The organism is Rhizobium favelukesii, from assembly GCF_000577275.2.
Classification (GTDB): domain Bacteria; phylum Pseudomonadota; class Alphaproteobacteria; order Rhizobiales; family Rhizobiaceae; genus Rhizobium; species Rhizobium favelukesii.
The window spans coordinates 1128504-1240929 of the sequence record NZ_HG916852.1; the positions used below are offsets into that span (position 1 = coordinate 1128504).

The window sequence follows — 112426 nt, forward strand, 5'->3', positions numbered from 1 at the left end:
AGGGCGAAGGGCATCGTCGAATAGCCGCGCAAGTGCGCGCGCTGCCCGCTGCACATGCAGGCAAAGGCATGTGTCGCGTACCAGAAGCGTCGTCGAAAAAGGAATCTCTACCACGTTTGACATCCTCAATTTATATTGATATCAATGTAAATAGTCAAGGAAAAGGAGCATGGACCGCCACGTTTCGGTCGCGCCGGAGGAGGGCGCACGTGATGCAGAACCAAGTCGTTTCCCGTGAAGAATGGCTGGAGGCCCGCCGCGCGCTGCTTCTCAAGGAGAAGGAAGCAACGCATTTGAGGGAGAAGGTCAACGCCGAGCGCATGGCCTTGCCCTGGGTCAGGGTCGATAAGAACTACGTCTTTGATACGCCGCAGGGAAAGAAAAGCCTTGCTGAACTCTTCGATGGCCGCAGCCAGCTTTTGATCTATCACTTCATGCTTGGCCCCGATTGGGAGGCCGGTTGCCCCGGCTGCTCGTTCCTGTCCGATCATGTCGATGGAACGCTGCCGCATCTCAACAACCACGATGTCACCTGGGTCGCCGTTTCGCGCGCGCCGCTCGAAAAGATCGAGGCCTACAAGAAACGCATGGGCTGGAAATTCCCGTGGGTTTCGTCCTTCGATAACAGCTTCAACTTCGATTACCACGTGTCCTTCAGCCCGGAAGATCTGGCCAAGGACAAGGTCTTCTACAATTTCGAGGCAATCGAGCCCGCCAACGCCAATGACGAGCTTCCGGGCCTCAGTGCGTTCTACAGGAATGAGAATGGTGAGGTCTTCCATACTTATTCGACGTATGCCCGCGGCCTTGAAGAGGCGGTCGGCACCTTGATGATCCTCGATCGCGCCCCGAAGGGCCGCAACGAGGACAGCACGATGGACTTCGTCAAGCGCCACGACGAATACGAACCGGCCAAGAACGCGCCATCCAGCTGTCACTGATATCCGCGACCATCATCCCAAGGGAGAAGGACGATGCAGCAAGCCAAAGTGTTGAAGGAGCATGAATTCCTCGAAGACCTCGTTGGCGTCTGGGACGTCAGCGCGCCTGAAATGACGGGGCAGGAACCCTGGACGGAGATCGTCCGTTCGCTGCATGGCATCTGGTTCGTTGCCGAAGGTTCCGGCCAGATGCCGGGTGGCGGGGCCGCCACCACGGTCCTGACGCTGGGCTACAGCGCCGACAAGGGCAAATACGTCGGCACTTGGATCGGCACGATGATGGACCATATGTGGGTCTATGAGGGCGAGGTCTCCGACGACGGCAAGGTTTTGAACCTCTATACGACAGGCCTCGATTTCAGCGACGCGAACAAGCTCGCCGACTACCGCGAGCAGATCATCTTTCACGATCGCGACCACCGCACGTTCAACTCGGCTGCCAAGCAACCGGACGGCAGCTGGAAGCAGTTCATGGAAGCGCATTACACGCGCAAGCCGTGATCGCGAGCGAAACTCGACCGGTACTCATGAAAAGGAAAGAGATCATGGCTTCCGATACGCATGGAAAATTCATCTGGTGCGAATTGATGACCCCCGACCCCAAGGCCGCAGCCGAATTCTACGGCAAGGTCGTCGGCTGGACGACGAACGAAATGAAGATCCAGGACCTGCCGCCCTATACGATCTTTGAAGCGAATGGCGCAGGCGTCGCCGGCCTCATGGATTTTCCAGCCGAACTGGAAGGGAAGGGCATTCCGCCGAACTGGACGGGCTATGTCGCCGTTGATGATGTCGACCAGACGGCGAAGGATTTTACTGCCAATGGTGGCTCGGTCCGCCGCCAGCCGGAGGATATTCCGACGGTCGGACGCTTTGCCGTCCTCGCCGATCCGCATGGCGCCGTGATCTGCGTCATGACCCCGCTGCCGAGAGACAATCCGACCCCGCCCGCGCCGGCGGGCACGCCCGGCCATATCGGTTGGCACGAACTGATGGCCGGCAACATGGAGGAAGCCTTCGCCTTTTATTCGAAGATCTTCGGCTGGACCAAGGACCACGATTTCGACATGGGCGAGATGGGCGCCTATCGCATCTTCGCCGAGCATGGAAAGCAGATCGGCGGCATGATGACCAAACCCGCCAACGTGCCGATGTGCTATTGGGGTTACTACTTCAACGTGCCGGGGATCGACAGCGCCATCGAACGCGTCAATGCGGGCGGCGGCAAGGTGATCGTCGGTCCGATGGAAGTGCCCGGCGGCAGCTGGATCATCAATGCGACCGATCCGCAGGGCGCATTCTTCTGCCTCGTGGCGCCCACCCGATAGGGCAGTCACGACCTTTTTGAAAGTCAGCGCGAGACGGCGGACGCCGTCTCGCGCTGAGCTGCATTTGAGGGTTCGAAGCGCGCTGCCGGAATGCCCTGGAGGCGGCGTGAGTATCGAATCGACGCCCGGAACGCACAGCCATCAATGTCTGACCGCGTTCGTATTTCATTAATTTTATTAGAATTTTAGCGTTTCCAGCCACATTCAGGGCCTCGCCGTTAACTCTTCCTAAAACATTTTTGGGTGGATGCATAACCGGCTATGTCCGAAACGGCTGCAAGTATTGCTTTTGGCTCCTCTGCGTAATTGATTGGCCCCAGTTTCTCATTGGGGTTATTTTGTTATGTCTATCGAAGATCCGCGCATTTCCGCTACATCAAGCGAAAACGTCTCGCACGACTTCCGCCAGGACATTCATGAAGATGCAAGTATTGAGGCTTCCGCCCAGCCAGGCGTCGAGGTCGCGCAAGCTGATAATAGCCAGCAGCCTGAGAAGACCGACCGCGTGCCGGCGGCGCCGCAGGCGGTAGCTGCCAACGCCCATCCAGGTGAAATCGTCCCGGATCAGAACAACATCGCCCACCTGCCGGCTGATGTATCGATCGACGACATTCGCGTCGAAGGCAACAATCTCGTGCTCGTTCAGGCCGACGGCACGGAGATCGTCATCGTCAACGGCGCCCTGCACGTGCCGACCTTCCTGCTCGGCGAAGTCGAGCTGCCGCAACAGGCCGTGATCGCCGCCCTCGAGCAGAACAACATCAACGTCGCGGCCGGTCCCGACGGCTCCTATTCGGCAAGTGCATCCGCCCCGAGCTCCGGCGCCGATTTCCAGGATACGATCCAGCAGGACGCCGGCGACCCGACGCAGCTTGCCCAGCTTCTGGCTGACACGCAGCAGCCCGACCCGGGTCTCGGGGACGGTCAGGAGCTATTCGACGATCTGCCGACGATCTCCGACACCACAACGCTGAGCCTGACGGAAATCGAAGGCCAGGAAGGCGGCTTCGAGACGCAATCGGTGAACGGCGCGTTCGGTTTCAACGGCGGCGCAGATGTCGGCCAGATCACCGCGGTCCAGTTCGTCGATTCGCTGAACATCGATGAAGGCACCCAGAACGGTTCGCACCTTGATCTGACGTCCGATGGCAAGCCTGTCGTCATCACGGTCGATGGCCTGACCATCACCGGTAGCGTCGACGGCCAGTCTGTCTTCGTGCTGACCGTTACGAACGCGGCAACCGGCGCCTTCACCTTTACGCAATTCGGCCCGCTCGACCATCCGGACAAGGGACAGGCAGGTATCGATGATATCCTGCGCCTGCAGTTCAGCTACACCGTTACCGACAAGGACGGCGACCAGGCTACCGGCGTGGCCTCGATCGACATCAACGACGATGGTCCAAGCACCAGCAGTGTCGTCGACTCAAGCTCGATTGACGAGTCCGACCTGCTTTCGGGCGAAGGCGGCAATGCGAAGGTAGAAGATGTCTCGCTCGGCATTCACTGGGGCGCAGACGCCGGCACAAACCGGAATCTGACATTCGCGAGCGTTCAGGATCAGCTCAGCGGCCTGAAGTCCGACGGCCAGACCGTTCACTTCGAAATCTCCGCCGACGGTCATACGCTGACCGGCTTCACCGGCGAAGGCGAGGGCCGTACCGAAGTCTTCGTCGTCACCCTTGATCCGACGGCGCCGAACGGCGCCTATAGCTTCACCCTGCTGCAGCCCCTCGATCATCTGCATGAACAAGGCTCCGAGGGCGGCGAAGGCGAAATCAAGCCGCTCGCCGTCGATATGCAGGACACGCAAATCGACCTGAGCTTCAAAGTGACCGCCAAGGACGCCGACGGCGACACCGTTCAGACCGGCTTCACGGTTACGGTCAATGACGACGTGCCGGTCGCCGGAGAAAATTCGGACGTCAAGCTCGACGACGACGCGTTGCTTGGCGGCAATGCGGGTGGCCAGGGCGACGATGCCGACGCGCAGAACGTGACGGGTACGCTGAACCACTCCTACGGCGCCGACGGCGCAGGTTCGGTTCTGCTGACGGGTGCCGGCCTCGGTACGACGCCGGGTGCGGAGGGTTCGTTCTCGCAGTCGGTCTCCGCCGACGGCAAGACCCTGGTGATCTCGCAGGTCCAGCATGGCGTGTCGGCCGCGGTTCTGACGGTGACGCTGTCGGATACGGCGTCGGGCCAGTACATGGTGACGCAGAACCATGCGATCCAGCATGCTGCGGGCAACAACGAGAACAACCAGAGCTTCACGATCGGCTATCAGGCGACGGACGGCGACGGCGACACCGCCAACGGCTCGATCACCATCAATGTCGATGACGATACGATTTCCTGGACGGCCTCCGGCAGCGGCTCGGTGAACGAGGATGACCTGTGGTTCGGCAACGACCTGTCGCGTGAATCGACGACGGCGACCGGCAGCCTGAACATCTCCTGGGGTGCGGACAATTACGACGTTGCCGGCCGCAACGACGGCGCCGGCCGTTCGCTGGTCTTTGCCGCGACGGGCACGGTCTCTGCGGTCGACGGCCTCAACCAGGCGGTTGCGCTGACGTCGAACGGCGAAGCGCTGAGCTACACGCTATCTGACAACGGCACGAAGCTGGTTGCGACGGCGCATGGCGAGACGATCTTCACGGTGACGGTGAACGATGACGGCAGCGGCAGCTACCGTTTCGATCTGCAGGGCAACCTCGACCAGAAGCTATCCGGCGAAGATGCGCTGAAGCTGACGTTCCAGGCGGTTGCGACGGATTCGGACGGTGATGCGAAGACCGTCAACTTCGCGGTCTCGGTGACGGACGACGTTCCGGTCGCGATCGGCCAGCTTCTGCCGCATTATGTCGAGGAAGAAGAGCTTTCCGGCGGCAACGAGGACCATTCTCCGAACAGCGACCTGGATACCAGCATCTTCGGCTTCCCGGTCGACGTGACGACGAAGAGCACGTCTGGTTCGCTTTTGATCTCCTGGGGTTCGGACCATGCCAACAGTGCGGTGAACGGCGGCTTCGGCGGCGTTCAGGTTCTGGGCGACCGTTCGGTCTCGTTTGCCGGCGCCTCTGGTGATCTGACGTCCGCGCAGGTCGATGCGATCCTGTCGATCAAGAGCGGCAACCAGACGATTGCGGCGAGCGACCTGACCTCGGGCGGCCAGCACCTGACCTATACGCTGTCTGCGAACGGCACGGTGCTGACGGCGCATGCCGGCGACGAGACGGTGTTCACGGCAACGCTGACGGATACGGGTGCGGGCGGCTACAGCTTCGACCTGTCGGGTGTCCTCGATCATCCGGTCAAGGCCTCGGGCGCTCAGAACGAAGACGTGATCTCGCTGAACTTCACGGCGACGGTGCGCGACGGCGACGGCGACCAGACGACCGCCGGCTTCACGGTGGGCGTCATCGACGACAGCCCGATCGTTGGCAACAACGCGACGGTCAAGCTCGACGACGACGCGTTGCTTGGCGGCAATGCGGGTGGCCAGGGCGACGATGCCGACGCGCAGAACGTGACGGGTACGCTGAACCACTCCTACGGCGCCGACGGCGCAGGTTCGGTTCTGCTGACGGGTGCCGGCCTCGGTACGACGCCGGGTGCGGAGGGTTCGTTCTCGCAGTCGGTCTCCGCCGACGGCAAGACCCTGGTGATCTCGCAGGTCCAGCATGGCGTGTCGGCCGCGGTTCTGACGGTGACGCTGTCGGATACGGCGTCGGGCCAGTACATGGTGACGCAGAACCATGCGATCCAGCATGCTGCGCGCAACAACGAGAACAACCAGAGCTTCACGATCGGCTATCAGGCGACGGACGGCGACGGCGACACCGCCAACGGCTCGATCACCATCAATGTCGATGACGATACGCCGACCGCAGGCTTCTCCGGTACGAGCGTTGTTACCGAGAACGGCACAAACGGCGTGTTCGCGACGCAGTCTGCGACCGGCACGCTGGTGTTCAACGGCGGTGCCGACGGCGCGACGGTCACCGACCTGTCGTTCCGCACGTCGATCGACATGGATCATTCGAACAGCTATCCGCCGCTCAGCTCGCACGGTGTTGCGCTGACCTATGCGACGACGGCTGCCAACGGCGTGATCACGCTGACGGCCTCGGCCGGCGGCACGGTCGTCTTCACGCTGTCGGCCAACCAGTCGACGGGTGCCTACGAGTTCAAGCAGTTTGGCTCGATCGATCATCCGGCCAACAGCGACGATCTGCGTCTGGTGTTCGACTTCGCCGCCACCGACGGCGACGGTGACAAGACCGCCTGGAACACCGGCACGGTGCAGGTCGATATTCGCGACGACGTACCGACGGCAAGCTATTCCGGGCGCATTACAGTTCAGGAAGCCGCCAATGCCGACGGTTCTTTCCAGGAAGCCTCTGTAACCGACACCATGAAGTTCGACGGCGGCGCTGACGGCGCCAAGGTCACCTCGATCGCTTACGGCCTCGGCAGCACCGCTCACCCGTTGATTGCTGATGCCGATGCGGCCCAATATACCGCTCATGCCCTGCAGTCCGGCGGCAAGGACATCCACATCGAGCAGCCGGATGGACTGACGCTGCTGGGCAAGCTTGCGGACGGCACGGTGATCTTCAAGATCGAGGTGACGGACGCGGCGACGGGTGCCTACAAGTTCACGCAGCTTGGTCCGATCGACCAGCCCGACGCCAACGAGACGGGTGCCGCCGACGGCGGCCGCATGAAGATCGTCTTCACGGTCACCGACGGCGATGGCGACACTGCGACGAACAGCCTGCAGATCGACATCAATGACGATGGCCCGAAGGCATCCTTCTCCAACACCGTTACGGTTACGGAAGCGGGAACTGATGCCGGCATTTTCGCGCAGCAGTCCGTTAATGGCACGCTGCTCTTTGATGGCGGTGCCGACACGGCAGCGGTCACCAATGTCAACTACCGCTTCGGCTCTTCCATCATGGAAATGCCGGAAAACCAAAGTGAATCCATCCGCTTCCCAGCGCTGACCTCCAACGGTCAGCCGATCACGGTCACGACCTCTGTTGACGGTCTCACGGTTACCGGTAAGGTCGGCAACGTGGAAGTCTTCACCCTGCACGTTACTGATGCGAAGACCGGCGCCTACACTTTCACGCAGAGCGGCCCGATCGATCATCCAGACAAGGGGCAGGCCGGCGCGGACGACTCCCTGCGCATGGTCTTCGACTTCACCGTCACGGACAAAGATGGCGATACGGCTACCAACGCGGTTCAGCTTGATATCCGCGATGACGCTCCGACAGCAGGCTATGCCGGCCGTGTGACGGTCCAGGAAACCGCAAACGCCAACGGTAGCTTCCATGAGGTCTCCGGCACTGGCACGATGTCGTTCCATGCCGGCGCGGACGGCGCGAAGATCACGTCGATTGCCTATGGCTTCGGCCAGTCGGGTAGCCATGAGGTCATTTCCGATGCTGACGCACCGACCTTCACGACCCATGCCCTTCAGTCGGCGGGCCAGGATATTCGCATCGAGTCCGCTAACGGCGGCTTGACCCTGCTCGGTAAGGTCGGCGATACGGTCATCTTCAAGGTCGAGGTCACCAATCCGGCGACAGGCGCCTACACGTTCACCCAATACCGCCCGATCGACAATCCCGATGTCAATGAGAGCGGCGCGAACGACGGCGCTCGGATGAAGATCGTTTTCACCGTCACCGACAATGACGGCGACACGGCGACTGGCAGCGTTCAGATCGACATCAACGACGACAAGCCGGTTATTGCGGCCGCTGCAGATTTCGGCCATCTCTCCGAAACCGGCCTGCCGAGCGTATCCAGCGACTTCGGCTCGCTGCACGTCAATGTCGGCGCGGACAACAAAAGTGCCCACGTTGAGATTGGTCGCGGTGTTGACGGACAGCCGATTATCAACAATGGCTTGACGTCCGACGGCGTCGCTCTGGAATACCTCGTCCGCACGACAAACGGCGTGGATCAGGAAATCGTCGCCTTCAAGCATGGCGATAGCGCCGACAATCCGGTGTTCATCGTCAGCGTTCTCCATCCAGGCAGCTTCGCCACGACGCTGTTCCAGAACCTCGACCATGCGGCCGGCAACGATCCGTTGGTCCTCAACCTCGTTGCCCGTGTCTTCGACGGCGATGGCGACTATGTCGATCAGCCGTTCTCGGTGAACGTAGCCGATAGCGTGCCGACGATTACCGGTTCGCTGCAGCCTGCAAACCTGCTCGCCAACGGAAGCTTCGAGGACGGCGTTTGGGCTCATCCGGAATCATGGGGCGCCTGGGCGACGGAATCGACTGGCTGGAAGATCGAAGGAACAGCTCCGAACCAGCAGGGTGTCCAGCTTGAGCGCGTAATTGACGACTACCTCGGCATGCAAGCCACGCGCGGCTCCCCGATGGTCGATCTCGGCGCTTCGCCGGGCAACATCGCAATCTCGCAGAACATCACCGGCCTGATCGCTGGCGACAGTTACAAGCTGACCTTCGAGGCCGGTTCGCCGGATGCGGCGTCCTCCAAACTCGAAGTCTATTGGAACAGCCAGCTTGTCGGCACGATCCAGCCGACCGGCTCGATGGCGCAGCAGACGCTGAACCTGACGGCAGGTAACGGCATCAACACGCTGACCTTCAAGGAAGTCGGCAACGCCAACGACAACACCGGCACCTACCTCGCCAATGTCAGCCTGACCCACGGTTCAGACGTTCCGGTGTTCCACGCCACGACCGGCGAAGACAGTGGCGTGATCTCCTTCCACCTGGCCCAGGGCACCGACTTCTCGTTCGGCGCCGATGAAAAGGGCACCGTCAGCTTTGACACCGCCCATGTCACGATTGCCACGCCGAACGGCACTACTATTACCTTGCCGCCCGAATCGTACCACTATGATGCCGCGACCGGCATCTTCACGATCAACCCGGGCTGGGGCTTCAACGGCCTCAGTGAAGGCGAAGTCGCGACGCTCACCGTTCCCTTCAAGGTCACCGATGGCGATGGTGACAGCCAGTTGGCTGTCTACCAGGTCGCCATCACGGGCACCAACGATGCGCCGGTCGTCAGCAGCGCCGTCACCGGCACGGCGACGGAGGATGGCGCAGGCGTCACGCTTGATGCGCTTGCCCATGCAAGCGACGTCGATGCCAGCACGACCCTTGCGGTCACCGGTGTGCCGGGCACTCTGCCGGCCGGCGTGATCTACGATGCGGCGACGCATTCCTTCACGCTCGATCCGAGCCACTCGGCCTACCAATCGCTGGCATCAGGCCAGACCACAACGGTCACGGTGAACTACAGTGTCTCGGACGGTATGGCATCGACGCCCACCTCCGTCTCCTGGACGGTGACCGGTACCAATGATGCGGCAGTCGTCGATCTCAATGGCTCTGGTGCCGGGAATGATGCCACGACCACGGCGGTCGAGCAGTTGGGTCAGCAATTTGCTTGGCAGGCAACGCTCGGCGATGTCGATTCCTCGACATTGCAGTCGATGACCCTGACGCTTGCTCACAATCTGGATGGAGCAACCGAAAGCCTGACGCTCAATGCTGCCGCAACGGCAGCGGCAAACGGTTTGACGGTCAGCTATGTCAACGGCGTCCTGTCGATCAGCGGTACGGCATCGATCGCCACCTATCAAACGATCCTGAAAAACGTGGTCTACACCAACAGCAGCGATAACCCGGATGCCTCGATCGATCGAACCGTTACCGTTGTCGTCAACGATGGCCATGATAACAGTGCCGCGCAGGTCGCAACCATTCACATTCAGCCGCTCAACGACGCGCCGGTTCTCGCCGGTACGCTGGCAGCTTCGGTTGTCGAGGGGCAGACGCATACGCTGACCGCCGCCGAACTCGGTTATGCCGATCCGGATGACATTGCCTCTGGCGTCGTATTCCAGGTGTCGAATCTGTCTCATGGGGTGATAACCAACGGAGGGGCGTCTGCAGCGTCGTTTACCGCCGCAGAGCTGAATGCTGGGCTGATCAAATTCACCCACGATGGCTCAGAAGGACCTTCGGCGTCGTTCCAGGTCAAGGTCGAAGACGGAAACGAAGATAATTCGGCCCCGGTGACAGGCACCTTCAATTTCACCGTGACCCCGGTTAACGATGGTGCTGCGACAATCTCCATTAGCGATACGACGCAGACGGCAAGCGCGCCGAAAGTCGGCGACGTTCTCCAGGCGACGCTTGGTGCCGATCCGGATGGTGCGCAGTCCAATATCGTCTATCACTGGCTGCGCGATGGCGTTGACACTGGCGCGAGCGGCGCGACTTACACACTGGTCGCAGCCGATGCCGGACATGCGATTTCGGTGAAGACTACCTATATCGATGGGCAGAACGTCAATGAAACGGTGACCAGTGCTGTTACGGCGGCCGTCGTCACGGCAAATAGCGCTCCATCAGGGGCAAACGCAACAATAGGGCTCATCGAAGACAATACCTATACGTTCAAGGCAGCAGACTTCGGCTATAGCGATGCTGATGGCGATGCCTTTGGAGGCGTCACCGTAAATGCCCCTGCTTCGGCAGGCCCCGGCAAGTTGATGCTTGGCGATGTGGCTGTCACATCCGCCACTTTTGTCACGGCGGCGCAGATCGCATCCGGCATGCTGACATGGGCTCCGGCTGACAACGTTGTCGGCGCGAATGGCACCACCAGCTTCACCTTCCAGGTGCGCGACAGCGCGGGCAACAATGATTTGACTGCCAACACGCTAACGCTCTCGATGAGCGGATCCAACTACGCTGATGTCACCTATGACGATGATGATGCCGACCTCGGAGTAGGTCCGGGTTACGGCAGCATCTCCATTCAACAGACAGACTCTGGCAATCAGAGCATAAAATTTGAAACCGCAAGCAGCACCGTCTTTGCCGATCTGGAATTTGTTCGCTCGGACAACAATCTGGAAATAACGTTGGCGGCAAATGGCGCGACCAGAACCGTCACGGCTATCAATCAGTTCTCCGGAGGAATTTCGACTTGGGAACAGGTTGACTTCGACGGCGGCAGTTTCGCCGGCTATGGACTGGGCGATAGCGCTTACAGCCTCGCCACGGGACTCGTCGGTGGCAACGGCAACTCCAGGTATATCATTGCCGGGTCGGCTGCAAGCGAGAGCATGAGCGGTGGCAACGGCAATGACCTGCTGTTCGGCAATGGTGGCGATGACACGCTTCACGGAGATTCCGGCGACGATCTGTTGGTCGGCGGGCTCGGCCGCGACACCCTCTACGGCGATCAGGGCAATGATACTCTTGTCGGCGATCAGAGCGACCTTCTCCTCGACGGGGGGGCAAATACCGACACGGTTGCCGTTGGTGCAAACTTCACTAGCACCAGCGACGCGCAAATCGCCAATATCGAGAATGTCATCCTGACTTCGGCGGCAACGCTCGATCTATCGAACCAGACCGAGGACTTCAAAATCACCGGCTCGTCGAGTGCGGATATCATCACCGGCGGCGCCGGAGACGATACACTGACAGGCAATGGCGGCAATGACACTTTCCACGTGGCCGCCGGCACCGACACGATCACCGATCTTGGGGGTAATGATGTCCTCACCGTCGGCGCGGGCGCAACCGCCAGCACAACGGCCACGGGGAATTGGACAGCGACGAGTGCAAGCAGCAATGTCGGCACGGCATCCATCAATGCAAATGGTCACGATGTCAGCGTGGCGAATGCATCCGGAAGCAATGGCTGGGCATTGACGAACAGCGACGACGATGCTGTCATTCTCACCGGATCGTCAAATGCCGACAAGATCACCTCCGGCACGGCAGGGGACACGATCAACGCGGGCGCCGGCGCCGATACAGTAACCATCAACGCTTCCAGCGCCAGCAGGACGTGGACGGTCGATTTGGGATCCGATTCGGCGAAAGACAAGATTGTCTTCAACCACAGCAGTCTGAGTTCCTCACACAACACCGTGGCCATCGTGTCGCACTTCGACGTGCTGAACGACAAGATTGCGGTCAATTTGAACAACAGCAGCCTGACGGACGGTGGTTTCCAGTCACTGACGTCGGATGGCACTGCCATCGCGTCCGCCCGGATCATCGAAGTCGCGATCAACAGCGGCGATCGTGTCACATTGTCGCTGGCGGATGACGGCAATGGTGACGCCATCGAAGACATCATCGCAGCCGCGACAAACAACATCGCGGTTGGGACCTATACGTTCATCATCTATTCATCGACGAACACCTCCACGGCAAATGCCGGCATCTATACCGTAAGCATTACCGACGGCACGAACCCGGACTCCGGGGGAATGACAGTCAAGCATATCATGACGCTCAACGGCGTCGGGTTCGGGAAGCTGACAAGTGAAAACTTTGCCAACGCCATCGACCCCATCATCCTCGACCTCGACCACAACGGCGTCGCCCTCACGTCCCTCGACAACGGCGTGCAGTTCGACATCAATGCCGACGGTCACAAGGATCAGATCGCCTGGACGGCCGGCAGCGACGGCATCTTGGCGCTCGATGTGGACGGCAACGGCAAGATCGACAACGGCAGCGAGATCTTCTCGCCGCACTTTGCCGGTGGCAGCTATGTGGATGGCCTGGCGGCGCTGGCGACGCTTGACAGCAACCACGACGGCAAGATCGATGCGGCCGACGAGGCCTTCTCGAAGCTCACCGTCTGGCAGGACCTGAACCATAACGGCATCACCGACAGCGGCGAGCTTTCGAGCCTGGCGGATCATTCGATCACCAGCATCTCGCTCGATGCCAACGCTTCCAACTCGGAGATCAGCGGCCAGTCGATCCTAGCCGATGGCGACTACACCCTGACGGGCGGCTCGACCGGCCACTTTGTCGAGGTTGCCTTCGACACGACGCTCGGCGGCAGCGAAAATGGCAGCAATGCCTACTCACTGATCGGCAGCGACGGCGACGACATCCTGTCGGGCAGCGGCGGCATGTTCACGCTATCGGGCGGGGCAGGGGCGGACACTTTCGTCCTCGACGCCGATGCCCTGAACGACGTCAAGCTCGCCGATGTCATCACCGACTTCAAGGCAAGCGAAGGCGATACGCTCGACGTCTCGAAGCTCCTCGACAGCCTCCTCGGCCACGAGGCGAGCGAGGCGGAGGCACTCGCCAGCGTCAAGACGACCGTCAGCGGCACGGATACCGTCGTCAGCGTCAACGCCAATGGCGGCTGGCACGATGTGGCGGTTCTTCAAAACACCACGGAAGCGGTCAAGATCCTGTTCGACGACAAGCACGACACGACAACGGCACCGCACGTCGGCTGATGCTCGCAGAAACCAGTAGAGGAAAAGGCGCCGTTCGGCGCCTTTTTCGTTTGCTATCAGCTCAGGACGCTTCGTCTCTTGCCGCCGCTGCACGCCATTTCGTCGGCTGCGGACGGATGTGATTGAAGTCCGGTGGCCCTCGAAGGCCGTGCCCGACGGCGTCAATGATATTCGCGTACCCTCACCAAGAATGAGGCCAGCGGCCAGCGGCTGGCGCATGCGGGTGCCGACATCCTGAGCGTTCTCGACGATCGAACGACGCCGAGCTCGTTGAAGACGCGAACAACAACGAAAAGGGCGCCTCTCGGCCCCCTTCCTTGGTTCTTGTGGCTCCTGTCAGCTCAGGCTGCCGGCAGCCGCGACATCGGGATGGCGTCTTCGCTCTCGCCGCCGCGTTGCATCGCCATTTCGTCGGCCAGTTGGCGGATGTGGTTGAAGTCGGTTGGTCCCTCGAAGACCGCGCCGCCGAGACGAACGCCGATCGTCATCGGCGTGCCTTCGGCCGAGAAGGAGGCCTCAGCCACGCGCCGGCGAATACGGGTGCCGACATCCTGGGCATTCTCAACTGTCGCGCCGGGGAGGAAGACCCCGAGTTCGTTGGTGGCGAGGCGGGCAACCAGATCGCCCTTTCTGACCGACGACTGGATGATCGCGGCAAGCGACTGCATGACCGTGTCGGCCCATTGCGGACCGTAGCGCCGGCTGATCTCGTCGAGCGTATCGATGACGACCGCGATCATCACGCCGCCTGCATCGGTGGCGATTCGCTTGCGCCGGTCGATGTAGTGTTCGACAGCCGCGGCAAAGGCCGTGCCGTTCAGCGTCTTGGTCACGCTGTCGTGGCGCGCAGTATAGTTAACCGTTTCCTGCAGTTTTCGGAGCTCGCTGACCTTGAACTGCAAGATCAGAAGCAGCGGAAATGCAACAAAAAGAGAAATTACGCCGGCGCCGGCGAATCCTACCAAAAATGGTCGATCCGGCATGAGAAGGTTTAAGATAAGTAAAACGCCGACGGATCCAGCCGCGTAGCAGATAGCGCCGAGGGTGGCGATCCGAAGAGCTGAAACGATTGTGGCGGAAGAGTAACGCTGGCTGAAATTCATCGCGGTTCATGTCCGTTTGAAAGTAATGCCAGATAAACAGGTTCGGGCAAAGCCCCCGTTAAAAAATCCTGTAAAATTCTCGCTTTAGGCAGTTGTCCACCGCGATTAACTGTCTTGGCAGGAATGCTCGCCGTCGCGATTGGAATGTGGAAAGATTGGTGTTACTTACTTGCTAAAGAAAATCTTTGGTATACGGGTACGCCGGGTGAATCTTTGATGTTGAGTGGCATCGATCTTGTTTAAAGGCAAAAGAATTTTTGCAGCATTGGCTGCGACCGTTGCTTTCAGTTTTTCGTTTTATGCTGATGCCAATGCAATATCTCTGCAGCAGGCCATCGAAAAGACGATGAAAACGAACCCGCAGATCTTGCAGGCTGCGAAGGATCGTGAAGCTGTCGAGTTTGAACTTCGCCAGGCGCGCGGTTTATACTTGCCATCTGTGGATCTGGAGAGCGGGATCGGGCGTCGTCGGCTCTCGAATGCCAGCTCGGGTTCGCTGAGAGATGATCATGACTATCTGTCGCCAGGCGATGTTGGTCTGACGATCTCGCAGACGCTTTATGATGGCGGCAGCCGCCGCTCCCAAGTCGAGCAGCAGGCCTCGCGCGTCGATGGCGCCTCCTTTCGGGTGCTCGAACGCTCCGAGTCGCTCGCCCTCGAAGTGACGCAGGATTATCTGGAGTACGTGCTCCAGAACCAGATCGTTGCTGCTGCCAAGCAGAACGTCGCCTTCCACTCGCAGATGGTCGACGACATCGACGAGAGCATCAAGGGCGGCGCCCTGACGGATGCCGACCGGCTGCAGGGCAGTGAGCGCTTGCAGGCCGCCAAGGCGCGGCTGCGCGAAGCACTCGAAGAACTTGAGCAGACGAAGATCCGCTTCCTGCAGGTCGTCGGCGAGCCGATCACCAATGCGCAGACGCCGCCGTCGGTCGGCAAGTTCGTGCCGAAGACGTTGAACGATGCGGTCTTCGTTGCTGGCAAGAACAGCCCGCGCATCTATTCGGCCAATGCGGATATCAACGCAGCCGATGCCGGCGTTCGCGGCGCGCGCGCCAACTATATGCCGAAGGTCAATCTCGAAGGCACGGCCCGCGTCGGCAACGACATCGATGGCGACGAAGGCAACACCAACGACTATCAGGTTCGCGTCGTTGCCCGCTGGAACCTCTATCGCGGCGGCATCGATGTCGCCCGCGAGCAGGAGCAGATCCGCCGCGCCGATGAGCAGCGCTACAATCTCGCCCAGGTTCAGCGCGAGGTCGAGCAGTCGGTTCGCTCGGCCTGGAACGAGCGCGTCAGCCGCGGCGAGCTTTCCGGTATCCTCAACAAGCAGGCCTCGATCAACAACCAGCTCGTCGGTTCCTACCGCGAGCAGTTCAAGGTTGGCCAGCGCTCGCTGCTCGACGTCCTCGATGCGCAGAACACCAGATTCAACACGCAGGTTCTCGCCGATACCGCGCGCGTCGCATCGCAGTTTGCCGAGTACAAGATCCTGGCGGCCTCGGGCAATCTGCTTCAGACGATGAAGCTGAGGCCGGTCGATCAGTCCAAGCCTTATGCGCGGGAAGAGTTTGCTGTCCCCGCCAGTGTCGCGAATCCCGGATATGTCGAGCTTGATTCCCATCAGAAAGCCGGCTTGCCCCTGGATCTCCTAGCGCCAATTCGACAGCAGTAGTCGAGATGGCCATGGAACAATGCTGAACGTAGCGCTCGAGACTTCCAGCAGCACATCGCTGCAGACATTCAAAGCCGCATTCAAATCCGTGGCTGCGTTCTATGGCCGACCAAGCTCCGACACGGTCCTCTTCTCCGGTCTTCCGGATGAGGTGACCGAGTCGCTTGAGGTTGACGATGTCGAACGCATGGCCGAGCGCATCGGCCTGCAGGTGATCAAGCATCAGGAGCGCGAATGCCGTCAGGGCAATTTCGATTGTCCGGCGATCGCTGCGTTCGCCGATGGCAGCGTGCTGCCTCTGCTCGAGGTCGCCGAGGACGGCTCCTATGTCACGGATATCGTTCCCATCGCCGGCAGTCAGATCCGGCTGACGCGCGAAGAATTCCTGGCGCTGAAGCCGCAGCTGGCATTTGCCTTCACGCTTTACTATCAGAACGCCTCGGAAGAGGCACTGGTTGGTAATGCCGTGGAGATCGAGAAGCGGCATTGGCTGGCAACGACCCTCGCACCTTACTGGCGCACCTATGTGCGCGTCATGGTCGCGGCGCTCTTTATCAATCTGATTGCGCTCGGCTCGCCGCTCTTTACGATGAACGTCTATGACCGGGTGCTGCCGAACAAGGCAATCTCGACGCTTTGGGTGTTGGCCGCGGGTATCTCGCTTGCCTATATCTTCGACTTCCTCTTGAAGACGGCGCGCTCGTCGCTCATCGATTATGCCGGGCGAAAGGCCGACCTGCGTCTGTCGCAGCTTCTCTTCGACAAAGTGCTCAACTCGACGCTCGCCTCGCGGCCGATGTCGACGGGTGAATATGCCAACCGCGTCACGCAGTACGAATTCGTTCGCGAGTTCTTCACCTCGAACACCATCGGCGTGCTGATCGACAGTCTGTTCGTTTTCATCTTCCTCGCGGTCATTTATCTGATTTCCGGCTGGCTGGTGGTCATTCCGGCCGTAGCATTCGTGTTGTCTGTCATCATTGGCCTCTACGCGCAGGCCGCGATCGGCAAGCGCATGGCGACCGCCGCCAACGAGGCATCGCGGCGCCAATCCTTGCTGGTGGAGACGATTTCGACGATCGAAACGCTGAAGAGCCTGCGCGCCGAAGCGACGATGCTGCGTCGCTGGCGGGAGCTTACCAAGTATTCGAGCCGCACCAGCGAGGACATCAAGCATATCTCGACGAACGCCATCAACATGACGATGTTCATCCAGCAGATGGTGAGCGTCCTGATCGTGATTGCCGGTACCTACGAGTTCTCCGAAGGCCGCATTGCCATGGGCGCGATTGTCGCGACGGTCATGCTGGCGAGCCGCGCGGGCGCACCGCTCGGCCAGATCGCCATGACGCTGGCGCGCTTCCGCCAGGCAACCATGTCCCTTCGCATTCTCGATAAGATCATGGAGCAGCCCGACGATCGTCCGTCCACCGTCGGCTTCGTCAACCGCGAGATCACCCGCGGTGCCTTCAGCTTCCAGGATGTGTCCTTCCAGTATCCGGGATCGGACTATCCCGTCATCAACAAGCTGTCCTTTACGGTGCAGCCGGGTGAACGCATCGGCATCATTGGCCGCATCGGCTCCGGCAAGACCACTCTCGGCCGCTTGCTTGACGGGCTCTTTTGTCCCTCGGGCGGCCGCGTGCTGATCGATGGCGTCGATATCCGGCAATATCACATGGCCGAAGTTCGCTCGGCGGTCGCCGTGGCCGGCCAGTCGTCCGATCTCTTCTCGGGCACGGTCAAGGAAAACCTGCTGATCGGGCGCGCCGATGCGACCGACGAGGAGCTCCTCGAGGTCGCCCGCATGACCGGTGTCGACGAGTTCGTGGGCAATCATCCTCGCGGTTTCGACATGCCGGTTGGCGAACGCGGCACCAACCTGTCGAGCGGCCAGAAGCAGGCGCTGACGATCGCCCGTCTGCTGCTCACCAAGCCGAAGATCGTATTTCTCGACGAGCCATCGGGCGCCATGGACCTGGCGACCGAGCGCAACCTGATTGCGCGCCTGTCGACGGCCATCAGGCGCGACACCACGCTGCTGATCGCCACCCACCGCTACAGCATGCTCGAGCTCGTCGACCGTCTGATCGTTATCGACAAGGGTCGGATCATCGCCGACGGACCGAAGAATGCGGTCATCGAAGCGATGCAGCGCAAACCGGCGGGTGCGCAGCCATGAGCCTCAACAATCGCCACGACAATCCTCCGCTTCTCGCCCGCGGCATTCTGGCGTTGGTGGCTCTGGTCATTGCGAGCTTCCTCGCCTGGGCAGCGATAGCCGATGTCAACGAGATCGCCCGCGGCGAGGGCAAAGTCATTCCGGTGTCGAAGACGCAGATCATCCAGTCTTCGGAGCCCGGCGTTGTCCAGCAAATTGCCGTCGTCCTCGGTCAGGTCGTTCGCAAGGGCCAGCTGCTGGTCCAGCTCGACAACACGACGACGTCGTCGTCGCTTGGTGAATCCGTCGCCAAGGCCCGGGCGCTTGGTGCCAAGGTGGCCCGATTGAAGCTCGAGGAAGCCGGCCAGTACGATACGCCCTTTATCTGCCCGCAAGAGATTTTGGCCGTTGCCAAGGAAGTGTGCGCAAACGAGGAGCAGCTTTTTGCCGCCGATCGTGCCAGCTACCAGAACAAGCTCGGGGTTCTGAAGGAACGTGTTCGCCAGCGCGAGAACGAGCTCAGCGAAGCCCACGCCAATATCGATCGCCTGCAGCAGAACATCGAAGGCGCACAACGCCAATATGACCTCATCCACCCATTGGCCCAGAAAAAGCTTGTGGCCCAGACCGAAGTCCTGAAAACCGAGCGTGATCTCACCGACCAGCAGGGCCAGCTCAAGGTCTATCAGGAAAGCATCGACCGTCTGGAAGCAGCCGTGCAGGAAGCCAAGCTGCAGCTCGGCGATCTTGCCCTGGAATTGCGCCAGCAGGCGCTGACCGATAAGGCGCAGGCCCTGGCCGAGCTCTCGGTCGTCGACGAGACCATTCGCGGCGCCTCTGACCGCGTGAAGCGCACCGACATCCGCTCGCCGGTTGACGGCATCGTCAACACACTCGAGGTCAACACCATTGGAGCCTATGTCGATCCCGGCCGCGTCATCGCCGGCATCGTGCCGACCGCCGATACGCTGCTGATCGAAGCGAAGATCTCGCCGCGCGATGTCGCCTTCGTGCGCCGCGGCCAGCCGGCCGTCGTCAAGGTCACGGCCTACGACTTCTCGATCTTCGGCGGCCTCGAAGGCGTCGTCGAGAACATCTCGGCCGACAGCCTCGTCGAAAAGGAAAAGGGCGAGACCTACTACTTGGTTCAGGTCAAGACCGACACGTCGGCGCTCGAGCGCAACGGCAAGTCCTATCCGATCATCCCCGGCATGGTTGCCTCGGTCGAAATCATGACCGGCAACAAGACGGTGCTCAGCTATCTGATGAAGCCGATCAACAAGGCGCGCAGCGAAGCGCTGACGGAGCGATAGGATGCTGATCGTCAAGCCAGGCAGCAATGCACTCACCGAGCTTGAACCGATCGATGAGCCTTTGCCGGCCATCGGCGCCGATGAAATCGAGCCGCGCTTCCGCGCTGTCGTCGGCCGCGGCGGCGAACGACGTGGCATCCGGCTCGAACGGATCTACTGGGATGGCCTCGGTCGCATGTCGTCGGCCGGCAAGATGAGCACTGCCGACCTCGTGCACCACACAGCCTCGCAGATGCCCGAGTCTGGCAATCTCGCCTCGCTGCTGCGCGTCCTCAGCTTCAAGTGGGCGCTGCGCCGGCTGGACACGGTCGAGGACGCGTCATCGCTGGCAAACGTCAATGCCATCATCCAGGCGTCGCCGTCGCCGACGATCCTGCTTACGCAGGAGAAGAAGATCCAACTCTTCAACGATCCCTTCCTGACCATGCTGCGCCAGCGTCTCCCGCTTGGAGATACGGCGCAGTTGACGAAAAGCTTGAGGTTTTCGATCGACACGCAGATCGACGAAGCGATCGCAACGCTCTATCGCAACCGCGGCAAGACGCTGAACACCGGCTTCACCATTGCCGTCGGCTCACAGTCGATGAAGGGGCAGATCAATCTGGCTCTGGCGCCGACGCATGAGAAGTCGATGCTGATCGGCTACATCTCACGTTATTGATCGACTAATCGGACATGAAAAAAGGCAGCTGAACTCAACCGCCTTTTTCTGTGTCTTGCTTGTGATCCTCAAAACGCCACGCCTTCGCCGGGAGCCACCTTTTCCAGCGGCATTGCCGAAGCCACCTGCTTGGCGCCGGTGCGCGTTCCGTGCAGATAGCCTTTGCCGTCCGCAATCGAATAGAGCGGCACGTAGTCGGGCAGCTTTGTATCGGGCAGAACCTCGTCACGCATGTTGTCGACGATGAAGCGATTGCCGTTGACCGCGACGGAAAGCACCGCGTGGTAGAAGTGCCGCTTCTGGTCGAACAGGACGACAACTGACATGTCCTTGAGATCGACGCCTTCGGCGTGCAGGGCCGCCATCTTCAGGATCGCGAAGTCCTCGCAATCGCCCTGCTGGCGCAAAAGCGTTTCGGCGGGCGTTGCCCAGTAGTCAGCCACCTTGTAGGTGTCGATGTCGCGGCTGTAGCGGATCGTGTGGTTGATCGTGACGTTGACCGCGTTCAGCTTGTCGCGGATCGAGGACTGCGAAGTCTTGGTGAAGGCAACCTTGATCGCGGTCGCGGCGTCGGAGCATCTGCCTGCGCTGCAGTTGATCGCGGTTCCATCCGCCATTTCCGACAGCGACGGTGCTAACTTCTTCAGAGCGGCAAGACGCTTGAAAGGAATGGCGACGGTTCCGAATGCGCCGCTGCCCATCGGCGCCGCAATCGCCGGGCGCTCGGCTGGCTGCACCGGTGCGACGCCCTCCTTCACCCAGCCGGCAGGCTCGGGCTGCAGCGATCGGGTCAGCGCAGTAACGTCCATGGTACCGATGGCGTTCGCCGCCAGGCTGAGGAGGTTGGCGACGCCGCCAAGGGTCAGCACGCGGGCTGTGTCAGCAGCGAAGTCAACGGAGTACATCGCGCCGGAAATCCGTGGAGACGGAAGCGCGGAGGCCGACGAGATATTCGGCGACAACGCAAGGGAAAATGCGGAGAAAGTAAAAGCGGCGATATTGCTTTTCTTTATACTGCGCTTCATGGATCGTCGTCTCTCGTTGGCTGAGAGAAACGTACAAAACAGCTATAAAAATCAGGTATTTAAGCGTGGATAAGGCCAGTATAAATTATCCATTCAAAAGAACATAAAAGTTTAGCGTGTCCATCAACCAAGTTTGGGCGAAGGGTTTGCTTTCCCGTGTTGCCTGTGCAGATATGAAATCTGCCAAAAGGCCGGAAGAGGCCGCGATTACGAGAGTGGGGGAACAGGTGACAGTGCAGTCAATCGGGCAGGTGCTAGGCTCGCATGGTTTACGCTCGACACGGCAAGTGTCGCCTTCGGAAGGCGTCGGTTCTCTGAAACTCATCAAATCCGTTCTCGCAATGTCGATCGTCGTCGCCTGCGGGCTGCTCGCGGGCTGCCAATCCGGCGTCGATGGCATCGCCAAGAATGTGAAGACCAATGATATCAAGGCGCCCTCGAGCGAGGTCGAGGAGAGCTTCGGAGAAACGGGAGCGGAGATCACGCTACTGTTGCCCAAGGGCGCGACCGGCATTTACGACGGCGCTGCACGTGACGTGCGCGACGGCGCCGGCCTCGGCGTCGGCGAACTCGGGGGTAATCAGGTCTTCGTCAAGGTTGTCGACGTGGCCTTCGGCGCTGCGGCTGCCACGACTGCGGTGAGCGCTGCCAAGGCGCGCGGTTCCGTTCTCCTCGTCAGCTATGCATCACCTGCCGTCACTTCGGCTATTGCCGCGGTCCCTGCCGACCAGCGACCGCCTTTGCTCAATCTCGGCGTGCCGGTGCCGCCGACATCTGGCAATGTCTACAACTTCGTTTCCGATGAGATCGACAGCGCCATCGACGGCGCACGGGCAGCCTTTGCCAGCGGGCACAAGAAGGTACTGGTTTTTGCGCAGAGCGATTTTCCGGCCGCGGGCGAGGAGCGGCTGGCAAGCGCCATCCGCGCCGGCGGTGGTACATACCTCGGCCTCACCCGCTATGATCTGACCGATGCCGCCGCATCGGACGCGGTCAAGAGGGCTGGCGCCCATCTGCAGAATGCCGACACCGTGCTCGTCCTCGGGAAAACGGTGATCACGACGACCATTGTGGGCGCTGTGAAAGCAAGCGGCAAGACGAACGTAACCTTCGTCGGCACCAGCGCCTGGCCGTCGCAGGCTTATTCGAATCCCTCGGTGACGGGCACGGTGATTGCCATGGTCGAGCCCGAGGGCGCGACGATGATTGGCGAGCGCTACCAGCGCCACTACAAGCGCACGCTCTCTACCGATGCGGCTTACGGTTATGATGCAGTGGCCGTTGCCTCCGGCATTGTCCGAACAAAGGGGCCGGAGGGGATGAACGCGCAGAACCTGACCAGTAACGTCGGCTTCCGCGGTGTGACCGGTCTCTTCAGGTTGACGCCCGCCGGTACCGTGGAGCGCAAGATGAGCCTCTATTCCCTCAGCGGCGGCAAGCTCACTCTGCTCGGAGCGACGCCGGCGTCGTTCTGATGTTGACACCATCCTCGGGCATAACCACGTCTCCAGGCGCTGCACGCATGGAGGAGCCGATGCTCGTCGAGGATGCCGAAACCTTGCCGCCCGCGATCATGGACTGCAACTTCTCGTTCGACGTCACCTCGGAGCTATTGGCGCCATATGACGATCCGTTCGGGCAGGTTCGGGTTGTAGAGCCCTATCGCAAGTCGTACGGCTTTGACCCGGACGACTTTACGGCTGGACCAGATCGGCGCTTGGTGATTGCAAGCCGAGCGGGCAGGGCGTGCGGTTACCTCCTCTTGTCGAAGAGCTGGAACGGCTTTGTCTCGGTGGAAGACCTCGCGGTCGATCGGACAGCCAGGAGATCCGGTGCCGGCAGGATGCTTATGGACCGCGCCGTCGGCTGGGCGCGCGAGCAAGACGCGCCCGGCATCCGTTTGGAGACCCAATCGAACAACGTGGCCGCCTGCCGCTTCCACAAGCGATATGGCTTCGAACTCGGCGGATACGACAAGTATCTCTACGCCGCGTTGGAGCAGCGCAGAGAGACGGCGCTCTTCTTGTACCTGTTCCTTACGGCTGTTGAAGTCTAAGGCCGTGCCGAAGCAAAGAAAAGCTCTGGGCTTTCCACTTCAACGAGCCGTCGGCGCTCGATCTGCCAGAACCGGTTGCCGACCGCGCGGACGAAGCTGCGGTCGTGCGAGACCACGAGGCAACTGGCCTGACGTGCCATGAGCTCGCCCTCCAGCGCTTCCTGCCCGTCGATGTCGAGGTGGTTCGTGGGCTCGTCGAGCAGGTAGAAATTCGGCTCCGCCAGCCGCAGGACCAGCATGCCGAGCCGCGCCTTCTGGCCGCCCGAAAGCCGCCCGACGGCGCGCGACTGCATGTCGATGGTCATGCCGGCACCCGCCAGCAGCGCCCGCGCCCGCTGATCGCCGACCTCGAAACGGCGGATGATCGTCTCCATCGGCGTGTCCTTGTCCTTGAGGTCGGCAAGCGCCTGATCTCTGTAGCCGAGAACCAGGGAAGGTGTCGCCTTGATACCGTCCTGTGCCGTCTCGGCATTGCCGATCGCCTTTCGCAGCATCGCAATCAGCCGCGATTTGCCGGCGCCGTTCTCGCCGAGCAGCACGATCCGGTCACCCTGGCAGATGAACTGCTTGCCGGTCCGGAAGAGCGGCGTGCCGTCGGGCGTGCAGACCACGGCGTCGTCGAGCGTCACCAGCACCTTGGCATGCGTGCCGCGGTTGGCGAGCTTGATCGCACCGGCCGACCGCTCGAGGTGGGCGGGCTTGGCCGCATCCTCCAGCTTGTCGGCGCGTTGCTTCAGCTGTTTGGTCTTGACCACCAGCAGGTCGCTGCCGGAGTTGATGCCGATATTGTTGAGCTTCGCGGCCTGCTTCCGCAGTTGCTCGGCCGTCTTCATGTCGCGCTCGTAGCGTCGCTTGTCGGCTGTATCCGCCTCGTCCAGCGCCGCCCGCGCCCGACTGTAAGGTAGGGAAAAGACCTGCGATTGCTCCGGTCGCAGGAACAGCGTGCGATTGGTGACGGCATCGAGAAAGGCACGATCATGGCTGGAGATAATGACTGGAACGTCGCGGGGCAGGGCATTCAACCATTCCTCGAGTGCCGCTATCTTGCCGAGATCAAGGTGGTTGGTCGGCTCGTCGAGCAGCAGTGCGTCCGGCTCCAGCACCCAAGTACGCGCCAGCATCGCCAGCCGCTGCCAGCCGCCGCTGAGCTGTCCGACCGGGCGGCTGCGCAAGGCTTCCGGCACGTCGAGTGACTCCAGCGCGATGTCGACGCGCCAGCTTTCGTTCGCCTGCTGGTCGGCGGGCAGCGCCTGAAGGACCGCATCGTGGAACGGAACGTCAAGCAACCCTGTCGGCACGTCCTGCTCGACATGGCCGATCGTCAGTCCGCGCGAGCGCGTGATGTCGCCATGGGTTGCCTCCAGCGTGCCTGAAATGCAACGCAGCAGCGTGGACTTGCCACGGCCGTTGGCGGCGACGAGACCGAGACGGTCGCCGGCATTGATGATGAGGTCGAGCTTGGCAAAGAGTGGTGCGCTCAGAGTGACGCCGAGATTGCGGATATTGATAAGGGTCACGATCTTGCTCTGGTCTTGCCGAGCGATCACACGGGCGAGGGCATGCGGCCTTCATCGCGTGCGTGTGCTCAAGCTCGGTGGATGGATCGTTGCAGACGAGCTGAATGCCCGAACTGCTGCCACGAGGGGCAGACCAGGAAGAGAGTTTGTGAGAAACGGTCTCTGGTCAGCCCTGCAAACGCATTTGCAGGGCGTTGACGGGGCCACGCTGCCGGTTGAACCGGAAATAGCATTTTTGCACGCGACCCTCCTTTCTCTTTGAGTGCACAGGCGAAATACCATCAGGCATGCAGAAATGCAACCGAAACGGTTGCATCGGCCCATTCAGAAACTCTGTGCGGAGGAGGATTGCCACGCGCCGCGACAAGGCCCGGACATGATCCGCGGCGCTCCTGGTGATGGCCACCACCAAAATCTGGCTTCCACGTCCACGCCTCTTGAACATGGCCTAGTCACCGGGCGGCTCCGACCACAATGTCACCTTCGTCCATTCGTTGGCGCCCTCTATAATATGGAAGACGGGGTTTTGATATCGTAATAGGCGTCTTCATCTGTGGGGAAGCGCTCGGCCAGACGCTGCTTGATGACCCCACAGGCGTTTCCAGCTATCCGATCGGTCCGCAAGAAATCGCGGCAAAGGAGCGGATAAAGCCGGTTGAATCGCGCTTTTTCGCAAACGTGCGCATTTGTTGCCCGTCGGTTGGTGCTACGGAAGAGCATCTTTCTCAGCTCCTCTTCAGCCAACTCAATTCCGGGGGGCAATGATCAATCACCGCCAAATTGCGTCTAAAGCCCCTCGTTCAAAAGCGGCGCTGTCAACGTTTTCCAGATCGTCCACGGTGAGTTGAATATCGATGATATCCTTTGCGGCAAGACCTGGGGCCGCTGTGGAGCCAATGTGGTGTATATATGCGCCTGCCGGCGCGGTCCGCATGGCAACTATCCTCAGATCTGCGAAATCTTCGAGCCACCTCGGTCGAGATTGCCCAATTTCTATTCGCACCGAAGCTCCTCACCTGGACTACGATCGATGGCAGGGTTGCCTTGCGGCCAACCGATCACATCCGGACAAAGACGCTGATCAGTTGAGTCAGCATGGCCTAACTTGCACAGGGCGGTTTGGCTGTTATAAGCGCCCCGATTGGCAAATTCTTGCTTTCAGGAGAAAAGCCCATGGCAGGCGGTGACGACGACTACGTTTATGACGAAGTGACGGGTGAATGGCGTCCGGCTGCGGAATTGGCTGCCGCCGGGCAGGGGGCGAGCGAGGTCCGGGATGCTTCCGGAAATGTCCTCACGGATGGCGATTCCGTCACCTTGATCAAGGATCTGAAGGTCAAGGGGGCCAATCAGACCCTGAAGCAAGGTACGGTTATCAGGTCGATCCGGTTGACGGATAACCCGGAAGAGATCGACTGCCGCCACGACACCATCAAAGGCCTTGTCTTGCGCACGGAGTTCGTGCGCAAGCGGTGAGCGCCGTGATTGGCGGAGAACTATGGGACGCGGCGCAGGACGAGCGCAGCGCCCTTTCCGCTCAGCGCTTCAAACTGCCCAGGATGCCGCGCACCAGTGCCCGGCCGACCTGTGTCGCGACCGTGCGAGCTACGCTCTTCATCGCGGCCTCGACGACCGTCTCGCGCTGGTAGCCGGACGAGCGGGCGCGGCCCTCGGTCTTGCTCTGCTGCTCGTTGTCGTCATCGCCGAAGCCCGGCAGCGTCCAGCGACCCGAGGCACTGCCCTCGGTCGGCTGCGTCGGTTGCGCCTGCTTGGCTGCGTCGGAGTCAGACGCTTTCTTGGCGCGCGCAGCCAGGATCTCGAAGGCGGATTCTCGATCGAGATCCTCGTCGTAGACGCCGAGCACCGGGCTCTTGTCCATGACCTGCTGGCGCTCCGGATCGGTCAACGGGCCGACGCGGCCGGACGGTGGACGGATCAGCGTCCGCTCGACGATCGAGGGCGATCCTTTTGCCTCGAGTGTGGACAGCAGCGCCTCGCCCGTGTCGAGCGTGGTGATGACGGTGGCACAGTCGAAGGCTGGGTTGGGCCGGAAGGTGTCCGCAGCCGTCTTCACCGCCTTCTGCTCGCGTGGGGAATAGGCGCGCAGCGCGTGCTGCACCCGGTTGCCGAGCTGCGCGAGTACGGTCTCCGGCACGTCGAGCGGATTCTGCGTCACGAAATAGACGCCGACGCCCTTCGAACGGATGAGGCGGACAACCTGTTCGACACGCTCGATCAGCACCTTCGGCGCGTCGTTGAAGAGCAGATGTGCCTCGTCGAAGAAGAAAACGAGGTTCGGCTTCTCGGGATCTCCGACCTCAGGCAGTTCCTCGAAGAGTTCGGAGAGCAGCCACAGCAAGAAGGTTGCATAGAGGCGCGGGTTCATCATCAGCTTGTCGGCGGCAAGCACCGAGATCTGACCATAGCCGCGGTTGTTGGTCCGCATGATGTCGGTGATCTTGAGTGCGGGTTCGCCGAAGAAATGCTCCGCACCCTGTTGTTCCAGCACGAGCAAGCCTCGCTGGATCGAGGCGACCGACGCCTTCGAGATCAGGCCGAATTGGCTGGATAGTACGGTTGCGTTCTCCGCCATGTAGTTAAGCAGCGAGGAAAAATCCTTGAGGTCGAGCAGCGGCATGCCGCCCTGGTCGGCGATCTTGAAGGCGATGTTGATGACGCCTTCCTGTGGCTCGGAAGCATCCATCAGCCGCGCAAGCAGCAGCGGTCCCATCTCGGCGATCGTGGTACGGACGCGGTGGCCCTTTTCACCGAAGAGGTCCCAGAAGATCACCGGGAACTGGTCGAATTCGTAGTCGTCGAAGCCGATCTGCTCGGCCCGTTTGGTCAGGAAGTCCTTCGGTTCGCCCTTGGCGGCGATGCCGGAGAGGTCGCCCTTGATGTCGGCGCAGAAGACGGGCACGCCGGCCTTCGAAAAGCCCTCGGCAAGCACCTGCAGCGTTACCGTCTTGCCGGTGCCGGTGGCGCCCGTCACCAGGCCATGGCGGTTTCCGAATTTCAGGTCGAGATATTCCGGCTTGTTGATGCTGTCGTCCGGATTGCGGCTGACGCCGACGAAAATCTTGCCTTCCTCGAGCATTTCGAAAATTCTCCCTACGGCTGTCGGCGCCGATTGCGTCAAAGTGCGGAGCGTCGTTTTCCGCACGGTCATTGTAATATCGCTTCCCTGTTATAAGCAGGGAGTCCAGTGCGGACAACGGTCTGCATTAAAAGGAAAAGTAGGATAAAGCCTGCTTTTGCGGCAGGCGGCTTGAGTTGCCCCGAAAGTTCAATTAACGTTGACGTCAACGTCAAAAATAGGAGGCTGACAATGAATGAAATCGTAGACCAGATCGCCGCGCGCGTGGGCATCCCCGCAGAGGTGGCCGAAAAGGCGCTCGGCATGATGCTCGGCTTCCTGCAGCGCGAAGCGGCAGACGGTCCGGTCGCCAAGATGATCGAGGCCATTCCGGGCGCCTCCGATCTCGTTGCCAAGTATAACGGCGAAGGCGAGGGCGGTGGCGGCGGGATCCTTGGCAGCATCATGGGCGCGCTCGGCGGCGGCGGCATCATGGCGCTCGGCCAGCAACTGATGTCGGAAGGCCTCGGCATGGGCGAGATCACGACACTTGCCAAGGAAACCATCGCGATTGCCGAGCAGCATGCCGGCAAGGAAGTCGTAGACGAGGTTGTCGGCTCGGTTCCGGGTCTCAGCCAGTTCGTCTAAGCGGCAAGCCAAGACTTTCGGCGGGCGGGCTTGTCCCCGCCCGTTTGCATTTGTAGCTATGGCGTTACGCCGAGCAAGGTCAGCCAGGTTTGCGACTGGTCTCTGGCAGCTTTGCGCCCGGCATCGTCAAGCGCGCGAGGGCCGCAGTAACGGTTGATGTTGGCCCGGTCGGCGTCGTTGATCTGAGGATTGCGCGATGCGGCGATGACCTGGCGCCAGGCGCAGCCAAGGATGGGCTCGACAACGATGCCCTTGTTGCAGCCGGTGCTCAGGCAGAAAGAGACTTTTCGCTGACTTTCAACGCGGCCAGCGATCGCATCGGCGTAAAGGCCGGTCCAAGCCGCACGAATTTCAGCGCAGCGCTCGGCGGCATCGCTTTCGTGGCAACTGATCTTCGGCACATAGCTGTCCGCAGGCGGCCAGTCGGCAACCTCGGCGAGGCTGACGCATCCACAGGCAAGAAGAGCTGCGGCAATCAACTGCAACATCGGGCTCCTTTGCTTGGCGCAAGCGGCAAGAGAATCACGCGAGACAAGCTCAAGGATTTCTTTACTTGTTAAAGGAGCACTTCTGAAGCGTCATTATGTCAGGATCGGCAAGGCAAGCGGTCAATGCTTGCTCTTCGTTTCCCTTGCCAGCTGAAGGATGACGTCGTCAGCCGCGTCGGCCAGCGCCATCGCGATTTCGGCCGCCTTCCATCCCCGCTTCTCACCATTGCGGATGAGCTCGAAGAGGAGGGGCTCGAACTCCGACCTGCAGGTTTCCATACGTTGATCGGAAATCGAACGATTCTTAGACAAATGAGTATCTACCATGTCAATACCCCAAAACCCTCGAGATAGATTTAGCAAGGCGGTGGAAGAGCGCAAGTAAATATATTAATCGAGCTTTAACAATTTCGACTAATATATACTTTATTCGCCAAATGATAGAAAAACGCAAGAAGGGCCCGTCGGGGTTGGACGAGCCCCGCCTTCTTTGTCGCATTGGAACAGCAACGCGGTCAGCAGGAAAATCTTCGCTGTCAAAGGCGAAAGGGTCAACACATCAATATTTTGTATAGCGTACCATAAATGTGTTGCGATGGATTACGATCACATATTCATGATACAATATTTTCGCTCGCCATACGGGAGGCGTAGCGAAATGCTCTTCTGCTTTACTTTAGTTAAACGTGTATTTCCGAAATTACTTTCGAATGTGGTTGTGGATGATCACACCCAGCTCGTGCCATTCTCGGCCATCGCGCCGGATGAGTTCCTCGGCGCAAGACGGACCCATGCTCCCCGGTGCATAGGCCTCCGGAGTTTCGCTGATTTTCGCCCAGATATCGAGGAATGGCTGCACGGCCGCCCAGCCGGCTTCGATGCCGTCGGCGCGCTGGAAGAGCGTCTGGTCGCCGATGAAGAGATCGTAGAGGAGGGACTCGTATCCGGTCATCTTGCCGATGTCGAATTTGTCGGCATAGCGGAAGTCGAGCGAGACGGGGACGGTGTCCACGGAAAGGCCGGGTGACTTGATGGAGATCTCGACGCTCAGCCCCTCATCCGGCTGGACCTGGATGACCATCCTGTTCGGCGGCAGTTGCCGCTTCACGTCGGTCTCACGAAACTGCGCGAACGGCACCTGCCGAAAAGTCACCACGATCTCCGTATCGCGCGCCTTCATCGCCTTGCCGGTTCTCAAATAAAACGGCACGCCTGCCCAACGCCATGTATCGACAAAGAGCTTCAGCGCGACGAAGGTTTCGGTGTTGCTGTCGGGCGATACATCCTTGGCCTGGCGGAACGCCGTGATGTCGTTGCCATCGAGCTTGCCGGCCGTATAGGCGCCGCGCACGGCATGGGTGACTGCCTCCTCCGGTGTGCAGATGCGAAGCGCGCTCAGCGCCTTGCTCTTCTCGGTACGGATCGCCTCTGCGCCAAAACCGTTCGGGGCCTCCATCGCGATCATCGCCAGCAGCTGGAACAGGTGATTGGGGACCATGTCGCGCAGCGCGCCGGTGGCGTCGTAGAATTTGCCGCGCGTACCGACGTCGACCGTTTCGGCGGCCGTGATCTGTACGTGGTCGATATAGTTGTTGTTCCAGAGCGCCTCGATCATCATGTTGGCGAAGCGGGCGGTCAGAATGTTCTGCACCGTTTCCTTCCCCAGGAAGTGGTCGAGGCGATAGACCTGGCTCTCGGCGACGTTGCTGAGAATGCGGGCGTTCAACGCGCGGGCCGAGGCGAGGTCGGTGCCGAAAGGCTTTTCGATGGCAATCCGGCGGAAGCATCCGTCAGCCTCGCGGGTCAGGCCCTGTTCGGCCAGCTTTTCGACAAGCGTTCCGAAAAACTGCGGCGGCACGGCGAGATAGAAGGCCGCGTTGCAGCGCGTCAGGTGCTTCTTGATCTCGAGGAATATGCCGTCCTGGGTGAAATCGCCTGAAATGTAGGAGATTCGCTGACGCAGCCGTCGCCATGCATCGTCCGTCTCCGGCAGGATCGGTTCGCTCAGTCCGGAAAGGAAACCGTCCAGTCGTGCCACCAGCGAAGCGTCGTCGCCCGGCTCTATGCCGACGCCGAGAATGTTGAGATCGTCGCCGACCAATCCGCTTCGCGTCAGATTGATGATCGCCGGTATCAGCAGGCGTTGCGTCAGGTCGCCCGTAGCACCGAAAATGACAAGTGTGGCTGGCGGAATGGGGGCGGCGGCCATGAATGTCTCCTCGCTATGTGCGACGACTATAGTGCGCGCGGGTGCGGCGGCAAGCAGGATGCCGCCTGACCATTGCAAGACAATGTCAGCCGATCCTGCCGCCCATCTGATGCGCTAGCCAGGAGGCTTCCACTTCGACGGCGCTCTCAAGCCTTGACGGCAACCATGAAGATCCGCGGGAACCGCAGCAATACGCGGCCGTCCGACATCTTCGGGTAGGCCCTTTCCACGCGGCCGAGGTAGTCGGCCAGAAACGCGTCGCGATGCTCGTCGCCGGCGTGGTCGAGATAAGGCCTGAGACCTGTTCCTTTGACCCATTCGACGATCGCCGCAGCATCCGCCATCGGGTGGTTGTAGGCGGTATGCCAGATGTCGACGCGGGCAGCCTTGCCGATGAGCCGGCTGTAGTAGGTGGAGGGCAGCGGCAGCGGCTGACGGCGAACGCTCTGCGCTTCGAAGGCGGCTTTCCAGGGCCCGACATGCGCCGTCTCCTCCATCAACAGATGGGTTGGCTCGGTCAGGTTGTCCGGCATCTGCACCGCCAGGACGCCGCCCGGCGCAAGTCCGTTTATCAAGCGGTCGAAAATGTCCAGGTGGTTCGGCAGCCACTGGAAGACGGCATTGGCAAAGAGCAGGTCAGCCGGTTCGCTTGGCTGCCAGGTGGCAAGATCGGCCTCGACGAAGGGCGTGCCGGGCATACGGTTGCGGGCGGCCTCCAGCATGTTCAAGTCGCTGTCCAGACCGGAGACACCAGCCGCCCCGAAACGCTCGACGATCAGCTCAGTCGAGTTGCCCGGCCCGCAGCCGAGGTCCACCGCACGACGGACGTGCTCAAGCGGCACCTGCGCCAACAGATCGCGTGCCGGACGCGTGCGTTCATCTTCGAATTTGCCATACTGGCTGGCAGACCACGCCATGGAGCTTTCCTTGATTATGCAGCTTCCTCGATACGCTGGACGCGCACCTTGTCGATGTTGCGGCCGTCCAATTTGACGACCTCGAAGGCGGCTCGCCCGCTGTAAAGCCTTCTCCTTCGTGCGGAAGATGGCCGAGATGCCAGAGAATGAAGCCGGCGAGCGTCGAATATCTGTCCGTCTCATCGATGAGATCTGCGTCGAGCAGCCTGGGGGCATGACGAATGTCGATCCAGCCGTCGACAGTCAACGAGCCGTCCTCGCCGCGTTCGATCGTGAGCTTTTCCTCGTCCTCATCAGGGAATTCGCCGGCAATCGCCTCCAGGAGGTCGGTCGGCGTCACCATGCCTTCAAGATCGCCGTATTCGTCGAGCACGATGGCGACGGCTTGGCTGGATTGGCGCAGTTGCTCCATCAGCTTCAGTGCGCTGATGCTCTCGTGCACCACCAGCGGCTGGCGAATGGAGCGCTCAGGGTTGATCGCGCCGTCGACGATGATGTCGCGCAACAGGTCGCGAGCGCTGGCGATGCCGATGAAATTGTCCAGACTGCCACGGGCAACCGGGAAACGCGAATGGCCGAGGTCGAGGATACGGTGCCGGAGTTCGGCCCGCGGTGCGTCGAGGTCGAGCCAGTCGATGTCCATGCGCGGCGTCATCACCGACTTGGCCGACCGCTCCGCAAGCGTTAGCACGCCCTGGATCATGTCTTTCTCTTCGGAGGAGAAGACCCCTCCGCCTTGAAGACGGACCTCTGCTGATCAACGAGCGCGAATCCTTTTTCTGACTTGGAGCGGACGCCGAACCGGGACGGGACGATCCCGTCGACCTTACGCGCGAGGATGAACAGGTCTTTTCGGTCGCCATCTTTCAGTTCGAGTTCGACTTCACGGATGGCCGATTGTCGGTCGCCGGACATGGCCTCGCCCTGATCGACCACGACCTCGATGAGCGACCCGTTCTCCTTCACGTTCCAGACGCGTCTTTCCACATCGACGTCGAATACCGGCTCTACGGCGAGGTCGCTCCCGAACTCGCTCAACAGCGGGCTCGAATGGTCGAGAACGGGTTCCTCCCCGTCGATGGGAGTTTCCCATTCAGACCGCCCAAAGAGGGACTTGCTGGGTCCGGTGGCCGTCACCGTCTGCATGCAGGCGGCGCCGCTTCGCCGGATGCGGAGTGAGAAGCCTTCCTGGAAGGGCCTCCGCTCGACGGTATCGAAGTAGGTCGACGGCTGCTCCAGAACTTTCTCGGGTTCGCCGAGAAGGTCGGAACCAAGAAGAGACTCCAAGGCCTCGGTTGACAGTTCAAGCTTGATTTCGATTTCGGACGACAAGGTGGACTCCGACTGTTAAGGGGACGGTCGTCACAACGTTGAGGCTGCTGTCGCAGACCGATGTTACACCGATTTATCAACGCGTCCTATGTTTCGAGCAGCATGATGAAGGCGATGCTTGAGGAAGAACACCGAACTGCTGCAGGTGCCAGTCCCTTCGCGCGCGACGTCCGACAGGCAGGTGCGGTCTGTTATCGGCGAAACAAGAACGGCGACCTCAGGATCCTGCTGGTCGGAAGCCGCCGATACGGACGATGGGGCGTTCCCAAAGGACACCTCGATCCTGGCGAAACAACCGCGGCAGCAGCGCTGCGCGAAGCCTTCGAGGAAGCCGGCGTCGAAGGCTTGGTCACTCCGGATGTCTTCGGTTCGTTCTCGTATCGGAAGGACAGTGCACCCCATCAGTATCAGGTCTCGGTCCATCTGTTCGAGGTCTCCCGCTTGGCGACGGAGTTCCCTGAAAAGGCAATGCGGAAGCAGAAGTGGTTCCCGCTCAAGATTGCCATTCGAGACGTCGCTCAGCCGGGGCTGCGGACGCTCCTTTAACGCCTGCGATAGACACCAAGCCAGTCAGGGCGAGGTGAGGGAGGCTGAGACGCGCTCTCGCTCTGTGACCACACGTCATCTTGCTACAAACGTGCCAAACTTGTAGCAACGCCCGGCCGGGTCGCCGGCTCTGGATCTTTAGGAGCGCACCAAAGCATCATGGACGCCGAACATCGTCTCGCGACGTATGGAAGCCTCGCGCCCGGCGAGGTCAATCACGGACAGCTCGACGGCCTTCGCGGCACCTGGCGAAAGGGCACCGTCCGTGGCCGACTTCTTGAGGCCGGATGGGGAGCGGGGATTGGCTTTCCCGGTCTCGTGCTTGATGACGAAGCCTTCGAAGTCCCTGTTTCAGTATTCGAATCCCCGGACCTTCCGGAACACTGGAAGCGTCTCGACGAGTTCGAGGGTGAAAGCTATCAGCGTGTCGTCGCCATGGTCACGGTTGGAGGAGGCGTGCAGGTTGAAGCATTCGTCTACGCATTGGCGAAGATGACCTAACTGAGCGGTTCATTCGGTCGAACGGACATCGTCCTCTTCGGCATTGTCACGTCGGATGCGCCTGAAGGGCTGCCGGGCTCGCGAACAAACGAGATCAGGCCACGTTCGTCGTGGTTGGCATCAACTAGCCATCAAGACGCTGGCATGGGCGTCAGGCGCGGAGCAATAGCATCGGCGAAACGCTGCCGTGTCGCACTGTGTAACGCAAGGGCATCGTGCCGGAAACGACGCGACTCTTCGAGCACAAAATCGAGACCCCGGAAGCCAATCACCACAGCTTGGGCTAGCAAGATCAAGCCTGCAATTCCAAGTCCGAACTGCGTCGTCACCGCGTGCATCCCGTGGGTCCACACGTCATAGGCGGCGACCGATGCACACGACAGCGGAAACGCGACAAAAACACCTTGAACGACGGCGTTCATGAGCTTGTTGATGAGCGATCTGTCTTTCATGCGGTACACTCACATTGCTATTTCAGTTCCTCCGACAACCTTATCCGCCGCAACATGAACTAGCTCTGAAAGGGGCGTTCATAATGGGGACGCCGAGGCGCCTTTCGACCCACTCCCCGACACTTCTTCAAAGACTTTCGGATTCTGTCCGGTCTTCGAGTTGGCATCGTTTGGCCATTTGCCCCGCAGATTGAAGCGCTTCCGGCATTAGAAGAACCATCGCGTTCAACCTTCCAGGGGCGTGGTGCATCCGGCAACGCGATTGACCCCAGACGCACCTACAGCATGCCCGGATACGCCGACGCTTTGCTCGAGGCACTGGAGAGCATGAGGGTGGAAAGGTTTATCGCCGTCGGGCATTCGCTCGGTGGCCATGTCGTACTTGAGATGATCGCGAGGAACGCGGCTGTCGATGGTGCGCTGATCTTTGGAACCCCGCCGATAGTCAACAGTCCGGAAGGGCTGCAAGCCGGCTTCAAGCCCAGCCCGAAGATTGCCTACACCGGAAATGCAGAGCTAACCGAAGAGCAGGTCGGTATGGTGGTCGAACTCGCGCTAGGCGCGGACGCCCTGGACGAAGAGCCGTTCCATTCTGCCGTTCGAAGGACAGACGGCCGGGCCCGCCAGTATATGATCGAGTCCGCGGTTGCCGGGAGGATAGCGATCAGAGGTGCATCGCCGAGACCACGTCTATTCCCCTCGCGATCATCAACGGCGAAAATGATCCGGCGATCAATCTGGACTACATCGACAACATCGATTTCGCGAATATATGGGAAGGCGAACCAATTCGCATCCGTGGCGCTGGACACAGTGTCCACCGAGAGAAGACGGAGAAGTTCAAGAGATCCTCCTCCGCTTCGAGGATTTCGTGAGGTCGCGATCCAGCCTTGTTCTCGAAGGAGACGATTTCGCGGCAAAGGATAGCTGAACTGAACCAAGCGGCAGGATCAGTCTTAGGAAGGATTTGTTACCAATGAACGAGGTCCCGACAGAAGCCGAGCTGGAAGCCGCGCCCATCCTTGAGGGGTGGGTGCTTGAGAGCCCGTCCGATAGCAGGCCGTGGCTCTACGGCTGGTTTTTCGGCCACCCGGAAATCGACGATGGTGATCACGGGCACACGGCTCCCGTCTTAGATATGGATAGAGGGAGCCCCGCCCGTTGGGCGAGGACGGAGAGCCGCCTGTATCGGCTTGGTTTATCCTATCCCCCGGCCGAGCGAGAAATCCGCTATTGGGCGCAAAAGCTTCGTAGACGCCGTCATCTCCCATTGGGAGAAGCACCCGGAGGTGGGAACGACATCGATGCCATGATCGCGTTCATCCGCGAGGAGAAGCCCTTCCGAGAGCAGAAGCTTACGCGCATGGAGCATGCCTACGGGGAGGAACAAGAGCAAATGGCCGCTGGGCGATGAGATGCCGGAAATCGATGGTGCCAAAACGTTCTGCGCGAGGGAGACGGATTACCGCGTCAGGGTCAGTTTGACGGAGGCTGTCGTGAGCACTTCGTATCGCGACCTACGTATGCGGCAACATACCGGCTGGCAAAACGGGGTTATTTTGGCAGTTCCGCTTATCGGCCCGACAGCATTGGAAGCACGGGACGTATCCTCCTGTAATCCGGATTGACCATCCATCTCTCCTGGGAGAAATACGCTCTCGTACGAGTCTGCTCGTTGGAGGTCTGGGAAAGGACCAGGGTGAAATCGTAACTGTTCTCGTGGCTCAGTTCTCGTGTGAACTCGAAAGATGCACCGAAGCGCTCGGATCGGACATCCAATAGTTTCTGGATCGGGACCAGCGTGTCCTGAAAGTCTCCCCACGTTGCTTGGCTGACCAGAACATTGAAGATGCGCATAAGGGACGGATCGAGGCTTCCTTGATCTTCCGTCGTCGGCCCTACAATTCTACCACTGACCTCAAGGACCTCTCCCCACGCGTTCCCGCGAACGCGCAGGAAGGTCGAGCGTAGAGGACGAACCTCGTCTCGTTCGTAAATGCGCTGAAAGTAGCATTCGTAACTCACACTGCGCATGGAAGCGGCGCGCCACTCTGTCGCCTCAATGCCGGCGTCTCGAAACGCTGCACAGATTTGGGGTCCGGAAATCCGCCAGGTGCGGGTGAACTGGCTGGCCAGTTCATAAATTGGAGCCTCGAAAAGGCGCGCTTCATTCAACGTAGAGGATCGTGAACCGACGGGCTCTGCAATCGCATCCCCAGTCGGCTGAGAGGACAGGGCCTCATTGTGAACAACCGGATGTGCGCTGCCTGTCACGAGATGGTGCCAATAGGGCGCGCTCGACAGTGCAACGACACCTATGATTGCAAGGCAGCAGAGCCCCATGAGGAGCGCCATGCGGCTTTTGATCCAGAGCGGCGGGGTTGCTCGACTTCCTGAAGTCTGGTTTCCCAAATCCAATACCGTCGTAAGCGCGAATGCGAGATCGCTAACATAGCAGTGGTTGAAGGCCTTTGGAAGTCATCGGTCAGCGAGCTGCACTGACACAACGCGATTAGCGTAACTTGTCAGTAGGAATCTCCCGATATTGATCGGCGCTTTCAGGGAGTGAGTGATGGTTTCTGCAATTGACCGACTTGCCGACCTACTGCGGGAAAAAGAACTGACTCCTTATCTCGACTTTGTACATTATGCAGCGAAGCAAAGTGCTTGTGTCATCCGCTTGAGGCGGCTTGGTTGAGTTTCAGGAATGTCCGGGTCTGGCGGGTGCTGTCGATAAATATCCTGATCCCACAGGATCATGCGAACCGCACCGATGGCATCGGAGAAGGTGAACTCTGTTTTCTTGTACCAGGCGGCGGCATAGGGAAGGACGCCATGACCGAGCAGATCGCATGCCCAGAGTGTGACGAGGCTGTAGAGCGCCAGCAGCGACGGGGTCGTGCGCATGATGGCTTTGTCGTTCCACTGCCGTTGGGTTTCCACGCCAAGATGCGCTCGCGTTTCGGCGAAGGTGACCTCGATCTGCCAGCGCCGAACGAAATAGGCAATGATCTGAGCGGGCTCAAGGTTGACGTTGGTGCTCATGAACGCCTGGGGTTCACGACGGCCTGATGGATCGCGAACGAGAACCCAGCGAATTGGTCTTGGGGGCGTTCCACGCCGATACCAGAGGCCGGTTCCTGATGTGACATCAAGGGTTTTGTCGGTTTGCTTGCCGTACCAGGACGATGCGACGATGCGCTGCCACTCGGTCTTTGCGTCTTTGAGGAGCGTTTTCAGTTTCGGCAATGGCCTGCCTTTTTGCGCCGGTCGCCCGAGCGTATGTTCGTGCCGTTGATCTGGTGGAGCAAAGAGACTGGCATCCAGACGCAACCGCGTGATGAGAGTGGCCGTGTCGGGAAGAGCCGCAGCCAGTGTATGAACGGCAAAGCTGCTATCGCCGACAAAGATGATTTCGCGGCCCGGCAGCCAGCGGCAAAGCTGCAAGACGCCTTGCCTTGCCCAATCAGTCAGCAGCTTGTGCTTTCGGCCCTTCTTCTGATCATGGCGCTCAGAGGGACACAGGATCGTCAGCACCGGCAGGGCTTTAATACATTTTGCCCATGGGACAGGTGAAAGAACCATGAAGCTCAACCATCTCAAGCCGCTGGCCTTGACAAAGTGGCCATGGCTGGAGCGCACCGGGTCACGATAAATTCCACGCGCGGCGATGCGTTGGCCCCAACGCCGTTCGATTGTATCATCCATGCCAATCACGACAGGGCCCTCGGGCACGAGCCGGGCAACAATGATGGACAGCAGACGGGCCGCCAACGTGCGAGGGTTCCAGCGGGCTCGGTTGAGGAGTTGATGATAGGCGGCAAAATTACTTACCTCCGCGCGTCCGGTGATGCGCAGGCAGGCCGTCACCGTTCGCTTGCCAGGCGAAAGGAGCGCACCCATCACCAGGACCAGCAGATGCTCCCAGCTTGGCGCGGTAAACCAGAAACGAAACGGCGACAGCCATTTGCGAAGGATGTGGGGGACCGCGTCTCCCGGCTCACGGCTACAATCATGTTGTTCGCTCATCCATTCGTTCGAATCCGATCAAACGAATGGCGCAAGGCCGGGACCCTGCGGCGAATTGATTCACCCAGGGCTGCTCAGATGCCCCCGAAATCACCACCGATTTTGTACAAAGTCGAGCTTATGATGTCCATCTGAAAAAGATCCTTCAAAAGCCCGACGTTCTGCGACTTCTGTGGAACGAACACCGACTAGCCGGAGGTAGGAATCCGCACCGGATGCATTGGCGCTTCTGAGCCCATCGGCGCGAACGACATGACCTTTGTCGGGGAGGAATATCGGGAAACACAGGCAACGTATAGAGCTGATATCGTTGTCACCGCCGGGCGCAACAGGCTGCTCCACGTCGAGCAACAAACGAAGCATAGAGGTGCGATGGTAGCCGAGATGCTGCGGCGTGGCATGGATGTACCCTTAACGTTCAAAGAACTTGTGGGGCAGCCTGGATTGGTCGAAAGCTGGACGCCGCGCCCTGAGGTTCTTGTTCCTCATGCCGAGGCTCCGGACGTCTACTGATCGCCGACGACCCGGCTGTCGCAATGTTGAAGGCAGGTTGGATCGCGCCGGGCAATCCATTCGCAGAACGTGATCCCTCAGCCCTTCTCGAACGGATCATGACCGAGACTGTCGATCAGGATCCGCTGCTGTGTCCGGGATTCGCAGTGCGTCTGATCGATATAGACAAGGTTGACGCAAGGCGGCTGTCGATTTTTCGGGAAAGGGTGGAGGTGATGGAGGAGCGGGTCCGTCCCCGTACTCCTAGTGACGCTGTCGGTGATCTCAGCGGGCGACGGCCGCCGGATCTGCTCGATTGACACTTGTACAGACACCAGATATTTAGTCTTAAAGCCAAATATCTAGCACATAAACTAGGTATCTGGTCTTAAAGCTAAACAACTGGTTTTTGTCGAGGAGCCGAATGGCCCGATCATCACGAGAAAGCGCGATACGGTATCCCATTACCGCCATTCTTGGCGTCGACTCGAACACACGCGTGTTAAGGGTCCTTTCGCTACATGGAGGAATGCTGGCGTCCAACGAGATTGTTCGCAAAAGCCGGCTGGTTCCGGAAAGTGTACGAAAAGCGTTAATCGATCTCGTTTCGCTAGGGATCGTATCTTCGTCTGGGGCGGGGCGGTCGCGCGTGTACTGCTTGAATGCTGACCATTATTTCTCGTCAGCGCTATCGAATCTGTTCAAAGCCGAAAGCGACCGCTTTACTGCGATCTTGGAAGCAGTCCGGCAAAGCGCCGCCGGAGAGCCGTTCTTCAGTCTGTTCTACTACGGAAGTGTTGCCCGCGGAGAAGATAGACGGGATAGCGATCTGGACATTGGTATAGTCGCCCAAGCAGACGAACTTGCCTCCATAGTTGAACGAATCCGTGAGGAACTGAGGGATGCGTCGCAGAGATTTGGTTTTCTCCCTAATGTGGTCGGGCTGGACTTTGCCGATATCGAAAGACTAGATAAAGACTCGGATCCATGGTGGAAGAGCGTCATATCGGAAGCAATCGTCCTTTCTGGAAAGCGTCCCGAAGATGCGATCGGCTTCAATGGAGAGGGACGTGGTTAGAACCGGATCTACGAAGAACAAAGATGATGCTTTTGCCAACGGTAGGCTTCTGATAGCCCGCGGCTACCTCAAGAACGCGCGTAACAGCAATGCTGTCGCAGACCTTGGCGACATCGGCAATCCGTCGATGTCAACCGTCATCAACTGCGCGATCGCTTATTCCGACGCTTTGACAGCGAAGTTCCGCGGCGAAATCAACCAAGACGACCATCAAGCTATCACCAAGCTTCTGAAAGCAGCGCTGGGGAAAGCTGCAGTGCCAGAGATTTGGGAGCAAGCTCTCCTAGGACGATTTGCAGTGACGTGATTATGACGAAAGCGATCACGACGGCGATCGTATGGGATGCCGTTTCCGACCAACCCCCGACAATGTTTTCAAGAACTGGCTCGATGAGGTGGGCAAAGGCGGGCTCCCCGACCCATCCAGTGCGAGCGACGAGATTGTGATCCCGAGTTGTGTCGCGGCGAGATGTGCGTCAAGATTGTCGACCGCGACCTGCAGCGCTTTCGAATTAGTGCGACGTCTTTGAACCAGCTCGGCAACACGGCTGCGGCGGACCGAAACGAGCGCGAACTCCGCGGCAACGAAAAAGCCATTTGCAGCGACGAGCACGAGCACTGGGGCGATGCCGAGGTAGTCGCGGGCGAGATTTGAAAGTGACATTCGGCAAGTCTCATTTGCAAGCGTTTAGGGCGCGACGATTTCCCGTCGAATGCCGTCAGCTCGGCCCTCGGCTACATTGTAGCCAATCTAACTATCTGATTTTCCTGCTCAGCTACAGGTTCGTGCGGGGAAGCGATGCCGAGGACGATCTCGAGCACGATCAGGGTAGCAAGGCCGACCCAAGCGGAAGGGTCGGATATCCAGTCGAAGAACATCAGTGGTTCAATGCGGCCATATCAGTTGGACCGCTCCTTTTGGCATGAAAATGGGGGTGAGCGCAGCACGCCGGGCCTCGTTCACTGCAATCATGATGAAGAGAGCCGCTTTGCCTTCGGCTGGATGCCTCGCGTGGAAGCGATCGCGTCGATCGTGAAGAACTCGATATCAGACATTGAGCTGCGGTATCGATCGGCTCTGGGACGTGGAGATTAGTGCGGCTACCAGACACAAAAGCTGTCTGAACCATCGCAGCAGGAGGGAGAAGTTGTATCCGGCTGCGGCCAGAACGGCATTGACGGCATGCCCCTGTTCGCCAGCGAGATAATTGCGGTCCATTCTGTGTTCGCTCTTGAGGTGTCCAATGACGGGTTCGACCGCCGATCGTCGTCGCATCTGGCGCTTGATGGCGGGCGTGAGGCGGCGCTTCTGGCCGCTGGTGAAGACCCTCAGCTTGTGACTTTCGGGAGCATTGTGGCCGCGGTATCCAGCGTCGGCCAGAATGCGGGTGACCTCGTTGCCGATCATCTTTTCCATATCCGGAACGACGGTCGCGAGCGTGTGGCCATCGTAGGGATTGCCGGGCAGCGCCGTCGCGTGCAGAGCGAACTGCCCGCCCTTTGAACGGTTCAGTGTTGTGGCCACGGACACCTTCACTCCAAACTCATAGGGCTTGTGCGCCTTGCCTTTACCAATGCACTCGACCTCGTCGGCGTGCAGGCTATAGATCTTGCGGCCACGCTGACGTTGCCGCTGCTCGATGACCGTTTTTGCCTGATAGAGCGACCATTTGAAGATCGCGTCGAGTTGTTCGTCACCGGCGATCTGACGCTCGATGTCGCGAACGATCCGGCCGAGATAGGTCTTCAACTTGCGCAGTGCCTTGCCGGCCCGTTTGAATTGCTTCGCATGAGCGTAGCGTTGGTATTGGATCAGGGCGAATTTACCGACCCGAAGATAGGTCTGGCGCAGATCCAGCCCCATTTTCTTCGCCAGCCGCACCAACCGTTCGCGCGCCCGGTGAATAAGCTTGGCATCCGTCGGGAACATGACGTTCTTCGGTTGAACGGTCGTGTCCACGATCACCTGCCGCGTATCCTGCGGCTTCATCGCGCCTGTCTTGACAGCCACGGCCAGGCTCTCTTGCAAGAGCGCGGCGATCCGCTCCTCGCCCATGCGCTGCCGCCAGCGCGTCATCGAGGAGCGGTCGAACGATAGGTCGTGCCGAAAGAACTCCTCGCCGCACAGGTACTGGAAATAGGGGTTCTCCACCCAGCGCTCGCACAGGGCCTCGTCCGACAGGCTGAACGTGTGCTTAAGAATGGCCAGCCCCGCCATCAGCCGCGTCGGCAATGGCGGCATGCCCGCTCCGTCCGAATACACCGTCCCAAAGCGGGCTTCCAACACAGGCCAGTCGATCGCCTGCGCCAGGCGCACCAGTTCGTGCTTCATGTTGATGATCTGGTCCAGCCGGGATCGGAACAAATCCTGTTCACCCGTTTCGCGCCGTTCGCGTGGTTTACCCATTCCTGGCTCTCCGATTCATCGCGATAACCCAGTGAATCACGCTTCGCCAACCAGGGAAACCTCAAACTGATTTTGCAAGGAAACAGCCTATTCGTCGGCTGTTTCCTGCAATTAGAAGATCTGCAGATTGCTCGATTCTTACGCTAAATCAGCCGCTTGGGAGTTCTTCACGGCCGACGATCGCGGTCGCTTCTTCTACAGTGGTCGCCGCCATCGTCTGCCGGAATATCACGGCTCGAACGGGCGGAACCGGTACTGGAGGGGTCGCTGTCAGGCATGTCGCAATTTTGGAGAGGAACCGGAAGAAGCGCAACGGGCCCGCGAGCAAAATCGCCTATGGTCTTAGTGTGACAGTATCTTGTAGGAACAGGGGAACCGCCCGAAGTTGCGGTCCGGGCGGCTCTTGAAGCTCAGGCCGCCAGGATGGTGATGCCGTGGGCGTTGGCCGCGGCCTTCATGCGTTCCATCGTTTCCGCGGAGGGTGTCGCCTTCGGCGGCTCCTGCGAGCCGGCAGCCTCAAGGAATTCCGCCATATCGCGGTCGACGATGGCCGAGAAGACAGCCGTCTGCGGGCCGGGATTGGAATAGGCGTGCGCCTGGTTCGCCGCGATGCGGACGATGTTGCCTGCCATGGCTTCGAACTCTTCCAGGCCGTTCTCCGTCGCACGGCGGATGGTCAGTCGGCCTTCGATGATCCGGAAGACCTCGGGGCTCGCGTGACGGTGCAGTGGCGTCCGGCTGCCCGGCGGCACTGTAGTGTCGAAGATGTTGAGCCAGGCTCCCTGCAGACGAGCGCGTCGCTCGATCCGATCGCCCAGCACGAAGAAAACCTTCGCGCTCGCCTGGGGCGCTTTCACAAATGAGTTGGACATCATGTCTCGCTTTTCTTTTTTTGGCGGCGAGCCCGTTAGACCTTTCCGAAGCCCTTGGCAACCCGCAGCCGCCGATCGTCGCGTCGCGATTTGTCCGGCGCATATGGGTTTTCGCGTTTGCCGCTTCAAGCGGCGGCGCTCTCTTGCGTGTCGCTCTGCGCGGCGAGAATGCGCCTGGCGATGACGCGCTCGATCAGAGCCGGCGGAAAATAGGTCGGCGCGGCCAAGGTCGCCCGCGCTTCCCAGAAGCGGAAATTGCTGTTCTTCTTGTCGGAGTTCGACATGAACAGCGCTGCGCGGTTGCGGATGTCGCAAGCGGGGATGAGGACGGCAGATAGCCCCTTGTCGAGCGTCGCGGTTCCGAGGCGCTGGTTCGCTTTGTCTCAAGCGCATCGGCGTTGTCGCTCGGATCGTTGAGGCCGAAGGGATTGAAGACATCGGAAAGCCAGGGCTTCCGGAAAATATCGGCGCCTTCGTTCTCGTAAAGGCTGAGCAGATCGGTCGGCGTGCAGGCGGCTTCGCCGGTGTTTGATGGATGAGGGCAGGGCAGGCCGGCCACAACGATGTTCCAGCGATCAGGTCAAAGACCTTGTGTAGCGCAAAACCGTCAAGTCGTTTTGCCAGTTCCACCAGGATGACGGCTGGTATGATGCCGCCGCCGTCGATAGAAAGAATAAAACGCGTGGCCATTTGCCCCTCCATGCCGGTCCGTCCGGTAGTGGGCCGCATACATTGCAATCAAGAGGGTATCGCAACCTGAGCTGCTCGTTTTGATTGAGGTCGGCTGTGCGAGCCCGAAGTCAGAACTGCGTGATGACGCTGATGCCGATCCCTTCCGCCCGATCGAGCGTCATCAGCCCGGGGATCGCCTCTTCGAGCGTGATCCGGCGGCCGATCAGCTTCTGCGGCGCGATCTTGCCTGACGTCAGCATCGACAGCATCGCATCGTAGCGCCAGGCCTGCATGCCATGGCTGCCGTAGATCTCCAGCTCGTGGCCGATCACCTGCGCCATCGGGATCTGCGGTGCCGCATATTCGCCGAGCATCAGGCCGACCTGCACATGCCGTCCGCGGCGGCGCAGATTCTTGATCGAGTTGAAGCAGGTCACGGGGTGGCCGAGCGCGTCAATCGAGACGTGCGCGCCGCCCTTGGTGATTTCACGCACCGCTTCCGCCACATCGGCTACGCTGCTTGCGTTGATCGTCGCCACCGCACCGCATTCGCGGGCGAAGGCAAGCTTCTCGTCGGAAAGATCGATGCCGACCGCGTTCGCTCCGAGCGCCGTCGCGATCATGATTGCCGAAAGGCCGACGCCGCCGCAGCCGTGCACGGCGATCCACTCTCCGGGGCCGGTGCGCGCGTGATCGACGACGGCGCGAAACGATGTCGCAAAGCGGCAGCCGAGGCTTGCCGCCGTCGCGTCGTCGATACTATCAGGCAGATGGACGAGGTTGGTATCGGCATAGTCGATCGCCACGTATTCCGCGAACGAGCCCCAATGCGTGAAGCCCGGCTGGAACTGGTTCGGACAGACCTGCTGGTTGCCGGAATGGCATTCGCTGCAATGGCCGCAGCCGGAAACGAAAGGCACGGTCACCCGGTCGCCGATCTTGAAGCGCATGACGCCCTTGCCTGTTGCGACCACCTTGCCGGCCAGTTCGTGGCCCGGCACATGCGGCAGCTTGATATCCGGATCGTGGCCCATCCAGCCGTGCCAGTCGCTGCGGCAAAGCCCGGTCGCGCCGACGGCAATGACCACACCATCCTCGCTGGGCGTCGGATCGGGCAGGGTGCGGATTTCGGGAGCCTTCTCGAAGGCGTCGTAGAACATGGCTTTCATCGATTTCACTCCGCATCGCTTCCGGTGCATAATGGCACGACGCTGATATTGCTTCCAATCGCGCAATCCATGATTTTCAGTGATATACCCATCGATGGCGCTTAAGGGATCGCGCATGAATATTACTCCCTGGGAAGCCTCTCCGCCATTTTCTTGCGTAGGATTCCGGGGTGTGGATTTCCACTTGACCGGGTCTTCGCGTGGGGATTTTGCTCTTCGAACTTTTCAAGGAGAATGCCTATGGCCGTCGACACATCGCCCCGTTCAACCACCTGGACTTACGTCGAGGGCGAGTGGCTTACTGGCAACCCGCCGCTCATCGGGCCGACCTCGCACGCCATGTGGCTGGCCTCGACGGTCTTCGACGGCGCACGTTGGTTCGATGGCATCGCGCCGGACCTCGACCTGCATTGCGAGCGCGTCAACCGCTCGGCGAGCAGTATGGGCCTGAAGCCCGTGAAAACAGCCGAGGAGATCGAGGCTCTCGCCTGGGACGGTATCAAGAAGTTCGACGGCAAGACGCCGATCTACATCAAGCCGATGTATTGGGGCGAGCACGGGTCGGCCGGCAGCGTCGTCACCGTCGACGGCGAGTCCACGCGCTTTGCGCTTTGCCTCTTCGAAGCGCCGCTCGGCAACAACGCGCCGAATTCGCTCACCGTTTCGCCCTATCGCCGCCCGTCGCCGGAAACGGCGATGACGGATGCCAAGGCCGGTTCGCTCTATCCAAACAGCGGCCGCGCGATCGCCGAGGCGAAAAGCCGCGGGTTCGACAATGCGCTGATGCGCGACATGAATGGCAACGTCGCCGAGACGGCATCCTCCAACGTCTTCATGGTCAAGGACGGCATCGTCTCGACGCCGATCGCCAACCGCACCTTTCTTGCCGGCATCACCCGCGCCCGTGTCATCGGCCTCCTGCGCAAGGCGGGCTTCGAGCTGCGCGAAGTGACGCTCTCGGTCGAGGATTTCATGAATGCCGACGAGATCTTCACGACGGGCAACTATTCCAAAGTCGTCGGCATCAACCGCCTCGATGGCCGCGATTTCCAGCAAGGGCCGGTCACCCGCAAGGCGTTCGAGCTCTACATGGACTGGGCCTTCGGCCGCAGCGAAAGTGACAGCTAAGCCGCCATTTCTCACTTGAGTACAATGGCCGCGGTGGAAGCCCTAGCGCGTTCCGGCGTCGAGCTTATTTGCGGTCCTGCATAGAGGCGTTGAGCGGCCGCACCAGAAATGAATAGGCGGCGCCAGCAATCAGCAGCACTGATGTGCCGAGAAACACGGCCCGCATGCCGATATGGCCGCCGACAAATCCTCCTAGTACCGGCCCGGCAACCTGCCCGACATATTGCGAGGAGACCGACAGGCCGAGAATGCTGCCCGCGGCACTATCCGGCACGCTATGACGGATGACCGCGGAAATGCAGGGCAGCAGGCCGCCGAGCGCCATGCCCATCAGGAAGCGCAGGATGATCAGCTGCCAGGAGTTCGTCACGAATGCCTGCGGGATCAGCAGCAGGCCGGCAACCGCGAGCGCACCCGCAATGACAGGCCAGTGGCCGATGCGGTCGGCGAGCTTGCCGAGGCGGGACGCCGACAGGATGCTGCCGAGTGCTGCCGCTGACATGACGATGCCTGCGATCATCGTCACCTTGCCCGGATTTTCTGTGAGCTGCGCGACATAGACGGTGATAATCGGTTCGATCGACATGTTGGCGAGCATCAGCAGCAGGCCGGTTGCCAGCATCGCGATTACGGGGCGCTTGTCTGATATCGAGGCCCAGCCGCCGCTCGCCTTCGCAGCCTGCTTGCGGGCAGGGGACTTCTCTTCCTTGATCAGGAAGGTTGTCGCGAGGAACGCCAGAAAGATCATCCCGCCCGCGGCCAGGAACGTGTTGCGAATGCCGATCAGCGGCGGCAGCGCGCCGCCGATCAGCGGACCGACGAGGTTGCCCGCCATGATACCGGAGGCGAGCACGCCGAGCGCCCATGCGGATCGATCCTTCGGCGTCTGCGTGGCAACCAGCACCATCGAGCCGGACGAGTAGCCGCCCGCAAGACCCACGAACAGGCGCAACGCCACCAGTTGCCAGACGCTGTCGGCCATGCCCATCAGCGAAATCGCAAGCGTCATTCCGGCGCTGGCGCGCACCAGCATGAGCTTGCGTCCATAGATGTCGCCGAGCCGGCCCCAGAGCGGTGCCACGAAGGCGGCGGCCAGGAAGGTCGCGCCATAGGCGATGCCGGACCACTGCACGATCGCCGCGTGATCGCTGACACCGAGTTCCTCGACATAGAGCGGCAGGAACGGCAGCAATAGCGTCATCGCGACGATCGTCGTGAAGGAGCCGAGCAGCGAAATGACCAGATTGCGCTTCCAGTAGATCGAGCCGCTATCGACGACGGCTGCGTCCCATTTGGTATCGGTCATTTCAGCGCCTTTGCATTGATCGTATAGGTCAGTTCAGCCGCGCCGGAGGCAAGGATATGTCCCTTTGCGGCGGCAAGAAAATCGGCGCGGGTAAAGGCGTCGGGAAGCATAAGCCGGCCGGTATCGAGCGCATAAACCGTTACCCGATAGCGGTGGATGCGGAGATCGTTCCAGGGTGGGCACGCGCCCATATAGCCCCCGTAAGGACCATCCTTCAAGAAGGCTGCGAAACCATTCTGCCCGCGCCGGCCGTGCTTCGTATTCTCCAGCGGCAATCCTCCCTGCTGCTGGCCGTCGCCGTCGGCGCCTTCCGCCAGCCGGGTCACTGCGGTCGGGATGTTTGCCAGCATCCAATGCGTGAACTCCATACGCGCTGCGTCCCTCGCGATCACCGTTCCGTCCTTGTTGAGCAGCGACAGGTCCCGCGGCACATCAGGATCGGTCATCACAAGTGCGTACGAGCGCGTGCCCGCCGGACCCTTCGACCAGGAAAGGGCGGGGCTCCTGTTATTGCCGGCGGCTTCCTTGCCGCCCGCCGCGATGCAGGAGGCATTCTCCGCCGGCAGTGTGCGTCCCTTGCCGCTCTTCTCGAAGGTGACCTGCAAATCCGTGGCCAGGATTGGCATCGCGTTGAGGACAAGAATGAGGGTGGTTGCCGTTATCGTTCTGCGCATGAGCTTGTCTCCTGTTCGATGAGACAGCTCTAGCAATCGCGGCGATTGCTCGATGCGCAGAAACGCTCAAAGAATGGTCGCAAAAGCTCAAACGTCCGCGGCGTGTGTCGCACGCTGTCTGGCCCGCATGCGTTCGGCAAAGCGTCGCGGTGAACGATACCCGGCCGCAAGTGCTGCCTCGCGAAGCGAAAACCCGTCCTCCGACAGCAGTGCCGCGACAAGGTCCACGCGCACTTCGGCGAGCAGGTCGCGCAGTGATGTTGCCTCCTCGGCAAGCCGTCGCCTCAGCGTCGCATTGCTGGTGCCGAGTTCGGCGGCGATGGCGTCGGCGGTCCAGGCCCTGTCCGGCTGCCAGCGGATGAGTGTGCGCACGGCGTCGCTGGTCGTCGTCGGCTTCACCGGCAGGACGCCGCGCATGCCAAGCACCATCAGCACTTCCATCACCCGATGTTCGATCAGCGCGGGCGGCAGTGTTCCAGCCGCTATGCCATCGCCAGCATGGTGAATTGCGGCAGCAAGTGCCGTGTCGAGCGGCAGATCGATTGGCCGAACTGGACGTTGAGGCGGGAACGAACGGGCCGCCCGCGCCACAAGTTCGTCGGGAAAGCCGATGAAGATCGCGCGGTAGACGCCGCTTGCGGGATCGGGGTCATTGACGACATCGCCTTGCCAACCCCCGGGAAGAACCAGAACGGTGCCCGCGCCAAAGCGCATCTGCCGTCCCATGGTCACGAGTTCCTTCGACCCCTCGACGATCGCCACGATCGAAGCACGCGGAAAGGCGCAGCCGGCGATGCGCTCGCGCTCGCGCGTCACGAAGGTAAAGAGCGCGGAGGACCGCTCCGCCACCTCCGGCAAGGCCAGCGGGCGGTTATCCTTGGCGGCAAGCTTCTGCAGCCGCTCCAATATGTGTTGCGCTTCCAGCATGAGATTGTCCGCCATCGACAGTGGCGATGATCTTGAACCATCGCCGCAGACTTTCCAAGCCGCATGTGGGGCGGCAGTTGCAGCAATGGCAGGGAGATGGTATAAATCTGATTGCAAAATGCAATCGGAGCTATGGGCACTGGCTGCTTGCCGAAAGGATTGTGCCATGGACCCCACCAGAACATCGCGCGAGCGGACCGTTCGCGGCCTCTACGATGCCTATCTGCAGGGCCGCAAGGATATTGCGGCCGAGATGCTGACAGAGGACTTCACCTTCTCCAGCCCGCGCGACGACCACATCGATCGCACTCGCTATTTCGACCGCTGCTGGCCCGAGCCGGTGCCGTTTCGCGATATGGAGATCGAATACCTCGAGATCGTCGATGACGAGGCCGTGGTCCGATACCGGGCGGAAAAGCATGACGGCGGCGCATTCCGCAACATGGAGGTCCTGCACTTCAGGGGTGACCGGATCGCCTCGGTGGACGTCTATTTCGGTCGCAACGAATAGAGCATATCTCCCGAAAGTCGAACCGGGCCAAGGACATCTGTGAAAACAAAGATTAAACGGAATTCGGTAGTAAGTGCGACCAGTTCTTCGAAAGACCTCCGGTGGTAGGTTTGCGCCGATAGTGCTGAAAAAGTCGAAAATCCGGGCTTACCGAAAAGTCAGCCAATTCGTGTTTTGAGTGAATGTTACCGCTCGATGCTGCTTCACTTCCGTTACGCGGCCCCACGCTGCTTGAACGCAAAACTGGCAGGCCCCCAGTTCAATTTTCTGTGTCGGCCTCTACGGCCGTTAAAAAATCAGAGTTTGCAGAAAACGGACTTTTTCAACAATATCGGCCGAAACCGGTCCTTGGTGACATCTTGGTGGCGTGCGTAAACTGCGACAAGTGATCTCAAAGATCGCGACGCGTTTTGGACTTGGCCCGCTCGCCTATTTCGCCTTCTTGGCTACCGCCGCAGGGGGCGCAACGAGCGCGAACTCCTTCATTTCATCAGGGGAAAGATAGTAGAGCCTGTCGGGCGGGGTCTCCATGGCGTGGATCCAGAGCCCCGGTTTGATTCCCATTTCGTCGAGATGGCGGGTCACGTCGGCGGTGGTGCGTTGTGCTTCCGACATGGCGAGTTCAGGCGAAAGCTTCTCCTTGGTGCCGTTGAAAACCTGATGCACGCCGAGAACGGCATCCTTGTCCGCCGTGCGCACGACACCGCCTGCCATGACGATCGGGCAGGAGGAAACGCAAAGCGCGCCGCCGGCAACGCTGGTTGCTATCTTGCGTTCGCGGATGAGCTTTGAGATCGCGAGCGCGTCGCCGACCGATCCCCCCGGCGAGTCGAGCGAGACTGTTTTGACATACTCGCCACGGGTTTCGATCTCGGTCTGGAAGCGTGCGGCCGCACCCACCTCGATCGTGCCTTGTGCGAGCAGCACGCCGCCTGGCTGCAGATCGAAGCGGATCGCCTTCTTCAGGAGCACGGGGTCGGTCTTCACCTCGACCGGCGCGCCCTGTGGTTTGCCTTCCGTCAGTGCCGGCGGCAGCACGGGCGGGGCGTTCGGCATCATCGGATCGAAGGCTGGAATATCGGGACTGGCAGAGCTGATTTCATGCCAGTCGATGACTACGAAGACCGCGGCCGCGGCGAGGAGGGCATGGAAGGCATGCCGCATCAGCGTGCCGTCATCGGCAGAAAGCACGTAGTCCTTCAACCGTTGCCCCGCCGTTTCTAGTCTCATGCCGGCGGCCCTTTGCGTGGTCCCTTGCCGGAAAGATCGAAGCTCGCAATGTTCGACTGATCGGCCGCTTCGGTGCGCTCCGCAGCATCCATGGCGGCTTCGATGTCGACGCCATGCCGCTGGATTTCACGTTGCACTTCCAGCGCCTGCAGAAGCTCGGCCGCGGTGATCCGTTCGGCAAAGGGCAGGCGCTGCTCCTGGCGGCGCAGCGTCGAATGGACGATCGACAGCATGAAGATCAGCACCGCCGGCAGGATATCGATCGAGATGGCGCCGGCCCAGCTTGGGATGAAATCACCGGCATAGCGCAGCACCGCTTCCGCAGAGGAGAGCGGCACGAAACGGCGCTCGGCCACCGGTTTGCGCTCGAGGATCTGGTCGGCCGCCTGCGATAGTACCTTGGATTGCGCGGCGACGGACGATCGGATCGTTTCCATGACCTGATCCTGCCTTGTGGCAAGGTCGGCCTCGCGTCCATCCGCCACCGGGGCGATGAAGCCGAGCGACAGGTCCTCCGCCGCGCGCTTCACCGACGGCGCTATCGACGTCTGCTCCAGCGAGGTGATGACACCGGAAAGCCCAACGACTTCGGCCGAGAATTGATCGGCGCGCGGGTTGATCGCACCCGGCGCGGAAACCAGCGTGCGCATGGTCTCGAGATGCTTCCGCCCCTCGTCGAACAGTGTCGTCACGCGCTCGCGTGAGGCGTTGATGCCATTCTCCAGCTCGGTCAGCTGCGAGGCCATCTGCGACAGAAGCTGGACGACGCTGCCGGCCCCGGTCGTTCCGGTCAGCGCGCCCGTCTCCCGCTCCTGGTCGGCAAGGCGCTGGAATCGTTCCTGTGTGCGCTGGATGTCGGGAAGTAGGCTCTGCGCGGCGAGTGCATTCTGGTGTGCCTGGTCGAGATCGGCCGTGTAGTCCTCCAGCGTTTCGGCCAGATGCTGTTCGAGCGCCGCCGAGCCCGCCAGTGCGGCCGCGTTCAGCCAGCTCGACATGGCGATGATCATCGCGCAGCCGAGCGCCATGACGCCGAGCATCGCGGTGCGTCCGGCCGTCCCCGTCACATGCGGATAGAAGCGAGCCATATAGGTCCAGAAGGCGTAGATCGCCACCGAAACGGCGCTGGAATAGATGAGCGCTGCGAAGAAGACTGCCGTTGCCGAGCCGTCGAGGATGCTTCGCACCCCAAGGTAGGTGTAAACGCCGGAGGCGAGCGCCAGGATCGCGAACGCGAAACGGGTCATGGTCTCGACGGCTTCGACGCCGTCCTGCAAGCGATGCGATGTGCCGAGCGCCATGGTCTCCTCCGGGCTAGCCCCTTAAGAAACCACTACAATACAGGCAAAAGCAAGGTTTGGCATCGGGCAGGCCGACGGCGCCAAACCGGATCTCGTTCGGCCGCTTATTCGGCCGGCGTAATGTGGGCCGATTCGGCGTCGAAACCCGCTCCGCGCAGCGACTTCTCCGAGATGTCGATCATCGGCGTGAAGCTTGCTACCGGCATGCCGACCTCGTCGCGCTGATCGAGGGTAGCTGCCGGCGCCATGCCGCCCGACCGCTCGCTGCGTGCGACTTCCAACTGGCCGGTCAGGATGGCACGCTCGGCGCGCAGCTGCCGGATTTCCGACTTGGCGATCTCCAGGCTGGTGCGCAACTGGCCGATTTCGTAGCGATGCGCGTGTCGATATCGCGACGCGGCGCATCGGCATCCCGGTCGCGGCGTACGCGCAGGCTCTCGGCTTCACGCAGCGTCAGCGCGCGCTGCCTGCTTGCACTTGCCGTCACCTCGGTCGCGAACTCCTGCCAGGCATCGCCTGACGAGGTGTGGGCCGCTCCTGCCGCGGCCAATTGTGCGTTTGTCGGTAGCAAATGCCACTATTGTTACGCGACTAGAAATTGAACGACAACTTTGCTACAAAAGGCAGCCTTGGGAGGCATGGAAGTTACGCTTGGTAGTGAGCGCAGAACTCTGTGCTCCGAGGGGCGGAGGCGTCGATGCCTTTCACACCTTCAACAGCGTCCATGGTGGCCTTGGCAGCGATATCGGTTTGCCTTTTCGCACAGAGCGATGCCCACCAATCCGACAGCGGTTGGACATACCCGCCATCGTGCTGCACCGGTAAAGATCTCGGTGGAGACTGCCGGGCCGTACCCAGATCTCAGGTGAGGAAAGGACCCAACGGATTCTCTGTTATCCTTCATCCGGGGGACCATCACCTGGTGACGCGAAACCAGTTGTTCCTGATCCGTTATGGAGATGAGTTACGCTCTGGAGACGGTGATTTTCACATCTGCCTGCAGCCAACCGATGACCCCACTGAGGCGGATGGGATAGGACGGGGTGGACGGTATCATATGAACTGCTTTTTTGCGCCTCCTGACGGCGTTTGATCACCAAGCGGGCTTTTGGGGACAGTTGCTGCAAATAGCGCAATTGTGCAAAAGCGGATTTTATTCCTCTCCATCTGAAAGGCCCCGTCTCCTGCTGTTGCGAAACGCGCCCATGATCAGCGATTTAGGGCCGCAAAGCCAAGTGCTTGGTAGAGGCAATTTTTCCTCTCGGCCGATCTTTTTTGATATTTCGCTGGTTGCCTCTCCATGCTTGCGCTCCTATGTTCCGCCTCACCTGCCGACTACGCAAACTATTGCCAAAGGAGACCCGCAATGGCTTTCGAATTGCCCGAACTTCCCTATGACTACGAAGCGCTTCAGCCCGTCATGTCGAAGGAAACCCTGGAATTCCATCACGACAAGCACCACAAGGCCTACGTCGACAACGGCAACAAGCTTGCGGCAGAAGCAGGCCTTTCCGACCTCTCGCTCGAAGACGTGGTGAAGAAGTCGTTCGGCACCAATGCCGGGCTCTTTAACAATGCTGCCCAGCATTACAACCACGTCCACTTCTGGAAGTGGATGAAGAAGGGCGGCGGCGGCAACAAGCTGCCGAGCAAGCTCGAAGCTGCCATCAGTTCCGATCTCGGTGGCTACGACAAGTTCAAGGCCGATTTCATTGCCGCAGGCACGACTCAGTTCGGCTCCGGCTGGGCATGGGTTTCCGTCAAGAACGGCAAGCTCGAAATCTCCAAGACCCCGAACGGCGAAAACCCGCTCGTACACGGCGCAACCCCGATCCTCGGCGTCGACGTATGGGAACACTCCTATTACATCGACTACCGCAACGCGCGCCCGAAGTACCTCGAAGCCTTCGTCGACAGCCTGATCAACTGGGATTACGTCCTGGAGCGCTACGAAGCCGCTGCGAAGTAAGCAGCTCGCAAGAACAAGATGTCAGCACCCGGCGGCTAGAAACGCCGGGTGTTTTCGTTTCGACGACCGTCACAAGCTTGTCATGCCGCGCGCCTAAAGCCCTGCCATGACATCCTTTTCCGATTTCCCAAGTCTCCGCTTCGGCATCGTCGCAGACCCGCAATACGCCGCAAGGGCGCCGCATCTCGGGATGAACCGCCATTATGCCAAAAGCCTCGCCAAGCTGGCAGAGGCAATCGAGGTCTTCAATCGTGAGGACCTGAGCTTCGTCATCACGCTCGGCGATATCATTGACCGCGATTTCGAGAGCTTCGACGATATCCTGCCCGTCTACGGTAGCCTGAGGCACGATAATTTCTTCCTGCTCGGCAACCATGATTTTTCCGTCGCAGCGGATCGATTGGTCGATGTCGCTAAGCGTGTCGGACTGACCTCGCCGTGCTACAGCTTCGTCCGACACGGCTGGCGGTTCATTGGTCTCAATGGCAATGAGGTCAGCACCTTTGCGCCACCGGAAGGGCATCCCTATCGAGACATCGCGGCCCGCCGCCTTGCTGAGCTCAGGGCTGGCGACGCCATCAACGCGCAGGAATGGAACGCCATGCCGAGCGACGAGCAGTTCGCCTGGCTTTCCGGCCAGATCGAGGACGCCGGCGCCACGGGCGAGCGCGTTATCGTCATGAACCATTATCCGGTCTATCCGCCGAACGAGCACGACAGCTGGGATCGTGAGCGCATCATCACGCTTCTGACGGCGCATGACAATGTCGCCGCCTACCTCAGCGGCCACAACCACGCAGGCAATTTCGGCACGCTCGACGGATGCCACTTCCTCAATTTCAAAGGCATGGTCGATACCGAGACCGAGAATACCTTCGCCATCGTGGAGATCTGGGCCGACCGCATGGAAGTCCGCGGCTTCGGACGCGAGGACAGCCGGATGCTGAAGCTCCGGCGCTAGGTCAGGATGATTTTGGCCCGAAGCCACCTGCGTGTTTCACGAAATGCGTAAAAAGGGGGCAAGCCGATTGATCCGACGCGATCGGCAGCTTTGCGCCCGTCAATGCGGCCCCACGTGAGGCGTGGCAAGGCGGCGCCATGTCTTGCGCCAGGTACGGCCGCTCTGGCAGTAAAATTTCCGCGCGATGCGATGGTGCCTCAGCCACGCCGGGCGGCTTCGATCACCCCAACGTCGATCTTCCTCATGGTCATCATGGCATCAAAGGCACGCTTTGCTTGATCACCGCCTGCCGCCAGCGCTTCGGTCAGTACGCGCGGTGTGATCTGCCAGGACAGACCCCACTTGTCTTTGCACCAGCCGCATTCACTTTCCCGGCCGCCGTTGCCGACAATGGCGTTCCAGTAGCGGTCGGTTTCTTCCTGATCGTCAGTTGCGATCTGAAATGAGAAGGCTTCGTTGTGTTTGAACGCGGAACCGCCGTTCAAGCCGATACAAGGAATACCCGCGACCGTGAATTCAACAACCAACACGTCTCCTTGCTTACCGTCCGGATAGTTTCCAGGTGCACGAATGACGGCACCCACGGCGCTGTCGGGAAAGGTTTCGGCATAGAAGCGGGCGGCGGCCTCAGCGTCTTTGTCGTACCATAGGCAGATCGTGTTCTTTGCCATTGCGCGGGTCCTTTCGCTCTTCATTTCCCATGTCCTCCCTGAAATAAGAAGCAAACCGTCTTTCTCCAGCCCATACGAGCCATGTCACGCGGCCGATAGCCAAGTGCCTCTGTATGGTCGAAGGGTCCGCTTTGGGCCCACAGTTGCGATTGGACCCGGTAGCTTTCGGTATCGCTCTAAGCTGCCGTCACCATCGGCAGCTCTTTGCGGTCCATGGCATCGCGATTCGGCGGCGTGCCGAACATGCGCGAATATTCGCGGCTGAACTGCGAGGCGCTTTCGTAGCCCACCTGATAGGCGGCAGTGGCAACGCTCGCACCGTCCGAAACCATCAGTCGCCGCGCCTCCAGCAGTCGCAGGTTCTTCTGATACTGCAGCGGTGTCATGGCGGTCATCTGCTTGAAATGCTGGTGGAAGGAGGAGGGGCTCATGCGGGCGATGGACGCAAGCTGCTCGATGCGCACGGGCGCAGCGAAATTCTCGCGCAGCAGGTGGATGGCATCGGTCATGCGGCGGGCATGGCTGCCGGGTAGAGCAAGCTTGCTGACCTCGCCCGCATTCGGCCCCGTCAGCAGCCAATAGCAGATTTCGCGCATGATCGCCGGGTAGAGCACCGGAATCGCCCTCGGCGTTTCGGTCAGCCGCACGAGTCTCAGGACGCAGTCGGCAAGCACCCCGTCGAAATCCTGAACGAAGACCCCGGCTGCGCCGTCGCCGACGGGCCGAGGCGGTTGTTCCATCGCCTCCATCACCTCGCGGAGGATCGTCACGTCGAAATCGATGTTCAGGCCTATATAAGGTTCCTGCTTGCTGGCCTTCGTGATCTGTCCGACGGCCGGCACCTCGAACGTGACGATCAGCGACTGCATCTCGCCATATTGGAAGTCCCGGTCGCCGACCATGATTTCCTTCGCTCCCTGGACGACGACGCAGATCGTCGGCCGGTAGATCATGTGGTTCGGCATGACAGGATGGGTGACGCGGGATACCGAAAGCGCCGGCACCGGTGTCTCGAAGCGCCCGTCGGCCTCGCTGGCAGTTCTGTCGATAAAGGTGTGGATTGCTTGCTTGAGGGTATCGAGCATCGCCAGCTCTCCTTGGCCATCCCCCGACGGGGCCTTTCAAGATATGCGCCGCATAGCCCTCGGCCGCAAGTCTGTTGGAGGATCAGGCAAGAAATTCGAGAGTTCCGGCATTCAACAACAGGCCCTCACAGGCGTACCGTTAGGGCATCAACTCCAGCAAAGGAAGAGATCATGCCGAACGAAACTCGAGCAAATTCAGCATCTAAGATTGCCATCGTCACCGGCGGCAGTCGTGGGCTCGGCCGCAACACGGCGATCAATCTCGCCCGTCGTGGCGTCAACGTCATCTTCACTTATCGAGCAAATCGGGCAGAAGCGGAGGCCGCCGTTTCGGAGATCAAAGCACTCGGCGTCGACGCCATTGCTCTGCAACTGGACACCGGCCATATCGCCGACTTCGACGCCTTCGTGGGTAAGGTAAAGGACACCCTGCAAGGCCTTGGACGGAGTGAGTTCGACTACCTCGTCAACAATGCCGGCAGCAGCTATCACGCAGCGATTGTCGAGACGACGGAAGAGGCCTTCGACGAGCTCGTCAATGTGCACTTGAAGGGCGTCTATTTCCTGACGCAGAAGCTCTTGTCGCTGATGGCCGATGGCGGGCGCATCATCAATATATCGAGCGGCCTTGCCCGCTTCGCGGTGCCGGGCATCTCTGCCTATGCGTCGATGAAGGGTGCGGTCGAGGTCTTCACCCGTTACCTCGCCAAGGAGCTCGGTCCGCGCGGCATCACGGCCAATACGGTTGCACCCGGCGCGATCGCTACCGATTTCAGCGGCGGGATGGTGCGTGACAATCCGACCTACAACAAGATGGTTGCCGATGCGACGGCGCTCGGCCGTGCCGGCGTGCCTGACGATGTCGGCCCGATGATCGCCTCGCTGCTCTCGGAGGACAACCGCTGGGTCAACGGCCAGCGCATCGAAGTCTCCGGCGGCACATATCTCTGACGCGCCAGATCAGGATGATTTTAGGTCGTTCGACCTGAAATCTGAATCCCGATCTACATCAAAGAGCTAATAGAGCGGATTTCGGCCGAGAACCGCTTACACTTTTCGGCATCCCGCTTTAGGCGGTTGCGGCGGCCGGCGGGTTCAGCCACTCGCCCGTCCACAGCTGCCGCAACCGGTCGCCTTCGCCCCGGAAATAAGCGTCGGCCGCCTCGCAGTTCTCCACCCGGTCGCTGCGGAAATTGCGGATCGCCTGGCGCAGCTCGCACCAGGCCACGATGTTGGCGGTTTGCGAATAATAGATGAGCGCGATCGGTCGGATCTTGCGCTCGGTCGCGCGGCCAAGTTCGTCACGATAGTCGAGCACCAGCTTCTGCTCGTCGCGGATGGCGCGGCGAACAAGACCGAGGTCAAGGCCTGCCGGAGATTGGGCAACCGATCCCCAGGCATAGAGCGCTTTTCGTTCCATCGCCTGACGCAGCGGCGCCGGTACGGAGCCGGCAATCTTCTGGTTGACGCTCTTGGCCGCCCGCTTGAGTTCCTCGTCGCCGGTCCGGTCGAGCAAGGCCAGTGACAGGACGATTGCCTCCATTTCCTCGACCGAGAACATCAGCGGCGGCAGGTCGAAGCCGGGTCGCATGATGTAGCCGATGCCGCGACCTCCCTCGATCGGGACGCGCATCGCCTGCAAGGCGGCGATATCGCGATAGATCGAGCGTACGGTCACCTCAAGCATCTCCGCCATGGCTGCCGCCGTCATCGGCTTGCTCGCCAGTCGCAGGATCTGGATGATCTCGAAAAGCCGTGAAGCCTTGCGCATTTTCGCCTCCGTCGGTCTAGGCTCCTGACAATACCCTGTCAGTTGGGTCGTCGTACAGATCTCCCTATCAAATTGAAAATCAACAAGGTCCCGGAAATCGACCTTGACCTGGATAGCGAGCAACTGACATGACTTACAGCGAAAATCTCTGGCTCTATTTCACCCTCCTCTTCGGCATCATCATCGTTCCCGGTATGGACATGCTCTTCGTGCTGGCCAATTCGTTGACCGGCGGCAGGCGAACCGGCATTGCCGCGACTGCCGGCATCATGGCAGGCGGTGCAGTGCATTCGCTCTATGGCGCGATCGGCGTCGGCGTGCTTGCAATCCTCTTGCCGACGCTGTTCAACCCGCTGCTTTTTGCCGGTGCCGCCTACATGGTCTGGATCGGCTACACGCTGATGCGCAGTTCGATTACCGTCGATACCGTCGGGGCTGGTGGCCTGCGCTCGGGCTGGCGGGCCTTTGGCCAGGGTGCGGCGACCTGCCTGATGAATCCCAAGGCCTATCTCTTCATGATCGCCGTCTATCCGCAGTTCCTGAAGCCCATCTACGGGCCGATCTGGGCGCAGGGCCTCGTCATGGGCTTCATGACCATGGCGACCCAGGCTGCCGTCTACGGGACGCTGGCGCTGACGGCGGCGCGAAGCCGCAATTTGCTGGTGTCCAATCCCAAGGCGACGATCCTCGTCGGCCGGATCGCCGGCGGCCTCCTGATCGCTGTTTCGATCCTCACGGCATGGCACGGTTGGCGCGCGCCGTCGTGAGGCACTCGGTGTGAAACGATTTGGAAGCCTGTCTTTTCCTGAAATCCTTGAAATCTCACCCATTTGTTACTTTTGGAGGCGGAAAAATTTGCAATGATGCCGCGCGCCTAGCGAAGCGCCGGGCTTTGCGCACCTGTTATCAACGAGGAGTGGAGACATGAGACTGAAAACGATAGCCGCGGCACTGCTCGTCGCCGGCCTGGGGGTCGTGGGCGTTGCCATTGCAGCAGACGACGGCACGCACGAAGCGCGTTCTGCGCTGATGAAGAACGTCGGCGGCGCGGCAGGGGCGATGACAGCAATCGCCAAGGGCGAGAAGCCCTACGACGCAGAGGTGGTGAAGGCTGCGCTGATGACGATCTCGGAAACCGCAAAGGTTTTCCCGGATCAGTTTAAGGCTGGCACCGAAAAGGGCGATAAGGCGGCAAGTCCAAAGATTTGGGAAGATCACGCCGACTTCAAGGCCCGTGCAGCGAAGCTTTCAGCCGATGCCGACGAGGTCCTCGCCCAGCTTCCGGCTGACGCAGCCGGTGTCGGCGGCGCTTTAAAGACGCTTGGCGGCAACTGCGGCGGATGTCATGAGAAATTCCGCATAAAGACCGAATAGCGATCCTGGCATTTCAGTCAAACGATCCGCGCCAGCCTTGTCGCTGGTGCGGATCGTTTTATGTTTTCAACAAAGCTATTGGCAACAGGAGCGGTGAATGTTCCGCAGGTTCGTCCGGTATTTGCTCTGTCTCGTCGGTGTGGTCGTCATTGGCGGAGCGGTCTTCTACTTCATCACCGCGCCCAATCCGCTTCCCGACAATCATTGGGCCAACCTTGGCGAACCCGATCTGAAGAACGGTGAAATGGTCTTCTGGACAGGTGGCTGTGTCAGCTGCCACGCTGCGCCGAGATCGGAAGGCGACGCCAAGCTCACGCTCTCGGGCGGCCTGGCGTTGAAAAGTCCCTTCGGCAACTTCCACGTGCCCAACATCTCGCCTGACGAGAAGGCCGGTATCGGGACATGGACGTTGGCGCAGTTCGGCAATGCCATGAAGCGCGGCGTCGCGCCCAACGGACAGCATCTCTACCCGTCCTTCCCCTACAATTCCTACGCCCGGATGAGCGACAAGGACGTCAACGATCTCTTCGGCTATCTGAAGACGCTGCCGAAGAGCGGCAACGTTGCCCCGCCGCACGAATTGCCTTTCCCTTACAACATCCGGCTGGTGTTGGGCGGCTGGAAGTTCCTCTATTTCAACGACGAGCCACGTGTCGCGCTTGCGGCCAATGTCGACGACAAGATTAAGCGCGGGCAGTATCTGGTCGAAGGGCCCGGCCATTGTGGCGAATGCCACACGCCGCGCGATCGGCTCGGCGGGTTCGAGGGTGACAAATGGCTGGCGGGTGCGCCAAACCCGGAAGGTCGGGGCAGGATCCCCAATATCACGCCGGGTTCGAAAACCGTCGGCTCATGGAGCCAGGAGGATATCGCCAACTATCTGGAAACCGGCTTCACGCCCGACTTCGATACGGCGGGTGGCTCGATGGCGGAGGTGCAGCGTAACCTCGCCCACCTGCCGAAACCGGAACTCGAGGCGATCGCAGCCTACGTGAAGGCGGTTCCGAACCGCTAATATTAGCAATATCTCAAAAATGCCGCATTGCAGCACTCCACTGGGTCGTGCGCACTGAACGCCCAGTGGCGAACCCTTCCGAGGTTCGCTTTCCGAACGACGCCCATCAACGTCTTCCGAAAGGACAGCTGCATGCACATCACGTCGGCCAACCCTGCAGATGATCTCGAGTCCGTCGCCCGCAAGGGCGGCAAATTGCGGCGCATGGCGGTGCGGATACCGACTTACATTGCGGATATCCGCGAAAATCCTGCCTGGCTGCCGATGTTCCTGCTGGCGCGAACAATACCGGCGCGCAAGGCGCATTGGCTGACTGCACGACGCAGCAATGGCGCGATCGAGAATCTGCCGACGCTTTTCACGGGCGTGGATTATGGAAGCGCCGTCGCGGCGCTGAGGCGGGATGGGATATTTCCCAACCTGACGCTCCCCGAAGCGATCACCCGTGAAATCGCCCGCTTTGCAAGCGCAACCCCATGCTTTGGCAATTTCGATCGGCAAATCGAGTTTCGGGCGTCGGATCATCGCGACGCAGAGCAGCAATGGGGACGGCCGATCCTGAGCGGCCACCACTTCGAGCGTGCCCTTGATTGCCCCGCGGTTCGTGCGGTCCAGCGCGATCCGGTCCTATCGGAAATCGCACGCTGCTATCTCGGTGCCCAAGCCCGCCTCATTACCACCCGCATCTGGTGGAGTTTTCCCACGAGGGCCGGCGAGACCGACCGCAGCCTGGCGTCGCTGGACAAGTATCACTTCGATCTCGACGACTGGCGAATGCTGAAGTTCTTCTTCTATCTCGTCGACGTCGACGAAGGCACTGGTCCGCATGTCTATGTCAGGGGTAGCCACAACAAGCGCCGCATCAAGCACCAATTGACCCTTGTGGTCGGCCATCCCGCGCATGAAATCCTGGATTTCTACGGGAAGGAGAGCGTGACGACGCTGACCGGCGCGGCAGGCTTCGGCTTCGTGGAAGATCCGTTCGGTTTTCATATGGGCACGGTCGCCAAGACGAAGCCGCGCCTGATGATGGAGGTGGGCTTTGGTGTTTCCAAGCCGTCGCGCCGCCGCTTCCACGGCGAGCCGGTGCTACGGTGAACCCAGCGCCGTCGGCGCCGCTAAAAGTGGGCGCCGGTTTCGGGATAAAGACATGCGTGAGACCAAAAAAAGCGCAGTAAACGCATCCAAAAGATCGCGACGCGCTTCAGTTAGTTTAGATCAGGCCGCTTTCGGCTGGTGCTCGGCACCGAACATCAGCACGTACTGGTCCAGTTCGTCGCCGGCATGTCCAAGCGCGCGGTAGATTTCCGCCGCAAAGGTCATCGGTGCCGATCCGGCCGCCGTCACCAGCTTTCCGTCACGCACGGCCTGCGGGATATCCTTGTAACGAGAGTGGCCGGCGTAGCCGGGCGCACCTGCGATAAAATTGGCGGCATTGCTGGTATGGTCGATGGCATTCAGCGCTCCTGCGCGGGCAAGGGCCAGCGTTGCGCCGCAAATCCCGGCGACGAGCTTGTCGTGGGCGATGAAGTCGTCGATCACCTGTTTGAGGTCAGGCGCCTTCTCCGTTTCCCAGATCGTTCCGCCGCAGAGCACGAGGCCGTCGAAGGCGTTGGCATGCAGGTTTTCAGCCGCGGTATCGGCCGCGACGCGCATGCTGCCCATCGAGCGCACTTCCTCGCCTTCGGGCGTTGCAATCACCACGTCGAAGCCGAAGTAGGAGCGTGCGGAGGCCGTCAGTTGCGCGACCTCCCAGTCGGCGAATCCGTCGGTCAGCACGATTGCAAGTCGGGTCATCGGTTTCTCCAATGAAAGAACGCAAGGGGCCAATGCCGCTCATGCTAAAGCCTGCATATAGCGCATGCCAGTGACCGGGCGAGGCACGAAGTCCATGTTCTCGTAGAAGCGATGGGCCTGCACGTTGCCGGTGGCGGCGCTGACCGAGAGATAGCCGCAGCCGGCGCTGCGAGCCGTGTCGCGGGCGCGGTTGACGAGATGCTGGCCGACGCCGTGGCCGCGATGGCCGTCGCGCACGAAGAGATGGTGCAGATCCATGCCGCGCGCACCGTCCTGCGCCCTGTAGAGCGGCACGAGGATCGCGTAGCCGATCAGGCCTTCGCCGGTCTCGGCAACGAGGGCGCTGATCCACGGCACAGGGCCGAAGAGGTCGCGCTCGAGCTGCTCCTGGCTCGAGGCGGAAGCATCGCCGTGGTGCTTGGCGAGCAGGGCGATCATTTCGGTGAGTTCGGGCAGATCGCGCGGCTTGGCGGCGCGGATATTGATCACCGGCGGGCGGATCAATGAGACTTCGCTGTCTTCGATTTCAACCATGGTCTTCGCGTCCTTTGTGGTTTTCTGCCGTCAGGACGCTGCCAATACAACAAAGCCGCCTGACGGCGGCTTGTTGACAATATGATCTGTCCAGCCGCCCCTTACAGGTACAGCCAAAAATACGTGCTGGTGATGTGCGCGTTCTTGATCATGCGTCGATAGATCGTCCAGAACGCGCCGTTTGTCAATGGGGTTTACGCGCGGGCGCCGGGAAGCGCGCAGCGTCCTTCGACGCAGCCGCCATCGACTGCTTTGCCGGTGGCATCGGAACCGCTTGCGCCAGCTACTTTTCATCGGCCTCATATTAATATAGGGTACCCCCCTATACTAAGTGGATGAAGCCATGTCGCACACCACGCACCACAAGAAAAAGCTGATGGCCCGCGTCAGCCGCCTGAAAGGCCAGCTGGAGGCCGTCGAGCGAGCCCTGGAGGCAGAGCGGCCCTGCGGGGAGATTTTGCAGCTGCTTGCCTCCATACGCGGTGCGCTGAACGGCTTGACCGGGGAGGTGTTGGACGATCATCTCCACGAGCATGTCCTGCATGCCGCGGATGAGAAAGCCCGGACGGAAGCGGTCGAGGAAATATCCGAAGTCCTGCGGACCTACATTCGCTGAGAAAACCGACATGAGGAGCGTGCAATGACTGCACAGACGGAAACACTTAAGCACGACCACGTTTTCCTGGGCGCGGACCACGACCGCAACGCCCGCCGTGTCTGGTTCGTCATCGCCCTGACCGCCGTCATGATGGTGGTCGAGATCGGCGCCGGAACGTATTACGGTTCGATGGCGCTGGTGGCCGATGGCTGGCATATGTCGACCCATGCCAGCGCTCTGCTGATCTCTGCGGTTGCCTACCGCTATGCGCGCCGGCAGGCGCACAATCCCCGCTTCACCTTCGGCACCGGCAAGCTCGGCGACCTCGCAGGCTTCGCCAGCGCCATCATCCTGGCGCTGATTGCGCTCTTGATGGCCTGGGAGAGCTTTCTGCGCATCACCCATCCCGTACCGATCAGCTTCGAGCAGGCGATCGGCGTCGCTGTCGTCGGCCTGCTGGTCAATCTGGCCAGCGCCTGGCTCCTAAAGGACGGCCATCACGGCCACAGCCACGGTCATTCCCACCATCACCACCACGAGCACGGCGATCATGCCCATCATGGCGACCATGCCCGTTCTGCACATGCCTCCGACAACAACATGCGTGCGGCCTATGTCCATGTCATTGCCGATGCGCTGACGTCGGTGCTCGCCATTGCCGCACTGTTGCTCGGCAGTCTTTATGGCTGGCTCTGGCTCGACCCGCTAATGGGCATCGTCGGCGGCCTGATCATTGCCCAATGGTCCTGGGGCCTGATCACGTCGTCGGGCCGCGTGCTGCTCGACGTTGTGCCGCGGGAGGTGGATCTGCAGCATGAGATTCGTTCGGCGCTGGAAACGGGTGGCGAGCGGATCACCGATCTTCACGTCTGGCAGGTCGGACCTGGCCATCATGCCGCGATCGTCGCACTCGTCGCGCCGCAGCCCGAAAGCCCGGCCTTCTACAAGGCGAAGCTCGAGCCTCTTGCAGGTCTTTCGCACGTCACGGTCGAGGTCTCAAAGTCAGCGGCCGCTTGACGCGACTCATCCGGGCCACAATCGGTCTCTAGCCCTGTCTCCATTGATTCAGGTAGAGGACTTTTCATGCGCGGCTTTTCCATCCGTCGCCGGACACTTCTTGGTTCGGCACTGCTTTCGCCCGCCTTGCTCCTTCCGCGTGTTGCGCGGACGGAAGACAGTGATGATGAAATCAATCGGCGGATAGGTGCACTCGAAAAGGCGATCGGTGGTCGTATTGGTGTATCCGCCATCGACACCCAGACCAACATTTCGTTCGGCTATCGCGAAACCGAGCGCTTTCCTCTCAGCAGCACGTTCAAGGTCCTGGCCGCGGGCCTTGTGCTTGCGCGGGTAGACAAGGGGCAGGAGACGCTCGAGAGGCGTGTCGTCTACGACCAGGCCAAGCTCGTCACCTATTCGCCCGAGACGGAAAAGCACGTCGGCGGCGAGGGCATGAGCCTCAGTGAACTCTGCGCAGCGGCGATCACGCTGAGCGACAATACGGCCGGCAACCTGCTGCTGGAAAGCTTCGGCGGCCCTCCCGAGCTCACCAAATGGCTGCGTACGCTGGGCGACCGTTCGACAAGGCTCGACCGCTGGGAAACGGCACTGAACGAAGCCAAGGACGGCGACCCGCAGGACACGACGACGCCCGATGCAATGGTCGACACGCTCGGCAACCTGGCGCTTGGCTCGGCGCTATCGGAGCCCTCGCGCGACAAGCTGACGGAATGGATGGTGGCGAATACGACGGGTGGCGCGCGCCTGCGCGCCGGCCTTCCGGGCGCCTGGAGGATCGGCGACAAGACCGGCACCGGAAACAACGGCAGCGCCGCCGATATCGCCATCGTCTGGCCGCCCGGGCATGGCGCGATCCTCGTTGCAGCTTATGTGACGCAGGCCAAGGCGCCATTGTCGGAGATCAACCCGGTCTTCGCCGAGGTTGGCAGGATCGTGGCCGATATGGTCGGATAATGCTTGTCGGTCAAAGAGATGCGACGGAAACGCAATTCTCCGTCGCATCGACCTGAATCAGTTTGTGAAGGCCTCAGACGCTGATAGTCGCGTCCGGGTTCGGCTTATCCTTGCTGTCGTCGTCGCCGGTCAGCTGTCGCTTCAGCTCGGCCGCGATCTGCTTTTCGATGGCCTCGCGCTGTTCCGGCGGCATTGCCTTGAGATCGTCCTCGGTCAGACCGAGCCGCTGGAGGATCTGGTCGCGAATGCGCTCTGCCGGCGTCTTGTTGGCGAGGTCCGTGAACTCGGAGACAACAGCGTCATGGCGCGCTTTCGCCGGATCCTCGGTGCCATCCATGGTCACCGTGCCGCTGCTCTGCAGCGCCCACATCGTGCTGGAGATTGAGGTCGGCGTGCTGCTTGGCTGAAGTGCCGCGCCGCTTTGGCGAACGCTCATCTCGGCATCACTGGACTGTTGCTTGTTGCGCTGGCCGGACTGGCCGAAGAGGTTGGTCAATCCATAGGTGCTGGAAATGCTACTGCCTATCTTCATGAAAATTCTCCCTGAAACAATGCGCGGGAGAATGGCGTGCCAGACATGCCTGGAGCTTGCCTCCGCGGGCTCGGACGGCGGCCTATAGAGGCGGCCGTCCGCCTCACGTCCCGAGTTAGGGCAGGGCGTAGCCGATCACGTAATCGCCGGGCTTGGTGCCGATCGAGCCGTGTCCGCCGGCGACCATGACGACGAACTGTTTGTTGTCGCTGGTCGTATAGGTCATCGGTGTCGCCTGGCCGCCGGCCGGCAGGCGGGCTTGCCACAGGTGGTCGCCGTTCGTCACGTCGTAGGCGCGCAGAAAGTTGTCGACCGCCGCCCCGAGGAAGGCAACGCCGCCTCTCGTCAGGATCGGGCCGCCGATGCCCGGCACGCCAACCTTGAAGGGTAACGGCAGCGGCGTCATATCGTAGATGGTGCCGTTCCTGTGCTTGTAGGCGATCTTTCCGGTACGCAAGTCGGCGCCGGTGACATAGCCCCATGGCGGCGCCTGGCAGGGGATACTCAACGGGCTGAGGAACGGTCCCATGAAGACGCCATAGGGCGCACCGTCGTTGCGGTTGAGGCCCTGTTCGCTACCTTTCTCGTCCTGGCCTCTCGGCGGAATGTCGGCCGCCGGCACAAGTCGCGAGGTGAAGGCGAGATAGGTCGGCATCCCGAACATGATCTGCCGCTCGGGATCGACCGCCACGCTGCCCCAGTTGAAGGTGCCGAAGTTGCCGGGGTAGATGATAGAGCCGACCAATGACGGCGGGGTGTAGCGGCCTTCGTACTTGTAGCGGTGGAACTGGATGCGGCAGGCGAGCTGATCGAACAGCGAGATCCCCCACATGTCCTTTTCCTGCAGCGGCGGCGGCGAGAAGGTGAGGTCCGAGATCGGCTGCGTTGGCGACGTGTGGTCTTCAGGGATCGCGCCGCCCGGGGCGGGTATCTCCCTGAACGGGATGATCGCCTCGCCGGTGCGCCGATCGAGCACATAGATGTCACCCTGCTTGGTCGGGGCAACGAGCGCCGGCACGGGCGTTCCGTCGGATTTCGTCATGTCGAACAGCACGGGTTGGGCGGGAACGTCCATGTCCCACAGGTCGTGGTGCACGAACTGCTGGACCCATTTCACTTGCCCGGTGGCGATGTCGAGTGCGACGATCGAGGAGGAGTATTTCTCCACATGGGCGCTGCGGTTCATGCCGAGCTGGTCGGGTACCTGGTTGCCGAGCGGGATGTAGACCATGCCTAGACCGTCATCGACACTGAAGACGGACCAGCTGTTCGGAGAGTTGGTGGTGTAGGTCTGGCCTTCGGGCAGCGGCGTGGTGACATCAGGATTGCCGGAATCCCAATTCCAGATGAGCGCGCCGGTATTGATGTCGTATGCGCGGATAACGCCGGACTGCTCCTTTGTGGAATAGTTGTCGTTGACGGCGCCGCCGACAATCAGCTTGCCGGCGACCGCGACCGGCGGCGATGTGGAATAGTAGTAGCCGGCCGGATTGTACTGCATACCTTTTTCAAGATGCAGCACGCCATCTTCGGCAAAGCTCGTGCAGATCTGGCCATTTGCCGCATCGAGCGCAATCAGCCTAGCGTCGGAGGTCGGCAGAAACACGCGCTCGGCGCAGGCCGAGCCGGGGGCTGCGGCCGTGTCGCGATAGTAGGTGACGCCGCGGCAGGTTTGGTGCTGGCGGTTCGGGTTCATGCCGGAGTTGGAATCGTATTTCCATTTCTCCTTGCCAGTCTTGGCGTCGAGCGCGATTGCCCAATTGTGTGGCGTGCAGAGGTACAACGTGTCGCCGACTTTCAGCGGCGTCACCTGATAGGTGGTTTCGCCGACATCCTCGGGTCGCTTCACATCACCGGTCTGGTAGCGCCACACCTCCTTGAGATCCTTGACGTTGCTGACATTGATCTGGTCAAGCGGCGAGTAGCGCTGACCGAAGAGTGTACGGCCGTATTGATGCCACTCTTCGTCGGGCACAACACCGCCGAAGGTCGCGGGGCTAGTGACGGCCTCGGTCGGCAAAGTGCCCGTGATCCGGTGCGGATCGGTGGTCATCGAATAGCCGGCGATCGTGATCGCAATCACAACCGGTATGGCGAGCGGCCAGGGGTTTGCCCCATAGGAGATCCCGGTCGGGCTGAGAAAGCCGAGCGGCCGGCGGATCCAGGGCGTGAGCAACCACAAGCCGAGAAGAATGATCAGTCCGCCGCGCGGTCCAAGCTGCCACCAGTCGAAGCCGACTTCCCAGATCGCCCATGCCAGCGCCACAATGACGAGCGCCGCGTAGGCCCACAAGGCGGCCGCTCGGCGCATCGCAAGCAGGATGGCGGTCAGCAGGAACATGGCGCCTGCGAAGGCATAAAAGACGCTGCCGCCGAGCATGACGAGCCAAAGACCGCCGCCGCCGAGCGCAAGGCCAATCAGGATGAAAAGAATGGACGTAATGACGATTGCCATATGGGAAGACTCCCGCTGAGGTTAGCCGGGTGCGATCAGAACGAGAAAAATGTCCGCAAATCAGCGAGATAGGGCGGTCGCAAACGCCGTCAACTGCGACCATAGGTGTCAGGATGGAGAGGGTTCGCGCCAGGTCACGTACCGCAGAAGGTCTGCAGCACGCGTTCCTCCGGCTTCGGCGGCTCCATGTAGGCCGCAAAGTCTGGTTGGTCGTCATAGGGCTTGGCGAGCACGGCAAGCAGCGCTTCGAAGAGCGAAAAGTCCGCATCGTCGACCGCCGCATTGATGGCCTGCTCGATGCGGTGGTTGCGCGGAATGAAGGCGGGATTGACAGCGCGCATTGTCGCTGCGCGGTCGTCCTCGGTCCGGCTATCGTCACGCGTAAGGCGCTCGCGCCAGCCGGCGAGCCATTCGCGCGCCGCATCGGGGTCGCGGAACGTCGAGAGGAACAATGCCTCGCCACCTGATCCTGAGGCGTCGGAGAGCCGGCGGAAGGCGAGGGTAAAGTCGGCCTGTTGCGCCTGCATCACGGCAAGCAGCGATTGAACGAGCTCCAGGTCGCCGTCCTCGACGGTCGCCAGGCCGATCTTCTCGCGCATGCCGCGCAGCCAATGGATCTGGAAGCGCTCGCCATATTGCTGGATCACGGTGTTGGCGAGCTCGACGGCCTTTTCTGCATCGGCATCGATGAGCGGCAGCAGCGTTTCTCCGAGCCGCGCCAGGTTCCATTGGCCGATGCCCGGCTGATTGGCATAGGCGTAGCGCCCGCGCTGGTCGATCGAGGAAAACACCGTGCCGGGATTGTAGGTGTCCATGAAGGCGCAGGGGCCGAAATCGATCGTCTCGCCCGAAATGGCCATGTTGTCGGTGTTCATCACGCCGTGGATGAAGCCAATATGCAGCCACTTGGCGATCAACGCCGCCTGACGCTCACAAGCGGCTTCGTAAAGGGCAATATAGGGGTTGTCCCTGTCCTTGAGTTCCGGATAGTGCCGGTCGATCACATAGTCGGCGAGCGCCCGCACGCCGTCCGTATCACCGCGGGCGGCGAAAAACTGGAAGGTGCCGACGCGGATATGGCTCGCCGCAACGCGGGTGAACACTGCGCCCGGCAGGATGCTCTCACGATAGACGGGCTGGCCGGTCGACACTGCGGCAAGCGCTCGGGTCGCCGATACGCCGAGCGCATACATCGCCTCGCTGACGATATATTCCCGAAGCACCGGTCCAAGTGCGGCGCGGCCATCGCCGCGGCGGGAGTAAGGCGTCTGGCCCGCGCCCTTCAGCTGGATATCACGGCGCTGACCGTTGTGGTCGATGACCTCGCCGAGCAGGATCGCCCGCCCGTCGCCGAGCAGCGGCACGAAGGAGCCGAACTGGTGCCCGGCATAGGCCATCGCCAGCGGATCGGCGCCATCAGGCAACAGGTTGCCCGAGAAGATCGCAGCGCCGTCGCGCCTGATCATCTCGACATCGAGGCCGAGTTCGGCCGCGAGAGGCTCGTTCAGCTTGATCAGCCACGGCTCGGCCACCTGCGAGGGGACCTGGCGCGTGAAGAATTGCTGCGGCAACCGCGCATAGCTGTTGTCGAAGGTGAATGGCCGCGAGGTGGACGCTTTCGGAATGATCGTCATATGTCCTAGGTAGGGCTCCGGCATGCATGACGCAAGCGGCCGAGAGCCTTTGCCTTGGATGGAGCGGCCGGTCCGATGGTGGTCGCGGGTGCCGCCACAGCCGCCTCGTCCATCGCCACGCGTCGCCGCGATATCTCGCGCAGACGCAAATGCTGCACAGCCATTCCCTGCGGGCACGGCTGCCCTTCCATATAAGCATAACGACGCCACATTTGCGGGCGTATACAAAGATCCTCAATCCTCTTTTGGCATCACGCCATACCATACCGCGGCCACGCTTCCGCGCCGGCCACGCCATTGCGAGTGATCCCTGACGATGTCGGATCAGATCTACCAGGCAGCCGCCATCGGGCGCGCCAAGCCCAATTTCCGCGTGATAGCGATGATCGTTGCGAGCGCCATGTTTATGGAACAGCTCGACGCAACCGTGCTGGCGACGGCGCTGCCGACCATGGCGCGTGATTTCGGCGTTAGCGCTCCGTCAATGAGCATTGCACTGACGTCCTATCTCCTCAGCCTCGCGATCTTCATTCCGGCAAGCGGCTTGATTGCCGATCGCTTCGGCTCGCGCACGGTTTTTCGCGCGGCGATCGCCGTCTTCGTCACCGGCTCCATCTTCTGCGCGCTGTCGCCCAATCTCCTCTGTCTTGTTCTAGCGCGTCTGTTGCAGGGTCTCGGCGGCGCCATGATGCTGCCGGTCGGTCGCCTCGTTCTGTTGCGCAGCGTCGACCGCAAGGACATGGTCAATGCCATGTCGTGGTTGCTGGTGCCGGCGCTGATCGGCCCGATTCTCGGCCCGCCGGTTGGCGGCCTGATCGTCACCTATCTCGACTGGCGCTGGATCTTCTACATCAACGTGCCGATCGGCATCATCGGCTTCACGCTGGTCTCGATCTTCATCGAGGATTTCAAGGGTGAGTCGAAACGTCGGTTCGATACGGTCGGTTTCATCCTCTCCGGCATCGCGCTTGGCTCCTTGCTCTTCGGTTTCGAAAGCTCCAGCCGGCCGGGCGAAGCGGCCTTTTCGCTGTTTCTCATTGCGGTCGGGATGCTATTCGGCATCGCCTACCTCAAGCATGCCCGCCGCCATCCGTCGCCGATCATGGATTTCTCGCTGATGAAGGTACCGAGCTTCGGCACCTCCGTTATCGCAGGCTCGCTGACCCGCATCACCCAAGGCGCGCAGCCTTTCCTGCTGCCGCTCTATTTCCAGCTCGGCTTCGGCCTCTCGGCCGCCAAGGCCGGCCAGCTAGTTACCGCCGCAGCACTCGGCTCGATGGCAATGAAAGCCGTTGCGCCGCGCGTGCTGCGCCGCTTCGGCTTCCGCAACAGCCTGGTCGCGAACGGCGTCATCGCCACCTGCGGCTATGCGCTCTGCGCCGCTTTTCGGCCGGATTGGCCGTTGGCACTGATTTTCGCGTTCCTCGTCATGTGCGGCTTCTTCATGTCGTTCCAGTTCACGGCCTACAACACGGTGGCCTATGACGAGATTGACCGCGACCGGATGAGCTCGGCCACCAGCTTCTACACGACCTTCCAGCAGCTGATGCTGTCGCTCGGCATCTGCGTCGGCGCGCTGGCGCTGCACACGTCGATGACGGTCAACGGCAGCGAGACGCCGCAGCTCCACGATTTCTCCGCCGCCTTCCTCTTCGTCACCGCGATCTCGATCACGGCGACCTTCTGGAATCTGCGCTTTGCGCGCAGCGCCGGCGCCGACATCAGCGGTCATGATGCGGGCAAGGCGGCACACGCCGCCGAGCACTGAGCCCGTCAGGCGTGGGTGGGTTCCGGCAGGCATGCCGCGCAGATGGCGGCCACATGCCGGTGATCGGTGCCACAGCAGCCGCCGACGATCCTGATTTGCGGCATCCGGGACATCAGTTGTCTGTAGTGCTGTCCGAGATCGACGGGATCGCCCGCATCAAGCGTCTCGCTCTCGTCGAGTTCGGCGTGGCTCATGCGTGAGGCATTGGCCCGCAGCCCACGGATCCGTTTCGTCCAGTTGGCCTTTGGATCAAACGCCTCGGCGAAATGCGTTGGGTGGGCGCAATTGATCATGTAGTAGGCGGGTGAACCGCCAGTCGCCGCGTCCGTCGTCTCGATCGCCTCCTGCATGCTGCGCCCGGTCACCAGCCTACCGTCGATCTCGACCGTGAAGGAGATCGCGCAGGGCATGGCCCTGGCGGCGGCCGCCCGCGCCGATCGCCTCGTCGATGTTGGTCAGTGTGAAGGCCGTCACCATGTCGGCATCGCTTTCGGCGAAGCTGCCGATCTGGACGCCGTGGTAATCCTCGGCTTCGGTGGCATCCATGTCGCCGGCCTTGTAGCCGTCGCCGCGCGGCCCGATGGCGCCGCTGATGACGATCGGCTGTCCCGGTTGTTCGTATCTCCCGCGCAATCCTGCCAGCAGCGAGACGCTGCCCACATTGGCCGCGTGCAGGCTTCGCGCGTGTAGCCGAGCTTCCCGGCCCAATCCGGATTGGCGCGCCATGTCGGCGTGTCGAGGATGAATCCGGCGCCATGCTTGCGGGCGATATCGAGATAGCGGCGATAGTAGGCCTGCAGCCGATCGCGCCCTTCCTCCGAGGCCAGCATCACAAACGATGCGAAGTTTGGCAGCGGCAATCCGTCAAGAAAGATGAAGGTTGTCTCCATGCCGCCATCGGTCACGAAGAAGCCGCCCTCGAGCTGCGGTAAGCTGCGTCGGTAGGTCGCCATCGTATCTCCTCAGCCGGACGAAAGACAATGTTGCGACGTAACTGATGAGTTAGTATGTTCTAAAATAGACTCCCGCGATGGTACAGCGAAATCTCAGCGGTCCTCCATCGCCCAAGCCATCTCGGCGAGCTTGCGTACCGTATTCAGGTTGCGCGCCGTTCCGGGCTTCAGGGCCGGCAGCTTGAGCTTCGATTTGCCGGAGCCGATGGGGAAGTGGACATAGATTTCGCGCCCGGCCAGAACCGCCTCTTCGCCGTCGGGCGCGACCATCGCGTCGAGAGCATCGTTCTGTGCAGCCTCGGGCAGGAAGCTTACGAGCAGATAGTTGGGCTTGGCGTCGCGAAAGGGCGCGTTGGCGACGATCGCCTCGAGCTCCTTGCGGCTGCGGAGCATCACGCCGGGCTTCTTGCCGAGCACCTTTCCAAGCGCGTCATCCAGCTTTTGCTCGACCTCGGCTTCCCTCTCGTCGGAGCGGAACAGCACGTTGCCGCTCTGGATGTAGGTCTGCACGTCGCTGAAGCCGAGCTCTTTGCAAATTGCCTTCAGCGTCGTCATGGGCAGCTTGCCCGTGCCGCCGACATTGATCGCTCTCAACAGCGCCACATAGACCGTCACGGGCTCCTCCAGCCGATTACACCTTCCCAGCAACCTTGATCGCGAAGGCGTACTCGAAGGCGATCTCCTCCAGCCGTTGGAAGCGTCCCGAGGCGCCGCCATGGCCGGCATCCATGTTGGTCTTCAGCAGGATCGGCGCCGAACCGGTGGTCTTTTCGCGCAGCCGCGCCACCCACTTTGCCGGCTCCCAATAGGTGACGCGCGGGTCCGTCAGACCACCGAGCGCCAGGATCGGCGGATAGGCTTTCGCGCCGACATTGTCGTAGGGCGAGTAGGCGGCGATCTGCTCGTACTCGTCCTTGCTCTCGATCGGGTTGCCCCATTCCGGCCATTCCGGCGGGGTCAGCGGCAGCGTGTCATCGAGCATGGTGTTCAGCACATCGACGAAGGGAACGGCGGCGATCAGGCCGGCAAACTTCTCCGGCGCCATATTGGCAACGGCCCCCATCAGCATGCCGCCGGCCGAACCGCCTTCGGCGATGATGTTCGCGTAGGAGGTGAACTTTTCCTGATTCAGATAGTCAGCGGCGGCGATGAAGTCTTTGAAGGTGTTGGTCTTCTTCTCCATCTTGCCGTCTTCGTACCAGCCAAAACCCTTGTCCTTGCCGCCGCGGATGTGGGCGATGGCGTAGACGAAACCGCGGTCGGCAAGCGACAGGCAGTTGGTGTTGAAGCCGGCCGGAATGGTAATGCCGTAGGCGCCGTATCCATAGAGCAGGCAGGGTGCAGACCCGTCGAGCGGCGTATCCTTGCGATAGAGCAGGGTGACCGGCACCTGTTCTCCATCCCAGGCCGGCGCGAAGACACGGCGGGTGACATAGTCGTCGGGATTGTGGCCGGAGGGCACTTCCTGCGTCTTGAGGAGGGTACGTTCGCGCGTCACCATGTTGTAGTCATAGAGCTGTGACGGGGTCGTCATCGAGGAGTAGGAGAAGCGGATGACGTCGGTGTCGTATTCCGCCGCACCCTGCAGGCCGAGCGAATAGGCCTCTTCGGCAAAGGCGATGGCGTGCTCCTCGCCGGTGCGCCGGTCGCGGATGATGATCTGCGGCAGGCCGTCCTTGCGCTCCAGCCAGAGCAGATGCCGGGCAAAAGCCATGTGGCTGATGATCAAGGTGCCGGGCTTGTGCGGCACGACTTCGCGCCAGTTCGCCTTGCCCGGGTTTTCAACCGGCGCTTCCATGATCTTGAAATCCTTGGCGTCGCCGTCATTGGTCAGGATGTAGAAGACATCGCCGCCTTCCGTCATCGAGTATTCGATGCCTTCCTCGCGCTCGGAAACAAGCTTCGGCTCCGCCGTCAGATCCTTGGTGGAGAGCAGGCGGTATTCTGACGTCTCGTGGTCGTGAATGTCGATGTAGATGAAATCGTCGAGCAGCGAGCCGCCGACGCCCATGAAGAAGCCGGCGTCCTTCTCCTCATAGACCAGCCGGTCGTCGGATTGGGGCGTCCCGAGGATGTGGTGGAAGACCTTTGAGGGACGATGGTTCTCGTCGAGTGCGGAATAAAAGAAGCTCTTGCCGTCAGGTGCCCACGCGCCGCCGCCGCCGGTGTTCTCGACCACGTCGGGAAGGTCCTCGCCGGTCGCAAGATCGCGCACGCGCAGCGTATAGAATTCTGAGCCCTTGTCGTCATAGCCCCAGATGCCGCGGCTGTGATCGGTCGAATGGTCGAGGCCCGCCAGCCTGAAATAGGCCTTGCCGGCCGCTTCCTTGTCGCCGTCGAGCAGAACGGCGCGGATCGTCTCGACCTTGACGTCGCCGTTGCGGGGAATGCGAAAATAGCGTGGCTGTTCGCCGCCGGTGACGAAGAAGGTGCCGTAGGCATAGTCGCCGTCCTTCATCGGCACGGAGCTGTCGTCCTCCTTGATACGGCCGCGCATCTCGGCAAACAGCGTCTTCTGCAGCGCCTTGGTGTCCTCCATCGCCGCGTTCATGTAGACGTTTTCGGCTTCCAGATGCTGGCGGATCGCCGGATCGAGGATCGTGGGATCCTTGAACATCGCCTGCCAGTTGTCCGCCCGCAGCCAGGCGTAGTCATCCGTGCGCGTGATGCCGTGGCGCGTATCAGAAAGCGGCTTCTTGGCGGCAACGGGCGGGTTCGGCATGTTCTTGAAGACGGTCAACGAAGGCTCCGGATACGTGGTGTCAGGTTGGCAAGAGATAGAGGCGCGGATGCATCGGATCAAGCGCCGAACGCACCTCCGTGACAAAACCGAAGGAATGCTCACGTTGCCTTGATGTCACCATATTGTTTAAGAAAGTCCGCTACGTCGCCCGGAATTTATCCCCTGTTCGACCGTGAAAGCCCCGGTCGTCCACAGGCGATTCCGGAATGAGAATGCAAAGGAATCCCACTGTAATGCCAAAACGCCTTGTGTTGCTTCTGTCCGCATTTAGCCTTGCGGTTCCAGCGTTCGCAGTCGATCCCGCAATCAAGAAGCAACTCGAAAAGCTCGACCCCGCGACCCGGCTCGAACAGAGCTGCGACACTGAGGCGATGAGCCGAATCAACAAGGACGATACTGGCTACAGGCCCGACAAGGTCATCGCCTACACCTTCAAGGATCCCGTTCCCAGTGACAACAAGCTGGACGCACCTGGCGCCGTGTTCCGAAGCAAGGGCGACTGGTATCACCTGTCCTACACCTGCATCACCGGTCCGCAGCACATGAATGTTCGCGAGCTTGACTATAAGATCGGCGAGAAGGTGCCGAAGGAGAAGTGGGAAAAGTACTACCTCTATGATTGATCGAGGGATCAGAGCGCTCGCCTGCCTTGCCTTTCTGAAGCCTTAGTCCTCAGGCATCAGCTCTTCGTTGAATGCTGGCGGCAAATCGCAGGAGCGACCGCAAGCGGCATCAGACCACATGGCGCCGGCGCGCTGGGTGCGTTATGCAGCGCTTGAACAATGAACGGCTTCTCTTTGGTATGAATCGAATTTTTCTCGCTCCGGCGCTGCTGATCGCCTCCACCGCCTCCATCGCGGCCGCTCTCCCGCCGCAGGAAACGCCCGCAATCACCGCACCACAGAACATCGCCCAGCCGCCAAAGATGGCAGCCCAGCCAAAGCTCATGGAGCCGCATCTGCGCATTGCCCGTTCCGACGTCAAGGGCCACGCGCGCGTGGCGTTGACGTTCGACGCCTGCATGGGCAAGGCTGACGACCGCATCCTCTCGGTGCTGGTTCGCGAGCGGATCCCCGCAACCATATTCGTCACCGCACGCTGGCTGAAGCACAATCCACAGGCGCTGCAGGTCTTCCTTGAGAACCCCGCTCTTTTCGAACTCGAGAACCACGGCCAGAACCATATTCCAGCCGTGGACAAGCCGGTCTCCATCTATGGCATTGCGTCTGCTGGGTCGCCGGAGGCCGTGCGCCAGGAAGTGCAAGGCGGCGCCGATGCGATGCTCGCAGCCGGCATTGCCCCGCCGCATTGGTTCCGCGGCTCGACCGCCAAATACGACCTGTCCTCGATCGCCCAGATCCGCGAAATGGGATACCGCATCGCCGGCTATTCCGTGAATGGCGACGGCGGCTCGCTGCTCGGTGCGGCGGTCACGGAAAAGCGGATTGCCGCCGCCAAGGACGGCGATGTGGTGATCTCCCATATCAACCAGCCTACCCACGTCGCGGGCGAGGGTGTTGCCAAGGCGATCCTCGACCTGAAGGCCAAGGGCGTCGAATTCGTCCGCCTGCAGGATGTCGAGGATACCGGCGACGACCAGACGACGCAGTGATTAGTTGACGGCGCTCTGCGTGCGGTCCTCACTGACGCTCGCATGTCCAGGTACATCCGGCGCGTCACGGTCCAGGGCGAAATCGTCGAACCAGTCGCGGTATCCTCCGCCGATCATTGCGCCGATCACCTGCGTCGCGAGATAGGAAAAGGTGATGCCGTTGCCGCCGTAGCCATAAGCGGCATAGACCTGCGGCATCGAGGGAACGGCACCAATTAGCGGCAGCCCGTCCGAAGTCTCCCCGAAGGTGCCGCACCACGCCGTCGCGACACGCGTGTCAGCCCTTGACCAGAGCCGTTTCATCTTTTCCCGGATCGTCACGATCTTCTCAGCAAGCTTGCTGTCGCGGATCGCGGGGTCGACGGTATCGTCGTCCTCGCCGCCAGCGATGATCCGCCCGTCCGGCGTCGTGCGCATGTAGAGATAGGGATGGCTGTCTTCCCAGATCAGCACTTGGTCGCGCCACAGCATTGCCGGATCCTGCGGCATCGTTGCAAGTGCCCAGCTCGACGTCGTCCGATGCAGTTTCGGCATATCGATGCCCGGCATGGCGTAGCCGGTGGCGAGCACTGCAGTTTCGGCTTCGATGACGAACGGGCCGTCGGTCTCGGCGCTCACCCGCCCACCTTCGCTATGGAGTTTGGTGACCGAGGCGCCGATGAGACGCGCGCCTTGCTTTACGGCAATGTCCAGCAGGGCCCAGGTCAGGAGCAGCGGATCGGCCTCCGCCGAGCCGCGGGACAGGATGCCCGCATCGCGATCGAGTTCGAATTCGGTAAAGAGATCGCAATGCTCCAGATATCGGCTGGGCAGGCCCGCCTGGCGGCGAAGCTCGACCTCGTTGTGCAGATCGCGGGCGCCCTCCTGGTTGCTGGTCAGGAGCAGCGACTGCCGAGGCAGCAGATTGCAGGCGATGCGATGGGCGACGATCAGCTTCGAGAGACCTGCGACCGAGGCAGCGCTTCGCCTGTAGATACCGACGGCGCGTTCGAAACCATAGACATGCTCGAGCTCGCTCAGCGTCCGGTCGATCTCCCATTGCAGCATGGCCGTGCTCGCCGCCGTGCTGCCGAGACCGGGCGTCTCGCGGTCGATGATGATCACGGAAAGCCCGCGTTCGGAGAGGTGCTGACCCAGCAGCGCGCCGGTGATCCCTCCGCCGATCACCATGGCGTCGACCTTGAGATTGTCCTGAAGTGGCTGGTAGGCGGGTTTTGTTCCGGCGTGGCTCCACGGGGGGATGCCACTCTTCAGCCGGTTGTGGCTGGACCCTGCAAGATTGATTTCGGCCATCTGACGCGTCTTACCTCAATTATTTCGGCAATTGCGGCTGCAGTCTCTCTTCGATGAAAAGTTCATCGATGATGGTCATGACAATCAGCGATAGTGGTAGCGCGAGCATAGCACCAACTGCGCCCCACATCCAAGTCCAGAACAGAATTGCCAGAAACACCACGAAAGGATTGATTTCCAGGCGCTTCCCCATCACCGCCGGGAAGACCAGATTTTCCATGATGAGGTGGACAATGAAGAATGCTGCGGCTGGCATGAGGCCGACCAGCAGGCCGTCATGCGTGATGATGCCGGCTACAGCCACCGCGAGCGTCATGGAGGCAATGCCGAGATAGGGGATGAAGCTCGAAAGAAAGGCAAAGAAGCCCCAGAGCACCGGCGCCGAAAGACCGCCGAGATAGGCGATCACCGTCATCATGACGCCCAGGCACAGATAGATCAACGAAGCCGTGGCGAAGTAGAAGCCGAGGACCTGTTCCACACTGTTGATCACCCGGATGGCGGCAAGCCGCTGCGGACGCGTCCGAAAGACCATGATGATCGATCTGCGCAGGCTGACACGTCCGGCAAGGAAGAGCAGCAGCGCCGCGAAGAAGATCAACGCCTGGACAAGGGCAGGGGTCAGGTTGGCGCTGATGAGATGCAGCACGTTACCCGTATTCTCGAGGAGCTTGTCGCTCGACATCGGTCCGCCCTGGAAGGTCTCCGGCGTGATATGCAGCCACCGGATCTGTTCGAGATAGGGCATCAGCCGGTTGAACGTCTTCTCGACGAAGGCCGGGCCCTCGTTGGCAAGCGTCGTCAGTGGTCCGGCGAGCGAATTGGCAACGAGGACGATCACCAGCGCGACGCCGGTCGACAGGATGACGGCGTTGGTGATGCGCGGTACGCCGAGTCTGCTGAGCTTTTCCGCCAGTAGCCCGAGAATCATGCCAACGACAACGGCAAGCGTCACCGGAACGAGAATGAGCGACATCATGTAGATGGCCGAAAGAGCGAGCACCGCAAAGATGCCGATCACAGCCCAGGCCATGGTGATATCAAGCCCGTCCTTTTCGACGCGGTGCATCGGCGCTTGCGGCATCTCCTCCGTGTCTTGCTTCAGTTTTTCGGCCCAGGCGCTGACAGAGCGCTCGCCCATTGTGATCTTGCTGGCCTGCTTGCGGATACCGTTGGCAATTCCCATGGATAGACGATCCCCGGAAGCCCAGGTGCTTCGCGACGGAAACGCACAGAACCCCTTCAGGTTCCTGAGGGTCAGGCGGACAGCGTCAGGCCGATACCCCAGGGGTCGTGCAGGAACACGCCACTATTGCGCTTCTCGCTCCTGATCTCGAGCTCGTCGAGCTTGGCGATGGCATTGTCGAGCGCGGCCTTGTCGTTGAAGCGAAGGGCATAGTCGGAAAGGCCGGTCATCCCCTCGGCGCGGGCGCCGGCGCCGGCGCTGTTCCAGATGTTGGCGGCGACGTGGTGATGGTAATCGCCTGTGGCAAAGAAGCTGGCGCCGGGATAGCGCGCCATCAGCCTCAAGCCAAGCACATCGCGGTAGAATGCGTCGGCCTCGGGTATGTCGCCGACCTGCAGGTGGATGTGGCCGATTGCGGTGCTGTCGGCCATGCCGTTCCAGGTATCGTCGGGCGCACTGTTGTAGAGCGACTGCAGATCGAGACGCCGCGTCGCCATCTCCACCTGGCCGTCGGGATGGAACTTCCACTGCTCGTGCGGTCGGTCGGCATAGATCTCGATGCCGTTGCCTTCTGGGTCGGAGAGATAGATGGCCTCGCTGACCAGGTGATCGGATGCGCCGTCCAGGGCGACATTATTATGTGCGGCGTGGCGCAGCCAGCGGGCGAGCTCGGTGCGGTTGGGCATCAGGAAGGCCGTATGGAAGAGGCCGGCGGCATTGCGCGGCGCGATGCGGACATCCTTGCCCGTCGTCAGCGCCAGAAGCGGCGCGCCGTCGACGCCGAGCACGTCGCCGCTGGCGCTTTTCTCGATGACCTTCAGGCCGAGCATGGACTGGTAGAAACTGGACACCAGCGGCAGGTCGGTGACGACGAGGTGCGACTGGTCGACATAGGCAGGGCGCGTCAGGGCGTAGGACGTTTCGGTGTTCATGGGCGTATCTCCTGCCTTGGCTGAGGGAGTCGTACCGGCGCTGGCGGCGAGAGCGCCGCCCGTAGCGATACCAAGGAATTTGCGCCGGTCCATATGCCTCAGAGGTCCCCTTGGCCGCTGTACTTGCTCTCTATATGGCGGATTCCGATTGTTCACAGAAGCCCTGTTTTTGATGATTGAGCGTTCGACGATCGTTGACAAAAATCCGCGCGATCTTGATCTTGATCAAAGCGCCTTATTTATCTCCTGAGAGGATGTGGCCGTTAGAAACGGCGGCGCTGGAGGGCCTGAATGTACAAGAAAATCATCGTTCCAATCGAACTAGGCGCGCTGCACAGCGGCGAGAGGGCTTTCCGCAAAGCATCCACGCTCCTTGATACGGGTGGCGAGATCATTTTGCTCAACGTCGTCGAGGACGTTCCCACCTATGTCGCGATCGATCTGCCGGCCGAATTGCTGCAGAACGCGATCGATGATGCCCAGGAAAAGCTCGGAATGCTGATCCGCACGAGCGGCATACCCGCAATGATCGAAATCGGCCACGGCCGCCCGGCCCATAGCATCCTCGCCACGGCCGAAACGCATGATGCGGATCTCATCATCGTCGCTTCCCATATCCCCGACTTCAGCAACTACTTCATCGGCGCCACCGCCGACCGTGTCGTCAGGCATGCCAAATGCTCTGTGCTGGTCGACAGGCAGCGCTAAGGAGAAAATGGCACAGGACCGATGGAGGAACTTCCATGAGCGACACGCAGACATACGAGAAGATCCTACGCGACCGCCAGCGTGAGCTTGAATCGCGGCTGAGCCGCATCGACGGCGATCTCGGACGCACCAAGGAGCAGGACAGCGACGACCGCGCGGTCGAGAGCGAGAACGACGAAGTGCTGGAGGGGCTCGGCCAGGCCGGCCAGGAAGAGCTGCGCGCCATCGGCGCCGCTCTCGATCGGATCGCGAAAGGCACGTATGGCACCTGCGTCCGCTGCGGCGAGTCAATTTCAACGAAGCGTCTCGGCGCCGTGCCTTATGCCCCACTCTGCGAGGATTGCATGGGCCAGGGCTAGCACGCTTTACCACAAGGGAGCGATCCGGTCTGCGCGGCCGCCCCCTTGTGGTGCGTTTCAAGCCGCCGCCGTCGCAGCGGCAGCGCGCAGCATGTCCCGAATGCTGCGTTCTTCGGCGGTAAAATCCTCGCTTGTGATCGCGCCGAACTCCGCGGCGGCCTTTTTTGCGAGAAAGGATGCGTTCGGCAGACGGTCCGGGCCCTCGAGCCTAAAGGAAATTGCTGAAAGCGGGCCGAAGAGCAGCGCCCGTTCCAGCTCGGGATAATGCTCCAGGGAAGGCTCGATGCCAGCGTTGCGGGCAAAGGCGAGGGCTGCGACATGCGTCGGCACCGCGGGTCCGAACGTGCGAGCCGCGCGACTTCTTGACAGAGCCATCGCCTGCTTCTCGGGAGTCGGCCGCGCCGCAATACCCGTAAAGGAATAGGCGATCCAGCGTGCCTGCAGCTCGATCGCTGGAAAGAAGGGACCAATAAGGTCGATCAATCCCGCAAAGGCGAGGCCCGGCAGATCGGGATGGAGCGTGAAGTCGTGAAGCGTCATGTTCGCCGTGTCGAGCTCCACCGTCTCGGCGAGCTCCGGCGACAGGAACGGTAAGGACAGCCGATAGCCGGTGCCCAGCAAGAGCGCATCCGCTTCAACAGCGCTTCCATCGGCAAAATGCACGGTTCTGCCGTCGATCCGTTCAATCCATGGCCGCGTCACGATCCGCCCCTCGGCAACGGCAGGCAGGAAGTTTTGCGATTGCGTGATGCCGGCAGCGAAGATGTTCTCATGCGGCTTGCGGGCGCCGAACTGTTCAGGGCTGCCGGCCGCGTTGAGCACCATCGCCTTCAGCGCTTCGGCGGCGATGTCGGGTGGGCAGCGTTGCGCCGCGATGGCTGCCGCACGCGTGAACATGACGGATTCGGTCGGCACCCCCTTGATGAGTTTGGGCAGCACGTAGCGCTGGCGGCGATAGCTCGCAGTCACCTGCGCAGCGCCGGCAAGGGCGATTTCCGCGGCAATTTCGAGAGCGCTGATCGAGCATCCGGCAACGACTACTGACCTGCCGCGCAGGCGTTCCGGCCCGCAGTAATGGCTCGTGTGCGCGGCGCCGAAGGAACCGCAAAAGCTCTCTATGCCTGCTATATCAGGCACATCAGGCGCAACGTGCCGGCCGGTGGCAACGATTGCGCGCCTGAAAACCTCCCTGCGGATCACTCCGTCTGTATTCGAGTGGATCTGCCAAAGCCCGTCGTCTCCGCGTAAAAGATGCTCCACCCGCGCTCTCGTTCTGATGCGGGGCAGTAGATCAAAATGCTCTGCGTAGCGCTCCAGATATGCGAGCATCTCGTCGTGGCGCGGATAGGTGGCGGTGCCCTCGATATGGTCCATGTCGGAAAAGGCGGTTGTCACACGGCTCGTATTGGTCCGCATGCCGGGCCAGACGCCGCTCATCGGCGACAGGCTGTTCCACTGCCCGCCGAGCTGGTCGGCTGCTTCGAAGAGAAGCGGTTCCAGTCCGTGCGCACGCAGCCAGCGAGCGCAGGCGAGGCCGGATGGCCCAGCGCCGATGATGGCGACGGTATTGTCGGGCATGCGTTCGAGGCGATTGCCTGTCATTTTTCTGCTCCTTTTGTGCCGGGAGCCTCTCTATAGTCGCCACTTCGAATGCTTGTTGCTAAATGCTTCCTAAGTCAGTGGAAGCCGTTCTTAAAAAATCGCTAAATACGATCGGTGGACGGATCGGGGGGAGGAAATGGTGCTTGACGCAGAGTTGGCCAGGTTCATCGCAAGCCCGGTGATGATCATCATCGGTACGCGCGATACGCACAATCGCGCCGCGATCGCTCGTGGTGCCGGCGCTACGGTGGTGAAAGGAAGCGGTATGGTCGAAGTGATCGTCTCGGAATGGCAATGGCCGGACTGTATCGCCAACATCCATGCGACCGGCCACATTGCGGCGACGTTCGTTCGCCCTTCGGACTATGTTGCCTATCAACTGAAAGGACGGGGCACTTTACGAACAGCGGCTGAGGAGGATATCCGGCTCTCGCGCCGCTATGTCGACGACATCGTCGACACGCTCGGAGGTCTCGGTGTGGAACCACAGCTTGCCGCGCCCTGGATCGTCAACGCCAAAGCCGCCGTCATCCGCTTTGACGTCGAAGACGTCTACCTCCAGACGCCCGGTCCAGGCGCCGGCGCTCTGCTGCGGGGTGTCGCATGACGCTTCACCTCTCTGATCTGCGGGCCTGCTTCGAAGGCGTTATCCCGTCGATCATCGCCACGTCGTCGGGCGATGGGAGGCCGAACATCTCCTACCTCTCGCATGTCATCATGATCGACAGCGATCACGTGGCGCTCTCGAACCAGTTCTTCGCCAAGACGGCCCACAACATCAGGGCCAATCCTTACGCCAATCTGCTTCTCGTCGATGCCAGGAACGGCGGTCAGTTTCGGTTGGACATCGTCTTTTCCCATCCACTTGAGGACGGCGTCTTTTTCGATCGGGTGGCGACGCAGCTGCAGGCGAGCAGCGAACAGGTCGGCATGGGCGGCATTATGAAGCTGAAGGGGCTCGACGTCTTCCGCGTGCTGTCGATCGCTAGTGTTCCTTCGCCGGTTGTTCTGCAGAAGGAGGCCGTCGAGGAGCCTTCGCGCAAACTGATTGCGCTCAGCCGACTTGTCGACCGGATCGCCATTCAGAACGATGTGGGCGGCGCCATCGACGTCGTCCTGAGCGGGCTGGAGAGCGAATTCGGCTACACCAACACGCTTTTCATGCTCCATGACGAAGCACGCAGGCTTCTGGCAACCGTGGGCAGTCGCGGTTACGAGCGCTCCGGCGTGGGGTCGGAAGCCGCCGTCGGCGAAGGCATCATCGGGGCCGCGGCCGTCAAGCGGCGGCTCGTCAAGGTCAGCGACATGAGCCGTGTGCGGCGCTATGGCGCCGCGATCCGAACATCTTCCGTCGATGAGGAGAGAACCCGCGCCATCGTTCTGCCTGGTATGAGAGGCGCGATGAGCCAGATGGCAGTACCCGTCATGGCGCAAGACGTCCTCCTCGGAGTGCTGTTTGCCGAAAGCCGCCAGCGCCTTGCTTTTTCCGAGGAAGACGAGGCGGTGATGACTGTTGTCGCCCGCCAGGCCGCCGCGACGCTTGCTCTTTGCGAGCGCCTCGCCAGCGAAACGCAAAAGGTTGCAAAGGCAGACAAGGCGCCAGCCCACCTGCAAAGCAGCTTCCGGGTCGTCCATCATGCCTACGACGATAGTGTCTTTATCGATAATGCCTATGTCATCAAGGGCGTGGCCGGGCGTATGCTGATGATGATGCTGAGCCTCTGGCTCCGGGAAGGGCGCACTGAGTTCACAAATCGCGAGATCCGCCTTTCCGACAGTCTGCGCTTGCCAGAGATCAAGGACAATCTCGAAACCCGCCTCCTCCTGCTGCGCCGTAGGCTTGAAGAAAAAGGCACTCCCGTTCGCCTTGTCCGCGCCGGGCGCGGCCTCATCCGTCTCGAACTCGATGGTGTTCCGAGGCTTGATACCGTAGGGCTGCCCGTCTAGAGCGTTGGGCATCCATATAAAATGCACAAAGAACACTCTAACGCTTTGAATTTGCGTAATCCCGAAAATCGATTTACCTCCAGTCGATAACCGCCTCTCGTCGCTCACGAATGTTTATCGGCCTGTACACCTGTTGTGTTGCACGTACTCCGTTTCGGTGACACGATTTGAGAGATAATGAGGGTTTCCTGCATGACGGAGTTCAACGGCATCCGCTGGGCTTATGACAAATACGAGCTTATCGCCGACGGCGTCGTCCACGGCGTCGGACTTGCGTTTGCGCTCATCGGTGCGACCGTTCTGATCTTTTACGCCACTCTCTGGAGTTCCCATGCCGAACTCGCCGCCGCATGGATCTACAGCATCGGCCTGGTGCTGACGATCGGCATCTCCTTCTCCTACAATGCCTGGCCGGTCTCGCGCACCAAGTGGTTCCTTCGCCGTCTCGATCATTCCTCAATCTTCATCCTGATCGCCGCCACCTACACGCCTTTCCTGGAACGCGGCGCCGACAGTCCGCTTCTGTTCGGGATGCTGATCGGCATCTGGGCGATCGCTGCGCTCGGCATCTTCCTGAAATGTGCCTTTCCCGGGCGCTTCGACAAGGTCGCCATCCTTCTGTATCTCGGCATGGGGTGGAGCGGCATCTTCGTGGCCGGACCGGTGGCCGAGCGCATCCCCTACGTATCGATGCTCCTGATCCTCGTCGGCGGCGTCATCTATTCTCTCGGCGTCATCTTTCACGTCTGGGAAAAGTTGCGCTTCCAGAACGCCATCTGGCACGGTTTCGTCGTGGCCGCGGCGGCCGTGCACTATTCAGCGGTACTCACCTGCTTCAGCATGGCGAACGCGGGGCTCTGACCCCAGCACCGCGGTGGCGCAGCCAATGTCTTGTCCAGATGCTGGACCACCGGATCATATGCCTTCAGCGCCGCCTTCGGATACTCCAGCATGAGGTATCCGATCGCATCGTGGCAGAGAGCCACGGCGCGCGCGTAAAAAGTGCGATCCTTGCGCGTGCCGGAATAGCTGGCGAATGTCCTTGAGGGCTTCGAATAGTTGATCTGCCAGCTGTCCTGCTTGGCCATTCCGTCTGCCGATTGCAGTGTCATGCCGTCGCCGTTGTCGGCGTCGTTGGCGAGCGTGAAGCCGGCTGTAAGGTCGACGGCATAGCCGAAACGGGCATTGGCATAAGGCCGACAATCCTCGGCCAGCGCAGACGTCGCCGCGAGGCAAAACAGGATGACGAAACGGCCGATCATGGTTCCCTCCGCAATGACGCCATACCCTGTCGCGGACGATCGCTTCCGGTGCACGATTTCGCTGGTTTACAACGCTGAATGCGGGGCGTATGCCGCTTGCCGGAACCGAACTGAAACTGGACCTGATATGACCGACGCCGTTCTCGTGCGCGACGCCACCGAAACCGATCTCCCAGCCATCCGCGATATCTACAACCACGCTGTCGAGCATACGACGGCGATCTGGAACGAAACACTGGTTGATCTCGACAACCGCATCGAATGGTTCAAGGCCCGCAAGGCGAAGGGATTTCCGGTCATTGTTGCCGAGATGGACGGCAAGGTCGCAGGCTATGCCTCTTATGGCGATTGGCGGGCTTTCGACGGCTATCGCCACACGGTCGAGCACTCGGTCTATGTCGACAAGGATCGCCGCGGCGCTGGCATTGGCGAATTGCTGATGCGGGCGCTGATTGAGCGCGCCGCCGACGCCAACATCCATGTGATGATCGCCGGCATCGAGGCGGCGAATGCGGCCTCCATCAAGCTGCACGAAAAGCTCGGCTTCCGCGTTGCCGGAACCTTCTCGGAAGTCGGTACCAAGTTCGGCCGCTGGCTTGACCTGACCTGCATGGAGCTTAGGGTTACGAAGTGAGCCTTATCGTTCTCACCGGCGCTTCGGGATCGGGCAAGACGGCGATCGCCAAGGCGATTGCCGCCCGGTTCACGGGTGAGATTGATGTCTACTATTTCGATGACATCGGCGTTCCCTCGCTCGGGCAGATGACGGCGGACCACGGCTCGCCGGCGGGTTGGCAGCGAGCCATGACCTTCAAATGGCTGGAGAGTCTTGCAGAAGCTCAGCGGTCGGGCCGCAATCAGCTGCTCGAAGGCCAGATGCGCCTTGCTTTCCTGGAGGAGGCGGCAACCGTTGCCGGCATCCCCTATCTGCCGCTGCTGGCCGATTGCGATGACGAGACACGAAGGCATCGCCTGGCGGTCGAGCGCCGGCAGCCCGAGCTTGCCGACGCCGAGATGATGGCCTGGGCAGCCTTCCTCCGCCGCGAGGCGGCGGCCAAGGGCTGTGAGATACTGGACACGTCGCGCTTGTCGCTGGATGAAAGCGTTCTGGCCGTCGTCGGGCGCTTTCAAGGGTAGTCCTCGAACTTGATCTCCGGGCCGAGGCGCTATTTCCCCGGTTCGAACACCATCGCGTGGCCGTTGATGCAGTAGCGCAGGCCGGTCGGCGGCGGGCCGTCGGGAAAGACGTGCCCGAGATGGGCATCGCACGTGCCGCAGCGGATTTCCGTGCGGACCATGCCGTAGCTCGTATCGCGATGCTCGATCACCGCGTCGGGCGAGACCGCCTCGAAATAGCTCGGCCAGCCGCAGCCGGCATCAAACTTTGTATCCGAACGGAATAGCGGCGAATTGCAGCCGACGCAGCGATAGAGCCCGGTCTCGAACGAATCCCAGTAGGGGCCGGTGAAGGCACGCTCGGTGCCATGCTGCCGGGTGATCCGGTATTGCTCGGGCGTCAGCTGCTCTTTCCATTCCGCGTCGGTCTTGTGAACTTTGGCGATTGTCGTATCGGCCATGGCTTGTTCCTTTCGCGCCGGGGGGTACGGCTTTGATTTTCGACAGCAATGTGGTGCGGGAAGCAGCATGGATCAAGGGATGCCGATCTCGGCAAAGCGGTATGAAGCCCTCGGAAGATGCGGGCAGAACCCGTTCCCTGTGGGTATCCCGCCGCCGCAAGTTGCTCCTGGTCGAACAAGGCTTGTGACCGCGCTCCTGTTCTCGTACACCTGACGGGACTTCCGGCTTTCGCCGGTTCCACGAAGCGTTGCCAGCAGAGGAGGGCACATGGCCGGTGTCACGGCTTTGACATTTGCGGCCTTGTGTCTGCCACTTCTCGGCGCTGTTGTTGCTCCCTTTCTCGTTCGCGCCTTTGGTGCAAGCGCCGCCTGGCTCTTGGCGCTCGCGCCGCTTTTGGCCTTTGCGCACTTCGCCAGCCTGCTGCCGGCGATATCGGCCGGCAAGGTGATTACCGGCGGCTATGCCTGGGTGCCGAGTTTCGACCTCCGCTTCTCCTGGCTACTCGACGGTCTTTCACTGACCTTTGCGCTGCTGATCACCGGTATCGGCACGCTGATCGTGCTGTATGCCGGTGGGTATCTGAAGGGGCACAGGGATCAAGGGCGTTTCTTCTCGTTCATCTTCCTGTTCATGGGCGCCATGCTCGGCCTCGTCGTATCAGACAGCCTGCTGATGCTCTTCGTCTTCTGGGAGCTGACGTCGATCACGTCCTTCCTGCTGATCGGGTTCGACCACGAGCGCGATGCCGCCCGTCGTGCCGCCTTACAGGCGCTTGTCGTTACCGGTGGCGGCGGCCTACTGCTGTTGGCGGGCCTACTGCTGATCTGGAGCACGACAAATGCCACGCAGCTGTCGACGCTGCTTCAGTCCGGCGATCTGCTGCGCGCCAATCCGTACTACCTGCCGATCCTGATCCTCGTTCTCGGCGGCGCCTTCACCAAGTCCGCGCAGTTTCCGTTTCATTTCTGGCTGCCGAACGCGATGGAGGCGCCGGCACCGGTTTCCGCCTACCTGCACTCGGCGACGATGGTGAAGGCGGGCGTCTATCTCCTGATGCGGCTCAATCCGGTGATGGGCGGGACCCCGGCGTGGGAGCTATTGCTGCCGCTCTTTGGTGGCGCGACGTTGATCATCGGCACGCTGCTTGCGATCCGTCAGACCGACCTCAAGCTGCAACTCGCCTACACGACCGTCTCGTCGCTTGGCCTTCTTGTGCTGCTGACCGGCTTCGGCTCCCCCTATGCGGTCGAGGCCGCGGCGCTCTACCTCGTAGCGCATTCGTTTTTCAAGGGAGCGCTGTTCCTGGTTGCCGGCATCATCGACCATGAGACCGGCGCGCGCGACATCACCCGGCTCGGCGGCCTGAGGAAGGCGATGCCGCTGACATTTGCTGCCGCCCTTGCCGCGGCGATTTCGATGGGCGGCCTGCCGCCATTTTTTGGCTTCCTCGCCAAGGAGGAAATCTATGCCGCGCTGGCCCATGGGGACCCGCGATCGATCGTCTTTACGCTGGTTGCGGTATCAGGCAACGCGCTGATGTTCGCGATCGGTTTCGCGGTGACGCTGAAGCCGTTTCTCGGGTCTGTTCTGGAAACGCCGAAGCACCCGCACGAGGCGCCGCCATTGCTGTGGGCCGGTCCCGTCGTGCTGGCACTGCTCGGTTTGATCGGTGCAGTCTTCTCGGCAACTTTTCATCATTACATCTCGTCTCCGGCGGCGTCGGCAATCCGGGGCTCGTCGAGCGTGATCGAGATTTCATTGATCCCGCAGGTCTGCGTACCGCTGCTTCTTTCCGCCCTTACGATCGCGCTCGGCATTCTTGTCTATTGGAGAATCGACCAAGCGCGTCGGATGATGGCAGTGGTACTAGGCAAGCTCGGACCGGGGCCGGATCGCTGGTTCGATGACTTCATTGCCGGTCTCGTCAGCCTGTCGGTCCGCGTGACGCGTTTTGTCCAACCAGGACGACTTGAACTCTACATCACCTGCACCTTCCTCTGCGTCGCCACGATCCTGCTCGTACCGCTCTGGCTCTACGGCGAAATGCCTGCGCTTCCGGTCTGGCCGCGAGAGGTCCAGATTCACGAATGGGCCATTTTCCTGCTCGCCGTGCTCGGCCTGTTGAGCGTTGTCATTGCGCGCGACCGGCTGACGGCGATCGTCTCCCTCGGCATCCAGGGCTTCTCCGTCGCCATCATATTCCTGCTGTTCGGTGCGCCCGATCTTTCCTTCACGCAGTTCATGGTGGAGACACTGTCGGTCGTCATCCTGGCTTTGGTCATGACCCGCCTTCGATTGTCGCCGACCGACCGGCGGCCACTCGGCCAGAAGATACTCGACGGCAGCATCGCCATGGCCTGCGGCTGCGGCTTCGCGCTGCTTCTGATGAAAGCCACGCAGGCGCCGTTCAACAACGCGCTGACGGAGTTCTTCAATACCCACTCGAAGTCGATCGCCCACGGCGCCAACGTCGTGAACGTCATCATCGTCGATTTCCGCGGTACCGATACGCTGGGCGAGATCGCCGTCGTCGCCATCACCGGCCTTGCCATCCTCGCCCTCATTCGCGTCCGCGCGCAGACCGAGCGGAAGCTTGCGGAAAACGATCCGGATGCTCCCGAGGATCTGGGAGTCGAGCGCCCGTGAACACGCTGATCTTCCGCACGATCGCCCCGGTTTTGACGGCGCTGATGCTGCTCTTTTCCGTCTTCGTCCTCCTGCGCGGCCACAACGAGCCGGGCGGCGGCTTCATCGGCGGTCTGATCGCGGCCTCGGCGCTGGCGATCTTCGGCATTGCCCGCGGCGTCGGCGCCGTCCGCCGGGCCATCATTTTCCATCCGCTGTCGGTATCAGGCGCCGGACTATTGATGTCCTGCTGCGCCGGCCTGCTGTCGATTGGCTTTGGCGTGCCGTTCATGACCGGGCTGTGGATCTATCCTGAGATATCAGGCGTCGAGGTGCCGCTCTCGACCGTCATGCTCTTCGATATCGGGGTCTACCTGGTGGTGGTCGGCGCCATCACCTCGATCGCGTTGGCGCTGGAAGAAAGGGAGGTCGAGTGATGGAGCCGCTGTTTGCGATCCTCGTCGGTCTGTTCTTCGCCGCCGCGATCTATCTGATGCTATCGAAATTCTCGATCCGCATCATGCTCGGCATCGCCATCCTCGGCAACGCCGTCAACCTGCTGCTGTTCACGGCCGGACGATTGACGCGCGAGGTGCCGCCGATCATCCCGGCCAATCTCGATGCGCTTCCGGCCGCCGCCGCCAATCCGTTGCCGCAGGCGCTGATTCTGACGGCGATCGTCATCTCGTTTTCCTTCCTCGCCTTCCTCCTGGTGCTGACCTATCGCGCCTATCAGGATATCGGCACCGACAACACCGACGAGATGCGGGTGGCCGAACCCGTCGATCCGCCGCTGCCGCCGATGGGGTACTAGATGGCGGCTCCGGCAAGTACGATCACCGATCTTTCCGCTGCGATGGTGACGGCGCCTGTGCCTTTGGCGAACTGGCTTGTCATCGCACCCGTCGCGCTCTGCCTCACCCTCGGCGCTGCGCTGTTGATGATGCGCAACTCGACGCGGTTGCAGGCGCTGGTCGCCGTTCCCGGCCTTGCCGTTCTGGTCTTGCTGGATGCCGCGCTGTTGGCAAAGGTCGTCGCGCATGGCCCGTTGACCATGGTCATGGGGCGCTGGCTTCCTCCCTTCGGCATCGCCTTCACCGTCGATCTCTTCGGCGCGCTGATGACCCTGACTGCCGCCGTCGCGGCGCTTGCCGGCGGCTTTTATGCACTGAAGGATGTGACCGAAAGCGGTCGCTGCTACGGCTTCTTCCCCTTCCTGATGCTGCTGATGGCAGGCGTCTCAGGAGCGTTCCTGACCGGCGACGTCTTCAACCTCTACGTCTGGTTCGAGGTACTTCTTATTTCGTCCTTTGGCATGTTGATCCTCGGCTCGGAGCGCGGGCAGATCGACGGGGCGCTGAAATATGCGGTGCTGAACCTGATCGGAACGACCCTGTTCCTGATCTCAGTCGGCATTGTCTACGCGGTCTTCGGTACGCTCAATATGGCCGATATCGCAGGCAAGGTGGAAAGTGTGCGCGACACCGCGCCGCTGATGACCCTGTCAGCTCTGGTGCTGCTGGCCTTCGCCATAAAGGCGGCCGCCTTTCCCGTCAATTTCTGGCTGCCGGCCTCCTATCACACGCCGCGTATCGTCGTGTCGGCGCTGTTTGCCGGTCTGCTGACCAAGGTCGGCGTCTACGCTCTGATCCGCATCATGGTGATGCTGCTGCCAGTCGAGCGCGAGCAATTGAGCCTGGTGATCGCCGCGGCCGGTGCGGCCACCATTGTCTTCGGCGCGCTCGGCGCTCTGGCGCAGGACGATATCCGCAAATTGCTCGGCTACGTGGTGATATCGGGCATCGGCAATATGCTGGTCGGCATTGCGCTCGGCACGCCGGGCGGTCTCTCGGGTGCAATCTTCTACGCCTTGCATTCCATGCTGCTGATGACGGCGCTCTATCTTTTAGCCGGACAGGCAGCCGCGCTCGCTGGTAGCTTCTCGCTGACCGACCTTGGTGGGCTCTATCGTCGCAGCGGCAGTTTTGCTGCCGTGTCTTTCATCCTGTTTCTCGCCGCCTGTGGATTGCCGCCTCTTTCCGGCTTCTGGCCGAAGGTGGTCTTGGTCCGGGCGTCGATCGATGTCGGCGCGTGGTGGCTGGCCGCCGCGATCCTGATCGGCGGTTTCCTGATGACGATCGCCTTCGGACGCGTGTTCCTGCTCGCCTATTGGCGGCCGGCCGCAGCGCCGCAGCCGGAAGCCTCCATCGGCTGGCAGGCGGGGCTGCCGCTCGTGATCCTCACGGCCCTCATTGCCGGCTTCGGCATTCTGCCGGAGCGGCTGTTGGAATTGGCGCAGGCGGCGGCCACCGGTCTCGTTGATCCGACGACTTATCTGCAGTCGGTCTTCCCGGGCGGAGCGATGCCATGATTGCCCTGCTGCTTAACCTCCTGCTGGCCATCGCCTGGGCTACCGTCACCGGCAGCGCCTCGCCGCACAATCTCATATTCGGCTTTGCTCTCGGCGCTTTGTGCCTCACCATTGTGCGCGAGCCCTATGGTAGCAGGCGATATCTTCGCCGGTCTTGGGCAATCCTGCATCTCGCCCTAGTGTTTTTGAAGGAATTGGCGATTTCCGCCTGGCGGGTCGCCGTCACGGTGCTGACGCCCAACATGCGGCTGCAACCCGGCATCTTCGCCTTTCCCCTGACTGTCGATCGCGATTTCGAGATTACGCTTCTTGCCAACATGATCACGCTGACACCAGGCACACTGTCGGTCGATGTCTCCGAGGACCGCAAGACGCTCTATGTCCATGCGCTGGATTGTGCCGATCCCGAAGCGACCAAACGCGATATCGCCAACGGTTTCGAACGCAGGATCATGGAGGCCTTCCGATGATCGCGCCGCTTGCCATCGTCTCCGCCGCCGCCGGGGTCGCTCTGATGATCCTTGGCGTCGCCTTTCTTCTGGCAGGCTGGCGGTTGGTCGTCGGGCCGACGCTGCCGGACAGGATACTGGCGCTCGACACGCTTTCGGGCACGGCGATCGGCTTCATTGCCGTATTGGCGGTCAAAACAGGCTTTAGTCTCTACATCGACATTGCCATCTCGCTGGGTCTGGTCGGCTTCCTGGCGACGGTCGCCTTCGCGCGTTTCGTGATGTCGCGCAGCATTGTTGCAGAACGGCACAGCGAAAAAACCGCGGGTGCCTCGAAAAAGCCCAAAGTGGCAGCCAAACGCAGCCGCGCAAAGGAAAGAAAGGGCAAGCCATGATGGACTACGCGGTCGCGCTTGCCGTGACGTTCCTGCTGCTTGCAGGCTCGCTGTTTGCCCTCGTCGCCGCTCTCGGCGTCGTGCGCATGCCGGACCTTTATACGCGTATGCACGCCGCTTCCAAGGCAGGAACGGTCGGTTCCGGCATGCTGCTTTTCGCCGCCGGTGTCGCGTCGGGCGAGGTTGCGGTCTTTGCGCGGGCGCTGGCCGGGTTCGTCTTTTTTCTGTTAACCGCGCCGGTCGCGGCGCATCTTCTCGCCAAAGCGGCACACCAGACAGGACACCGTCTTGGCCCTCAATCGGTGCGTGATGACCTCGCCAAAAGATGAGAGCGCTTCCGATTCAGTATTTTAAGTTGATTTTTGCACCCTTTTGCAGATTTCTTAATGGTTAATGTTTGGGTGTAGGGCAGACAATTCTTGCGAGTTGGGCATTTTTCGGTAGATATATATGAAATAATAATTGGCGTTTTCGCAAAACGGTGATATTTGGTGTTCCAAGTAGAGTTCTGATATTGAATTAGAATGACGTTGCTTATTTCCTCATTGGCTTTGCATTTCAGTGTTTACTTGAGGAAGTGGACTGCGTGATAGCGTACTAATTCGAAATCAGGCAGTATAAGAAACGGGTTTCGGCCTCAGGAATCTAGGGGTGGATTTCAGTTTTTCGAAACAGGTAGCCGTAGCCTGAGTTTTTTGCTGTTCGCTCTACGATGACGGTCTTGGCTGACGAGGCTTAGACCTTTGGAGCATTAAAACAGGAGAAACGTATTATGACGGATACTGCAGCCGGTAGCGGGCCGGAATTGCTGGTGGAGCTTACCGCAGATATTGTCGCCGCCTATGTCAGCAACCATGTGGTCCCAGTTGGCGATCTTGCCAACCTGATCTCGGACGTGCATTCGGCACTGAGCAATACATCGGCGCCGCAACCTGCAACGGCGGTTGTCGAGAAGCAGAAGCCGGCTGTATCGGTGCGTAAATCCGTTCAGGATGAGCAGATCACCTGCCTGGAATGCGGCGGCAACTTCAAGTCGCTCAAGCGTCATCTGATGACCCACCACAGCCTTTCGCCGGAAGAATACCGCGAGAAATGGGAACTTCCCGTCGACTACCCGATGGTAGCGCCGGCCTATGCTGAAGCGCGTTCGCGCCTCGCAAAGGAAATGGGGCTCGGCCAGCGTCGCAAGCGCGGCCGCGGCTGATTGTTGCCAAGAACATGATCTGAAGAGCCGGGCAGAAGCCCGGCTTTTGTGTTTTTGGAGGATAGGAACGGGGAAAATAATCCTATTTATCTCCGCCCGTCAAAAAAATGAGAAGCGGGATCGACAGAACGTTGCCCATGCATCCATTTGTTTGTCCCCGGATCACCGCCTCCTGGGAGCCGGACCATGCAAGTCGCGCGAAAGGAGAGCGTGGCGGCATGGCCGACCTCGCCGACAGGCGCTGTTACGGCATTATAGTCCGCCCGCACCGGCGCGCCGACCGCGCATGGAGCATTGGGGTGCTGAGGGCTATCGGCCAGAATTGTATTCGTGACTGGTGTCGGCGGCCGCCTAAGCCACTGCGCGTACGAGTGCTTCCTCGCGGATGCGGTTGACCATCGAGCGCAGACCGTTGGCGCGCTGCGAGGAAAGGTGTTCGACAAGGCCGATCTTGGAGAATACGTCGAAGGCATCGAGCGCAGCGATCTCGGAGGCCGTCTTGCCGGAATAGGTCGCCAGCACGATGGCTACGAGCCCGCGCACGATATGCGCGTCGGAGTCGCCCTCGAAAGTCATCACCGGATTGTCCGGGTCCCCCTCGGTGTGCGTGACCAGCCAGACCTGGCTGGCGCAGCCCATCACCTTGTTGGCCGATATCTTCTGGTCGTCGGGAAGGTCCGGAAGCGCCTTTCCAAGCTCGATCACATAGCGATAGCGGTCTTCCCAGTCGTCAAGGAAGGAGAAATCATCGAGGATCTGCTCGAGGGACGTCATGCATTCTGGCCTTTCGTTATCAAGATTCATATAGGTGAAACGTGGCCAGATTTGAACCATTAAAAAGAAACGCCGCAGAGGATGTGCATCCACGCGGCGCAGCAAAGGCTGAAAATAAACAGGGCAGGCACGTCAGGCACGAGACGTTCCGCGTCGTGCGGATCGTCGGCGCAAGCTTGGTTGCGGGAAGTCTAGTGGAATTCTCAGGTGGCGGGGCGCGGCGTCGGCAGCGGAATGGTGCCGGTCGTCACGGTGTCGGAGACGGCCTCGTCGCCGTCATCAACCGGCGGGCGATAGGGCAGCGGCTGGTTGAGGGCTGCGGTCCGTTCCTGCGCCGCGGTCTGGGCCTCGGCACGGGCCGGTGCAAGCGCCGCGACAGGAGCACTCGGCGCGATCGTCGCAACGGCAGGTTTGACGGAGTTATCGTCGCCGAAGCGGCTGTCCAACAGCTCGTAGGCGACACGGGCGCCTTCGCGAGCCCGGTGGCCGAGGGCTGTCATGGTCTCGGCGCCCTTGACACAGACCTCCGGCTTCTCGCCGCACATGCCGGTCACATAGTCATAGACACCTGTCGCCGCGACAAAGGCGTCGGAAACCTGCAATTTCGGCCGGGGACCTGTAGAGCTTTCGCCGCTGAAAAACGACAAGAGCACGAGCACAAGCCCGAACCAGAATGATCCTTTGATCAGAAACCACATCGTCGTTGCCCATCCTGATTTGCCGTTCGGTCTTGCTGCCGAATCGGTCCGGTCTTCCGGTGTGCTTTGACCTTAGAGCAGAGTTGCGAATGCCAGTTTTCGAAACTCGTCGGCATTTGCGGCAAATTTAGCTCGAATTTTAATGAACGGGATTTGCACCACATTTCAGTCAAATTGTAGCGAGTGTCGTTAAGCATGTGGCGGGCCACCTCCTGTAATTGCAGGCAAACCTTGCGGCGAAGCTGCCACAAAGGTTAATGGCAGTCCGAAATGTGAGCGAAATCCGTCGCTTACCGCCCGTTAACCGTAAAAACCAAAGCCGCTTTCAGATGCCCAAAAACGGGACATTTCGCTCTTTTGCGGTGCGGAGGCGGCTTTTCCCTTATCCTTTCTTTAAGCGCCCAAGGCCTATTGTCCGCCTTGGTAAAGAGCCTTTTTCGGGCGGGTATTGCGTGCGTGTAATGAGTAAGATCGCAGAGCGGGCGGCAGCCCTCGTGGACCGGGTAGTCGGAAGCTGGCTCTCCCGCACAGGCGGCGGTGCGGCCGTGCGCCAGCGCGAACTGATGATCCTGAGCCGGTTGGCATTGCTGTCGTCGGCGGCTCTCGTTGCAGCACCCGTCGGGCTCTCCCTGGTCACCAGTCCCGCTGTCGCACTGCCGGTAGGTGTCGCGACCGTGTGCGCGGCTTTCCTCTTCTCCGCAGTGGGCAGCATTGCGCTGTCGCGCCAGAGCACGGCAACGGCGGCGGTCGCCCCGCCCATTGCCGAAGACTTTTTCATGGAGGCAACGGCCGGTCTCGCCTTGTTCCTCGACCCACAGGGCAACGTCACCACCGTCGGCGGTCGCGACAAGCGCGAGTATCTCGCCTGGATACGCGATCCGATCGGCAAGGGCTTCGTCGACCAGATACACGTCTCCGACCGCATCCTTTTCCTGCAGGCGCTGGATCAGTTGCGCCAGGGCGAGGCGACGGCCGCCGTCGACCTGCGCCTGGAGCGCCCGTCCGTTTCGCGCGACAACCGGCAGTTTGCCTATCTGCGCATGGACCTGACGGCGCGGCATGACAGCGACGGCGTGTTCTTCAGCGTGATTGCCCAGCTGCGCGACGTCTCGATGGAGCAGCAGTTGCGGCAGGAAGCGCAGAGCCGTGCCGCCGACGCCCGCACGGCCAACGACGCAAAATCGCGGTTCCTCGCCGCCGTCAGCCACGAGCTGCGCACGCCACTCAATGCCATCCTCGGCTTCTCCGACATTCTGCTCGGCGAGTATTTCGGCAAGTTTGAGAACGAACGCCAGCGGGAATATGTCGGTCTTGTCAGGGACTCCGGCGCGCACCTGCTTTCGGTCGTCAACACCATGCTCGACATGAGCAAGATCGAAGCCGGCCGCTACGAGCTATGCCTCGAACCCTTCGACATTGCTGCCGTCGTCCGTTCCTGCGAGGCAATGCTGGCGCTGCAGGCGAAGACCAAGGGTGTGACGCTGACGAGCCGCGTGCAGCGCGGTCTTGACGAGGTCGTTGCGGATCAGCGCGCGATCCAGCAGATCCTGATCAATCTGGTCGGCAATGCCGTGAAGTTCACTGATGCCGGCGGCGCGATCTCGATCGATGCCTCGATGCGCGACGGCGTTCTGAACCTTTCCGTCAGTGATACCGGCATCGGCATACCGGGCGACAAGCTGGAAATGCTCGGCCAACCTTTTGTCCAGATCCAGAACGACTATAGCCGTCGCTTCGAAGGCACGGGGCTCGGTCTGTCGCTGGTGAAGGGTTTGGTGGCGTTGCATGGTGGCGACTTCGCTATCGCCAGCACGCCGGGCTCCGGCACGATCATCACGATTTCCATCGCAGCGGATGGCTCTGGCGTTCCGGCTGCGGGTACTGCCCGCAACGATCTTGTCGAGTTCCCGCCGCGACTGAAGGCTGCGCCGGCGCTTGTCGGTGTTTTGGAAGAAGGGCTTTTCGATGGCCGCGAGCAAGCGAAAATCGCCTAAGGGAAGGAGGGGCCGGCAGCAGAGGCCGGGCCTGCTTCTCACCGGGGCATCCGTCGTTGGCGGATTGGGACTGCGGGGCGCAAGCGCGCTGGGCTGCGTGATTGGCCGCAACCCGTCGGTTGCTGGCGGCACTGCAGCCTTCCTGGTCATCTTCAGCTTCGTTGCCGCCAACGCGCTCTGGTATCAGCCGGGCGCACATCCGCATCCGTTCCTGCGCACGCGTGATGCGCTTTTCCCGAATGTGCTTGGCGGCCGCCCGGCCGCCGAGGAGCACAGTGGCAACGTCACGACCTTCAAGATCGAGCGGCAGGACGAGGCCGACGCCACGCAGACCAATGCGACGCCGCCGGCCGCTCCCGGTGGCCAGCGGCCGAGCCAGATCGTCATGGACATCCAGACCGAGCTGGTACGGCGCGGCCTCTACAACGGCACGCCGGATGGCGTGATTGGTCCGCGCACCAGTGCGGCGATCCTCTTCTTCGAGGAAACCGTGGGCATGCCGCAGACGGGCGACGCGACGCCCGACGTGCTGGCAGCGCTGAGAACGGACTCGGTCGGCCCCTCGGCGGTTCCGCTGGAAAAGCCGCCCGAGGACGTGACCTCGAAGGAATCCTCTGAGGATCCGGTCGCCGCCGCCATCCGCAGTGCCGAAAGAAACATCAAGACCGCGCCGACACCCGCAAGGAAGGCAGTCCAATCGGCGGAACTGTCGAGCGTCGACCTCGTCTTGAAGATCCAGAAGGGTCTCAGCAACATGGCCTATGCCAATGTCGGCGTCGACGGCGTGCCGGGCGAACAGACCCGCACCGCCATCCGCCACTTCCAGAAGCACTACAACCTTCCCGAGAACGGTGAACCCAGCGAGGCGGTCCTGAAGAAGCTCAAGGAAATTGGCGCGCTCTAAAGGTTGCCGCAGTAGCGACACAATTATAGCGCGAATCTCGGGCGAGGACCAATATCAATCGCTCGGGGCGACCGCAGCATTGCCACTGCCCGTTTGTCTGCTATAGGACGCCGATGAGATTACGCACTGACATCTTTGTCTCCGCCCTTCTGCGCCGGGTTTTCGCCAAGGGCGGCTTTGCCGCTGTCGAGGCGAAGGGCGCCGACGAGGCAGGCGCCGTCTTCATCCGCCAGCACTTCCGCGATGGTCTTGAGACGCTTTATGGCCCTGCTCCACAAAGTTTTTTCGACGAAGAAACGACCGGCGCCCGGCTGTTCGAGCAGCGGTTGACGCGCAAAGAGCCTGACAGGATCAGGGAAATGCTCGAGCGCGAGCGGAAGTTTGACCCGGACCTCTGGATCATCGAGCTGGAAGCCGAGGATCTCGGCGATATCGTTCCGCTTGTCGATGAGCGTCAGAACCCGCTCTAGACAGGATCAGCGTGTGCGGCCGATGATGCGCCTGTCTCGGGCCGGCGGCACCTCGTGGGCGGGGTGGGCCGTTTCTGTTTCCTCGGGCAGGTAGGTGTAGGTGTCCGCGCGGCGCCAGGCTTCGACGCGGGCACTGCACTCTTCCGGATCGAGCCCGTCCAGCACCATCCAAGCGCGCGTAACGCTGTGCTGCGGTTCCGCGAGGTGAGGATAGAGCCTTTCGAGCACGAAGACGGCCTCGAGGAAATCCATGCCGAGACTGATGAGAGTGGTCGCCAGCTGCTGTCCTGAGATATCGAGCATGATGCGCTCGGCCAGCCAGCGGCTTGCGGAAAGCCCATCGGCAAGCGCCTTGGCAAAGAGCACTGCCTCGCGGTTGCGGGCGAAGCGGACGAGCAGTGCGCCCTGGATCGGCGACAGGTTCCTGAGCCCCAGGCGATCGCCGTCCGGACGGCTGACGTGACGCGCCAGTTCCCGGATCCTGTTGCGCATTTCTTCTTCGTTGGCGCGGCGTGCGGCAGCTTCCGCGTCCTCGAGGGACGTGGGAGCCGGTGGTTCGGGTGGCACGATACTGGGCGCCTCGACCTCGACCGGTGCCGCCAGCCGCTGTTCGGCCTGACGCAGACCGACCAGAGCGTCGATGACCCGCGGCGAAAGGGCATTCCGGCTGACGATCGCCTTCATGTGCGCGCTACCCTGCGTGCGCGCGATCGTGATCAGGGTTTCGTCGTCGATCGCCGGCGAGGAGGTGAGGAAGGGTGCCGCAATGTCGATCGGCTGGCTGCCGACGAAAAGCGCAACGGCCGGCGGAATATGCGCGCATTGGGAAAGAGCAGCCACGGCCTGTCGCCTTGCCTCATCGGAGGATGCCTGAAACAGCGGCGTGAAGAGTTCGGCGAATTGGCGCAGTTCGGAGCGGGTCGGCGGTTGCAATCCCTCGAAGCTGCTGACAGTCGCCATGAGAACCACGTCCTTCTTCCGGCTGGCGGATGGGGCCTCTAGGTCTCGGAACCGGTCACGCACAAGAACACACCCTGGAAACGCAAAAAAGGGATGCCGCGGGACTGGACGTAGAGAGACGCCCCTTACCCCACATAGGTTATGAACAAATCCTACATGGGCAGGGTTAATGGTTGCTGAAGACTTTATTAAAATTGTGCCGAAAGGCGCCATCGCCTGAGGCCGCGTCCGAGACTAAAGCCCTTTGTGTCCGCGCAGCGCCGCCAAGAGCCTTTCGGCGTTATTGTTTCCCGATTGGTAGAGGTCGAGGGCCGCGGAGGCTGCCAGTTGCGCCTCGGGGCTCTTGATGTCGATCCGCTTTTCCGCACACCAGGCATCGAGCGCATTGCGAAGCACATCAAGGTCCTCGGGGGAGAATGTCGAACCGATAAACAAAGACATTTTAGCCCCTTCCTTGTCCGTGGTGAACGGAACAGCGCCCAGCCGACCGGCCTCGAAACCCTGGCCGATCGTACAACCATACCGGTATCGCTGAGGACCGCAATTGATATTTTTGTGACAGGGACCTGCCACACTGACGTCCAGCTGGCCCCGTTGACACAACCTCCATTAAGTATATGAATTAATGCTAATATCATTGTGACATTGTGGACTGAATCTTCTTGTGAGACGTTTGAAACCAAAAGACGGCACGGCGCGTTTACAGAGCGTCGTACAAGCAGCGAATGTCCACGCATGAAATTAACGATCTGTTAACCGTCATATGTCTCAATTCGGGTATGAACGGCGGTCGAGTGCTTCGGTCGTCCGGTTTCACATCACGGTATTTCAAACAGGTGCCGTGAGAAAAGCGCGAATGCCTTCTAGCCCGGTCGGGCTCTGCAGGACGCGCTGGCTCGCATAGGCGGGCAGGGTGAGATTGCGCAGTTCATCCGTCTCGGGCCGTGCATGGAGACGAGAATGGCAATAGTCGTCGCATTGGCGGACCGTCTGTCTCAGACGCGACGCCGCAAGGGCAAGAAACCAGTCGAGGCACAGATCCTGCTTTTCACCGGCGTGCGTTACGAGCGCCTCACGGAAAGCTCGAAGCGTTCCTCCGCGCATCGCGTTTCGCGGGCAAAGAAATAGAGAGATTGCTTCAGTTCGAGGAGCCGGCATACTCGTCGCAGCCGGCCTCCGCGAGAAAGTTCCTTGCGGCCGCGTCAAAGCTCGCCTGGGGCGCCAATGTCCTCAGCACCGCATAGCCCTGCGAACGCGTGCTTTCCACGAGAATGGTCTTCTGCAGATCCGGCGGCAAAGCCTTGCGAAGCTCCGTCAGCTGGATCGGCGTTCCGATCAGAACATCGAGCGCGCCTCCGACTGACGTCCTGTCATTCATGCTGAAGACCTCGTTCGATGCCTCGTCATAGAGTGCGATCGACCAGAATGGCACATTGCCCTTGGCGGTCAGGCGGACCGGACTTTCCTCGATATCGAACGCGCAGACCGCGGTGCGGACAAAGGGATCGTCGTTGGAAAGCCCGGCCGCGTCATCGGTAGCACCCAGCAGGTAGAACTTGTCGAGATCGCCCTCGGCAGCGACGCGGGTCGCGGCATCCCTGCCGGTAAAGTGCGGCAGCGACAGGATGATGACGAGATGCAGCAGCGCCGCCCCGAAAAGTCCCGCAAGAATGGCAAACAGGACCCTAAGCATTGCCGCATCCGGTTTTCTGGAGCTTCGGCATGGAAAGGTCGATGACGCCGGAACTGCCCGCCGTCGGGGTATCGAACAGGGTCAGAACGAGCTGGAACGTGCCCGCCGCCGGCAGTGCCAGCCAATTTCCGGGCCGGGCGTGCGCTGCAATCTCGATCGAGAAGCTGCTGTCGGCCTGCCGCAGCACCGTCCAGGAATTCATCGCACCGGGAAGTCCTGGCCGCAGCGAGGCCGGGTTGCCGCTATTGTCTGCGGTAAACAGGGTCCAGATGCGGGCAGGCGGCGTCTGCCCTGTGATGCGGTAGCTGCAGCCGGCATTCAGCCGATCGCCCGCATCGTCGACCTTGGCGGTGAACATCAGGCCTTCGGCATTTCCATAGAGCAGGCGCCCGGCCCGCGCTCTATGCGATTTCGCATAGGGGTCGGCGCTTTCCGTTTGCAGTTCGGGGAAGGCTTCCCAAGCGCCGAGCTTGATCGCGCCGAAGCCAGCCGTTGCATCCAGCGCGTAGAGCGAAATCATGATCCCGCCGCCAAAGGCGATAATCAGAGTCATCGCTATGAAGAGAGGAAACCGAAACACTATGCGCCCTTGAGAAACAAATCAGTTGAAAGGGTTACCACTGATTCTGGCTGCGCGGAATGGCGCAGGGCTCTGCCAGCGGCATATCCCGGCAAAACGGAACAACGCTGGGCTGTCCGCCGCCCTCTGCAAGAGGCGCAGCCGATGGCCGAAGACTGAAATTGTCGATGGCACATGGACGACGCCGCCCGTCATAAAGGGGTAACCGCAACCCGTAAAGGCCGCTTGTGGTGCATTCCGGCCGACCCAATTCGCGGGTTGTTATACTGGTCCGGCTTTGGCAAGGATGAGGAATGCATTGCCCAGCCCTGCTGGAAACGGGAGAAGGACCGACATAGGCTGAGACCAAATATTTCAATCTCATTGTCGGATTGGCAAAAGCTGGTTCGTCCTAGGGGCATTCATAGTATTCTATCCATAGGAGGTGGCATCATGCCCAACACGATACGTCTTCACCGCGTCCTGGCGGCCAGTCCTGAGAAAGTCTATCGCGCATTCCTCGAGCCGGATGCACTGGCGAAATGGCTTCCGCCAAATGGGTTTGCCTGCACAGTGCACCATTTGGAGCCAACCGTCGGCGGAACACACAAGATGTCCTTCCGGAATTTCACGACCGGAAAAAGTCATGCCTTCGGTGGCAACTATCTTGAACTGGTGCCAGGCGAGAAGCTTCGTTACACGGACAAATTCGACGACCCCAACTTGCCTGGTGAAATGGAGGTTACAGTGACGTTGAAGAAGGTCTCGGTCGGCACCGAACTCGATGTCGTCCAGGCGGGAGTACCGGACGTTATTCCCCCGGAGGCATGCTATCTCGGCTGGCAGGAATCGCTTCGCAATCTGGCAAGGCTCGTCGAGCCGGAAATCAACGAATGAGCCTCAAAGCCTGCGGAGAGCAGGTTCGACTGCTTGGTCTGAGAGGCAAGAGCAAGGGGAAAGGCGGAGCTTAGCGACTGAGGCCGCCTGCCTTCGGCGAAGGCCGGTTCTTCCAACGCTACGTGAAAACGCGCAAGGGGGGCCCTCTTGGCAATCAGTCGCGATGACGCCTCTTGGCGCAAAGCGGAAGCGTGCGATATTCCGCTCGTGACCAAGCGGACACGTTGGCGGACACGTTGTGGGGTTCCGTTAATCTCATTGGCACCGGCCGTGTGCTTCGCGCAGCTGCCATCCAGTGAGCAGCCAATCCATTGTCGGATTTTGTTGCGCCCGCCCCACGCGGCTCGTGTCTGGACCGGGCGAAACTATCAGCGCGCACATCACATCTCAACGGCAGCAATCGGCGCAAAGCGACGTTTTCGCAACGTGGGATCGTTATTGAGCTCGAGGTGGTGGCCCTCAGTCGGCGCTCGCCACCTTTTGCGCCGTAAGCGGTGGGGCCGCCTTCAGCGCCTGTCCAATGTCCTTAAGAATACGCGTCGAATCGACCGAGAGCATCCGCGGGCGAACGAGGGGAGGCGGGCTGCCTTCCTCGGGCTCGGCGGCAACGGTCTTGACCGTCTTATCAGGCGGCAGCGGCTGTGTGCCGGGGATTTGCCGGAGGGTGATGCCCTGGTGGGCATAGTCCATCGCGCGCTTGAAGGTCATGGCCGGCAGCGAGCCGCCGGTCATCTTGTTGGTCGAGGTGTAGTCGTCATTGCCGAACCAGACGGCGGCGGTGTAGTTGCCGGTGTAGCCAATGAACCAGGCGTCACGATAGGCCTGCGTCGTGCCCGTCTTGCCGGCCGTCAGGATGCCGTTGTCGAGGGCTGCCTTGCGCGCAGTGCCGACATAGGGGACGCGCGACAGCATCTGGTTCATATAGGTATCGGCCTTCTCGGAGAGCACCCGCTTGGCGGGCGGCTCGTCACGGTCGAAGTCGTAGAGGACGTCACCCCCGTAATCCAGAACCTGCGTGATGCCGTGACGGCGCGACTGGTAGCCGCCCGCCGGGAAGACGGCGTAGGCGGTCGCCTGGTCGAGCACGGTCACTTCTGAGGTGCCGATCGGGATCGTCACGTCGTCGCGCACCGGCGATTCGACCCCGAGATTCTTCGCCATCGCGCGGATCGGCTGGATGCCTAGCTTCTCCTTGGCGAGGCGCACCGGGATGGTGTTGATCGACTGGGCAATGGCGGTCGCGATGGTGACACGGCCGGCATATTTGTTGGCGTAGTTATGCGGGCTCCAGTTGCCCCAGTAGATCGGCGCGTCGACGACGATGGTGTCGGGCGTCATGCCGCTCTCCATCGCCACCGAATAGGTGTAGACCTTGAAGGACGAGCCCGGCTGGCGCAGCGCCTTGGTGGCGCGGTTGAACTGGCTTTCGCCATAGTCCCGGCCGCCGACCATGGCGCGCACCGCACCGCCGTTTTCGAGCACGACCATCGCGCCCTGCTTGGCGTGATAGCTCTCGCCATACTCGCGCAACGACGTTTCGACGGAATCTTCGGCCGCACTCTGCAGGCCCATGTCGATCGTGGTCCGGACGACGAGCGAATGCTGATGGAAGCGTGGCGACAACCGCATCACCTCATCAAAGGCCCAGTCGAGGAAGAAATCGGGCGATTCTACCTGGTTGCGGTCGACGACCGTCGCCGGATTGCGCCGGGCGGCGATCACCTGGCCCTCGGTCATCAGGCCGCTTTGGACGAGATTGGTCAACACCTCGTTGGCGCGACCGCGCGCCGCCGGCAGGTTGACGTGCGGCGCATATTTCGCCGGCGCCTTGAACAGGCCGGCAAGCATCGCGGATTCGGCCAGATTGACATCGGTGATGCTCTTGCCGAAATAGAACTGTGCCGCCGCAGCAGCACCAAACGTGCCGCCGCCCATATAGGCGCGGTCCAGGTAGGTGGAGAGAATTTCCTTCTTGGAGAGGTTGGCTTCGAGCCACAAGGCCAGGAAGGCTTCCGTGATCTTTCGATCGATCGACCGTTCGTTGGAGAGGAACAGGTTCTTGGCGAGCTGCTGCGTCAGCGTCGAGCCGCCCTGCACGACTTCGCCGGCCTGGGCGTTGGTGACCACCGCGCGGAAGAGGCCGATGACGTCGATGCCGAAGTGGTCGAAGAAGCGGCGGTCTTCGGTTGCCAGCACCGATTTGATCAGTGCATCAGGCAGCTCATCGATCGGGACGGAATTCTGGTGGATGACGCCGCGATGGCCGATGACGTTGCCGTAGCGGTCGAGGAAGGTGACGGCGTAGTCGCCGCGATTGCGCCAATCTTCCTTGGTAGCCTCGAAGGCAGGCTGGGCAAGGGTTAGCATCAGGACGGCGGCGACAGCGCCGAGCGTCAGGCCTTCCCCGCCGAGTTCAAAGACGATGCGCTTCCAACCGCGGACGCGGAAGCGGCGAAAGAAGATGGTGATGTCTTCCCAGATTTCGGCCGAGCGAAAACCGGCGTTCCAGATGGTCGAATCGATCCACGAGTCGATCTTCAGCAACAGGTGGCGTTGCTTGCGCGGCCGTTTTTCTGGATTGTCCGGATCCGTCACGTCTTATATTCCCGCCCGATCAGTCACTTCGACGTCGGGGGAACCTGACGCCGGACTATGGCAAATCTGCCGACAGTGCCCCGGAGCAACCGGAGCTTGGTGAATCATTGGTTGATTTGCCTGACAAGAACAAGAGAAATGGAAGCTCTCACGCGATTTTGCGAGGAGCTGTTGCAAGAACGGAATGATGGAAAAAATACCCTTCTGGAAGACGAAGACGCTCGCCGAGATGACGACAACGGAATGGGAGAGCCTGTGCGACGGCTGCGGCCTGTGTTGTCTCAACAAGCTCGAGGAGTGGGATAGCGGCGACATCTACTTCACGTCGATCCGCTGCAAGCTGCTCGACAATGAGAGTTGTCGCTGTGCCAGCTACGAAAACCGCTGGGACTTTGTGCCCGATTGCGTTCAGCTCACCAAGCAGAATGTCGACGAGATCGCCTGGCTGCCGCCGACCTGTGGCTACCGATTGATCAACGAGGGACGCGATCTCTACTGGTGGCATCCGCTGGTCTCCGGCGATCCCGAGACGGTGCACGCGGCCGGCATTTCGGCGCGCGGCCGCACGATCAGCGAAACCGAAGTCGATGTCGACGACTTCGAGGATTACGTGGTTGATTGGCCGCTCACGGTTGGCGACGAAGCGCGTGCCAAGCAGCCGGAGACGGCTAAGTAGTCCCGGACTGACCGGTCGTCTCAAGGAATTGCTTTAGCTCGCCGCGAACATAGGCTTCGATCGAGCCTTGCGGCTCGAAGCCCCACCAGAGCAGGCAGCCCTGCCACTGCGAGAGCATCAGCCTTCCAAGAGGCTTCTTGCCTTGGGCGTGAAGGCACTGGTCGAGCGCGTCGGCGAGCGTCCTGCCCCAGGCCGCACCGCGAGCACGCAAGGCCCGATCTCGCAGATCTTCCCTCAGGAGCAGCAATCCCTCCGCATAGGAGGCGACATCGTCGCCATAGTCCTTCGAAAGGCCGACGAGCAGGTCTATGGCCCCCTCGTACGTCGTTGGAACGGATTGGATCAGTCGGGCCGTTTCCATGTCCAGCCGGTCCCAGGCGCGCAGTAGGCAGGCTCGCAGCATTGCCGCCTTGGTGCCGAAACGCTGCACGAGCGTCGAGCCGGAAAGGCCGCTGATCTTCGATACCGCTCCGAAGCTTGCGGCATCCGGGCCTTCCGCATGCACGAGCTCCAGCACCATGTCGAGAAGCTGTTCGTCCGAAAGCGTGCGTGGGCGCGGCATCAAACTCCCTCTTGCGTTCGCGTTAAATATGAACGAACGTTCGTTTATATTCAAGTCGTGCGGTTAAACCGATCCATCGGGTTCTAGCGTGGAGGAGAAGCCAGTGACAGCAGACCTTTCGGGAAAGATTGCCCTCGTGGCCGGCGGCACCCGCGGTGCCGGTCGCGGCATTGCGGTGGAGTTGGGCGGTGCTGGCGCCACGGTCTACGTCACCGGCCGCACGACGCGGACAGAGCAATCGGAGTACGGCCGGCGGGAAACGATCGAGGAGACGGCCGACATGGTCACAGCCGCCGGCGGCAAGGGCATCGCTCTTCGCATCGACCATCTCGTGCCAGCGCAGGTCGAGGCACTGGTCGGCAGGATCCGCCGCGAGCAGGGCCGGCTCGACATCCTGGTCAACGATATCTGGGGCGGCGAGCATCTGACGGAGTGGAACAAGCCGGTTTGGGAGCATTCGCTGGAGAAGGGGCTTCACATGCTGCGGCTGGCGATCGACACCCACCTGATCACCGCGCACTACGCGCTGGCGCTGATGATCGAACGCCCCGGCGGCCTGCTGGTCGAACTGACCGATGGCACAGCCGAATACAATGCCACGCATTACCGCCTCTGCCCCTATTACGACCTCGTCAAGACGGGCGTCATCCGCATGGCCTGGGCGCATGCAAAGGACCTTGCGCCGCATGGCGCCACCGCGGTCGCCATCACGCCCGGCTGGATGCGATCGGAGATGATGCTCGATATCCTCGGCGTTCGCGAGGAGAACTGGCGCGATGCAACGGCGGTGCAGTCCCACTTCGTCATCTCCGAGACGCCGCGCTTTACCGGCCGCGCGGTCGCTGCACTTGCCGCCGATCCTGAACGCGCCCGCTGGAACGGCCAGTCGCTCTCGAGCGGCGGGCTGGCCAAGGTCTACGGTTTCGACGACGTGGACGGTTCGCGGCCGGATTGCTGGCGCTACATGGACGAGGTGATGGAAGCCGAAAAGCCGGCCGACGTTTTTGCAGTGTTTTCGGCGCGGCGTTCCGCCAAGACTTGCGCACGAGATCCCGCACCAGTTCGTCGCTCGCCTTGCCGTAGAAGAGCCGGGTCGAGCCGCGCAGTCCCCAGCCCCCGGGCACGGCAGTCGTATCGTCGGGTGCCACAGCCAGCGTCATATGCTGCTGGTCGGGAGTCAGGCGGACGACGCAGTAGTCCTGATCCGGCATCGTCAAGAATATCTTGCTGCGCACGCGGAAGTCGCGCGTGCCGTGGTGCGCGCTCTCGACCGCCTCCGGCAGGCTGAGCGCAAACGAAATGACCTCGTCCTGGTTCATGCTCTTAAAATTAGCACATGCTGATAGGCGCGGGCCAATCAGAAAAACTCACGCGGCCGCCCCTCGCCGGCCGCTACGGCGGCACGCGGGTCGGGCGTCAGAAGCTGGACGGCGAGCTGATCGAGGATCGCGAAGACGCGCTCTGGCGGCGCGAGTTGATCGAGGCCGCCACGATCCGCTTCACTGGCGAACTCAGGCGTGTCGTCGTTGCCGTCGATCCGCCGGCGGCGGGCGCCGCAATCCTGCTGCGGCATCGTCGTGGCAGGAGTGGAGGCGTCGTCGGGCCGGGCTGTGGTGCTTGCCGATTGTTCGCTGCAGGGGGCAAGCCCGGCCGGCCGGGCAAGCGCGGTGGTGCGGGCTTACCGGCGCTTTTCGGCCGACCGCGTGGTCGCCGAGATCAACCAGGGCGGCGACATGGTCGCCGCGATGCGGAAGAGCCTCGACGAGAGGCTGCCGGTCTCGACCGCGCGCCACCCGCGGTGAGTATCTGAGGGCCGAGCCGGTCGCCGCACTCCACGAGCAGGGGCGAGTTGCCCATGCCGGCCGCTCGCCCGACCGGCTGGATGCGCTGGTCTGGACGTTGACGGCATTGACGCTGGAGGGAAATGGAGGACCCCGGGTGAGGGGTATCTGAAGGCTTAGCGTTGCGGCTGCGGCTGGGGCGGGCGCGGGGTCTGCCGCTCGGGGCGGACCTGGCGCCACTCGTTTTCGAGCTGGTCGATGACATGCTGGGGAATGGTCGGCTGATTGCTGTTGCCAGGCTGCTGCATGCTCTCCTCCGAGTGCTTGATTTAACGGTGAGTTAATCACTGGCACGGCTTAAACTACGTGTAAATCAGGCGCTTAAACACTTTAAACGATTGAATTAATTTTAATCGATTGAGGCGCAAAGCGCCGTACCACTTTTTGAGGCGGGTATCATGGTTATCCACATCGACAGGCCCTTCTTCTTCGACACGGTGCGGGGTGCGCTCTTCAAGGGTGCTCTGAATCAGCCGCAGGTGGAGGGCATGACGGCGATCCTCGACTTCTGGGAGGACCGGATGCCCGACACAGATCCGCGCTGGCTCGCCTACATCATGGCGACCGCCTATCACGAGACGGCCTACACGATGCAGCCGGTGCGCGAGACGCTGGCGGCGACCGACGCCCGGGCGATCGAGATCCTGGAAAACGCTTATGCAGGCGGCAAGCTCTCCTGGGTGAAGACGCCCTACTGGCGGCCGGACGAGGACGGCAAGAGCTGGCTCGGCCGCGGCCTGGTGCAGCTCAAGCGCAATTACGAGGCCATGAGCCGGCTGACCGGCATCGATCTCGTGGCCGAACCCGACCGGGCGATGGAGATGGACGCTGCCGTTTCGATCCTGATCGAAGGCATGGTGCAGGGCTCCTTTGCCACTCACAAGCTCGCCGACCATCTGAACGAGACGACGGACGACTGGATCAATGCGCGCCGCATCGTCAACGGCACAGACCGGGCGGAGAAGCTCGCCGGCTACGGCAAGAGCTTTCTTGCGGCGATCCGCCGCGAGCAGCCGAAGGGCCGGCTTGCGCGGTTGAAGGCCTGGCTCGTGCGTGCTATCGCGCGGGTCTTCGGCTACACCCTGACAGGAGTTTCCGCGTGATCCGCCACATCGTCTTCTTCACAGCGCCTGCGGAAAATCTGGATGAAGTGCGCGCCGGCCTGTCGATCCTGACGGCCATCCCGCACGCCCGCCTGCTGGAGATCGGCACCAACGTCAAGACCGACCAGCTCGGAACCGACGTCGACCTCGTGGTCTACGGCGAATTCGACGACGAGGCGGCACTCGCCGCCTACAAGGCACATCCCGACTACCAGCGCTCCATCGACCTCGTGCGCCCGATCCGCGAAATGCGGATGGCGGCGGACTATGAGAGCGACGCGGCCGTGAAGCAGCCG

General features: G+C 61.1%; 107 protein-coding genes and 5 pseudogenes (2 of these 112 only partly in view). 58 read left to right on the plus strand and 54 right to left on the minus strand.

Going from position 1 to position 112426, the window contains the following annotated elements:
- A protein-coding gene (locus LPU83_RS43955) for a MarR family winged helix-turn-helix transcriptional regulator (RefSeq protein ID WP_024318977.1) crosses the window boundary here: on the minus strand, positions 1-123 show its 5' portion. The gene continues 324 nt to the left of window position 1, outside the view; only the first 123 of its 447 coding nucleotides appear in the window; it begins with the start codon at positions 121-123; its stop codon lies beyond the left edge, outside the window.
- Between the two features lie 89 nt (positions 124-212).
- Between LPU83_RS43955 and LPU83_RS43960 the strand changes: the two genes are divergently transcribed.
- From LPU83_RS43960 to LPU83_RS43975, 4 genes are all read left to right on the plus strand, one after another.
- Positions 213-941 (plus strand): DUF899 domain-containing protein, encoded by a 729-nt coding sequence (locus LPU83_RS43960; protein WP_024318978.1) that lies wholly within the window; start codon positions 213-215, stop codon positions 939-941.
- Between the two features lie 33 nt (positions 942-974).
- Complete coding sequence (locus LPU83_RS43965; RefSeq protein WP_024318979.1) at positions 975-1442, plus strand: DUF1579 domain-containing protein; 468 nt, start codon at positions 975-977, stop codon at positions 1440-1442.
- 44 nt (positions 1443-1486) lie between these two features.
- Positions 1487-2269, plus strand: coding sequence for a VOC family protein (locus LPU83_RS43970; protein ID WP_024318980.1), 783 nt, complete (start codon positions 1487-1489; stop codon positions 2267-2269).
- A 343-nt stretch (positions 2270-2612) separates the two neighbouring features.
- The gene (locus LPU83_RS43975; RefSeq protein ID WP_037069142.1) at positions 2613-13571 is read left to right on the plus strand and encodes a T1SS-143 repeat domain-containing protein; all 10959 of its coding nucleotides are present in this window, start codon (positions 2613-2615) and stop codon (positions 13569-13571) included.
- Positions 13572-13912: 341 nt separating this feature from the next.
- On the opposite strand, the gene LPU83_RS43980 is transcribed toward LPU83_RS43975, so the two are convergent.
- Positions 13913-14536, minus strand: a complete 624-nt coding sequence (locus LPU83_RS43980) for a GGDEF domain-containing protein (protein WP_225039581.1) — start codon at positions 14534-14536, stop codon at positions 13913-13915.
- A 454-nt stretch (positions 14537-14990) separates the two neighbouring features.
- On the opposite strand from LPU83_RS43980, the gene LPU83_RS43985 reads away from it, so the two are divergent.
- The 4 genes from LPU83_RS43985 to LPU83_RS44000 are packed head-to-tail and all read left to right on the plus strand — an operon-like array spanning position 14991 to position 20487.
- Positions 14991-16352 carry a TolC family outer membrane protein gene (locus LPU83_RS43985; RefSeq protein WP_037070206.1) on the plus strand — a complete coding sequence of 454 codons (1362 nt, stop codon included), beginning with the start codon at positions 14991-14993 and terminating at the stop codon, positions 16350-16352.
- A 19-nt stretch (positions 16353-16371) separates the two neighbouring features.
- Positions 16372-18534, plus strand: coding sequence for a type I secretion system permease/ATPase (locus LPU83_RS43990; protein ID WP_024317899.1), 2163 nt, complete (start codon positions 16372-16374; stop codon positions 18532-18534).
- On the plus strand, positions 18531-19826 hold the full coding sequence (locus LPU83_RS43995) for an HlyD family type I secretion periplasmic adaptor subunit (RefSeq protein ID WP_024317900.1): 1296 nt from the start codon (positions 18531-18533) through the stop codon (positions 19824-19826). The genes LPU83_RS43990 and LPU83_RS43995 overlap by 4 nt, the downstream gene beginning before the upstream one ends.
- Before the next feature lies 1 nt (position 19827).
- Complete coding sequence (locus LPU83_RS44000) at positions 19828-20487, plus strand: ribbon-helix-helix domain-containing protein (RefSeq protein ID WP_024317901.1); 660 nt, start codon at positions 19828-19830, stop codon at positions 20485-20487.
- Between the two features lie 68 nt (positions 20488-20555).
- On the opposite strand, the gene LPU83_RS44005 is transcribed toward LPU83_RS44000, so the two are convergent.
- Entirely contained in the window at positions 20556-21512 is a 957-nt protein-coding gene (locus LPU83_RS44005; RefSeq protein ID WP_024317902.1) for a transglutaminase-like cysteine peptidase, read from the minus strand.
- 227 nt (positions 21513-21739) lie between these two features.
- Between LPU83_RS44005 and LPU83_RS44010 the strand changes: the two genes are divergently transcribed.
- Complete coding sequence (locus tag LPU83_RS44010) at positions 21740-22987, plus strand: ABC transporter substrate-binding protein (protein ID WP_024317903.1); 1248 nt, start codon at positions 21740-21742, stop codon at positions 22985-22987.
- Between the two features lie 47 nt (positions 22988-23034).
- The gene (locus LPU83_RS44015) at positions 23035-23568 is read left to right on the plus strand and encodes a GNAT family N-acetyltransferase (protein ID WP_029710364.1); all 534 of its coding nucleotides are present in this window, start codon (positions 23035-23037) and stop codon (positions 23566-23568) included.
- Here the strand turns inward: LPU83_RS44015 and LPU83_RS44020 are convergent.
- The 3 genes from LPU83_RS44020 to LPU83_RS75115 form a co-directional block, all read right to left on the minus strand.
- Positions 23565-25085, minus strand: a complete 1521-nt coding sequence (locus LPU83_RS44020; protein WP_024317905.1) for an ABC-F family ATP-binding cassette domain-containing protein — start codon at positions 25083-25085, stop codon at positions 23565-23567. The two genes, LPU83_RS44015 and LPU83_RS44020, sit on opposite strands and share 4 nt — an antisense overlap.
- 504 nt (positions 25086-25589) lie before the next feature.
- Positions 25590-25805 (minus strand): GrpB family protein, encoded by a 216-nt coding sequence (locus LPU83_RS75110; protein WP_024317907.1) that lies wholly within the window; start codon positions 25803-25805, stop codon positions 25590-25592.
- 49 nt (positions 25806-25854) lie between these two features.
- The gene (locus tag LPU83_RS75115) at positions 25855-26088 is read right to left on the minus strand and encodes a GrpB family protein (RefSeq protein WP_258579414.1); all 234 of its coding nucleotides are present in this window, start codon (positions 26086-26088) and stop codon (positions 25855-25857) included.
- 170 nt (positions 26089-26258) lie between these two features.
- On the opposite strand from LPU83_RS75115, the gene LPU83_RS44030 reads away from it, so the two are divergent.
- Positions 26259-26561 (plus strand): alkylphosphonate utilization protein, encoded by a 303-nt coding sequence (locus LPU83_RS44030; protein WP_024317909.1) that lies wholly within the window; start codon positions 26259-26261, stop codon positions 26559-26561.
- Positions 26562-26622: 61 nt separating this feature from the next.
- Here LPU83_RS44030 and LPU83_RS44035 read toward each other — a convergent pair whose 3' ends face one another.
- Positions 26623-28182, minus strand: coding sequence for a helicase HerA-like C-terminal domain-containing protein (locus LPU83_RS44035; RefSeq protein ID WP_024317910.1), 1560 nt, complete (start codon positions 28180-28182; stop codon positions 26623-26625).
- Positions 28183-28413: 231 nt separating this feature from the next.
- On the opposite strand from LPU83_RS44035, the gene LPU83_RS44040 reads away from it, so the two are divergent.
- Complete coding sequence (locus tag LPU83_RS44040) at positions 28414-28809, plus strand: hypothetical protein (protein ID WP_024317911.1); 396 nt, start codon at positions 28414-28416, stop codon at positions 28807-28809.
- Between the two features lie 56 nt (positions 28810-28865).
- Here the strand turns inward: LPU83_RS44040 and LPU83_RS44045 are convergent, their stop codons facing one another.
- The 6 genes from LPU83_RS44045 to LPU83_RS44070 form a co-directional block, all read right to left on the minus strand.
- The gene (locus tag LPU83_RS44045; RefSeq protein ID WP_024317912.1) at positions 28866-29297 is read right to left on the minus strand and encodes a hypothetical protein; all 432 of its coding nucleotides are present in this window, start codon (positions 29295-29297) and stop codon (positions 28866-28868) included.
- Between the two features lie 120 nt (positions 29298-29417).
- Positions 29418-29609, minus strand: a complete 192-nt coding sequence (locus LPU83_RS72995; protein ID WP_141652601.1) for a hypothetical protein — start codon at positions 29607-29609, stop codon at positions 29418-29420.
- A 388-nt stretch (positions 29610-29997) separates the two neighbouring features.
- Positions 29998-31506, minus strand: coding sequence for a glucose-6-phosphate dehydrogenase (gene zwf / locus LPU83_RS44055; RefSeq protein WP_024317914.1), 1509 nt, complete (start codon positions 31504-31506; stop codon positions 29998-30000).
- Positions 31507-31652: 146 nt separating this feature from the next.
- Positions 31653-32423 carry a trans-aconitate 2-methyltransferase gene (gene tam / locus LPU83_RS44060; RefSeq protein ID WP_024317915.1) on the minus strand — a complete coding sequence of 257 codons (771 nt, stop codon included), beginning with the start codon at positions 32421-32423 and terminating at the stop codon, positions 31653-31655.
- The gene (locus LPU83_RS44065) at positions 32383-33126 is read right to left on the minus strand and encodes a hemolysin family protein (protein ID WP_051166740.1); all 744 of its coding nucleotides are present in this window, start codon (positions 33124-33126) and stop codon (positions 32383-32385) included. Before LPU83_RS44065 ends, tam begins: the two co-directional genes overlap by 41 nt.
- Positions 33123-33755: a CYTH domain-containing protein gene (locus tag LPU83_RS44070; protein ID WP_024317916.1), complete on the minus strand. Its 633-nt coding sequence runs from the start codon at positions 33753-33755 to the stop codon at positions 33123-33125. Before LPU83_RS44070 ends, LPU83_RS44065 begins: the two co-directional genes overlap by 4 nt.
- 105 nt (positions 33756-33860) lie before the next feature.
- Here LPU83_RS44070 and LPU83_RS44075 point away from each other — a divergent pair, with 105 nt between their 5' ends.
- Positions 33861-34301, plus strand: coding sequence for an NUDIX hydrolase (locus tag LPU83_RS44075; protein WP_309475095.1), 441 nt, complete (start codon positions 33861-33863; stop codon positions 34299-34301).
- Between the two features lie 159 nt (positions 34302-34460).
- On the plus strand, positions 34461-34802 hold the full coding sequence (locus LPU83_RS44080) for a gamma-glutamylcyclotransferase family protein (protein WP_024317917.1): 342 nt from the start codon (positions 34461-34463) through the stop codon (positions 34800-34802).
- 131 nt (positions 34803-34933) lie between these two features.
- On the opposite strand, the gene LPU83_RS44085 is transcribed toward LPU83_RS44080, so the two are convergent.
- Positions 34934-35263 (minus strand): hypothetical protein, encoded by a 330-nt coding sequence (locus LPU83_RS44085; protein WP_157997330.1) that lies wholly within the window; start codon positions 35261-35263, stop codon positions 34934-34936.
- A 967-nt stretch (positions 35264-36230) separates the two neighbouring features.
- Between LPU83_RS44085 and LPU83_RS44095 the strand changes: the two genes are divergently transcribed.
- Positions 36231-36668, plus strand: a complete 438-nt coding sequence (locus tag LPU83_RS44095) for a DUF6634 family protein (RefSeq protein WP_024317919.1) — start codon at positions 36231-36233, stop codon at positions 36666-36668.
- A gap of 158 nt (positions 36669-36826) precedes the next feature.
- Here the strand turns inward: LPU83_RS44095 and LPU83_RS44100 are convergent, their stop codons facing one another.
- Both LPU83_RS44100 and LPU83_RS44105 read right to left on the minus strand, forming a co-directional pair.
- Entirely contained in the window at positions 36827-37609 is a 783-nt protein-coding gene (locus LPU83_RS44100) for a DUF6030 family protein (RefSeq protein ID WP_024317920.1), read from the minus strand.
- Positions 37610-37900: 291 nt separating this feature from the next.
- Positions 37901-39283 (minus strand): IS701 family transposase, encoded by a 1383-nt coding sequence (locus tag LPU83_RS44105; protein ID WP_037068948.1) that lies wholly within the window; start codon positions 39281-39283, stop codon positions 37901-37903.
- Positions 39284-39819: 536 nt separating this feature from the next.
- Between LPU83_RS44105 and LPU83_RS44115 the strand changes: the two genes are divergently transcribed.
- From LPU83_RS44115 to LPU83_RS44125, 3 genes are all read left to right on the plus strand, one after another.
- Positions 39820-40095, plus strand: coding sequence for a hypothetical protein (locus LPU83_RS44115; protein WP_024317922.1), 276 nt, complete (start codon positions 39820-39822; stop codon positions 40093-40095).
- 209 nt (positions 40096-40304) lie between these two features.
- Entirely contained in the window at positions 40305-40853 is a 549-nt protein-coding gene (locus LPU83_RS44120) for a nucleotidyltransferase domain-containing protein (protein ID WP_244656135.1), read from the plus strand.
- Positions 40834-41160: a hypothetical protein gene (locus LPU83_RS44125; protein ID WP_225039867.1), complete on the plus strand. Its 327-nt coding sequence runs from the start codon at positions 40834-40836 to the stop codon at positions 41158-41160. The genes LPU83_RS44120 and LPU83_RS44125 overlap by 20 nt, the downstream gene beginning before the upstream one ends.
- Here LPU83_RS44125 and LPU83_RS44130 read toward each other — a convergent pair.
- The 5 genes and pseudogenes from LPU83_RS44130 to LPU83_RS44155 form a co-directional block, all read right to left on the minus strand.
- Positions 41093-41517 (minus strand): annotated as a pseudogene (locus LPU83_RS44130) (CNNM domain-containing protein); the annotation flags it as partial. The gene LPU83_RS44125 and the pseudogene LPU83_RS44130 sit on opposite strands and share 68 nt — an antisense overlap.
- 384 nt (positions 41518-41901) lie before the next feature.
- A complete protein-coding gene (locus LPU83_RS44140; RefSeq protein ID WP_037069148.1) occupies positions 41902-43260 on the minus strand; it encodes an IS5 family transposase in 1359 nt (452 codons plus the stop codon).
- Positions 43261-43670: 410 nt separating this feature from the next.
- The gene (locus LPU83_RS44145; RefSeq protein WP_024313838.1) at positions 43671-44135 is read right to left on the minus strand and encodes a cupin domain-containing protein; all 465 of its coding nucleotides are present in this window, start codon (positions 44133-44135) and stop codon (positions 43671-43673) included.
- Positions 44136-44257: 122 nt separating this feature from the next.
- Entirely contained in the window at positions 44258-44416 is a 159-nt protein-coding gene (locus LPU83_RS73415; RefSeq protein ID WP_176703581.1) for a hypothetical protein, read from the minus strand.
- A 516-nt stretch (positions 44417-44932) separates the two neighbouring features.
- Positions 44933-45973: a zinc-dependent alcohol dehydrogenase family protein gene (locus LPU83_RS44155; protein WP_024313837.1), complete on the minus strand. Its 1041-nt coding sequence runs from the start codon at positions 45971-45973 to the stop codon at positions 44933-44935.
- A 240-nt stretch (positions 45974-46213) separates the two neighbouring features.
- On the opposite strand from LPU83_RS44155, the gene LPU83_RS44160 reads away from it, so the two are divergent.
- Positions 46214-47101 carry a branched-chain amino acid aminotransferase gene (locus LPU83_RS44160; protein WP_024313836.1) on the plus strand — a complete coding sequence of 296 codons (888 nt, stop codon included), beginning with the start codon at positions 46214-46216 and terminating at the stop codon, positions 47099-47101.
- Positions 47102-47165: 64 nt separating this feature from the next.
- Here the strand turns inward: LPU83_RS44160 and LPU83_RS44165 are convergent, their stop codons facing one another.
- From LPU83_RS44165 to LPU83_RS44175, 3 genes are all read right to left on the minus strand, one after another.
- Entirely contained in the window at positions 47166-48407 is a 1242-nt protein-coding gene (locus LPU83_RS44165; protein ID WP_024313835.1) for a multidrug efflux MFS transporter, read from the minus strand.
- The gene (locus tag LPU83_RS44170) at positions 48404-49081 is read right to left on the minus strand and encodes a YbhB/YbcL family Raf kinase inhibitor-like protein (RefSeq protein WP_024313834.1); all 678 of its coding nucleotides are present in this window, start codon (positions 49079-49081) and stop codon (positions 48404-48406) included. Before LPU83_RS44170 ends, LPU83_RS44165 begins: the two co-directional genes overlap by 4 nt.
- 87 nt (positions 49082-49168) lie before the next feature.
- Positions 49169-50008, minus strand: a complete 840-nt coding sequence (locus tag LPU83_RS44175; RefSeq protein ID WP_024313833.1) for a helix-turn-helix transcriptional regulator — start codon at positions 50006-50008, stop codon at positions 49169-49171.
- A 166-nt stretch (positions 50009-50174) separates the two neighbouring features.
- Here LPU83_RS44175 and LPU83_RS44180 point away from each other — a divergent pair, with 166 nt between their 5' ends.
- Positions 50175-50519: a nuclear transport factor 2 family protein gene (locus LPU83_RS44180; protein WP_024313832.1), complete on the plus strand. Its 345-nt coding sequence runs from the start codon at positions 50175-50177 to the stop codon at positions 50517-50519.
- A gap of 429 nt (positions 50520-50948) precedes the next feature.
- Here LPU83_RS44180 and LPU83_RS44185 read toward each other — a convergent pair whose 3' ends face one another.
- From LPU83_RS44185 to LPU83_RS44195, 3 genes are all read right to left on the minus strand, one after another.
- Positions 50949-51749: a COG3904 family protein gene (locus LPU83_RS44185; RefSeq protein ID WP_024313831.1), complete on the minus strand. Its 801-nt coding sequence runs from the start codon at positions 51747-51749 to the stop codon at positions 50949-50951.
- A complete protein-coding gene (locus LPU83_RS44190; RefSeq protein ID WP_024313830.1) occupies positions 51746-53047 on the minus strand; it encodes a hypothetical protein in 1302 nt (433 codons plus the stop codon). Before LPU83_RS44190 ends, LPU83_RS44185 begins: the two co-directional genes overlap by 4 nt.
- A gap of 104 nt (positions 53048-53151) precedes the next feature.
- Positions 53152-53403 carry a hypothetical protein gene (locus LPU83_RS44195; RefSeq protein ID WP_024313829.1) on the minus strand — a complete coding sequence of 84 codons (252 nt, stop codon included), beginning with the start codon at positions 53401-53403 and terminating at the stop codon, positions 53152-53154.
- A 1010-nt stretch (positions 53404-54413) separates the two neighbouring features.
- Here LPU83_RS44195 and LPU83_RS44200 point away from each other — a divergent pair.
- Both LPU83_RS44200 and LPU83_RS44205 read left to right on the plus strand, forming a co-directional pair.
- Entirely contained in the window at positions 54414-55016 is a 603-nt protein-coding gene (locus tag LPU83_RS44200; protein WP_024313828.1) for a superoxide dismutase, read from the plus strand.
- A gap of 106 nt (positions 55017-55122) precedes the next feature.
- On the plus strand, positions 55123-55977 hold the full coding sequence (locus tag LPU83_RS44205) for a metallophosphoesterase (RefSeq protein ID WP_024313827.1): 855 nt from the start codon (positions 55123-55125) through the stop codon (positions 55975-55977).
- 197 nt (positions 55978-56174) lie between these two features.
- Here the strand turns inward: LPU83_RS44205 and LPU83_RS44210 are convergent, their stop codons facing one another.
- Both LPU83_RS44210 and LPU83_RS44215 read right to left on the minus strand, forming a co-directional pair.
- Positions 56175-56648 carry a VOC family protein gene (locus LPU83_RS44210; protein ID WP_024313826.1) on the minus strand — a complete coding sequence of 158 codons (474 nt, stop codon included), beginning with the start codon at positions 56646-56648 and terminating at the stop codon, positions 56175-56177.
- Between the two features lie 176 nt (positions 56649-56824).
- A complete protein-coding gene (locus LPU83_RS44215; protein ID WP_037069155.1) occupies positions 56825-57733 on the minus strand; it encodes an AraC family transcriptional regulator in 909 nt (302 codons plus the stop codon).
- A gap of 171 nt (positions 57734-57904) precedes the next feature.
- Between LPU83_RS44215 and LPU83_RS44220 the strand changes: the two genes are divergently transcribed.
- Positions 57905-58684, plus strand: a complete 780-nt coding sequence (locus LPU83_RS44220; RefSeq protein ID WP_037069158.1) for an SDR family NAD(P)-dependent oxidoreductase — start codon at positions 57905-57907, stop codon at positions 58682-58684.
- A 118-nt stretch (positions 58685-58802) separates the two neighbouring features.
- Here the strand turns inward: LPU83_RS44220 and LPU83_RS44225 are convergent, their stop codons facing one another.
- Entirely contained in the window at positions 58803-59504 is a 702-nt protein-coding gene (locus tag LPU83_RS44225) for a helix-turn-helix transcriptional regulator (protein WP_024313823.1), read from the minus strand.
- Between the two features lie 128 nt (positions 59505-59632).
- Between LPU83_RS44225 and LPU83_RS44230 the strand changes: the two genes are divergently transcribed.
- From LPU83_RS44230 to LPU83_RS44245, 4 genes are all read left to right on the plus strand, one after another.
- Positions 59633-60271 carry a LysE family translocator gene (locus LPU83_RS44230; RefSeq protein ID WP_024313822.1) on the plus strand — a complete coding sequence of 213 codons (639 nt, stop codon included), beginning with the start codon at positions 59633-59635 and terminating at the stop codon, positions 60269-60271.
- A 157-nt stretch (positions 60272-60428) separates the two neighbouring features.
- Entirely contained in the window at positions 60429-60878 is a 450-nt protein-coding gene (locus LPU83_RS44235) for a c-type cytochrome (protein ID WP_037069161.1), read from the plus strand.
- 97 nt (positions 60879-60975) lie between these two features.
- Positions 60976-61893: a c-type cytochrome gene (locus tag LPU83_RS44240; RefSeq protein ID WP_024313820.1), complete on the plus strand. Its 918-nt coding sequence runs from the start codon at positions 60976-60978 to the stop codon at positions 61891-61893.
- A 132-nt stretch (positions 61894-62025) separates the two neighbouring features.
- A complete protein-coding gene (locus LPU83_RS44245) occupies positions 62026-62991 on the plus strand; it encodes a phytanoyl-CoA dioxygenase family protein (RefSeq protein WP_024313819.1) in 966 nt (321 codons plus the stop codon).
- Between the two features lie 120 nt (positions 62992-63111).
- Here the strand turns inward: LPU83_RS44245 and LPU83_RS44250 are convergent, their stop codons facing one another.
- Together LPU83_RS44250 and LPU83_RS44255 are read right to left on the minus strand one after the other, a co-directional pair.
- A complete protein-coding gene (locus LPU83_RS44250; RefSeq protein WP_024313818.1) occupies positions 63112-63690 on the minus strand; it encodes a type 1 glutamine amidotransferase family protein in 579 nt (192 codons plus the stop codon).
- Between the two features lie 39 nt (positions 63691-63729).
- Entirely contained in the window at positions 63730-64224 is a 495-nt protein-coding gene (locus tag LPU83_RS44255) for a GNAT family N-acetyltransferase (protein WP_024313817.1), read from the minus strand.
- A gap of 343 nt (positions 64225-64567) precedes the next feature.
- Between LPU83_RS44255 and dmeR the strand changes: the two genes are divergently transcribed.
- The 3 genes from dmeR (at position 64568) to bla (ending at position 66796) form a co-directional block, all read left to right on the plus strand.
- Complete coding sequence (gene dmeR / locus LPU83_RS44260; RefSeq protein ID WP_024313816.1) at positions 64568-64840, plus strand: Ni(II)/Co(II)-sensing transcriptional repressor DmeR; 273 nt, start codon at positions 64568-64570, stop codon at positions 64838-64840.
- Between the two features lie 24 nt (positions 64841-64864).
- Positions 64865-65839, plus strand: a complete 975-nt coding sequence (dmeF, locus tag LPU83_RS44265) for a CDF family Co(II)/Ni(II) efflux transporter DmeF (protein ID WP_024313815.1) — start codon at positions 64865-64867, stop codon at positions 65837-65839.
- Between the two features lie 66 nt (positions 65840-65905).
- Positions 65906-66796 (plus strand): class A beta-lactamase, encoded by an 891-nt coding sequence (bla, locus tag LPU83_RS44270; protein ID WP_024313814.1) that lies wholly within the window; start codon positions 65906-65908, stop codon positions 66794-66796.
- Between the two features lie 73 nt (positions 66797-66869).
- Here bla and LPU83_RS44275 read toward each other — a convergent pair whose 3' ends face one another.
- The 3 genes from LPU83_RS44275 to LPU83_RS44285 all read right to left on the minus strand — a co-directional run bounded on the left by LPU83_RS44275 (position 66870) and on the right by LPU83_RS44285 (position 71417).
- Positions 66870-67328, minus strand: coding sequence for a hypothetical protein (locus LPU83_RS44275; RefSeq protein WP_024313813.1), 459 nt, complete (start codon positions 67326-67328; stop codon positions 66870-66872).
- Between the two features lie 115 nt (positions 67329-67443).
- Entirely contained in the window at positions 67444-69783 is a 2340-nt protein-coding gene (locus tag LPU83_RS44280) for a glucose/quinate/shikimate family membrane-bound PQQ-dependent dehydrogenase (protein WP_024313812.1), read from the minus strand.
- A gap of 134 nt (positions 69784-69917) precedes the next feature.
- A complete protein-coding gene (locus LPU83_RS44285; RefSeq protein WP_024313811.1) occupies positions 69918-71417 on the minus strand; it encodes a protein adenylyltransferase SelO in 1500 nt (499 codons plus the stop codon).
- A gap of 316 nt (positions 71418-71733) precedes the next feature.
- Between LPU83_RS44285 and LPU83_RS44290 the strand changes: the two genes are divergently transcribed.
- Entirely contained in the window at positions 71734-73185 is a 1452-nt protein-coding gene (locus LPU83_RS44290) for a DHA2 family efflux MFS transporter permease subunit (RefSeq protein ID WP_024313810.1), read from the plus strand.
- 5 nt (positions 73186-73190) lie between these two features.
- Here the strand turns inward: LPU83_RS44290 and LPU83_RS44295 are convergent.
- The 3 genes and pseudogenes from LPU83_RS44295 to LPU83_RS44305 form a co-directional block, all read right to left on the minus strand.
- Positions 73191-74138 (minus strand): annotated as a pseudogene (locus LPU83_RS44295) (homocysteine S-methyltransferase family protein).
- Between the two features lie 93 nt (positions 74139-74231).
- On the minus strand, positions 74232-74753 hold the full coding sequence (locus tag LPU83_RS44300) for a DUF1697 domain-containing protein (protein WP_024313809.1): 522 nt from the start codon (positions 74751-74753) through the stop codon (positions 74232-74234).
- Between the two features lie 16 nt (positions 74754-74769).
- On the minus strand, positions 74770-76878 hold the full coding sequence (locus LPU83_RS44305) for a S9 family peptidase (protein ID WP_024313808.1): 2109 nt from the start codon (positions 76876-76878) through the stop codon (positions 74770-74772).
- Between the two features lie 236 nt (positions 76879-77114).
- Here LPU83_RS44305 and LPU83_RS44310 point away from each other — a divergent pair, with 236 nt between their 5' ends.
- Together LPU83_RS44310 and LPU83_RS44315 are read left to right on the plus strand one after the other, a co-directional pair.
- Positions 77115-77504 carry a DUF930 domain-containing protein gene (locus LPU83_RS44310; protein WP_024313807.1) on the plus strand — a complete coding sequence of 130 codons (390 nt, stop codon included), beginning with the start codon at positions 77115-77117 and terminating at the stop codon, positions 77502-77504.
- A 179-nt stretch (positions 77505-77683) separates the two neighbouring features.
- The gene (locus tag LPU83_RS44315) at positions 77684-78493 is read left to right on the plus strand and encodes a polysaccharide deacetylase family protein (protein ID WP_024313806.1); all 810 of its coding nucleotides are present in this window, start codon (positions 77684-77686) and stop codon (positions 78491-78493) included.
- Here LPU83_RS44315 and LPU83_RS44320 read toward each other — a convergent pair whose 3' ends face one another.
- From LPU83_RS44320 to LPU83_RS44330, 3 genes are all read right to left on the minus strand, one after another.
- A complete protein-coding gene (locus LPU83_RS44320; protein WP_024313805.1) occupies positions 78494-79786 on the minus strand; it encodes an NAD(P)/FAD-dependent oxidoreductase in 1293 nt (430 codons plus the stop codon). It lies immediately after the preceding gene.
- Positions 79787-79805: 19 nt separating this feature from the next.
- The gene (locus tag LPU83_RS44325) at positions 79806-80972 is read right to left on the minus strand and encodes an AI-2E family transporter (RefSeq protein ID WP_024313804.1); all 1167 of its coding nucleotides are present in this window, start codon (positions 80970-80972) and stop codon (positions 79806-79808) included.
- Between the two features lie 71 nt (positions 80973-81043).
- On the minus strand, positions 81044-81904 hold the full coding sequence (locus LPU83_RS44330; protein ID WP_024313803.1) for a VOC family protein: 861 nt from the start codon (positions 81902-81904) through the stop codon (positions 81044-81046).
- Between the two features lie 291 nt (positions 81905-82195).
- On the opposite strand from LPU83_RS44330, the gene LPU83_RS44335 reads away from it, so the two are divergent.
- Positions 82196-82612 carry a universal stress protein gene (locus LPU83_RS44335; protein WP_024313802.1) on the plus strand — a complete coding sequence of 139 codons (417 nt, stop codon included), beginning with the start codon at positions 82196-82198 and terminating at the stop codon, positions 82610-82612.
- A gap of 35 nt (positions 82613-82647) precedes the next feature.
- Entirely contained in the window at positions 82648-82971 is a 324-nt protein-coding gene (locus LPU83_RS44340; protein WP_024313801.1) for a TraR/DksA family transcriptional regulator, read from the plus strand.
- A gap of 57 nt (positions 82972-83028) precedes the next feature.
- On the opposite strand, the gene LPU83_RS44345 is transcribed toward LPU83_RS44340, so the two are convergent.
- Positions 83029-84573: a flavin-containing monooxygenase gene (locus tag LPU83_RS44345; protein ID WP_024313800.1), complete on the minus strand. Its 1545-nt coding sequence runs from the start codon at positions 84571-84573 to the stop codon at positions 83029-83031.
- A 136-nt stretch (positions 84574-84709) separates the two neighbouring features.
- On the opposite strand from LPU83_RS44345, the gene LPU83_RS44350 reads away from it, so the two are divergent.
- The 3 genes from LPU83_RS44350 (at position 84710) to trhA (ending at position 87381) form a co-directional block, all read left to right on the plus strand.
- Complete coding sequence (locus LPU83_RS44350; RefSeq protein ID WP_029709927.1) at positions 84710-85180, plus strand: hypothetical protein; 471 nt, start codon at positions 84710-84712, stop codon at positions 85178-85180.
- The gene (locus tag LPU83_RS44355) at positions 85177-86520 is read left to right on the plus strand and encodes a GAF domain-containing protein (protein ID WP_024313798.1); all 1344 of its coding nucleotides are present in this window, start codon (positions 85177-85179) and stop codon (positions 86518-86520) included. Before LPU83_RS44350 ends, LPU83_RS44355 begins: the two co-directional genes overlap by 4 nt.
- Before the next feature lie 192 nt (positions 86521-86712).
- On the plus strand, positions 86713-87381 hold the full coding sequence (trhA, locus tag LPU83_RS44360) for a PAQR family membrane homeostasis protein TrhA (RefSeq protein WP_024313797.1): 669 nt from the start codon (positions 86713-86715) through the stop codon (positions 87379-87381).
- Here trhA and LPU83_RS44365 read toward each other — a convergent pair.
- Positions 87333-87782: a hypothetical protein gene (locus LPU83_RS44365; RefSeq protein WP_024313796.1), complete on the minus strand. Its 450-nt coding sequence runs from the start codon at positions 87780-87782 to the stop codon at positions 87333-87335. The two genes, trhA and LPU83_RS44365, sit on opposite strands and share 49 nt — an antisense overlap.
- Positions 87783-87909: 127 nt before the next feature.
- Here LPU83_RS44365 and LPU83_RS44370 point away from each other — a divergent pair, with 127 nt between their 5' ends.
- Positions 87910-88416 (plus strand): GNAT family N-acetyltransferase, encoded by a 507-nt coding sequence (locus LPU83_RS44370; protein WP_024313795.1) that lies wholly within the window; start codon positions 87910-87912, stop codon positions 88414-88416.
- Positions 88413-88919, plus strand: a complete 507-nt coding sequence (locus LPU83_RS44375; RefSeq protein WP_024313794.1) for an AAA family ATPase — start codon at positions 88413-88415, stop codon at positions 88917-88919. The genes LPU83_RS44370 and LPU83_RS44375 overlap by 4 nt, the downstream gene beginning before the upstream one ends.
- A 29-nt stretch (positions 88920-88948) precedes the next feature.
- Here the strand turns inward: LPU83_RS44375 and msrB are convergent, their stop codons facing one another.
- Entirely contained in the window at positions 88949-89359 is a 411-nt protein-coding gene (gene msrB / locus LPU83_RS44380) for a peptide-methionine (R)-S-oxide reductase MsrB (RefSeq protein WP_024313793.1), read from the minus strand.
- Positions 89360-89627: 268 nt separating this feature from the next.
- Between msrB and LPU83_RS44385 the strand changes: the two genes are divergently transcribed.
- The 8 genes from LPU83_RS44385 to LPU83_RS44420 all read left to right on the plus strand — a co-directional run bounded on the left by LPU83_RS44385 (position 89628) and on the right by LPU83_RS44420 (position 96404).
- The gene (locus tag LPU83_RS44385; protein ID WP_024313792.1) at positions 89628-92006 is read left to right on the plus strand and encodes a putative monovalent cation/H+ antiporter subunit A; all 2379 of its coding nucleotides are present in this window, start codon (positions 89628-89630) and stop codon (positions 92004-92006) included.
- Positions 92003-92422, plus strand: coding sequence for a Na(+)/H(+) antiporter subunit B (locus tag LPU83_RS44390; RefSeq protein ID WP_024313791.1), 420 nt, complete (start codon positions 92003-92005; stop codon positions 92420-92422). The genes LPU83_RS44385 and LPU83_RS44390 overlap by 4 nt, the downstream gene beginning before the upstream one ends.
- Positions 92422-92799, plus strand: a complete 378-nt coding sequence (locus LPU83_RS44395) for a Na+/H+ antiporter subunit C (RefSeq protein ID WP_024313790.1) — start codon at positions 92422-92424, stop codon at positions 92797-92799. The genes LPU83_RS44390 and LPU83_RS44395 overlap by 1 nt, the downstream gene beginning before the upstream one ends.
- Positions 92800-94356, plus strand: coding sequence for a Na+/H+ antiporter subunit D (locus tag LPU83_RS44400; RefSeq protein WP_024313789.1), 1557 nt, complete (start codon positions 92800-92802; stop codon positions 94354-94356).
- Positions 94353-94826 (plus strand): Na+/H+ antiporter subunit E, encoded by a 474-nt coding sequence (locus LPU83_RS44405; RefSeq protein ID WP_024313788.1) that lies wholly within the window; start codon positions 94353-94355, stop codon positions 94824-94826. The genes LPU83_RS44400 and LPU83_RS44405 overlap by 4 nt, the downstream gene beginning before the upstream one ends.
- Entirely contained in the window at positions 94823-95200 is a 378-nt protein-coding gene (locus LPU83_RS44410) for a cation:proton antiporter (RefSeq protein WP_024313787.1), read from the plus strand. Before LPU83_RS44405 ends, LPU83_RS44410 begins: the two co-directional genes overlap by 4 nt.
- On the plus strand, positions 95197-95529 hold the full coding sequence (gene mnhG, locus LPU83_RS44415; protein WP_024313786.1) for a monovalent cation/H(+) antiporter subunit G: 333 nt from the start codon (positions 95197-95199) through the stop codon (positions 95527-95529). Before LPU83_RS44410 ends, mnhG begins: the two co-directional genes overlap by 4 nt.
- Before the next feature lie 443 nt (positions 95530-95972).
- Positions 95973-96404, plus strand: coding sequence for a Ros/MucR family transcriptional regulator (locus LPU83_RS44420; RefSeq protein ID WP_024313785.1), 432 nt, complete (start codon positions 95973-95975; stop codon positions 96402-96404).
- A 351-nt stretch (positions 96405-96755) separates the two neighbouring features.
- Here LPU83_RS44420 and LPU83_RS44425 read toward each other — a convergent pair whose 3' ends face one another.
- Both LPU83_RS44425 and LPU83_RS44430 read right to left on the minus strand, forming a co-directional pair.
- A complete protein-coding gene (locus LPU83_RS44425) occupies positions 96756-97178 on the minus strand; it encodes a SufE family protein (protein ID WP_024313784.1) in 423 nt (140 codons plus the stop codon).
- A 203-nt stretch (positions 97179-97381) separates the two neighbouring features.
- Complete coding sequence (locus LPU83_RS44430; RefSeq protein ID WP_024313783.1) at positions 97382-97876, minus strand: DUF5330 domain-containing protein; 495 nt, start codon at positions 97874-97876, stop codon at positions 97382-97384.
- Between the two features lie 461 nt (positions 97877-98337).
- Between LPU83_RS44430 and LPU83_RS44435 the strand changes: the two genes are divergently transcribed.
- The 3 genes from LPU83_RS44435 to LPU83_RS44445 all read left to right on the plus strand — a co-directional run bounded on the left by LPU83_RS44435 (position 98338) and on the right by LPU83_RS44445 (position 101244).
- Entirely contained in the window at positions 98338-99870 is a 1533-nt protein-coding gene (locus LPU83_RS44435) for a sensor histidine kinase (RefSeq protein WP_029709925.1), read from the plus strand.
- Positions 99842-100774: a peptidoglycan-binding domain-containing protein gene (locus LPU83_RS44440; protein WP_024313781.1), complete on the plus strand. Its 933-nt coding sequence runs from the start codon at positions 99842-99844 to the stop codon at positions 100772-100774. Before LPU83_RS44435 ends, LPU83_RS44440 begins: the two co-directional genes overlap by 29 nt.
- Before the next feature lie 113 nt (positions 100775-100887).
- Complete coding sequence (locus LPU83_RS44445) at positions 100888-101244, plus strand: DUF1491 family protein (protein ID WP_024313780.1); 357 nt, start codon at positions 100888-100890, stop codon at positions 101242-101244.
- 6 nt (positions 101245-101250) lie between these two features.
- Here LPU83_RS44445 and LPU83_RS44450 read toward each other — a convergent pair whose 3' ends face one another.
- Both LPU83_RS44450 and LPU83_RS44455 read right to left on the minus strand, forming a co-directional pair.
- Positions 101251-102267, minus strand: a complete 1017-nt coding sequence (locus LPU83_RS44450) for a DUF2336 domain-containing protein (RefSeq protein ID WP_024313779.1) — start codon at positions 102265-102267, stop codon at positions 101251-101253.
- Between the two features lie 171 nt (positions 102268-102438).
- Positions 102439-102645, minus strand: a complete 207-nt coding sequence (locus tag LPU83_RS44455) for a hypothetical protein (protein WP_024313778.1) — start codon at positions 102643-102645, stop codon at positions 102439-102441.
- 519 nt (positions 102646-103164) lie between these two features.
- Here LPU83_RS44455 and LPU83_RS73000 point away from each other — a divergent pair.
- Positions 103165-103332 carry a hypothetical protein gene (locus LPU83_RS73000; RefSeq protein ID WP_167371542.1) on the plus strand — a complete coding sequence of 56 codons (168 nt, stop codon included), beginning with the start codon at positions 103165-103167 and terminating at the stop codon, positions 103330-103332.
- Positions 103333-103342: 10 nt separating this feature from the next.
- Here LPU83_RS73000 and LPU83_RS44460 read toward each other — a convergent pair whose 3' ends face one another.
- Both LPU83_RS44460 and LPU83_RS44465 read right to left on the minus strand, forming a co-directional pair.
- On the minus strand, positions 103343-103897 hold the full coding sequence (locus LPU83_RS44460) for a DUF1254 domain-containing protein (protein WP_024313777.1): 555 nt from the start codon (positions 103895-103897) through the stop codon (positions 103343-103345).
- Positions 103890-104477, minus strand: a complete 588-nt coding sequence (locus tag LPU83_RS44465; RefSeq protein ID WP_024313776.1) for a DUF1214 domain-containing protein — start codon at positions 104475-104477, stop codon at positions 103890-103892. Before LPU83_RS44465 ends, LPU83_RS44460 begins: the two co-directional genes overlap by 8 nt.
- Positions 104478-104909: 432 nt before the next feature.
- Here LPU83_RS44465 and LPU83_RS44470 point away from each other — a divergent pair, with 432 nt between their 5' ends.
- Positions 104910-105353 (plus strand): SRPBCC family protein, encoded by a 444-nt coding sequence (locus tag LPU83_RS44470; RefSeq protein WP_024313775.1) that lies wholly within the window; start codon positions 104910-104912, stop codon positions 105351-105353.
- A gap of 459 nt (positions 105354-105812) precedes the next feature.
- Here the strand turns inward: LPU83_RS44470 and LPU83_RS44475 are convergent, their stop codons facing one another.
- Positions 105813-107948: a transglycosylase domain-containing protein gene (locus LPU83_RS44475; protein WP_024313774.1), complete on the minus strand. Its 2136-nt coding sequence runs from the start codon at positions 107946-107948 to the stop codon at positions 105813-105815.
- A gap of 187 nt (positions 107949-108135) precedes the next feature.
- Here LPU83_RS44475 and LPU83_RS44480 point away from each other — a divergent pair, with 187 nt between their 5' ends.
- Entirely contained in the window at positions 108136-108624 is a 489-nt protein-coding gene (locus LPU83_RS44480) for a YcgN family cysteine cluster protein (RefSeq protein ID WP_024313773.1), read from the plus strand.
- Here the strand turns inward: LPU83_RS44480 and LPU83_RS44485 are convergent.
- Positions 108617-109186, minus strand: a complete 570-nt coding sequence (locus LPU83_RS44485) for a TetR/AcrR family transcriptional regulator (RefSeq protein ID WP_024313772.1) — start codon at positions 109184-109186, stop codon at positions 108617-108619. The genes LPU83_RS44480 and LPU83_RS44485 overlap by 8 nt on opposite strands.
- A 103-nt stretch (positions 109187-109289) precedes the next feature.
- On the opposite strand from LPU83_RS44485, the pseudogene LPU83_RS44490 reads away from it, so the two are divergent.
- Positions 109290-110189 (plus strand): annotated as a pseudogene (locus LPU83_RS44490) (SDR family oxidoreductase); the annotation flags it as partial.
- On the opposite strand, the pseudogene LPU83_RS44495 reads toward LPU83_RS44490, so the two are convergent.
- Positions 110185-110505 (minus strand): annotated as a pseudogene (locus LPU83_RS44495) (MmcQ/YjbR family DNA-binding protein); the annotation flags it as partial. The pseudogenes LPU83_RS44490 and LPU83_RS44495 sit on opposite strands and share 5 nt — an antisense overlap.
- A 62-nt stretch (positions 110506-110567) precedes the next feature.
- Here LPU83_RS44495 and LPU83_RS44500 point away from each other — a divergent pair.
- A pseudogene (locus tag LPU83_RS44500) lies at positions 110568-111139 on the plus strand (phage terminase large subunit family protein); the annotation flags it as partial.
- A gap of 4 nt (positions 111140-111143) precedes the next feature.
- On the opposite strand, the gene LPU83_RS75120 reads toward LPU83_RS44500, so the two are convergent.
- Positions 111144-111275, minus strand: a complete 132-nt coding sequence (locus LPU83_RS75120) for a hypothetical protein (RefSeq protein ID WP_258579391.1) — start codon at positions 111273-111275, stop codon at positions 111144-111146.
- Between the two features lie 150 nt (positions 111276-111425).
- On the opposite strand from LPU83_RS75120, the gene LPU83_RS44505 reads away from it, so the two are divergent.
- A complete protein-coding gene (locus LPU83_RS44505; RefSeq protein WP_024313768.1) occupies positions 111426-112130 on the plus strand; it encodes a chitinase in 705 nt (234 codons plus the stop codon).
- Positions 112127-112426, plus strand: the 5' portion of a protein-coding gene (locus LPU83_RS44510) for a Dabb family protein (protein ID WP_024313767.1). Its footprint extends 9 nt past the window's final position; 300 of the gene's 309 nt are visible here — the first part of the coding sequence; it begins with the start codon at positions 112127-112129; its stop codon lies beyond the right edge, outside the window. The genes LPU83_RS44505 and LPU83_RS44510 overlap by 4 nt, the downstream gene beginning before the upstream one ends.

Coding starts and splice junctions, on each gene's coding strand:
- LPU83_RS43960 (WP_024318978.1), top strand. CDS start 213: ATGCAGAACCAAGTCGTTTCCCGTGAAGAATGGCTGGAGGCCCGCCGC.
- LPU83_RS43965 (WP_024318979.1), top strand. CDS start 975: ATGCAGCAAGCCAAAGTGTTGAAGGAGCATGAATTCCTCGAAGACCTC.
- LPU83_RS43970 (WP_024318980.1), top strand. CDS start 1,487: ATGGCTTCCGATACGCATGGAAAATTCATCTGGTGCGAATTGATGACC.
- LPU83_RS43975 (WP_037069142.1), top strand. CDS start 2,613: ATGTCTATCGAAGATCCGCGCATTTCCGCTACATCAAGCGAAAACGTC.
- LPU83_RS43990 (WP_024317899.1), top strand. CDS start 16,372: ATGCTGAACGTAGCGCTCGAGACTTCCAGCAGCACATCGCTGCAGACA.
- LPU83_RS43995 (WP_024317900.1), top strand. CDS start 18,531: ATGAGCCTCAACAATCGCCACGACAATCCTCCGCTTCTCGCCCGCGGC.
- LPU83_RS44000 (WP_024317901.1), top strand. CDS start 19,828: ATGCTGATCGTCAAGCCAGGCAGCAATGCACTCACCGAGCTTGAACCG.
- LPU83_RS44005 (WP_024317902.1), bottom strand. CDS start 21,512: ATGAAGCGCAGTATAAAGAAAAGCAATATCGCCGCTTTTACTTTCTCC.
- LPU83_RS44015 (WP_029710364.1), top strand. CDS start 23,035: ATGGAGGAGCCGATGCTCGTCGAGGATGCCGAAACCTTGCCGCCCGCG.
- LPU83_RS75110 (WP_024317907.1), bottom strand. CDS start 25,805: ATGCTCTTCCGTAGCACCAACCGACGGGCAACAAATGCGCACGTTTGC.
- LPU83_RS44030 (WP_024317909.1), top strand. CDS start 26,259: ATGGCAGGCGGTGACGACGACTACGTTTATGACGAAGTGACGGGTGAA.
- LPU83_RS44035 (WP_024317910.1), bottom strand. CDS start 28,182: ATGCTCGAGGAAGGCAAGATTTTCGTCGGCGTCAGCCGCAATCCGGAC.
- LPU83_RS44040 (WP_024317911.1), top strand. CDS start 28,414: ATGAATGAAATCGTAGACCAGATCGCCGCGCGCGTGGGCATCCCCGCA.
- LPU83_RS44045 (WP_024317912.1), bottom strand. CDS start 29,297: ATGTTGCAGTTGATTGCCGCAGCTCTTCTTGCCTGTGGATGCGTCAGC.
- zwf (WP_024317914.1), bottom strand. CDS start 31,506: ATGGCCGCCGCCCCCATTCCGCCAGCCACACTTGTCATTTTCGGTGCT.
- tam (WP_024317915.1), bottom strand. CDS start 32,423: ATGGCGTGGTCTGCCAGCCAGTATGGCAAATTCGAAGATGAACGCACG.
- LPU83_RS44065 (WP_051166740.1), bottom strand. CDS start 33,126: ATGATCCAGGGCGTGCTAACGCTTGCGGAGCGGTCGGCCAAGTCGGTG.
- LPU83_RS44075 (WP_309475095.1), top strand. CDS start 33,861: ATGAAGGCGATGCTTGAGGAAGAACACCGAACTGCTGCAGGTGCCAGT.
- LPU83_RS44080 (WP_024317917.1), top strand. CDS start 34,461: ATGGACGCCGAACATCGTCTCGCGACGTATGGAAGCCTCGCGCCCGGC.
- LPU83_RS44095 (WP_024317919.1), top strand. CDS start 36,231: ATGAACGAGGTCCCGACAGAAGCCGAGCTGGAAGCCGCGCCCATCCTT.
- LPU83_RS44100 (WP_024317920.1), bottom strand. CDS start 37,609: ATGGCGCTCCTCATGGGGCTCTGCTGCCTTGCAATCATAGGTGTCGTT.
- LPU83_RS44105 (WP_037068948.1), bottom strand. CDS start 39,283: ATGAGCGAACAACATGATTGTAGCCGTGAGCCGGGAGACGCGGTCCCC.
- LPU83_RS44115 (WP_024317922.1), top strand. CDS start 39,820: ATGTTGAAGGCAGGTTGGATCGCGCCGGGCAATCCATTCGCAGAACGT.
- LPU83_RS44120 (WP_244656135.1), top strand. CDS start 40,305: ATGCTGGCGTCCAACGAGATTGTTCGCAAAAGCCGGCTGGTTCCGGAA.
- LPU83_RS44125 (WP_225039867.1), top strand. CDS start 40,834: ATGGAGAGGGACGTGGTTAGAACCGGATCTACGAAGAACAAAGATGAT.
- LPU83_RS44140 (WP_037069148.1), bottom strand. CDS start 43,260: ATGGGTAAACCACGCGAACGGCGCGAAACGGGTGAACAGGATTTGTTC.
- LPU83_RS44145 (WP_024313838.1), bottom strand. CDS start 44,135: ATGATGTCCAACTCATTTGTGAAAGCGCCCCAGGCGAGCGCGAAGGTT.
- LPU83_RS73415 (WP_176703581.1), bottom strand. CDS start 44,416: ATGTCGAACTCCGACAAGAAGAACAGCAATTTCCGCTTCTGGGAAGCG.
- LPU83_RS44155 (WP_024313837.1), bottom strand. CDS start 45,973: ATGAAAGCCATGTTCTACGACGCCTTCGAGAAGGCTCCCGAAATCCGC.
- LPU83_RS44160 (WP_024313836.1), top strand. CDS start 46,214: ATGGCCGTCGACACATCGCCCCGTTCAACCACCTGGACTTACGTCGAG.
- LPU83_RS44165 (WP_024313835.1), bottom strand. CDS start 48,407: ATGACCGATACCAAATGGGACGCAGCCGTCGTCGATAGCGGCTCGATC.
- LPU83_RS44170 (WP_024313834.1), bottom strand. CDS start 49,081: ATGCGCAGAACGATAACGGCAACCACCCTCATTCTTGTCCTCAACGCG.
- LPU83_RS44175 (WP_024313833.1), bottom strand. CDS start 50,008: ATGCTGGAAGCGCAACACATATTGGAGCGGCTGCAGAAGCTTGCCGCC.
- LPU83_RS44180 (WP_024313832.1), top strand. CDS start 50,175: ATGGACCCCACCAGAACATCGCGCGAGCGGACCGTTCGCGGCCTCTAC.
- LPU83_RS44185 (WP_024313831.1), bottom strand. CDS start 51,749: ATGAGACTAGAAACGGCGGGGCAACGGTTGAAGGACTACGTGCTTTCT.
- LPU83_RS44190 (WP_024313830.1), bottom strand. CDS start 53,047: ATGGCGCTCGGCACATCGCATCGCTTGCAGGACGGCGTCGAAGCCGTC.
- LPU83_RS44200 (WP_024313828.1), top strand. CDS start 54,414: ATGGCTTTCGAATTGCCCGAACTTCCCTATGACTACGAAGCGCTTCAG.
- LPU83_RS44205 (WP_024313827.1), top strand. CDS start 55,123: ATGACATCCTTTTCCGATTTCCCAAGTCTCCGCTTCGGCATCGTCGCA.
- LPU83_RS44210 (WP_024313826.1), bottom strand. CDS start 56,648: ATGGCAAAGAACACGATCTGCCTATGGTACGACAAAGACGCTGAGGCC.
- LPU83_RS44215 (WP_037069155.1), bottom strand. CDS start 57,733: ATGCTCGATACCCTCAAGCAAGCAATCCACACCTTTATCGACAGAACT.
- LPU83_RS44220 (WP_037069158.1), top strand. CDS start 57,905: ATGCCGAACGAAACTCGAGCAAATTCAGCATCTAAGATTGCCATCGTC.
- LPU83_RS44225 (WP_024313823.1), bottom strand. CDS start 59,504: ATGCGCAAGGCTTCACGGCTTTTCGAGATCATCCAGATCCTGCGACTG.
- LPU83_RS44230 (WP_024313822.1), top strand. CDS start 59,633: ATGACTTACAGCGAAAATCTCTGGCTCTATTTCACCCTCCTCTTCGGC.
- LPU83_RS44235 (WP_037069161.1), top strand. CDS start 60,429: ATGAGACTGAAAACGATAGCCGCGGCACTGCTCGTCGCCGGCCTGGGG.
- LPU83_RS44240 (WP_024313820.1), top strand. CDS start 60,976: ATGTTCCGCAGGTTCGTCCGGTATTTGCTCTGTCTCGTCGGTGTGGTC.
- LPU83_RS44245 (WP_024313819.1), top strand. CDS start 62,026: ATGCACATCACGTCGGCCAACCCTGCAGATGATCTCGAGTCCGTCGCC.
- LPU83_RS44250 (WP_024313818.1), bottom strand. CDS start 63,690: ATGACCCGACTTGCAATCGTGCTGACCGACGGATTCGCCGACTGGGAG.
- LPU83_RS44255 (WP_024313817.1), bottom strand. CDS start 64,224: ATGGTTGAAATCGAAGACAGCGAAGTCTCATTGATCCGCCCGCCGGTG.
- dmeR (WP_024313816.1), top strand. CDS start 64,568: ATGTCGCACACCACGCACCACAAGAAAAAGCTGATGGCCCGCGTCAGC.
- dmeF (WP_024313815.1), top strand. CDS start 64,865: ATGACTGCACAGACGGAAACACTTAAGCACGACCACGTTTTCCTGGGC.
- bla (WP_024313814.1), top strand. CDS start 65,906: ATGCGCGGCTTTTCCATCCGTCGCCGGACACTTCTTGGTTCGGCACTG.
- LPU83_RS44275 (WP_024313813.1), bottom strand. CDS start 67,328: ATGAAGATAGGCAGTAGCATTTCCAGCACCTATGGATTGACCAACCTC.
- LPU83_RS44280 (WP_024313812.1), bottom strand. CDS start 69,783: ATGGCAATCGTCATTACGTCCATTCTTTTCATCCTGATTGGCCTTGCG.
- LPU83_RS44285 (WP_024313811.1), bottom strand. CDS start 71,417: ATGACGATCATTCCGAAAGCGTCCACCTCGCGGCCATTCACCTTCGAC.
- LPU83_RS44290 (WP_024313810.1), top strand. CDS start 71,734: ATGTCGGATCAGATCTACCAGGCAGCCGCCATCGGGCGCGCCAAGCCC.
- LPU83_RS44310 (WP_024313807.1), top strand. CDS start 77,115: ATGCCAAAACGCCTTGTGTTGCTTCTGTCCGCATTTAGCCTTGCGGTT.
- LPU83_RS44315 (WP_024313806.1), top strand. CDS start 77,684: ATGAATCGAATTTTTCTCGCTCCGGCGCTGCTGATCGCCTCCACCGCC.
- LPU83_RS44320 (WP_024313805.1), bottom strand. CDS start 79,786: ATGGCCGAAATCAATCTTGCAGGGTCCAGCCACAACCGGCTGAAGAGT.
- LPU83_RS44325 (WP_024313804.1), bottom strand. CDS start 80,972: ATGGGAATTGCCAACGGTATCCGCAAGCAGGCCAGCAAGATCACAATG.
- LPU83_RS44330 (WP_024313803.1), bottom strand. CDS start 81,904: ATGAACACCGAAACGTCCTACGCCCTGACGCGCCCTGCCTATGTCGAC.
- LPU83_RS44335 (WP_024313802.1), top strand. CDS start 82,196: ATGTACAAGAAAATCATCGTTCCAATCGAACTAGGCGCGCTGCACAGC.
- LPU83_RS44340 (WP_024313801.1), top strand. CDS start 82,648: ATGAGCGACACGCAGACATACGAGAAGATCCTACGCGACCGCCAGCGT.
- LPU83_RS44345 (WP_024313800.1), bottom strand. CDS start 84,573: ATGACAGGCAATCGCCTCGAACGCATGCCCGACAATACCGTCGCCATC.
- LPU83_RS44350 (WP_029709927.1), top strand. CDS start 84,710: ATGGTGCTTGACGCAGAGTTGGCCAGGTTCATCGCAAGCCCGGTGATG.
- LPU83_RS44355 (WP_024313798.1), top strand. CDS start 85,177: ATGACGCTTCACCTCTCTGATCTGCGGGCCTGCTTCGAAGGCGTTATC.
- trhA (WP_024313797.1), top strand. CDS start 86,713: ATGACGGAGTTCAACGGCATCCGCTGGGCTTATGACAAATACGAGCTT.
- LPU83_RS44365 (WP_024313796.1), bottom strand. CDS start 87,782: ATGATCGGCCGTTTCGTCATCCTGTTTTGCCTCGCGGCGACGTCTGCG.
- LPU83_RS44370 (WP_024313795.1), top strand. CDS start 87,910: ATGACCGACGCCGTTCTCGTGCGCGACGCCACCGAAACCGATCTCCCA.
- msrB (WP_024313793.1), bottom strand. CDS start 89,359: ATGGCCGATACGACAATCGCCAAAGTTCACAAGACCGACGCGGAATGG.
- LPU83_RS44385 (WP_024313792.1), top strand. CDS start 89,628: ATGGCCGGTGTCACGGCTTTGACATTTGCGGCCTTGTGTCTGCCACTT.
- LPU83_RS44395 (WP_024313790.1), top strand. CDS start 92,422: ATGGAGCCGCTGTTTGCGATCCTCGTCGGTCTGTTCTTCGCCGCCGCG.
- LPU83_RS44400 (WP_024313789.1), top strand. CDS start 92,800: ATGGCGGCTCCGGCAAGTACGATCACCGATCTTTCCGCTGCGATGGTG.
- LPU83_RS44405 (WP_024313788.1), top strand. CDS start 94,353: ATGATTGCCCTGCTGCTTAACCTCCTGCTGGCCATCGCCTGGGCTACC.
- LPU83_RS44410 (WP_024313787.1), top strand. CDS start 94,823: ATGATCGCGCCGCTTGCCATCGTCTCCGCCGCCGCCGGGGTCGCTCTG.
- mnhG (WP_024313786.1), top strand. CDS start 95,197: ATGATGGACTACGCGGTCGCGCTTGCCGTGACGTTCCTGCTGCTTGCA.
- LPU83_RS44420 (WP_024313785.1), top strand. CDS start 95,973: ATGACGGATACTGCAGCCGGTAGCGGGCCGGAATTGCTGGTGGAGCTT.
- LPU83_RS44425 (WP_024313784.1), bottom strand. CDS start 97,178: ATGACGTCCCTCGAGCAGATCCTCGATGATTTCTCCTTCCTTGACGAC.
- LPU83_RS44430 (WP_024313783.1), bottom strand. CDS start 97,876: ATGTGGTTTCTGATCAAAGGATCATTCTGGTTCGGGCTTGTGCTCGTG.
- LPU83_RS44435 (WP_029709925.1), top strand. CDS start 98,338: ATGAGTAAGATCGCAGAGCGGGCGGCAGCCCTCGTGGACCGGGTAGTC.
- LPU83_RS44440 (WP_024313781.1), top strand. CDS start 99,842: ATGGCCGCGAGCAAGCGAAAATCGCCTAAGGGAAGGAGGGGCCGGCAG.
- LPU83_RS44445 (WP_024313780.1), top strand. CDS start 100,888: ATGAGATTACGCACTGACATCTTTGTCTCCGCCCTTCTGCGCCGGGTT.
- LPU83_RS44455 (WP_024313778.1), bottom strand. CDS start 102,645: ATGTCTTTGTTTATCGGTTCGACATTCTCCCCCGAGGACCTTGATGTG.
- LPU83_RS73000 (WP_167371542.1), top strand. CDS start 103,165: ATGGCAATAGTCGTCGCATTGGCGGACCGTCTGTCTCAGACGCGACGC.
- LPU83_RS44460 (WP_024313777.1), bottom strand. CDS start 103,897: ATGCTTAGGGTCCTGTTTGCCATTCTTGCGGGACTTTTCGGGGCGGCG.
- LPU83_RS44470 (WP_024313775.1), top strand. CDS start 104,910: ATGCCCAACACGATACGTCTTCACCGCGTCCTGGCGGCCAGTCCTGAG.
- LPU83_RS44480 (WP_024313773.1), top strand. CDS start 108,136: ATGGAAAAAATACCCTTCTGGAAGACGAAGACGCTCGCCGAGATGACG.
- LPU83_RS44485 (WP_024313772.1), bottom strand. CDS start 109,186: ATGCCGCGCCCACGCACGCTTTCGGACGAACAGCTTCTCGACATGGTG.
- LPU83_RS75120 (WP_258579391.1), bottom strand. CDS start 111,275: ATGCAGCAGCCTGGCAACAGCAATCAGCCGACCATTCCCCAGCATGTC.
- LPU83_RS44505 (WP_024313768.1), top strand. CDS start 111,426: ATGGTTATCCACATCGACAGGCCCTTCTTCTTCGACACGGTGCGGGGT.